The following is a 98,138-nucleotide window of genomic DNA, read 5'->3' on the forward strand; positions in this document are numbered from 1 at the left end:
GACGAACTGATCACCCTCACCGGCGCGGCCCCCGAGACCATCGCCGCCATGTTCGAGGACTTCAGAAAGTACAAGGTCCACGTCCACGGCATGACCCAGCTGCTGGCCCGTCTCCCGACCCCGGTGCGGCTGTCCTTGGTGCAGAACGCCTCCACCCTGGCGTCGACCGCGGGCTCGCAGTCCGCCATCGCCCCGATCACCGCGGAGTGGGGGGACCGCCCCAGCCCGGATGTCGTGGCCGCCCTGGACCGCTTCGATCACTACATGTCACTGACCGTCGAGGGCCGCCGCGTGGGCCCCGTCAAGATCACTGGCCCCCACCTCGATGAGGTGTTCGCCGACTACGCCCGCCCAGGCCAGACCGCAGCGCTGGAGCGCGCCGCCCGAGCCACGGCACAAGCCGCCCCGATGAGCCAGCTCACCGACCGGGCTGAACAACAGCTGGCCCGCGTGAGCGATTTCCTCGCCCATCACTCCTCGTCCGCCCCGTCAGCCGTCTACCTGCGGAAGAAGGGATACAAGTGACCACCGCCTTCGAAACCGGGCCCTCCGCCCATACGCCCAGCCCCATCGAGCCGCTGCCGCACCAGCTCCTGGCCGTGCTCGGCCAGCACCGCATGGCCACTACGCACCAGCTCCACACACTGCTGCGCCCAGGTACCGCACGGCAGACCATCTCCGCGCCCCTGAACAAGCTGCGCCGCGACGGCCTGGTGGACTACATCGTGCTGCCCGCCTCCCAGCGGTCCCGCGCCTGGTACCTCACCAGCGAAGGTGCCCGGCTGACCCGGGACTTCCCCGCCCTGCGCGGCCGTCCCCCCTATCCGATCAGCTCCACCACAGCGGCCTCCGTGAAGACGCCGCACACCCTGACCGTGCTCCGCACTCACCTCGCGTTCGTCACCGACGCCCGCCGACGGGGCGACGAGCACGGGCACCTGGACTGGACACCCGAAGTCCCTCACCCCCTGAGCGACGGCGAGCGGGTCATCGCGGACGCGGTCATGCACTACACCGTCGTCGAGGGGGAAGAGCGCACCAAGATGCGGGCGTTCATCGAAGTCGACCGGGCAACCATGGGCAGCGAACGCCTCGCCTCCAAGCTGATCCAGTACGCGCGGCTGTGGGCCTACGAGCCGCAGCCCGTAGGCCGGCTCCGCACACGCCAGCCAGCGGTTGCCGGAGCGGCATGGCTGCGCTGGTACCCCGTCTTCCCACGGGTGCTGTTCGCCCTGACCGGGGCCTCCCGGTATGTCCTGAGCCAGCGGATCAGCGACCTGCAGGCCATGGCCGCCCAGCACCCCTTCGTCAGCGCGCTAGCCCGACAGGTCCCCTTGGGCGCAGCAGTCCTGGAAGACCTCGAAGAGCAGGGGCCCACCAGTGACGTCTGGTTGCCCCTGGCGGGCAGTGGTTCGCGGGCGTGGACCGAGCTGTGACACCCCATGGGCCGTGGGCGAAGGACTCGGGCTTGCATCTGTTCCGGGACCAGTCGGCGTGTACGCGCTCGGCAGCACGGCAAGAGCCAGATGGGCAGCCCCTCGTTCACCATCCCGGGGACCATACGGGGCCGCATCGAGGCCTACGAACAACATCAATTCCTTGGAGGCCAAGTGACCAGCAACAGGCGAATCAACAGCCGTCCCAGAAGTGGCCGGATTCATCTCAGGTTATGCGACTGAACTCCAGTATACAGGTGGGAAGTTGCCTGGCATATGCGGAACCTTACAGTCATGCAAACTGATCATTCGCAGGCACACCAGACCGTAACCCCGGACCGATGTTCGTGGGCGACGCAGGCAGCAGACATGTCACACCGCATCTTACGGGGAGGCATCGTGAAACGCCGCGCACACCGAATCCCACATTCCGCTGCTCGCCGAAAGCTCACCGCTGCATCCCTCACGCTTTGCGCTGCACTGATCATGACCGCGTGCGGCTCGACCGACGGGAAGAAGCACGAGACAACGGGCCAGCCCCTGCCACCCGCACCATCCCCAACGGCGTCTGACACCACTGAACCAAAGGAAACAGCAAAGAAGGAAGCAATCGCGACATACCAGGCCTACTGGCAAGAGATGGAGAAGCTCTATGGAGACCCAACGGGCAAGAGTGCCCATCTTGATCAGTACGCCGCATCTGCAGCCCTCAAAAACGCTGAGGCAGACGCCAAGAGCACCCATGCACGTGGACTCATCAACACGGGCGACGTCGCTGTCAACGATCTGACCGTCACCACGGTCGACCCCTCCGGCAAGGTTGCTAACGCGACCATCTCCAGTTGCCTGGACATCTCCCAGTGGCAAACCGTGGACGCAAAAACTAGGAAACCGGTCTCCCTGCCGGACAACCGGCTGACGAAGTACCTGATCGTCAGCACCGTCGAGAGATATCCGGAAGGCTGGCGCGTCACTCGTGATGATCCCCAGGGGAAATCATGCTGACTCGCTGCGTGCCCCTTTCCCTGTTATCAATCCTCGTGGTGCTCTCTGCCCCCGTCTCAAGCCACGCGGAAGTCAACCACAAGGCCGACGGCGGGACCCATTGCGGTCTGTACACGTGTGAGGTTGAGGTCGACGCCCCTGGACAGGCAGGTGGCCAGGGGGGCGGCGGCAACGGCACACGCGGTACGAACGGAGGGGGTTCATCCGGTCACGACGACGGAACGAGCGTCAATGTCTGCACCTATAGAGTCGCAGACCCGCAACCACCGGCCGGAAGCCTGGACTGGGAGGGTCACGCCCCGGGCGACGGGGCCGTGTATGAGCAAAGATGCACAAGGGACAGAGGGGGCCTCACCATCATTCGGATGGTGTGGCTGGCGGACCCACCTCCGCAGGCGACTGTCGACCCGGCCATCCTGGCTCAGCGGGCGGTTGACTCGATGACGCTCCGCGGCCCGGACATCGCCAGCCCGAGGGCGAGCGGGCGCTACACCGTGGGCGTCCCAGTGTGGATGTGGGTCAACCAGAGCGCCACGACGTACGGACCCAATACCGCCTCCGCCTCGGCGGGCGGTATCACTGTCACGGCGACCGCGAACGTGTCGAAGATCGTGTGGACGATGGGCGACGGTTCGGCCGTGACCTGCAACGGCCCCGGTACGCCATACGTGTCGTCCCAGGAGATGGCCCAGTCCCCGACCTGTGGACACCTGTACTCCAAGACCTCGGCCGGTGCACAACGCGGCAAGTTCCCAGTGACCGCGACCTCGACGTGGACGATCAACTGGCAGGGCGGCGGACAGGCCGGCCAGCTCACTGAGGTCCGGCAGACCAACATGCAGGTGGCGGTGGGCGAAGTGCAGGTCGTCAGGTAACGCTGCCGGAAGGACAGAACGGTGAGCAAGACCCAAGAACGTGCAGAAAGCACCCGCTCGAACGGAGTTCCCCAGCAGGGACGGGCAGCTGGGCCGGTGGCCCCGCCCCGGGTGTCGGCTCGTAGACGAAGGCCCGGGATCATCGCCTTGTCGGTGGCGCTGATCGCCGCCGGAGGCGCCGGTGTTGCCGTCCTGCTGCTTCAGGTGGGTCACCGCACCGACGTGGTGACCGTGGTCCACGACGTCCAGGTCGGCCAGGTCCTCACCGAGCGCGACCTCGGGAAGGCGTCGGTAGCCCTGGACCCGGCCGTCAGGGCCGTGCGTGCCGACGATCTGAAGTCGGTCGTGGGCAAGCGGGCTGCGGTGGAACTCAAGCCGGGCTCCTTACTCGCCCCCACCCAGGTGACGAAGGACTCCCTGGTGCAGGCGGGCGAGCAGTTGGTGCCCATCGGTCTGGAACCCAAGCAGGTCCCGGCCACTGCTTTGCTGCCAGGGCAGAGGGTTCAGCTGGTCCATGTGCCGACCCAGGGCAGCGCTGAGACCGGCAGGGCCTCGGGCGCCGCTCCGAAGACCATCGGCGGCCGGGTCGTGAAGGCCTCCGGTGCTGCCCCCGGCACAGGCGTCGTGGTCGTGGACGTCGCGACCTCCGCTGCCGACGGGCCTACAGCTGCCGCGTGGGAGGCGGCTGGCGCGTTGCGTCTGGTCCTGGCTGCTCCGGAGGACCGCTGATGGCTGTGATCGCGCTTGCCGGCTGCAGTGGCGCACCCGGCGTGACCACCAGCGCGCTCGCGCTGCTGCTGTCGTGGCCACTGCAGGCTGAGCGCAAGATGATCCTTGCGGAGTGTGACCCGGACGGCGGGGCCGTGCTGCACGGCCTGTTGCAGGGCACGCTCGGCGACCGGTACGGGCTGCGCAATCTGTCTGTCGCTGCCCGCAAAGGCGAGTTCAGCGACGCCTTCTGGCGGCAGTTGATCGACTTGCGCGGCGACGACGGCGCGCAGCAGGCGCTGCGGGACCGGCTGCTGCTGCCCGGCATCACGGACGCTTCACAGGCGGCAAGACTGGGCTCGGTGTGGAAGATCTTGATGCAGATGTTCCGCGGTATCGAGGCGGAAAGCGGCCACGACGTCCTCATCGACCTCGGGCGCCGGGGAGCATATGGGCCTTCGGCGGTCATGGTCGAGCAGGCGGATGCCGTGTTCGTGGTGGTCCGCAACACGTTGCGTTGCCTGCAGGCGGCGGAGGGCCGGGTGCGGGCGCTGGAGGAGTCCGTCGGTGACGTCGGCGTGCTGATGATCAACGAGGGTCCGTATCCCGCAGGTGAAGTGCAGCGTGTTCTGCAGGTGCCCGTGATCGCCACACTCCCCTTCGCGCCGAAGGACGCCCGGGTGTTGTCCGACGGCGTTGAGCAGCCCCGCCACTTCACTCGCTCGCCTTTGATGAAGGCCGCCCAGAGGAGCAGTGCGCTGCTTGCCCAGTACGCTGCCAGGCGCCGGATGCGCCTGGATCCTCGCGGCTCGGGGGCGGCGGGCGGGGGCGTGAGCCATGCACGCTAGGCCCCTGCACCCCGACCCCACGGTCGCCCCGCTGCCCCCCGCACCTCGGCAGCCAGCCAACGGCGCCCCGGCACCTGCCAGTGCTGCCTGCAGTACCCAGGTGCTGGGCGCGCCTGCTTTCGGAGTCGCGGTCACCTACCAGGTGGCCCGCGACATCGCTTCGCAGGTCGCCAAACGGCGCGAGGAACTCCTCAAGACCTCGCCGGGTATGGATCGGGCCAGCGAAGAGCAGCGCTGCCTGGAGTGGATCAACGAGGCGGTCGCGCTGTGGTCGGACGCCCAGGCGATGGCGCCCCGGGAGGATGAAGCGCTGCGACGCGCCGTCTATGACCTGTTGTTCAGGGCCGGACGCCTGCAGCCGTATCTGGACGATGAGCGGGTCGAGGACATCATCATCCAGGGCCCGGATGAGGTGTGGCTGGACTACGGGGACGGCCAGCGCCACCGGGTCGCACCCATCGCCGACTCGGAGGAGGAGTTGCTCGAGCTGTTGCGGGAGCTGGCTCGCGGTTCCGGGCACAGCGAGCGCACTATCTCCACCGCGAGTCCCACCCTCGCCCTGTCCCTGCAGGACGGCTCCCGTCTGCAGGCGATTACCGGGCTCGGTCCGATGACGTATGTGGTGATCCGTCGCCACCGTATCTCCCACGCCACTCTCGATGACCTCGTCCAGCTGGGCACCATCGACGCGGTCCTGCGCGATTTTCTGGGCGCGTGCGTACGGGCGGAGAAGAACGTGATGATCGCGGGGAAGCAGAAAGCCGGGAAGACGACGTTGTTGCGGGCGATGCTGCGCGAGTTCGACCCGGAGTGCCGCTTCGCCACCATCCAGACCGAGGACGAGCTGTTCGCCCACGCCAACGGCTACCACCGCCAGGTCGTCTCCCTGGTGGGTCGGGAGTCCAACGGCGAAAGAGACGTCACCGGGCGCGGCGTCGGGGAGGTGACGCTCCTGGACCTGATGCACCCCGCGCTGCGGATGTCCTTGGAGCGGATCGTGGTCGGTGAGGTCCGCGGCCCCGAGGTCGTCGCGATGATGCAGGCGTTGACGAACGGCTCGGGCGGCAACCTGTGCACGATCCACGCCCGGCGCGCGTCCATCGTGTTCGACCGGATCGCCGAACTGTACGCGCTGGCCCAGGACAATCTGTCGGAGCAGCTCGCCTACCGGCAGACCGCCAACGGTCTGGACTTCGTGGTCTTCGTCGACATGATTGATGAGACCCGGATCGGCGGGCGCCGGCACCGCTACGTCTCCCACGTGCTGGAGCTGACGGGGATCGGGGAGAGTGGCCGGCCCGCCACCAACGAGGTCTTCTCCCCCGGCAGCGAGTTCGGTGAGCTGCGGGCGGTGCCGCGGATGGACCCGGCCTGCGTCGACGACCTGCGCCGCGTGGGCTTCGACTCCCACCTCCTGCAACAGCCCTATGGGGCATGGAGCGCACCACTGGCATTGAAGGTCGGGGTGCGTCGATGACGATCACCGTGCTTTGGAGCCTGGTGAGCGGGATGGCCGTCGTGGGAGGGCTCATCGGAGTCGTGGCGGGCCTGGTAGGGAGCGCGGCGCCGCGCCGGGCCCCGCTGCACCTGCGGTGGCAGGCGCTGCGCGGCCGCGGCAGTGAGCATGCCCGGCTGCGGCGGCGCCTGCTGGCGGGCGGCGCCCTGGTGGTGTGCGCGGGCGTGTGGCTGGTTTCGGGGAATCTCGTCGGCGGCCTGCTGTTGGGGGCGGCGGTCATCGGAGTGCCGTGGCTGGTCAGCCCGGCGCAGCTGGCCAAGGAGCGCATCGGCCAGCTGGAGGCGCTGAGCGAGTGGACACAGCGCCTGGCCGGGTTGCTGCGCCTGGGTATGGGACTGGAGCAGGCGATGGTGGCCAGCCGTCAGGGAGCGCCCGCAGAGTTGGCCGCGCAGATCGGTGCGTTGTCGGATCGGCTGCGTCTGGGCTGGCGCCCGGAGCAGGCGCTGCGGGCGTTCGCCGGGGAACTGGACGACGTCACCTGCGACAAAGTCGTCGCCGCGTTGATCTTGTCGGTGGGCGACCGCGGTCCGGGACTGGCGCAGGCCTTGGAGGATCTGGCGGAGACGGTCCGCGACGAGGTCGCCCGCAAGCGCTCCATCGAGGCGGACCGGGCCAAGCCGCGCACCACGGTGCGCTGGATGACCATCATCACCGTAGGCGTCGTGCTCGGCGGGTTCTTCGTACCGTCCTACACCAGGCCGTACGCCACGCTGCTGGGGCAGCTGGTCCTGGCGTTTCTGGTGGCCGGGTTCGTCGCCACGCTGGCGTTGATGCGGCAGCTCAGCGCCTTCCGCCGCATCCCGCGTTTCCTGATCAGCGACCCCGCGAGCACCGTCCGGCTACCCACCCCTGCGCCGGGGCCGGAGCCGCCCGTCGCCACACCGACAGGAGCGAAACAGTGAATCTGCTCCCCATCGTCCTGACCGGCGGCACGGTCGGCGCCGGCGTCGCACTGCTGATCCGGGAACTCCTAGCGCCCCAGCCCGCGTTGGCACCAGCCCTCAAGCGCACAGCCCCTGCGGTGCTCGCACTGCCGGAGCCACAGTTGGAGCGCGAGGAGGCCTGGGGCCGGTGGCTGCTGGCTCGCCTGGAGCGTATTCCGGGCGTGCGGGTCCCGGCGACCGATCTGGGCCTGCTGGGGCAGGGGCCGGGACAGTTCATGCTGAAGAAGACCGCGCTGGCCGCGATGGGTCTGCTCTGCCCGGTGATCGCGACCATTCCCTGGATCATCGCGGGCGTAGGCCTGCCCTTCTACGTGCCCGCAGCAGCCGGGGTTCTCGTCGCGGCCCTGTTGTTCATCACGCCCGACCTGGCGGTGCGCGACCAGGCGAAGCGGGCACGGGAGGAGTTCGCCCACGCCCTGTCCGCCTACCTGGACCTGGTCGCACTCAAGCGGGCCGCCGACGCCGGGCCCGCCGAGGCACTGGAAAAGGCCGCCGCCGTCGGCGACGGCTGGCCTTTTATCTATCTGCAGGGCGCGCTGCGCCGCGCCCGCCTGGAGAAGATCCCGCCCTATCAGGCGCTTAACGAACTGGCCGCCCAGTACGACCTGCCCGTCCTGGACGACGTCGCCGACATCATGCGCGGCAGCGCCACCGACGGGGCCGCCGTCTACAAGGCTTTGCGGGCCCGCACCGCCGCCCTCAACGCCGAACTGCTCGCCGACCAAGGCGCCGAAGCGAATGCCGCCAGCGAGAAGATGACCGCGCCCGGCGCCCTCTTGGCCGTCTTGGTGATGCTCCTGATGGCCTTCCCCGCCGTGATCCGCATGCTCACCGTATGAGCTCCGCCGCTTGTCCAACGCACCGGAAAGGAAGGGAATCATGACGCACACCGCAGCCCGCAGCCGCCGTGCGCTGCACCAGCTCACCACCACCGTGCGCGAGCGCCTTCAGGAGGCCGTGCGCCGGCCTGACCGGGGCGACATCTCCATCACGACCGTCATCATCTGGGTGGCCGCCGTTACCGGTGCCGTTCTGATCGCCGGAACCATTGCCGTCGTCATCGCCAAGTACAACGGCAAACTCGGCGGGCTGTGATGAAACCCCCCGCCCGGCGCTGGCACTTGTGGCGGCAGCGACACTGGCGCGACGACCGCGGGGACACCAGCATCCAGATGGCGATCGTCTTCCCTCTCGTGCTGCTCGCCACCCTCGCCGTCATCCAGGCCTCCCTGTGGTACTACGCCCGCCAAGTCGCCCTGACCGCCGCGCGTGAGGGCCTCACCGCTGCCCGCGCCTACCACTCGACTCCGGCCGACGGCGCGGCCCAAGCACGCCGCGTGCTGGGGCGCACCGCCGGTGACAGCCTGCGCGGCTACAGCGTCGCCGCCACCAGCGACGGGCAACGCGTACGGGTGGGGGTTTCGGGAACGGCTCTGTCGATGATTCCCGGCATCCCCGGCCTGCACATCAGGCAGTCGGCATCCGGGCCGGTGGAACGCTGGACGGTGCCAGAGGGATGACTCACATGCCCTGCGAGACCTGGATAAAGCCTGTGCGCTGCGACCCCTCTCGGACCGGCGGACAGCGGCTACGTAGTGATGACGGCAGTGTCGCGATCGAGGCCGCCATCATCCTCCCCTCGCTCATCATGTTCCTGTGTCTGGCGATCGCGGGCGGCCGGATCGTCACCTCCGGCGCGAAAATCGACGCCGCGGCCCAGGACGCGGCACGGGAGGCATCCCTCCACCGCACCGCGGCCGCCGCCCACAGCGCAGCCCAGGCCGCGGCCGCCGAATCCCTCGACGACCAGGGCATCGCCTGCGCATCCACCGACATCACCATCAACACTGCTGGTCTCGCCGTACCCGTAGGCGAAGTCGGCACGGTCACGGTGACCGTGACCTGCACCGTCACTCTGTCCGACCTCCTGCTCCCGGGCGTGCCGGGAGCGAAAACGCTCACCTCGACGGTGACATCGGTGGTGGACCGGTACAGACAGCGGGGTGACTGATCATGGTGCGTCGGTTGCTGCGTCCGCGGTGTGACGACCGGGGAGGCATCGCCGTCTTTGTTGCCGTGTGCGTCTTCGCACTGATCGGCATCATCGGCCTGGCCGTGGACGGGGGCAGCAAGATGCGCGCCACCGAACGCGCCGACTACATCGCCGGTGAAGCCGCCCGCGCCGGCGGACAAGCCATCTCCCCCACCGACGCCATCAGCGGGACCGCGACCGTCCTCGATGCGCAGGCGGCGGCCGCCGCGGCGCAGGCCTACCTCAGCGCCGCCGGCGTCACCGGCACCGTCAGCGTGTCCGACAACGGCACGAGGCTGCGCGTCACGGTCACCGGCTCCTACCGCACGAAATTCCTGCCCGCGGTCGGGATCGGCACGTTGTCGGTGACCGGCCACGCCACAGCCACCCTCCTCCACGGTGTCACCGGCCCCCAAGGAAACTGATGCACCCCATCACCCGCTCCGCAGCCGCCGGCCGCCGCAGCCTGGCACGCGTCCTGTCGGCCGTGCTGAGTCTTGTGGTGCTCGCCGTGGTGATCGCGGGGTTGCCGCTGCTGCTGACCTGGGCCACCCCCGTCATCTGGGCTGCGACCCGCGGTGACCTCGCCCACCTTGTGGACCGGCAGGACACCGGCAGCCTGTTCCTGCTCGTCCTCGTAGCAGTGGCCTGGATCGGGTGGGCACAGTTCACCTTCTGCACCGCCGGCGAGCTGATCGCGCAGGTACGCGGCCGGACCTGGCATCCCCCACGAGGGATGGGCACCTCCCAGCGCGCCGCGGCTCTCCTCATCGGCAGCATCCTGGTCCTGCTGCCCACCAGCTCCGCCCTGGCCTCCGACGCACAGGCCGCGCCAGCCCCCACGTCGAGCCTGTTGCCCGGCCAGGCAGACCAGCCCCGCGGCCAGACTGCCGACTCCGACCAGACCGCCCCCACCACCACGGCCGGCGCACCTGCGGCGCCGACCTACACGGTGCGCGAGAGGCGGCCTGCGGAGAGCCTGTGGGGCATCGCCGAGCGCGAACTCGGGCAAGGCGAGCGGTGGCGGGAGATCGCGCGCCTGAACGAAGGCCACACCATGGCCGACGGCACTGTCTTTCGCGCCAACAGCTTCCTGCAGCCCGGCTGGCAACTGCGGATGCCCCCGGCCACCACCGCTCCCGCAGGCGTCCGACCTCAGCTAGGTGACGGCCCCGCGGCCGCTCCCGAGGGCGCTGAGCATATCGTCACGGTCCACCCAGGCGACTACCTGTCAAAGATCGCGCAGCAGGAACTCGGCGACGGCAACAAGTGGCCCAAGCTGTTCGAGGCAAGTCACGACAAGCCCCAGCCGCACGGCCTGCCCACGATCACCGACCCCGATGTCATCTACGAGGGCCAGCAGGTCACCGTGCCCGGCGCCCGCCCCGCGCCTCCCCAACCACCACAGCACACCAACGACAACAACGACAACACTCGGGGCCACGACACCACTGCCCTGCCACCCAAGACGCCTCGCCCCACGCACACGCCGGGCGATGACACGCCACAGCAGGCGCCGGCCCCGCCCCGCACCACGACGCCCGCAGCCACGCCACCGGCTCCCAGCCCCGCGCACAGCCGCCCCGCCGACCACCCCCGCAACGAGCCGAAACCCCCTTCCACCGCTCCCTCAGGACGGCCACACCCCAACAGCAGCCCCTCCGGTGCCGCCTCCTCCCCCGCGGCACCCTCACCAGCCCCGGCCGCGCGCTCCGACAGCCCGCTGAACTGGCACACCGTCCTGGGCGCGGGTGCCCTGCTGGCCGCCGCCATCACCGCTGCCCTCGCCCTGCGCAGGACACTGCAACGCCGACGCCGCACACCGGGCGAGACGATCGCCATGCCCGCGCAGACGTCCACAGCCGAGGCCCAACTCGCAGCAGCCGCCGAACCAGACGGCGCCGCCCGCCTCGACCTCGCCCTGCGGACTCTGGCCCACCACCTGGCCCAACAGGAGACCCCCGCGGCTCTGCCGGCTTTGCAAGCCGCCCGTATCGGTCCCCGCACACTGGAGGTTCTGGCCGACGACCTGGCCCAGGAACCCATGGCCCCCTTCGTCTCCGGGACGGTCGGCTGGTGGGTGCTGTCCGCCGATGCCAACCTCCTGGACGACGACGCCGCCCTCCACGTGCCCGCGCCCTACCCAGCACTGGTCACGCTCGGCAGCACCCAGACCGGAGACCTGCTCCTCGTCAACCTCGCCCACCTACCCGCACTGCTGCTCGACGGCAATCCGGTCCACATCACCGAGGTCTGCACCTCACTCGCCCTGGAACTCGCGATGAGTCCCTGGGCCACCGACACCGAGGTCGTCACCGTGGGGTTCGGCGAAGATCTGCCGCACCTGCTCCCCACGACGCGGATCACCCACATGCGCCAGCACGCCCACGCGCTGCGCGATCTCGGTGAACGTCTCCTGGAAGCACACCAGATGCCCGAAACCCAGCACCAGCCCTACCTCCTGCTGTGCGCCTGCCCTCTGGACGAGGACACCGCCTGGCAATTCGCCGACCTCATCGACCGGGCCACCACCGTGCCCGTCACACTGATCGCCCCGGCGAGCACGGCGGCCGCGTCCTTCCCCGACGCGGAAATCCTCAACGCCTCACTCAGCGAGCCGCAAACCCTCGACTTGGCCAACACCGCCATCATCGTGCAGCGCCTCGAGCATGCCGCCTACACGCAGATCACCACAGCCCTGAAGGTGTCCGAGCAGCCACCCCAACCAGCAGAAGGACCCTGGCGACACGTCCCGGACGAACCCGACAACACACCGAAGCCCAAGCAGGCAGCGCACCAAGGATCCACCGCCCACGCCCCTTCTTCGCCCCCCTCACCACAGGCAGCCCCACAGGCAAGCAGCGAGGTCTACCCGGCCCTCCTCGCCGCCAGCACCGATCCCTCCGGTGTTCATCTCCTCTCCCCCACCCCCTCGCCCGCCGGCCCCACCGGGCCCGACGGCACAGCCGGGCCCGGCAGTCCGACAGCACAGCCGCCGACCGGCAAGCCCCCGGGTGGCGCGGACCCGGCCCGCCCGGCAGGAACCGGAGCGGCCGACCACCCGGGGAACGCCGCCGAACAGTCCACCTCCTCGACGACAGGAAAAGACGAGGCGCAGGACCTGCACGCTCCGGAAATCCGGGTCCTGGGGCCCCTCGAGGTGACGGGCGTGGACCGGACCGGCCACGGCCCGCGGATCGCCCAGCTGGCCGCCCTGCTCTACTTCAAGCCCGGACGCAGCGCAGATGCCCTGTGCGCGGACCTGGACCCCCTCACCCCCTGGACGGTGAGCACCCTCAACGCGCGCATGCGGGGCCTGCGCGGCTGCCTCGGCAGCGACCCGGCCGGCCACCTCTACGTCCCACGCCGCAAAACAGGCGAAGACCCCTACCAGCTCGCTCCCAGCGTGCGCTGCGACTGGACCCGCTTCCTCCAACTCGCCGAACACGCCCTGCCACTGGGCCCATCAGGACTCGCGGACCTGGAGAAGGCACTGACTCTGGTACGGGGCAAACCCTTCGGCGGCCGCCCCCTGCCCTGGGCCGAACCCCACCAGCAAGAAATGATCACACGGATCATCGACGTCGCCCACGCCATTGCCACCTACCGCACCCCTCAAGGCCCCCACCACGACCTCAACGCCGCACGCCGAGCCATCACCACCGGACTCGACGTCGACCCCACAGCAGAACTCCTCTACCGCGACTGGATGCGGCTCGAAGCCGCACACGGCAACCGCACCGGACTCCACACCGCCATCACCCGCATACAACACGTCAACCAGACACTCGACTGCTCACTCGAGAGCGAGACCGCCCAGCTCATCGACGAACTCCTCGGCGAACCAGGCCCAAGAGCACGCAAGGCTTTGTAGAGAACGGAGGATTGCGCCAGATGCTCCAGCACCGGCGCCACGCACCAGACGAGACAATCGCCATCAGGGCCGAGACCTCACCCACGGCAGCGCAGCTCACCCTAGGCCGCCGCCACCCTGGTCGACGAACTCGAAGTCGCACCGCGTACCCTCGCCCACCCGGCCGACCAAGACGGCCGGCCCCTGCCGGTCGTGCGGGGCCGCGCGCCTGAGCCAGCACGCCAGACCCCCTGCCCCGGGACACCAAGACCGAGCCCCCGGCGCCCTTCACCGCTGGGCCGACTGGAGTGTGTCTCCTTGATGGGGCCTACGGACGCCACTCCTGGCGGTAGTCGGGGTGCTCGGCGTACGACTGCGCCAGCCTGTTGAGCGCGTATGCGAGACCTGCGTGGCGTGTATCCGCCGGATCCATTGCTTCATATTGCCTGGCTAGCATGTCGACCAGGTCGAGCATCGGCAGGTGGCTGTCGAGGAGGGCGTCGCCGCCGAAGCGGTGGGCCACCTCGGCATACGCATGGTTGTCCGCCATGTTGCGGTTCCGAAGGAACCTGACGAGGTCGTCCATGAGGTTATCTTCGCGCACTGGTAGCAGCGTGGGGCGATCATTTCCGTCCCGGCCGGCCCGCCTGCTGAGTCAGGTCATCTTCGTGCCCAGATGAGGATGGCGGCGAGGTGGAATGCGGCCAAGTAGGCGATGGCGAGCTTGTCGGTTCGCATGGCCAGCCCGCGCCACTGCTTGAACCGGTTGATGCACCGCTCGACCGCGTTGCGCTGATACCAACAAGCAGGCTCTCCCCACTGCTCTCGGGCTTGGACGTTGGGTACCAGGTGCTTCCACATCCGCCAGTAGCGGATGCCTGCCTCCGGGAACACGGGTGTGCGGATCTGTGTGCGCCCCGGGTCGCTCAAGGCGGTGTCCGCCGGGTTCGTACTGTCTGTGAGCCACAGCAGCGGCATGACGGAATCGATGTGCTCGGCAGCCAGGGATGTCGGCCGTATCTGCCCAGTTGCAACGATCTCCTGCCAGGAAGCGAGGCTGGTGTAGGGGAAGAGCGCGTGGGGTTCTGTCACGGGTGACAGGCTCCCGGACGCGCCACGCCCACTGAGACCATGAAGCCCCTCTGCTCTTGAAGCGACGGCGAAGCAAAGTGATACAGACGTATTAGCCCGAGGGAGCGCCCCATAGTCCGGCGGCGGAGGGGTCCGTGGCGATGATCTCCCGCCATACCTGCAGCAGTTCGTCGAGCCCCGCAGTCGGCTGGGGCTGCGCGAGCAGGTCGTACAGCGGCCGCGCGAACCAGTCGCCCGCGTTGCGCACGTCGACGGCTGAGCGCAGCACGTGCGCTGCCGTGTCGGTTTCCCCGATTCCGGTCAGCGCCAGCGCGCGGGCCTCCGCGTCCGCGAACTGCGACCGGTAAGTCTGTACGGGGGGCGGCTTGTCAACCGCGTCGAGCACGGCGTGCGCAGTGCGCAACGCTGCCCTGCCGGGGGTCGGCCTGGCCCGGCCCACGGCCCAGAGGAGCAGCTCGACTTTCGGAATGGCGCCATCCGACAGGCTCGATGCCCGCAACAGCAGCGTTTCGGCCGCCTCCCAGTCACCGTCGACCCACCGCAGCCAACCCAAATGCCCGTAAGCGAGGGGGTGGTCGGGCTCGAGGCGAATGGCCTGCCGGAAGACCTCCTCTGCCTCTGCGAACCGCCCCAGCCTGTCGAGGACCCACCCGAGGTTGTTGTGGGCGAGGTGATGGTCGGGGTCGAGGCGAATGGCCTCCCGGAAGGCCTCCTCCGCCTCTGCGAACCGTCGCAGGTTGATGAGGGTCAACCCGAGACCATTGCGGGCGGAGGCGTGGTCGGGGTCGAGGCGGATGGCCTCCCGCACGGCATCCTCCGCCTCTGCGAACCGCCTCAGCCTGGTGAGGGCGAATCCGAGGCTGCTGCGGGCGGGGGCGTGGTCGGGGTCGAGACGGATGGCCTCCCGAAGGACGTCCTCCGCCTGCGTGAACCGCCCCAGTGCGTTGAGGGTCACGGCGAGGTTGTTGCGGGCGGCTGCGCGAGTGGGGCTGTAACGGATAGCCAGCCGCAGGCCCTCCAGCAAGGCGTCCTGGACCGGCGGGGGCAGGGAGGCGGGGTGGGAAGGGTCGATGCGATCGGCGAGATCTCCGATCCGGTCCGCGGTGAGTCCGCTGCCAGGAGGGAAGACCGCAGCGGCCCGGCGTACAGCGGCGACGCGTTCGGGAAGGCTGAGGCCCAGGGAGCGGTGGCAGGAGGCGCGGAAGAGGTGGTGGTACGGCTCGGCGGGCCCGATCAGGAGCGGAGGGGATGGGGTGGGTGAGGCGGCGAGTCGGTCCATCAGGGCGTCCATCGTGGTACGCGAGTGTTGCGGCTGCGCCACGTAGGGCGAGTTGGTCAGTTCCTGGAGGCTGCTGGTCAGGTGCTGGTCGCGGGCAGGGCAGTAGGCGGTGAAGCGGGAGATGACGTCCAGGAGGAGGCGCGCGAACGCGGGCTGCAGGACGTGGGCGACGGGGTAGAGGTGGCACAGCAGCGGCGGTCCTTGGGCAGGGTCGACCCAGCAGGTATGCCAGAGCAGGCTGGCGAGAGCGCTGCGCCCGTCGGGGTCGGTGAGCTGGTCTTCGGTTGTGGCGTGGCCCATGGCGTGCAGGCGGGCGGTGAGCACTTCGATCGCACGCTGGTTCATGGCGATGTAGCGGACACGTTCGGTGGGGGTGAGCAGGTGCAGCCGCATGGCGTCGCGGACGTCGCGGTGCATGCTGCCGCTGCGGCTGCTGACGAAGTCGTGTCGCCGTGCAAGGGCGGCGAGGGTTGCGGCGACTTGGTGTGCCGGCTTGTTCCACAGCGCGGCCAGCAGCTCCGGCTCGCGCGTGGCGTGCCGCTCCCACGGGCGCATCTCGTGGAGCCAGTCGGACGGGTCGAACTCCTCGCTCGGCCAGGGGGTGTCCTGGCCGTGGTGAACCAGGGCCAGCCCGACCAGCAGGGGCAGGTCCTGATGCAGGTCGGAGTCCTCACGGCTGGCGTGGACCAGGTAGCGGCGGGCCATACCGGCGACCACGGACGAGATCTGTCCGTCGTCTGCGATGTCGTTGTACAGGTCGTCGACGGGGTGGCCCCTGCGGAGACGGTCGGCGAGCAGTCGGCTCAGGAGAGAGACCGCGAGAGGGACGCCCCGGGTCAGGGAGAGGATCCGCCCGAGGTCCAGACGTTCGACCGCAGTGCCGCCCAGTCGGCGGGTAAGGAAGTCCTCGACCGTGCGGTTATCGAAGCGGGTCAGGTCGATCGCCGTCAGCCGCTGCTCGTGCAGGTCGCTGCGGTATCGGGCGGCCTCGCTGTCGCCCACGGCATCCAGCTCGGTCTCCAGGCGCAGGCCCAGGACCCACACCACGCGGCGGCCGCATCGGCGGGTGACCTCCCGCAGCCAGGGCCCCGAACCGCCCAGTAGTTCGCACGTGTCCAGCAGCACCACCACCGGCCACCGGCGGGCCACCTCACGCACGCCGTCCGCGAATGCGGTCACCACCGCGTCGACCGCGTCGACCAACGCTCGGTACAGCTCCGGATCGACCCGCTGGGCGCGCCCCTCACGGGCGGCTGACAGAAACCCAGCGCCGGTCTCCGCCGCACGGGCCACCGGCGCGGTCACGGCCCCGGGGGCACCGGCCACCCCCGCCAGATCCGTGCCTGCTTTGACGATCCGCGCCAGTTGCTCGGGTGTCACCTGCCGACGCCCCAGCACGCCACCGATCCCCAAACGAGCGGCCTCCTCCTCCAGCTGCTTCATCCGGGCGACCTGCCGCACGAATCCCTCGAAGGCCTTGTCCACCCGCCTGCGGCGGCGCCACCTGGGTGCCGCCGCGCTCTCCAGCGCGACCCGGACCCGCTCCAGGACCTTCCACACCGGCGGCCCCTCAAACAGCGCATAGTCGTCCTCCACACGGGGGAGCTTGCGGTCGTCCTCCCAGTCCACCAGTGCAACGAGGAACCGGCCAGGCCTCACGGGCACCACCGGTACCCCACCTGCCGCGATCACGGCGAAACGGCGCAGCAGCGTCGACTTGCCGATCCCGCCGTAACCCCGTACCAGCACAACGAACCCCTCGTCCGGCCCGCCCGGCTTCAGCCGACCTAAGGAATCGTCCAGCGCCCGTGCAAACCGGACCTGCTCCTCAGTACGTCCCACGAACAGATCATCCATAGCGCCCCCCCCCCGGCTGAAATCGCCCCCACCCACACCCCATGCCCACCGAGATTGCGATTGACGCGCCGTACGATCGGCAGCTCCAGACTCACACCCCGCCTCCGGACATTAGGCGCGCGCAATCCATGGCCTGGCGGCGATCCTTCCGGTTCCCCCCTGCAACCCGAGCGGTCCCGTCTACGTTCTCGGTCAGTCGGCTGGGCCAGTGGCAGGCGCTAAAGGGTGTTGCACAAGGCTCTGAACTGGGCATCTCCCTTGCATGGCTGGGGTTTTACTTCAGCTCCTGGAACGCCCGGCACCCGGGTCATCAGATCTGACCCTCACAGCACTGCCGAGACGCCAGAAGGCCGCTGCCGTCACTTGGCGGCGCCGCGTTCATCGTCCAGGTGGGCCAAGGCGTAGCCGCGCTCCTCGGGGTGGCGGGCCAGGCGGGCCAACACCCACGCGGTCTTCGCGTCCATCCCCGCGCCGAAGCCGGCGGCCTGGTGGCGCGCCTGCCACGTCGTGCGCGGGGTGAGGACCCACCGCATGGGTGAGAAGCGAGCGCGGCCGGTGCCGACTATCGTTTCGGCGGCCCCGTCGGGGAGGTTTGCGGGGCCGCGCCGGTGTGGTTCGGGTCGGTCACGATCGCGAGTGTGGCGACGGCCACGGAGCTATGGCGTCCGCCGGGCCTGAGATCACCGGACCAGGCGGCGCTGCATGGCGTGGGTTGACGCCCGGGAGCCGACGGCGCCGCCTGGTTCGGGAGGTGTGGGGGACGACGCCTGGGGCTAGGCGCTCTTCGGTTTGCGCCCCGCTATCTTCTTCGCAGCCGTCTTCTTCGAGGCCTCTTCGTAGCCGCCTTGCCCGAAGCCTGCCGTTTGGCGGCAGTCTTCTCTGCCGTGCGCTTTGCGGGGAGCTCGTGGACGCTGGCGTCTTGACCTGTCTCGCCGCGGCTGGCTTTTGCGGCTTCGGCGGAGGCGTTCAGGGCTGCCATCAGGTCGACAACCTTCCCGGACGGCTGCGGGCCTTCCGGCTCAACGGGTTGCGGCGTGCGGTGCTCGGACTTCGCCGCGATCATTTCCTCCACCGCGTCGCGGTGGTGGTCGCGGTAGTCGCTGATGTCCTCCATCGTTTCCAGCAGCTGGATCGCGGCCTCGACCTCCGCCGCGGAAACCTCCGCGGCCAGCACCGTGACATCAGTGGGATCGCGGACCTCGTCGTCCCAGCGCATCGCGTGCAGCACGATCGCGTTCTCCTTCACCTGCAGCAGACCCAGGCGCTCGCGGTTGTGCCACGCGAATTTGGCGATCGCGACCTTCGCACTGCGCTCCAGTGCCTGCCGCAGAACGGTGTAGGGCTTCGCGGCGACCTGTCCATCGGCGGCGAGGTAGTAGCCGGCCCCGACCCGGACCGGGTCGATGGAGTCAACCGGGACGAACGCCACGATCTCGATAGCCTTCGCGGTGGGAAGCGGCATCGCGTCGAGTTCGGCGTCCGTGATCTGCACGATCGTGTCCTTGGCGACCTCGTAGCCCTTGCCGATCTGGTCCTGGTCCAGGACCTTCCCGTCGAGTTCGCACACCTTCCGGGTGCGGACCCGGCCCATGTCCTCCACGTGGATCATGTGGAAGTTGATGTTGTGGCTCTCCGTCGCGGGCAGCACCTTGATCGGGATCGTGGTGTTGACTGAACCAGTTGACAGATAACCGCAGGTCAAGGGCTATCCCTGCTAACTTCCGTACATGCTTGAGACGGGTGGTCTTTCTCGGGATCTGATCAACTTTGTGCTGCCCCAGACCGGCGCTCTGGTCGAGGTGGCCGACCCGGCCCAGCCATATGTGCTGCTGGATGCCGACGGGGCGGTGGTGGAGTCGGTGTCCGCGTTCTTCGCTGAGTTGCAGGCGTGTTCTCGCCCGCCTGCGACCATGCGCTCGTACGGCATGGATCTGCTGCGGTGGTGGCGGTTCCTGCATGCGGTCGAGGTCGAGTGGCACAGGGCCACCCGGTCGGAGGCCCGGGACTTCGCCCGCTGGATGGCGATCGCGCCGAAGCCCGTGAGAACGCACTGGCGCGGGCATCCAGCCAGCGCCAAGGTGCGACCTACCGCCGGTTCGTTAGCCGGCGTCCCGAATGCGGTGACCGGGCGGGCGGGGCCGGGGCTGAAGTACGCGGTAGCAACGCGCGCGCACTGCGAGACCGTGCTGCGGTCCTTCTACGATTTCCACCTGGATGCGGGCACTGGCCCGATCGTCAACCCGTTCCCTCTGGGACGGGAACGTCGCAGGCTGCCCTCGACGGCCGGACGGGCGGCCCGGTCGTCGCCTGGCGGGCGATATCGGCCATCGGTGCCGGTGCGGATTCCCGGCCGGATCCCGGATGCGCGGTTCGATGAGTTATTCGCGGCGCTGCGCTACAACCGTGACCGAGCCCTGCTGGCGTTCTGGGTCTCCAACGGGGTGCGGGCGGAGGAGCTGCTGACGTGCCGGCAGCGGGATGTGCTGCCGGGTGAGCAACTACTGGGGGTGGTGCGTAAGGGGACGCGGGCGTATCAGCAGGTGCCCTCAGCGGTGGATGCGTTCGTGTGGCTGCGCCTGTATCAGGAGGAGGCGTGGCGGGCAGGGGTGCCGCGGGGCCCGGGGCGGTGGTTGTGGTGGACGCTGCGCCCGCCGTTTCGGCCGCTGACCTACCACGCGGCGCGGGCGATGTTCGGCCGAGTCAACCGGCTTCTGGGGTCGAACTGGACGTTGCACGACCTGCGCAGGACGGCCGCGTACCGGATGGCGCGGGATCCGAAGCTGGCACTGACAGACGTGCAGTGGGTCCTGGGCCACGCACACTTGAGTACCACTCAGATCTACCTTCCCGCGGGCCGCGACGAGATCGTCGATGCCGTTCGCGCCCATCAGGTACGGCAAGCCGGTGGGGCCGGGGTCCCGGTGGTGCCGGCTACCGGGTATCAGCCAGACTCGCTGGCCGAGCTCTTCGGGAGGGCGTGGTGAGGGCGCGCGTTCGGGACACCACCGGTGGCGCCGCGGCGGGGCCGGGTGAGCTGCCGCCGGCCCCGCGGTCATCCGGAGGGATGCTGGAGGTGGCCCGATCTCGCTTCCCGCCCCGGGAAACCGGACAGCGGTGGGCGATGACCAGCGCGTCGGCAAACGAGGTGCTCGTGGTGCTGGAGCGGGAGCCCTTCCGCGCGGACACGGCCCACATGCGCTGGCAGCGGCGGAGTGGGGTCCAGGCTCTCCTGGCCTGGTTGTCCGGCTTCGACGGCGCGAGCTGGCAAGAACGATGGGAGGAGTCCCCGGCCGCCGTATGCCCGCAGCGCTGGCGGCGCCAGGCCGAAACATGGGTGAACGCCGCGGCCGCCGTCCGGGCGGCCAACATCCAGTCCGGTCTGCTCATGCTGGCCGCGGCCGATGTGATCCGACTGGCGCTGCCGTGGCAGATGGATTGGCACAGCGGCACCCTCCGTACCCTCATCGAGGAGCTCCGTGACCCCGACGGCTTCGCTCGCCTGAAGGAGCTCGCTGGCCCCGAGCGGTGGGCGTCGGCCAGCGGCGGCCGAGCCCGCCGCGCATTGGTGCGGATCATGGCGGCCAAGGGCGGCGGTCTGGCGGACATTACCGTCGGCGACGCCCTGGAGTACGACGCCGAACTGCGCAGGACCGCTCAGGGCGTCAGCAGCGGCGGCACTCTCTACTACGCGTGGCTGCGCGAACTCGGGCATCTCCCGGCCGACGCCCCGACAACCTTGCGGTTCCTGGAGAAAGTCACCGGCCAGCTCACCTGCGCTCAGCTCGTCGACCGACACCCGGTCGCCTCGCCGAGGATCCGGGCGCTGCTCATCGACTACCTGGAAGAGCGCCGCCCTCGCCTGGACTACTCCACCCTGGACAACCTCGCCCGGCACCTGACCCGGAACTTCTGGGCCGATATCGAACGCCACCATCCCGACCTGGAGGCCCTTAACCTTCCAGCCGACGTCGCCACCGCCTGGAAGGAACGCCTGCGCACCCGCGTTGAGCGGCGCCGGCGCCCGGACGGATCCATCGAGGAGACGGTTGTGGAACGCGCCGACCGCGTGATGATCTTTATCACCGTGCGCGCCTTCTACCTGGACCTCGCCCGCTGGGCGAGCGAGGAGCCCGCACGCTGGGGACCTTGGGCGGCGCCCTGCCCGATCAAGGTGGCCGAGACCATCGACCGCAAGCGCGTCACCCGGACCAAAGCACGCATGGACCAGCGCACCCGCGAACGCCTGCCCGTGCTGGAGACCTTCGCCCGAGCCACCGCCGACCACCACCGCCAGGCCGCGGCTCACCTCGATATCGCCCGCGCTACCAAGCCCGGCGGGCTCTTCACACTCGACGGCGCACTGTTTACCCGTGGCAAGAACCCGGCCGGCGCAGCCGCCCGCGACGAGAACGGCTGCCTCGTGCACCTCGACCGTGTCGAGCACCGTGCCTTCTGGGCCTGGGCAACAGTGGAGTTCCTCCGCCACACCGGCGTCCGCGTGGAGGAGATGCTGGAAACCACCCATCACGCGATGATCCAGTACCGGCTACCCACGACCGGCGAGATCGTCCCCCTCCTACAGATTGCGCCCTCCAAGACCGACGTCGAACGCGTCTTGCTCGTCAGCCCCGAACTCGCCGACGTCCTGGCGACAATCATCCGCCGTGTCCGCGAGCCCAAGACCGGCATGATCCCGCTGGTCACCCGCTATGACGACCAAGAACGCCAGTGGAACGCGCCCGCCCCCTTGCTCTTCCAGTACAACCGCGGCGGAGAGCCCTCCACGCCCAACTCCCAGACCATCCGCGAGATCCTCAAAGAGGCGGCCGCCACCAGTACGCGGGTTACCGACGCCACCGGACGCCCACTGGACTTCACCCCCCAGGACTTCCGCCGGATGTTCATCACTGACGCCATCCGCACCGGCCTCCCGCCCCACATCGCCCAAGTGATCGCGGGCCACGCCAACATCAACACCACCATGGGCTACAACGCGGTCTACCCCACCGAGACCATTGAGGCCCACCGGGCCTTCATCGCCCGCCGTCGCACCCTGCGTCCCGCCGAGGAGTACCGCACACCGACCGAGGCCGAGTGGGAGGACTTCCTCGGCCACTTCGAACGCCGCAAGCTCTCCGTCGGCACCTGCGCCCGCGCCTACGGCACCGCCTGCATCCACGAACACGCCTGCATCCGCTGCTCGATGCTCCGCCCCGACCCGGCCCAGCGCGGTCGGCTGATGGAGATCCGCGACAACCTGCTCGACCGGATCACCGAGGCCGAGCGAGAGGGCTGGCTCGGCGAGATCGAGGGCCTCCGTGTCAGCCTCGCTGGTGCCGAGGCCAAGATCGGCCAGATCGACGCAGCGGCACCCGGCGGCCCAGTGCTGCTGGGGCTGCCGACGCCACGACCGCCCCGCACGGGTGAACGGCCTAGTCGGGCCTAGGAGAACGCCTTGTCGATTTGAAGAATGTGCTGCACGGTCTTGCTGTCGAGAGACAGGTCCCCCCTCGCTGACTTATGAATAAACACACTGGGCTGGAACGCGAGCTTGAGTGGCGCCCCCGGGTCTTGACCTAGGAAGGTGCTGTATTGGACGCCTGGAAGATCGGCTCCTCCACACTGGTTGACGGCCGATCCGACCGGGATGCCTGCGAGGTTCCCCCCGGCTGTGCCGGTGCCATGGTGGGTGAGCCCGTCGGCGTGTGCGCCCGTGTTGTGGTTGGCGCAATTGGTGCCGAATGCGGGAGAGAGAAAGTCACCGATGCCGCCAGCCGAAGCGGGAGTCGCCATAACCAGGCCGACGCCTACCGTTGCGCTAGCGAGTCCGAAGGCTGTAAAAGTCCGACGCCTGATCATGACCAGCTAACGACGCGCCCCATGCCAGGTCACTGAGGTCAGCATCGCCTAGTTCAGAGAAGTAACCAGGCCAAACGAGATCGCGCCGGACCAGACAGGGCGGGGCATACAGCCTCCCAGGCCCCCCTGGGACAGGAAACCCAGCCTACGGCCCGACCCGCTCCCCGAGCACCGGTGGTTTGCCTTTGCCCTAGAAATCGAACATGCGATCTAATTGATGCATGGACCGGTACGCCTTCCCCCACGATCTCCTGGCGGCCCAAACTGCCTGGTACGCCGTCTACGAACAGCTCGCCACCACCGCTGACGGCGACACCACGCACCGCCGCCGGCTGCTGGAGCTGTCCCGCCGCATCACCGCGCACCCCTACTGGCAGAGCCCAGCGGGCACCCCCGCCGCCCGGGTCGCCCTCAAGGAGCTCGCCCGCACACGCACGCAGGCGCGGCCGTGATGCTCACCTACCAGCAGACCCGGATCGCCCGAGGCGCCCGGGAGTGGGTCGCCGCCCATGGGGAGGCGCCCACGGGGCGGGAGCTCGCCGCGATGGTCGGGGTGTCCTCACCTTCGTCGGTCGCCTCTCACCTGCGGCAGATGCGTGAGCAGGGCGTGGCGGTGGAGACGCGCGGGCGGCGCAGCGGACAGTGCCCCTCCTGCGGGCACTGACGGCACAGGGACAGACGGAGGCGGCCATGGAGAGCACATATCTCGTCCGGCTGGTGTTCGGTGCGGGCGAAGGCCCGGCGGTTGAGGGCGAGTGGTCTGTTTCCGGTACGGCGCAGGACCGGTACACCCAGTGGATCGGGCTGCACAGCGGCAACCCGGCCGCGGTGATCCAGCTGATCGAGAAGAGCGGCGGGCGTCAGCGGGTGGACAGGGCCTGGACGGCGCGCGGCGAGACCGTCGGAGCGTGGGCGGCCGGGCCGGACGCGGGCGCGCGATGAGCAGGCACGAGCGGTGGCCTCGCGCCGTTCGTGACGCGGAGACGGCACCGCCGCCCGAGGCTGACGCCGAGGTGCGCAGCTACAGCCCGTACGAGGTCGTCGCCGTCAACCTGTATGTCGGTGCCCGGGGCTACCGGGCTGTGGCCATGGCCCACTACGACACGCCCGCAGGCCGACGCGCCTACCACCTGTGTCTGTGGCCCGCCCTGCCCGACGGCGCCCGCACCGGCTGGTACTGGTGGGACCCCGCCATCATGACGCGACGGGACTTCACCCAATGATCCAGCCCCCTCCACGTCTGCTCCCGCCGGACCTGCCCCGCCTGAAGACGCTGCGGGCGTGGCACGCCATGTGGCTCAGCCTGATCGACCAGGCCATCACCGACCTCAAACGCCGCGAAGCCGAGCGTGAAGAGGGCGAGCGGCGGCGGCCGCCACCGCCAGAGTGGACGATCGAACACGCCCTCGGCGGCCCCCACCTGCTGATCGCTGTCCACACAGGTGAGTGCTGGCGACTCCGCAAGACGGGACGCATGCGCCCCGTCGACCGCGACACCGCCCGCCAAGCATTGGCCGACGGCGTCGAGGCGTGCGGCTTCTGCCGCCCCGACACCGCCCTCGGCATGATCGACTGAAGTCGACAGCGCGCCGTTCCTGATCAGTGACCGTGACGCACAGGACGTACCGGGCCCCGACACTGATCGCCTCGGCCTGCTCAGCCAGACCAGCGTGCGTAATCCCAGCAGGGCTTGGTCCACCACCCAAATGAACATCTCCCCCCCCACAGGCTGCTATAGCCGACGGACCTCACGTGCCATACATCCCAACGGTGTTGTGCACAAATCAGCGTCTCCCCCGAAGTCCCCCGGTTACCCCTCGCGCCCCTCCCCCACCTCCCACGCGTCACCACCAAGGGGCCGCCGCCGCGAAGAGCAGATCCCTGGCCCCCCGCAGACCCCCGATCTCCGCCTCCCCCACTCCGGCGTACCTCTTTGCCCCGTATGGCAAATGAGCCTTGTCATCACCCTGCACAGAGAGCCTTCGCCAGCCAGCAGGTCAGCACCGAACGGATGCACCCAACCTGCGTCCGCTGGGGGACGGTGCGGCCCAGAGCGATGCTCACGTCCCCCCAAGCCCTGGCGCACCCCCCTCCAGGACACTGCAGGCGTACTCCGCCCCATACCTTCAAGTTCCAGACCGGCACGCAGTGGCTCCACCTGCCGGAGAAGTACGGCAACTGGCGAGGCGTCTACAACCGGCTGTGGATGTGGGCCGTCGACGGCACCTGGGAGCGGGTGTTCACCGCGCTGATGGCACAGGCCGGCGCTGATGAGGACCTTGACTGGGCGGTGTCCGTCGACTCCACGATCGTGCGGGCTCACCAGCACGCGGCCGTTGCCCGCAAAAAGGGGCCCGGCCGGCGAACCCGGTGACCACGCCATCGGCCGGTCCCGCGGTGGGCTGACGACCAAGATCCACCTGGCCGCCGATGCCCGCTGCCGGCCTCTCGCGTTCGTCCTCACCCCCGGACAAGCAGGCGATACACCGGCCTTCACCGACGTCATGGCCCGCCTGCGTGTTCCCCGGCAGCGCGGACGCGCCCCAGGCCAGACGTGGTCCTGGCGGACAAGGCCTATTCCGCCCGCGCGATTCGCAGCCACCTGCGCAAGCGCGGCATCCGGGCGGTGACCCCCGTCCCGGCAGACCAGCGTGGCCACCGGCAGCGTCAAGGCAGCCGGGGCGGCAGGCCGCCAGCCCTCGACCGCGAAGCATACAAACAGCGCAACACGGTCGAACGCTGCATCAACCGGCTCAAGCAATGGCGCGGCCTGGCCATGCGAACGGACAAGCTCGCCATCGCCTACCAGGCCGCACTCCACCTGGCCGCGATCCTCGTCTGGGCTCGGCGATAGCCCGCTCAGCGATCGACCGCCCAATGTGCGTCCGTAGGCCAACAGCCCGTGCCAACGATGTGCTCCACGAGCCTGAACGCCTCAACGATGGGGACGGTGTCCTCATCCGGGTACTCGTCGTCCTGCCCGTTGGAGAGGACAAACCCGTCGCTCGAGCCCTGAGCCCCGAGGTCCACGGCATGCTCGCCGGGATCGCCCTCGCCTTCGAACAGCATCACCATCGCGCGCTCGGTATTCGTCACGACGGCCACCGACCGTCCGGAAGAACTGGTCAGCCACGTCTCAAGCTGACCGCTGTCGATCCTCGACTGAAGGGCCTCCGGCACCACCGCGGACGACACAGGGACAGGGCTGTCGTCATTGATCACCCAGGACTCGATCACGAGCACGACGATCTCACGGACGGATCCAAGAGACAGGCTCTAGGTCTGTCGCCGAGACGGCGTGGCGCCAAGACAGTCATGCCCCACGTTCCAGGTGGCGTCTACGCGCGTCACGTCACCGGCCTGGTCTCGTCATCGGCCTGGTGCAACACATACGAGACGGCAGCGAGTCCGATACAGCCTATTTGAGTAGAATCAGATGTGTGGGCGGCCCCACCGCGCGAGCCGCATCCACCAGGCAGGCCTGGACGCGATTCCAGTGCTGCGGCGACGGTTGCGAAGCGGTCCCGCGGCGCCCGGGCGTGAAAGTGGTGGCTGACGGATGGACGCTCCCAAAGATCCCCTAGAAGGCCGACAGGTCGCGGGCTACCGGCTGGAGCGCGTCGTCGGCGCCGGGGATTGGTCCGTCGTCTACCGCGCTGCGGACCTGCGGATGGGCCGTACAGTTGCGCTCAAGCTGATCGCGCCCGGGCACGCGCTCGATGACGCTCTCCGGCGACGTCTGACCAACGAATTGCAGGTGGCCGCAGCGATCGAGCACCCCCACATCCTGCCGGTCTTCGAAGTCAACGAGGCCGAAGGCGTCCTCTACATCGCCATGCAATACATCCCCGGCCCGGACCTGCGGACCCTCCTGGACGAGGAGGGCCCACTCCCGGTGCCGACCGCACTCCGTATCGCCGCACAGGTGGCGTCCGCACTGGACGCGGCCCATTGGCACGGCCTGGTGCACCGAGACGTCAAGCCCAGCAACATCCTGATCGCCCCGGGAAACGCCGACGAGCCCGAACACGTCTACCTCACCGGCTTCGGACTCACGCACACATCACTCACGCAAAACGGGTTCACTGTGGCAGAGCAGTTCACCGGCACGCTCGACTATGTCGCGCCGGAACTGGTCTCTGGACGACCGGTGGACGGCAGAAGCGACCTCTACAGCCTCGCCTGCGTCGTGTACGAAAGCCTCGTCGGCAGACCGCCCTTTGAGCGCGCCGGGGACCTGAGGGCACTGTTGTGGGCCCACCAGTACGATCCGCCGCCTCCCCTCTCCAAGACACGCCCGGGCATCGAAGATGGTGCTGACGTGGTGATGGCAAAGGCGCTGGCGAAGACGCCTGACGAGCGCTATGACTCGTGCCGGAGGTTCGTCGATGCCTTGCGTTCTGCCATGCGGCCAAGCGACCCAGACCGGCCCCCGCCCACCCCTGCTCCAAGCTGGCTCCAGGACCAGCCCCCACCCGCGCACGGCTACCCAAGTGGGCCGCCGGACGCCAGCACACCGCCCGGCCCGCCCTTCGGCGACGATGACGACGAGTGGTGACGCGTGGGTGACATTGCCAAGAGCGCCCTCGGCGGAGCATGGACGGTGCTGGTCGGATGGCTCCTACCGACCGCGTTGAACGTAAGCCTGTTCATCGTGGCCGTCTGGCCGAGCCTGCGGCACACCAGCTGGTCCGCAAAACTGTGGACATCCGGCGCCACGCCCCCGCCCGTCGGGGTACTGGCCGTCTCCGTCCTCCTGGGCCTAGCCCTCAACGCCCTGCAAAACCCCCTCTACCGCGTCCTGGAGGGATACACCCTCTGGCCAAGCCGGCTCGCCTCGCGCCGTTGCGCTCACCACCGGCAGGCCAAGCACGATCTGCACAACCGCATCACCCTGCTCCGCCTCGAGCGACAGGAGAAAGACGGGACGCTGACCGGAGAAGACATCGCCCGCCTGACTTCTTTGCGCGCCGACCAGCGGATCACCCGGGCCGCTGCCAAGGACAAGCGGCGTACCGCGGTGCAGCGCGCGCTGCTCCGCGAACGACTCGCCCGCTTTCCGGTCGACGACGCGCAGGTAGCACCGACGGCACTGGGCAACGCAATCCGCCGCTTCGAGGAATACGGATACGACCGGTTCCGCCTCGACACCCAAGTGATGTGGAACGAGCTGACCGGCAGCGCGCCGGAACAGGTCCGCCGCCAAGTCGACCTCGCCCGCGCGAACGTCGACTTCTTCATCGCCCTGCTCTACGGCCACTGCGCACTCGTCCTCTGCGCGGCAGCAGCTCTCACAGCGCCCTCTCCCGATGTCTCGCTGCTCCTCACAGCCGTGGCCGTACCGGGCATCCTGATTTTCGTGTGGTATCGCGCGGCCGTAGCTGCAACCGACGAATGGGCCGCAGCCGTGAGGGCGCTCGTGAACACAGCACGCAAACCACTCGCCGAGGCCCTCGGCCTCGTCCTGCCTGGCAACCTGAACGCCGAACGCCAGATGTGGGCGCTGGTCTCCAAGATGTCGCGACTGCCGCATCACGAACGTGCCGCAGCCCTGGACCCCTACCGGGCGAAGCCGCCGGGCAGCACAGCGGAAGACACTGGTGGCAACGGCATTAGCCCGAACGCAACGTAGTCCGCAGCCCCCTACACGGGAACTGATCGGCGTGGATGCCGAGGTCGCCCTCACCGCGGTGACGCCCGAGCTGGAAGCGCTGCGCGCAGCCCGGGAGGCCTACTTGGCGGCGCTAGCCGGCGCGGTCGTCTCCCTGGCCCGCGACGAGGTCCCCCTCAGCGACATCAGCGCCGTGCCGCAGGTACCGCCTGCACAGGTACGGCAGATCCTGGCGGACAGGGTGCCCACAAGATGACGCCCCGGCGGGTGCCGCGTGACCTGGCAGACGAGGAAGGGGGTGTCCTCGACGTAGACGCCTCTTTGGCGGGGAGGATTCAGCGGGAGTGCGGGAGAGACACGCAGCCGGTCTGGGGGTAGTAGCCGTGCGCCTCGGCTGTCACGGTGTTGGCGTCGATGTCTCCGGCAATACATGCGGTCTTCGTCAGCCAGATGCCGAACGTGCTGCCGCCCGTTCCCCGGTTCAGTGCGTGCACGTCGACGTACTCCTGTGTGGCGAGGAGCTGGAGGGCGGGCCTGACGTCGTCCGGGCGGGTCTTGCCCTGCTGGCGCAGCTTCTCCAGTTCCGCCTTGACCTCGCCCGCCTTGAATGTGGCCACCTTCTCGTCGGACGGGCTCATGGGGCCGGGGCGTGGAGCTTCGCCGGACGACGAGGCGTGGCGCGGGGTGCCGTTGAGGTTCGAGAACAAATCGTCCTGGATCTTCCCGCACCCGGTGAGCACCAGGGCGGTGACCGCCGCGGCGGTGGGAAGGCGGAACTTCCGAAGAGACATGCGCTCATCCTTCGCACGTACGCCGGGGCCGTCATGAGTAGGAGTACCTATCTTGGCGGCGGCTGCGGGTTACGCACCGGCGAGCCGACAATCCAAGGGAGCAGGCCTGACCTGGGGGACCGTCCTCACCTTGGTGCTACACCTCGTTGTCGCCGCGGGCCGGGAACTTCTTACGGATCCGAAAGAAGTTGGAGCGCTCCGTGTCGTCACGTACGTGCCCAACGTGCCTGCCGGCCCCTCGGATACCAGTAAGGCACGTACGAAATCGGCTACTTCCCCGACTTGTCTGACGCCTCCCAGGCGCCAGAGATAAACGAAGGCGCGCCCGCCAGGACCAGCACGCCGTGATTCGCTGGAAGGCCAAGATCCACGCGCCGAAACTCCGAGCGCGTCAAGGCAGCGTGCTTTACGTTGATCGACATGAGCGCCTCGGGTCGGTCCTACCGTTATGTCGGGCCGCGCCATGTGATCGATGATGTCCCGTCTGCGGACGGTGGTGCCACGATCCGCACGGCCGCCGACTTCGCGGACTGGGCGGCAGCCCGGTCCGTCGAGGAACTGGACGAGCCCTTCACCTTCGTCATCGCCACGCGTGGCGCTTTGCGGCTGGCCCCACGCCGCAGCGAACACGTCGCCTGCGCGAGCGGCGATCGGGTACTGGGCGCCGGCGAGATCAGCTTCTACACCGCAGCCGGACGCTGGGCAGTGAACGAGGTCAGCAACCAGCCGACCGGTTACTGTCCGGAAGTAGCCTCGTGGCGGCGGCCGCACACGCACTGGATCAAGCAGACCTTGACCGCCCGGACTGCTTCACACACGCAGGGGTCTTCCGCCGGTGTCTCACCTGCCAGGAGCACAACATCGTGCGGGAGGACCACTTCGCCTGCGTCTTCCGCGACGCTGACCTCCCCGGACACTGGAACGTCGGCCCGAACGTGGAACACCCAGACAAACCCTGATCCCGCCCAACGCAGCACTGCCATCGGCTCGACGAACCGGCTTCGACAGGCGGCCGCCCGGTCTGCCCTTCCCGTTGCTGGGCGCGTCGGCCCTGAGCTCAAGCACAGCCGGCTGTGGGTGACCCTCACCGCAACCCTCGCCCCCGGAGCCACCAACTCCAGTCCGGACGCCCCGCTCACCGGCACTCCCCCGGCCCCCGTACCGCTGCCGGAACTCCTGCACGACGGAAAGATCAGAACCGACCGCGCCGAGGCCTACCTCGCGGCCGTCCTCACCAACAGCCCACCTGGTGCCGCTGGTTCGTGCTGGGACGCAGTTCGACTACGGCGGGCCTGGTCGAGCGGGCCGAGGTGGCAGTATGAACGGCATGTTCGAGTCCCTTGAAACGCTGGCCGACCGCGATCCGGACCGTCGGGACGTCGCTGCCGACGTCCTCGGGGACCTCCTGCGCGGCGCGGCACTCGACGAGGACTCCGCTCGCCTGGTCGTCGGACGTCTGGTCGGCGTGGCCGTCAACGAACCGGTGACCAAGGTGCGCGAGTCCGCCCTGAACGCGATCAGCGAGGCGTTCGACCACTACTTCCTGCCTCTGGCCCTCGTCGAGCCGCTGGCAGGAGCCATGCCGGCGATGGAACGCGAACTCCTCGTTCACACGCTCTACGTCCTCGGTGCTACCCACGACCTGCAGGCCCGGCCGCTGATCAAGTCCTTCCTCTACCACCCCGACCCGGAGGTGCGCGAGGGGGCCCGAATCGCAGCAGCTGAGAACGCCGTCATCGAGTCGGAGGCCCTCACCCAACACCTCTTGGCTGCTGAGGAGAAACGCATGACATAGCTCTCGAAGATGCGCGAGCGCGAGTACTTCGCCAACATCGGCCGGCCCCCGGGCATGTTCGTCGGCGAGACCTCCTTTCCCACGCTCACCGCATCCCTCACCGGCTACGACCAGCACGGCCTCCGGCGCGGCGGGCAAGGAGCGCGACCGCGCCGGATCAGTGACGAAATCGGGCGACCTCCCCCTCGATCCGAATCAGGAACTCCGTGATCGGGGCTTCGCCGCTGTCTGGAACGAGGACAAGGTGCTGGGCGTAGATCGCTTCGTCTGCGGCCAAGGCGCCATCTTCGTCACCACGGCGCCAGGCATCACGGGACGCGGCAAAGAGGGGGGCGAGTCCTTCCCAAGCTGGGCCGGGCTCGAAGCGACAGTCATACCAGAACATGTCGCCGCTTGCTAGGGCCAAGGTTCCTACCAGCTGCTCACCCTGCCTGAGCTGCCAACTCCGTTCCGTCATGTTCCCCTCCTGTGCCCTTGAGCACTCAGTCGCCGATGCCTCGGCGCGCTTGCGGCAGTAGCCGCGTCCCGCCTGCGCGGCCTCGCAGGAGTGCCCTGCCGCCCGCTGCTTGGATCGCGTCGCGGGAGCGGGGCACTCATACGTCGTGGTGGGTGCCGGTTGCCCGGCCGCCCAGGTGTGTTTAGTACAGGTCGCGGTAGGTGTTCCAACCGTCCCCGAGCTTGACGCGGGTCTGGAAGCCGCCGTAGCCGTTGGAGGTGTATCGGAACAGTTCACCACGGGAGTTGGAGGCGAGGAGGTCCGCGCGGCCGTCGGCGTTGATGTCTCCGGGGGCGGCGAGGTTCTTGTACTGCTGCCAGCCGCCACCGACGTAGATGCGGGACTTGAACGGTGAGGTGGAGATGCCGGTGCCGGGGTAGAGGTAGAGCTTGCCGTCGCCGGTGCGCGCGACGATGTCCGCCAGGCCGTCGCCGGTCAGGTCACCGGCGCCGGCGATCTTGTCGTACGCGCCCCAGCCGCCGCCCACCTTGAGGCGGGAGGCGAACCCGGTGCCCGACCCGTTGCCGCGCTGGAGCCACAGGGTGCCCGAGCCGTCGCGGGCCAGGAGGTCGCCCTGGCCGTCGTTGTTCAGGTCACCGGGGCCGATAACGAGGTTGTAGCGGCTCCAGCCGGCGCTGACTCCGTTGCCCTCGTTGTAGAGCCAGTTGTCGGCGATCTCCAGCAACTCCGGCTGGCCGTTGGCGTCGAGTGAGGAGGCGAACCGGATGTCGGCGCCCGTCCAGCCCCCGGTGTTGCCCGCCTGCTGGCGGCTGCCGAGCTGGCCGTTGTTCAGGGCGGGGTAGTAGAACAGCGTGCCCTGGGCGTTGCGACCCAGGATCTCGCTCTTGCCGGTGAACGGGTTCGCGCCGGAGGCGTTGAACGAGGACGCGACGTTCCAGCCGTCGCCCCACGTGCGCCGGGCCTGGAAGTTGCCGTGGCCGTCGGCAAGGTAGAGGTAGGCGGTGCCGTTCTGGGCGCGGGCGTAGAGCTCGGCGTGGCCGTCGCCGTTGATGTCGTCGATGCTGAAGAGCTGGTTGTAGATGTCCCAGCCGCCGCCGATCTTCACCCGGCCCTTGAGCGGGGCCGTGGTGCTGCCGGTGCCGGCGTAGAGGTACAGGTCACCACCGGGGGTGCGGGCCAGGACGTCGGCGATGCCGTCGCCGTCGACGTCCTTGGCGCCGAGCAGCTGGTCGTAGGCCTGCCAGCCGCCGCCGACCTTCACCTTGGCGGCGAACGGGTCACCGCCCGCGCTCCCGGTGCCGGGGTACAGGTACAGGTCCCCGCCCGGGGTGCGGGCCAGCAGGTCGGCCTTGCCGTCACCGGTGACGTCGCCGAGGGCGATGAGCTTGTTGTACGCGTTCCAGCCGCCGCCCGACCAGCCGGGCATGCCGGCAGAGGCGGTGGTCGCCTCCGGGTAGAGGGTGAGGGTGCCGTTCGACGACAGCGCCAGTATGTCGGGGCGCCCGTCGCCGGTGAGGTCGCCCGGCGTGAGAACGTCCTTCAGCCACTCGTTCTCCCGGTAGGGGAATGAGTACTGCGACTCGTCCGCCCCCGTGAACATTTGCAGCCACCATTTGCCGCTGGGCGTGCGGAAAAGGAGCTCGGAGACGCCGTTGCCGTCCAGGTCGAACCGAGGCTTAGCCGCAGTGGCTGCTGCCGCGCCGGTCAGACCGTGGGCACTTGGGGCAGGCAGCGTCCACGAGGGGTGGGCGGGCTCGGGCTGGACGGGGACGACTGCCGTGTGGGGCGCCGCCGGCGCCCCCTCGGCTGATGCTGTGCCGGACAGCAGCATCCCCGCCGACAGGGCGAGAGCGGTGCAGGCCGCGAGACGGCCGGTGCGCAGGGCACGCGAAGAAGACAACATTCCCCCCAGGGAAGGTACAGGTGAAACCGGGGCCGCAGGCGCGACGGCGCACTCCCGAGCGGAGCACACGACACCGCAGTGCGTCGCTTGGCCAGGTGTGGCTGCACGCAGAAAAGACAGATCCCCCCGGAAATGTGCACGCAGCATACAGCTGATCATCTAGGTAGTTGAAGACGATATTGAGCCGTCGGGTGGTGCAGCGTGCGCAGGCCGACCGGCGGGGCGGAGCACCCGGTGAGGACGCCGGAAGTAACCCCGTCCGGCAGGGTGCCCGCACGACGACATCCCTTAACGGAGCGGCCAACCACCTGCGTTTGGTCTCTCAATGGGGTGTGCTGCTCACAGGGGCATGAGGACGCCCTCGGGATCCAAGGACGCGGCTTCGGCGAACTCCTCGAAGTACAAGTTCCCGAGCGACAGATTCGCGTGGACGTCGTGGACGGCAGCCGGACAGGTTCGGAACTCGCGGGGCAAGGGTGAGTCGATGAGTTCTTGGTAGTACATCGGGTCGAGATCCTCCTCCTCACCCCACACGTCAAGCGCGAGAAGCGCGCGCTGGAAGGACTGCACCGTCACACGGTCGACGACGAACACCACGCTCAGGGTCTCGTCCCGGCTGACGGCAGTGCGTATCTCGTCAGGCGCAACTCCCGCCCACACCGGATCGTCGACCAGATGGACACGGGCTTCGAACTCACCGTCCTCCCCCCAGGACTGCATCAGATCCGCCACCACCGCCTGCCAGGCGGGTTCGTCGGTGTAGTCGGTCCTGATGACCACGGCAGCGAACTCATCACGTCGAACGATTGCAGGCAGCACCGGAACGCGTCTCCCCTTTAGGCTCGGTTGGCGGTCGACTGTCTCATGGGGCACTGACACCACCCTCTCGTGACGCTTCACGTGCCAACATCACGCGCGTGGCCAGGAGCGCCCCTTCAGGAATCAGTTGGCGGTGCACCGTGACCATGGGGACTCGCTGACGGCAGGAAGCTGTACCGGCAGCGGTGCGGCTCGAGCCCCTCGGGCGGGCAGGATGCGGCGGCGAAGAGAGGGCGTCCAGCCCAGCCGACAACGGCGGGAGCGGTGTCGTGCTGCAGGTTCGAGCTCACGTCAGCACGCAGCAGTCGGCCACACTGCTACAGCGAGCGCAGCACCGCGACTACCTTGCCCAGGAACAGCCCGTCCTCGCCGAGCGGGATCGGTGAAAAGGCTGCGTTGCAGGGGGGAGCCAGGCGCCGTCGTCGGTGAGGCGCAGCTTCTTATGGAGCGGCCCGCCAAGGAAGGGGCGCGCGTCGGGGCTGTGCGCACGCTGCGGCCACGTGATCAAGAGGAGCCCCGTCAAAGGCCCCCGCCCAAGCCCTGCGGAGGAGGTCGAACCTGCGCTTCGCCGACAAGCGCATCGCCGACCTCGAAGCCCAGCTTCTTGAGGTGCGCCCATGAGCTCCACAGAGAAAAGGCGCGACGCTAATTCAAGAATTGAAAGAGTGGCACAACTGCACTCTCGACGTCTCGGATCAGGTCTGCAAGAGTTGGCATGATTGGCTCGCCGCTTACAATGATCCCTTCACCGAAGGCGACGTCGAAGGTGAATGAATGAGACGCACCAATTCCTTGCGCTGCGCTCTGCCTGGCCGCCTTCATTACCCGATAGACTTCCGCTCCATTCTGCAGAGGGTATTGGCGATCTGCTGGATTCAGGCCAACTACTACGGGATCTACGCCTGCGAAATCGGGATCCATGCCCGCGAAAGTGAAGGACACGTTCACGCTTGTATGGGCGGCGCCGACGGGGACGAGCAGTCGGTGCTTGTCCTCGATGTCGAGCCTGTGCAGGCGCCAGAAGCGATCGTCGCCACCCCGGAACGGCCGGAGTGCTTGCACCGCCGCCACTGCCGAAGCTGAGGCACCCAACAGGCGCCCCTCGAAAGATCCATTGAACTTCTTTTCGGTTTCCGAAATCGGAAACATGGTATTGATGCCGGGAGTGCCTCCGCCTGCTATCACTAGCCGCCAAGCGAGATAGTCCAAAGCTGACCGGGCGCAATGAACCGCATCACCCAGCGGCAAGCTAAGCGCGACGGGTGGCGGCTCTCTTACCTCAACGAGATAGACGAGATCCCCTGTCGTCTCATCCTCTTCGGGCTGCACGCCGAATGGCTCGCGGTCCAGATAGGACTTGATTCTGTCTTCCAGCTCCGCCAGGTGGCATCGCGACCGCTCGAACTTCAACCGCACTTCGTCTGCTGCTTGGCTCATGGCTTCATAGTCGCTCTGACTCCGGGGCGCACCAACAGATGGCAGCCCTCTGGCTACACCCAGCCTTGACGTCATTGGCCTACGTCCCTGACTCGTTCACGACGTGTCGGTCCAGCTCAGCAGCGATCAAGACGCGTCTACGGTCGGTAAACTGGACGAGGACGTCCTCTACCACTACGACGAGAGTCTCCAGCAGGTCGTCACCGATCCCGAACACCCCGCGAACCAGCAGCTCGGCATCGGCGACCTTCGGCCGCGGGCCTGGTTTGCCCCGTTCGGCAATGTCCGGCCCCGCAAAGCCACCCGGGGCTTCGCGCCCAGATTCTGGAACAGATCGCAGCAGGCGACCCTCCGGCCTTCTTCGCCAGCACCCCAGGACTGGCCGGGTCCGCGACGCCGCCCGCCCCGCCGGCCGTCGACCTACCCAAGGCCCTCACCGAGGAATTCGAGCCCTGGCGCCTGGAAGTCCCGCCCAACACCAGCGGCGAACACCTCGACCCCGACGAAGCCCACGAGCTCGTCGCACGACTCGCCGTGCAGCGTCCCACCGGGGCGAACGCGGCCACCACCATCCGCACCGCGGCGCTGGCCGCCCTGGTCGCCGCCACCGGCCGCACCGTGCGCGAACTCGCTTACCTGGACGTCACCGACCTCCAGCTCGGCCACCGCCCCGCGCGCATCCTCCTCGACACCGGCCCCCTCCCCCTCGACACCGCCACCGTGCGCACGCTCAAGAGGTGGCTGCGCCAGCGCGCCGGCATCACGGCCGCCCTCGAAGGCAGCGACCCCGGCTACCTGTGGATCCCACCAAGCAGGGCCGCCCCCGCCACGGCGTCGAGCAACCCATCCCGGGGGCGCGGCGTGCCGCCATCCGCACCCTCCACGCTGCCCACCGCCGCCTCGTCCTCGAACTCCTCGGTCGGCCCGTCCCGCCCCGCGCCCTTCTGCCCCGTTCGTGACCCACGAAGACACTCCCCAAAACGCGCGTTTCAGCACGGAAGTCCGGCCTGGCGTTTGGGGAAAAGGCATGGCACCAGGCCGCTCGACACCACCAATGCACGTGTACTCCCCTTCTCCCTGAGTCAGCTGGACATATGGTCCGGGCATGATGCCTCGTCACGCGCAACCGAGCCGGGAGGAACTGGAGCGCCGTATCGAGCGGGATCAGCGAAAGCTGGCCCGCGCGATTGACGCTCTGCGCAAGAAGGCCCCCGGGTCGCAGAATCACGCTGACCAGCTCAACAAGATCCACCGTCTTCGGCTGACGCTGGCCGGGCGGACAGAGCATCTCCAGCGCCTCGTGTAGTGCCAGGCCGCACGACTCCTTCGGTGTGTCGTCCAGCCGGGGACTGGTGGGCTTGTGGGGAGTGTCAGTGCCACCTGCGACGATGCGTGGAGGACGGCGGACGGCACCATCCATACCTCGGCCGTGTCCTACTCCCTGACCGCGGCCGAGGACCGGGAGAAGCAACTCACAGCGGACCACGCGGCGGTACGCATCGTGGAAGTAGCGATCGGCCAGGACGTGCCCGCCACCGTGCTCGCCGAGATGCGCACCGAGGCCGAAGCCCGGTTGATTGCCTCTTCCGCCTCCGCCACGCCCACGGCCTCGTGCTGATCCGGCTGCCTCTGGAAGCGTGCCGGTCCGGCAGGAGCAACTCCAGAAACTTGAACGCGTTCAAGATAGGGTGGTGTCCGGTTCGCTGAGCAACGGCGACGAGCGTGAGACCTGGGGGCGTGACCATGTGGCGACGACTGTGTTGGTTGGCTTCCTTCACCGCAGGGGCGGTCATGCTGACCTCGTCGTGCGGGCTGGCAGCAGCCATGTACGCGGCCGAGATTCCGGCAACGCAGCTGGCGGGACGATGGACGAGCAAAGCCGGCACGTCGCTGGTCTTCCACGAGGATCACACGTTCACCAGTGAGCACTTGAGCGGGCGGCCCTTCCCGCAGGAGTGCAGTACCGCGTCGGCCATAGCCTCCGGCCGCTGGGCCTTCTACGTCCCCGAGCGGAGCGCCGAGATGAAGGGCCTGCTGAGCGCTGACGAGGCCGCGGCCAAAGGCTTCGTCCTGGCGCTCTCAGCCGGCAAGTGCACGGTGGACGTCTACCTCTTCGGCGACGAAGACGACCCTGCGATGTGCCCGACCGACGACGCGGACGACGGCTGCCCTTCGGATACCTATCTCCACCGGACCAGCAAGCCCGGCGAGCCCAGGCGGCCGCAGTCTTAGCAGCCCGGCCTCGGCTGGTGCAACTCGGATGCGGGGCCAGGCCCATGGGGCGCAGACTCCTTCCCCATGGACAAGGCACACCGACGTCGTTTCGGCCCCGAGTTCGTCGCCGCCCAGCGCGAAAAGTACGGCCACCGCCAGCCTCAGGGCCGCATGCTTTCCTACGACCTGGCCGTGGAGGACAGATACGAGCCATGGCGCGCCTGGCTGGATGAACAGCTCGCACTCCTGCCCGAGAGGGAGGCCGAGGCGTTCGCGGCGAACCTGGGGCGCGACCAGAACTTCTGGCCCTACAACATCGAGCTCGCCGCCGGTGCCGCGCTGCGCGAGCGCGGCTTCACCGTGGAGTACGAGCGCCGGTGGGGCACGCTGACGCCGGACTGGACCGTCACCGACGCGGCGGGGGCACCCATCGCGCTGGTCGAGGTGCTCACGCACAGCCCTCCGAAGGCCATGTTCTCCCGTATGAGGGACTGGCATGAGCTGGCACAGCGCGTCAGGGAGATCCCGGTGCCTGTGGTGCTGACTGTGGCCGGGCATCCCGACCGTCCGCTTGATCCTCCCGTCGACGCCCGGGCCGCCAAGCAGATCGCCCAGGCCCTGCGCCGCTGGCTGCTGTCTCCCCTCGACCTGGTCAGCTTCACCAGCCATGGCTACACGTTCCGCATCATGGCCGATCACCGCACCGGTGGCCCGATACAGGCGCCGTTCCTGGGCGCCGTTCTGGAGGCGCCGAGCCAGATGGCCGGCGTCGTCTCCGCCCAGCCTCTGGCGGCCGTCGGGATCAAGGAGAAGCTGCACAAGTACCGGGACCTCGCCCAGGAGGCGAGCCTGCCGCTGATTCTTGCGGCCGGGTCCCACAGGTTCACCGGACTCACGGTTCGCCACTTCGACGACCTGCTGAGCGGGGCGAACACCGTGAGCGTCCAGTTCGGCTACGGGGACACTTTCATCCACCCCCCGATCGAGGTGCAGCCCGGCAGACCGCGACGGTGGGCCATGCCGCCCGACCTGGCCGGGGTTCTATGGATCGACCACGACAACTTCCCCTCCTTCACGACCCACTGGCGCCCCAACTCCCAAGCACTCCGCCCTGCGCCCGCCCCGTTCACGCCTGGTCACTAGCCGACGCTCCAGCTGTCGCCGTCCGTACGGCAGGGAAGGGTGAGCGTGGCTGCGTTCCAAGATGGTTGGATGGACCATTGCTTGCCGAGCTGCCCGGACAGGGGAACCCGCTGTGACGACCCTGCCCACGCGCGTCGACGGGGACGGCACCGAACGTCAGGCCAGTGCCAGGGAGACCCACCGCGCCGAGGGCACCTCCGCCCGTATCCGCGGTGAAGTCGCCGAGATCCGCACCGCCGCGGACGACCTGGCCGTCGGCACCGACTTCGACCGCTCCCTCTCCGCCTTCCTCACCGTCCAGGCCGAACTCCTCAAACGCCACGGCGCAACCGCCCAGCACGCCGACAGCCTCAGCCGCAACGACGACACCCGCGACGACCCGGGCATGTTCCCGACCGCCGCGCGCAGTGCCCTCCTCATCTCCCGCGCCCACCACGCCACCCACGGCGGCCACTGATGGCGGCCCCACCCCGCCGGGGCGAGCGGCTCCGCAAGATGGCACGGCAGCCCAGCGAACAGTTCACGCTGGCCCCTGGTGCCATCACGTCGGAACTGGACGAATACACGAGGCCGACGTACTGGCGGCTGTGCTGGTACGACGGACCGACCGAGGCACAGGTGCAGCGCGCCGCGAAGGAGCTCGACGCCGAGGCCCTGGACGGCGTGAAATTCTACCGCGATTACAGCCCTCTTGCCTGGGCCGTGCAGGCGATCCGGATGTCGATGACCCTCCCGCGGACGGCTACGAGCGGCCGTGGATCAGCGCATTCGACGCCCGCCAGCAGCTCGCCACCCTGAAGAACCCGCGGCCGCGCGATGCGCGTGAGCAGGCTTTGGCCGAGGTCCTCGGCGGCCACCGCTGGCTGAGCCGGGACTGCGGCTCATCCAGCCGGCTCGAGCCGGCTCCAGGTACGCCCTGCGGCTTTCGCCCAGGTGTCCAGCAGCCGGCGTGCCTCGGCCTGGGGGGCGGCCAGCCAGACTGTCTGCGACCCGCCGTGCGCCGGTGTGCCGGCCTCACTCCAGTCGATGCGGCCTTCGCTGCAGCACGCGCACAGGAGATGGAAGCTGCTCGCCGGCTCGGCGCCGAAGTCTTGGGCGAAGAACGCATCCACCAGGGCCTCGACATCGCCGGCTTCCGCCGCGTTCACGCTGACCTGAAGCGTCGGCAGGCTGGAGGGCTCGAAGAGCAGCAGTTCGTCGAAGACCGCGACCTGCTGGCCGTTGAACGTCCGCTCGCCGGTCGGCTCCCCGTCGTGCACGACGATCTCGCCGAAGCGGCGGCACCGTGTCACCGGCACGCTCACCACCCGCCCCCGTGTCGGGCAGAGCCGCTGGATCCAGACCACCTCGCGCTCTCCGCCCGTGTCCAGGCGGACGCACGCCATGCCGAAGGAGCCGTTGATCTCCCCCTCGCCGGGTGGCATGGGGATCCCGAAGCCCTCCCAGGCGTCCCGGGCGGTTGCCCAGTCGCGCTGGATCGTGGCCGCCACCCCCAGGTTCCAGAACGCCGGGTCCTGCTCGCCGCGCGGCGACCGGGCGGCGGCCTGGCGGCCCAGCTCGCAGGCCTTGGCCCAGTTGCGCAGGAACTTGTGGGCCAGCGCCGCGTCGTACCACCACCCCGCGCTGGGCCCCTCGTCCGGATAGTGCGCAAGGACCTGCTCATACAGCTCCGCGGAGCACAGCCACTGCTCCGCCTCCCACGCCTCCTCGGCCTGCTCCAGCAGCCTCTTCGCCTCGGACTTCTCCACCTACCGTGCCTCTCCTTGTGGTCAGAGCAGGAGTCTCGCATGTCCGTCCGAAAAGCTCCTGGCCAACCGGGCCCTGGAGGACCACAGACGTGGCAGACGCCAACAAGGCTGATGTGATCTCTCTCGCCGCCGTTTCGGCGAAACCCTGGCCATGTACAGCCCAGTGGGCATAGCTCACCCGCCCCCAGCCCTTAGCTCGTGCGCTCACCGGTGCCGCGATGGTTCGGGTGCGTCGGGCACCTTCTGGCGGGGAGGTCCGGGGCGCGGGCGGCGCGGTGGTGAGCCCAGGAGCGAGCCCGGCCATGGACTCTTGCCTGCCACCCCGAGGACACCTCACTCAGAACGAGCCGCACCCCACGCGCCACCAGGTCGTCTTCCCTTACCCGGCCGAGATAGAGCGAAGGCCGACCGTTAGTCCGCGACAAACGGGGTGTATCCGACGGGGACCTCGGTGACCTGCAGTTCGGAGAAGAGCAGAGTCAGCCGGTGCGCGTTGGTCTCGAGAAGGACGTCATGGAAGTCGATCCCCAGGGCATGCGACCAGCGAAGGGCGGCGTCCGTTGGGGGGAGTAGCTTCGCGCCGGGGTACATGGGATGCCATTTCACTCCCCAGACGAATCCGTCGAGGTCGACGCCGCTCTCGTGGTCGGTGAGGCGGTCATCGAGTGAGCGCTGCCATGTCATGGCTGGCAGGGACGTCTCGCAGCGGGCTTCGACGCAGTACCGGAACAGATACCGCAGATAGGACGGCTTGACCCCGGTGCTCGGGTCCGCCGTCATGTAGACAACGACCTCGTAGTCACGCATGTAGTTGGTGTAGCCGTGGTGCACGACGGCGTGATCGAAGGTCTCATCGAGCAGCTGCTCGAGTACGGCGGTATCCATGACGCCGTTCTACCTCAAGCCCCGGGCCTCCCGGCAACCGCGCTACGGGGCAGCGGCGGTGGCCGCATGCCGGTACGCGACGAGGGCATCAGCAAGGTGCGGCAGCGCGAAACCGTCGGCGGCCTCCAGCGCGGCGCGCAGGGCATCGGCATCCCCGTAACCCCCAGCGCGGACGCCGTCGAGGTGAGCCACCAGGGTGTCCAGGTGGTCGAGGAGCGCGGCGGTGCGGGCCTGGTCCTCGTCAAGGCAGCGCCACCACGCGTAGCGGCACGGGGGGGGGAAGGCGGGCCGGGGCGGCAGAGCGTCGCGGAGTGCTGTGGCACGGGTGTGCAGGACGCTGCGGACGGGCAGGCTCAACGCCTCGACCTCCGCATCTCGCTGATCGGTCCAGGTCACCTCTGCTCCCTCTGTCTGTTTCTGTCCATCAGGCCGTTTCCCACTGTGCCAGTCCCCGGGTAGCTGGTTGCCCCAGTAAACGATCAAGGCCGTTCCGGCCACCCGGCCCCCGGCAGGGGAAATACCTATTTGCGGCCACCACGTGGACGCAGGGCCGCCCCGACGACTACGGCTGACCGCACACGGGACACCACGGAATCCCGCCGCCGACTTCGCCACGGCCGGGAGGCAGCGAGATCGCAGCACGCCGCAGCGTCGGCCGCGGATCTGCATCCTCTGCCCGGTTGTGGGCACGGGGCTGTCCTGTGGGAGGGGCGCATCCGTAGGATCACGCCATGACTGCCGATGCCCCACTCACCCGCGAGTCGTTCCGCCGCCTCACGGCGATCAGCACGCCCAGGTCCGTGGCCCAGTTGCCCGATCGCATCTGGACCGACGAGGAGTGGGACCGGATACGGCGCGGATACCGCGCGCGGGACATGGACGAGAAGTAGAACGTCTTCGCCGAAGCCGATGTTGTCTTCCTGCACCGCAGCTGGACCGGTTACGGCGTCTATGAAGCGTCGTTCGGCCCCGTGGCGGCGGTGGGAGAAGGATCGTCTCCGCGGTGGTAGAGGGCGATGAGGAGCGCTACCGCAGCACGGGGGCCGAGTACGACCGTCTGATGATGGAGCTGATCATCAGCGCGATCGTCCTTGGCGAGCCGGCCGCCGACCTGCGAGCCGGACTTGTGGAGGTGACTGCTCGGGCTTCGGGCCGGAATGACCTTCCCTCCGGTGTGGTGGAGCACAGCGCTCTGGGGCTTCGCTCTGGATCATGACCTCTGGAACCCGGCGGTGTCGTTGCCGGGAGAGGATCGCCATGGTCTTCAAAACAACCAACCGCAGTGGGCATGAGGCCTGGCTGTGTGCATCGACGTCGAGCGCTTGGACGGGCGCTGAGGCCGACAGGCCCGGCCCGGCCCGGTAGCGGGCGCCATCGGTGCCGGCGAAGGACGGTTGGGGCTCCTGCTATGCAGGATCCCTGGGGCATGTCGGAACGGACCGGCGGCGCGGGTCGGTGGATGATCGAGTCGTCAGCAGCCCGGTGTCTTCTGCGTGTCCGCGGGGGCTGCTCGCGGGGGCTCCGCCCCGGCACCCGTGCCCTGACGACAGGGGCGGAGCCATCCAGCCGCCCGCCGTGGAGCAAGTGGCCGCTTCGGCCAGCCTGCCGGGGCATCGGTCCAAACGCGCCTCGACAGCCCGGACGCGGCGCTGCGCGGCCGGGCTGTCGAGGGGTTGATGGCGATCTCTGATTCAAGGAGCCCTATCAGGGTCGCCGGTCGTGCGGGCCGTGGTGTGCGCGGCCCGTCACTCAGGGGCTGGTGGGCCTCCTGGGGTCAGAACAGGATCCGGTAGGTGTTCCAGCCGCCGTTGCCGATCTTCACGCGCTGCTTGTACGGGGCGGCAGCGTTGCCGGTGCCCTTGTACAGCCACAGGGTGCCGTCGTTGCCGCGCGCGAGCAGGTCGCTCTTGCCGTCGAGGTCGACGTCGCCGCTGGAGAGGAGGGTGTTGTAGGTGTTCCAGCCCCCGCCGATCTTGGTGCGCTGGGCGAAGGGGGCCTTGTGGTTGCCGGTGCCCTTGTACAGCCACAGGGTGCCGGCCTTGTCGCGGGCGACGATGTCGGCCTTGCCGTCGCCGGTCAGGTCGCCGTTCCCGGCGATCTGCGTGTACTGGCCCCAGCCGCCGCCGACCGTGTACCGGGAAGTCAGCTTGCCGTTGCCGTAGCCCAGGTACAGGTAGAGCGTGCCGGACTTGTCACGGGCAAGCAGGTCACCGGCCTGGGCGCCGCCCAGGTTGCCCGGGGAGAGGACCTTGTCGTAGATGTTCCAGCCGCCACCGACCCTAAAGCTGCTGTCGCCGCCGTAGAAGAGGCTGCCCTGGGTGTCCGCCATCCAGAATCCGTCGGGAACGTTGTCGGCGTCGTTGTCCACCAGGGCGCCGTGCTTGAGGCCGCTGAAGTCGACGTCCTCGACCCGCTCGCGGTCGCTGAGACCGCCCTTCTCGTCCGGCCCGTACGCCCAGCCCCGGCCGGCGCGGTCCACGCCAAGCAGCGGGAAGACCGGAGCGTTGAGCCGGAACTCCTCGTCCTGCGGTGCGGCCGCCAGGGGCGCCTTGAACGTGTCGGTCTTGAACTGCCATGCGCGAACCGGGTGGTGGTCGTCGGCGGCGAACGCCGGGGCGGCCGTGCCGACGAGGGCGGCGGTCACCGCCGCGGCAGCCAGGCGGGCGGCTACGCGCCCACGCGTACGGCCAGTGGTCTTGGCCACGTATCTCTCCATAGGGTGCAAACGAATCTGCCGTGCCGTCGGCATCCACCCGACACATGGGGGACAAGCCGGAACACAGCACATGATCATTGAGATGATTGCATGCGATGTTTTCCTGTCAACGGGTTAAAAATCACACCCGAACGAAGGCCGGAACTCCTCAATCCCAAGGAGGCAGCCTTTATGAAGCACCGTTGAGTAATAGCCCCTCCGCAGTGCAGCCACCAGGCTTCCCCATTTCCCGGGTAAATGCACGGGCCGCAACCTGTGCGGCACTTACATCTCTCTGCCCGCCCAGCCGTACGATGGCCGCCCCCCGCTATACGGCTATCGCGCCCGCGAGGAGACAGCAACGGTTGCTCGTGCAACCGTTCATCGGGTACTGCCCGCCCTTCAGCACCCAGTCGCCGATGCCTCGGCGCGCCTGCGGCAGTAGGACGTGTATGGCTTCTGCACGGGCTGTCAGTCTGGCCAAGGCGCGCCGTTCCCTTCGGGTTCAGTCCCACCAGAACTCCCACGGGTGCGGGTTCGTCCGAATCCCGTTGCTGGTCGCGTAAGTTGATCGGCGGGGGCTGGCAGGTCTACAACACGATCACGGGTGTCGGCTACGTGACCGGTGACGGCAAGGCGGACCTGGTGGCTCGGGATGCCTCGGGCACCCTGCGGCTGTACCAGGGCACCGGCAACGCCACCGTCGCGTTCAAGACCCGCACCAAGATCGGCGGCGGCTGGAACACGTACACCACCCTGCTCTAGACGCTGTGCTGTAGCCCGCGGTGCGCCCAGCCGGGATCCAGCCGGGCGCACCGCTGTTTTCGTTGGTGGCACCCCGGCAGCGGCAGCCGCGCCGGAGTGTTCTCCGCACGGTTTCCGGCCCCTGGTGCCGCTGGCGAGGTGAGCGGAGGGCAGTGGAATCCTGTGCCCCGCTCGGCGGCCTGCCGCAGGGGTTCCGTACGATCGGCCCTCTGCCCGTACCGGCATACCCATGCCGCACCTGTCGCCGCGCGCGACCCAGCCAGAATTGTTCACCCCCGTGACCAGTATTTTCGTCGTCTTTGCGGCCGTGTCCATCCTCGTGCTGCTCATCCCCTCCGTCCGCCGTGCCCGCCTCAGGCGCTGGGCCCGCGACCACTTCGATCCGGCCCGCTACGGTCTCGTCGCACGTGACCAGCTCGATGCGAGCCGGCCCGGACCCCCGCCGCCGCTCGACCTGCGCAAGGAGACGCAGGCCGTCGCCGACGCCGCGTGGGACGGCGACTGGCACGCGGCGGCGGCGTTCGTCGATGCCGCCGGAACCGACTGGGACCTTCGCTGGTCGCGGCTGGAGGTGCTGCAGGAGATCGCCCTCCACCAGGACGCGTGGCTGGGGAAATGGCGCACGGCACAGCCCGGGAACGGCGACGCCGCGACCGTGTACGCGAGTGTGCTGCTGCACCGTGCCTGGCAGGTCCGGGGCACCGCCTACGCCCGCAAGGTCCCCGTCGGCAACATGACCCACTTCAAGGCGCTGCTGCCCGGTGTGATGGAGGCCGCGCAGCACGCCGCACGCCTGGCGCCCCAGGACCCCGCTCCGTGGGTCGTCATGGTGACGGCGGCGCGGGCTCTGACGTACACGCATGAGGAGTTCCACGGTCTCTGGGAGAACCTGACCGCCCGTGCTCCGTACCACTACGCGGGTCACTGGCAAGCCCTGCAGTACTGGTGCGAGAAGTGGCACGGCTCGCACAAGCTGATGCGGGACTTCGCCCTCCGCGCCGTGCGGTCCGCCCCGGCCGGCAGCCCACTGGCCGGCATCTACCTGCACTCCCTCGTCGAGTACGAGAAGGCCGCCGTCGGATTCGAGAAGGCCTCAGGCTCCCCCGGGGTGTCCGCCAACCGCGCGGTCAGAAAGATACTCATCCAGGTGGCGCACTGCCTGGACCAAGTACCCGAGACGAACGCGGAACTGCCCCGGCTGCGGCACCTGCTGGCCTATTACCTCGGCCAGGGCGGCCAGTTCGACGCCGCGCTGGAGCAGTTCCGGCTCATCGGCCCCTGGTGCGGCGCGGCCCCCTGGACCACAGCATCCGACCCCGTCGCGGCATTCGACCTCGCCCGCGCGACAGCCGCCCGCAAGAGCACCCCCACCAGCACCTGACTCCGCCCGCCCGCGGCGGGTGGGGACGGACGACGGGCTGCCGGACACGGTGGGCCGGGACAGGGACGGCACCCTGTGGCTGTACCACGGCACCAAAAACCCCACTGCCCCCTTCAAGACCCGCATCAAGATCGGGGGCGGCCGCAGCACCTACAACACCCTGTTCTCACCGTTGCGTTGCAGCCCCCGATGGTGCGCCCCGCCGAGACCGGCGGGGCGCACCGCTGCTTGCGCGGCGAGACGAGCGGTCATCACCTCGCGAGCTGGTGGCGGGGCCTCGCCTGGTCCGACGGGCCGTGGCACGACCACGATCCGGACGAAGACCTCGCGCCGGACCGTGAGCCGCCGGCGCCCGCCGAGATCGGCTCTCCCGTGGACGCCACCGTGGCCTTGTGGAACGTCGCGTTATTACCCAGCCCCAACGCCACGGACGTCGTCATGGGGAACGCGGAGTTACTCCGCGACGACCAGGCGGACGGTGCACTTCTCGGCCGCCCGGCAACCAGCCGATCCTTTAGGTCTAAGGAGGGCGGTCAAGGATGAGCGCAGCTCATCGCAGTCGCGACGCCGCAGGCGTCCTTGACGGCCCGCCTCAGACCGGACACTTCACAGCCGGGCGGCCCGACTCCCTTGCGCTCACTCGGATGGCACGAACGAACGGGGACGACGGAGCCGGTCTGGGGAATTACAAGACCGCTCACAGGCCTGAAGGCCGGGTGTCAGGAAGGCCTTTGCCCGCCGCGGGGGACCTGTGTTCAGGTTGCAGCCAGTAAGTCATCACGAGGGGGCGGAACATGCGTGGAATGTCGGGAATCAGACGCAGGGCAGCAGTCGCTGGTGGGGCGGTGGCTGTCGTGGGAGTACTGGCCGCGGGGTGTGGGCTGCCGTCCGAGGCCGTTGGGGAGTACGGGCCGGCGTCGAGCGACTTGTCGTTCTCGTACACCGGGGTCTCCAGCGAGGACGAGACGATCAACCAGACCGTGTCGATCCACAACACCTATCGCCGCTCGGTGGTCACGCTCTTGTCGTTCACCGCGCTGGACCGGGCACACCAGCCGATGCCGCAGGTCAAGGTGACCACGGTCTTCGGCAGTGACCGCGGGACTCTGGTGTCCCCTTATGGCTACAGCTACGACATCCTGCGGTTCTCCGGCCCGGGGCAGCACGAGGTGGCCGACGTCCAGGTGAAGGTGGACAAGGTCGTGGCGGCCGCGCCCCGGGTGGTCGCGGGCGAGCCGGTCACCACGCAGGCCCTGGACGACGCGGGCCGCGATATATCCCGGTTCGAACGGTTCTCCAAAGTCCGTTTGACCAACCCCAACACATGGCCGGTCTATGTCCGGGTCTCCTACCTGGTCTACGACCAGCCGCCCAAGGGCCAGAGCCAGCAGGTCATCTCCGCCACGCCCATCGGGGGCCTCACCCGCGTCCCCTCCCACGGCACCACCACCATCGAGGTGAAGGGCGAAGCCGCCACCGCCGTGGCACGCAACTCCGAGGGGCCGGCGGTCAGTATCAAGGCCTACGACTCCCAGTAGACGCCGCCCTGGACTTGGGGCCCGGCACAGTTGGCTCCTCGACGAGCTCCTCGCTCGGCCCTGCCCGCCTACGTAAAACTCCTAACGGAAAGCCCTCGCTCGTGCCGACTGGTGGTGCGCGTGCATCATGGCAGCAGTCCATGTGCGAGCGGGGGGGGGAGCGGGGATGGCTGACGAGAGCGCGATGGATCTCATTTGTCTGGCCGACGCAGAGAGCGGTGTCCTGATTCGGGTGTTGCGCCGCCATCTGCCCGGGGTGTTGCCGTGGCATGACTTCCTCGACGCTGAGATCGTCGTCACGAGCGGGTTCGCCAAGGGGCGCATGGATGTCTGCCTGGCCCCGGACGACCTGGACAGCTGGTCACAGGTGCTGGGTGCGCTCGCCACCGGGCGGGGCGCCGCATGGATGGACGACGGACGCAACCCCGAGATCCGATTCGAACCGCCCGACCAGAACGGACGCGCCGTGGTCGTGGTGGAAGACTTTGCCAGTACGGGGACGTCGGTCCAGGTTCCTGTGCATCTGGCTGAGGGATGGGCCGATGACCATCACGAACGGTTGCAGCGCGTCAGGAGCACCTGGCCTCGGGAAGTTACGGAGACCTCCCCAGGCGCCTACGCGTGGCGGCGCTGAGTCCTTGTCGGTCGGCGTCGGCAGATGAGCGGGCAGGCCAAAGCGAGGAGGGCCCCTCGCAACGATGATCAGTCCGAAGCAGGCCCGGCTGTAGTGCTGGCGTTCGACTCCGAGCTGGGCAGCATGATCGGCCGGGCTCCGTCCCGACTGGGCTCACCGTTGTGGGTGGTAGCGCATGCACTGCCCACTCGCATACATCGCGGGCTCGTCCCCGAACCAGGCCTGCTGGAGGGAGAGTTTGATGCCGTGCTCCTTCGTGCTGATTCCGGGCAGGCCCGGCTTGCCGGGGCGGTCCCACGGCTTCTCGTCCGTGACCGTCAGCCCCTCGGCCTTCCAGTCAGCGCGTAGGTGTGCGAGGGCGGTGAGGTAGTCGGCGCGGGTCGCATAGTGCAGCGTCCAGCTGTAGCGCGGCTCGCCGCGCGTCACGTCGTCCCGATGGCGAACCCAGACGTCATCCCGATGCGCCGCAGCTGAACCGACGCAGGTCACTGACCCCGCCGGCCTCTGGACGGCGGGGTCAGTCTGCGTGAGGGAAGAAGGTGCTGATGTTGTTCCACATGAATGCGTCCTTCCACTCCGGGCGGCCTTCTGCCCAGCCGCTGAGGGCGGTGATCACCTTCTCCTGGGATATCGTCCGGGTCTGGTAGTGCTCCGCCGCGGTCCCATCGCGGAATTCAAGCTGGTAGGTGTTGTCGTCCCTCAGCCACACCTGGACATACCAATCTCCGGCCGCCTCATCGTCGAGGCACTCGACGATGACGAAGGCGTTGCCCCGGCCAAGATTCGCCACCATCTGGCTCAACGCTGACGGCTTCGGGTTCCCCACCCGCCGACCTTGTTCATCTCTCGCTTGCAGCATGTCCCGATCATCGCCCACAGGTCTGACACGGGTCGAAGAGCAACCCGTCCTACTTGGCCTCGCTCACCAATGGCCTCAGTTGGTTCACTTCGTGAACCAACTGAGGCGAAGAGCGAGTCTGAGGAAAATTCGAGATCCGCATCACTACTGGTCGCTCTCACTGCCCGGGCGGTGTGGTGGGCTGGTGTAGGGACCGTTGTCCGGGCTGCGCACCCACACTGTCTGGGCGTGCGGGGTGACGGTCATGCCGAAGTCCCACTGCTCGGGACGACCGTGTTCACGCCACAACTGGTATCCGCTGCGCAGGTCGGCCCACAGGTCCTTCCCACTGTCGGAGATCTGCACCTGGGCGTTCGTGGTCAGTTCAGCGCGGACTGTGCGCCCGGTCTGGTCGCGCAGTTCCGCGCGGGGCTGGCCGTTGTGCTGCTCGACGGTGATGAGGATGTGCGGATGGGAGACGCGCAGCGCGAAGAGCAAATGGCCCGTGGCGAGGTCTGCGAGCAGTTCGGCGTCCGTGACGGCGCCGTGCCCGCTGGCGCGGAGCGTGGCCGGGACCGGGCTCGCCTGCGGGGTGTGGCGGTCGGGCATGAACAGGGCCAGGCCCTGTAGCCAGCCGGTGGCGGATTGGCCGTCGTCGGCGACGGTGAGCGCGAAATGCCCCATGCGGCCCCACGGGTAGACGATGCGTCCTGCGGGCCGGGTTGCTTGGATCCAGGGCCAGGGGAGGGTGTCGACGGCGTAGGTGGCGATCACCCGGTCGTACGGGCCCCGCTCTGGTGCGCCGAGGCTGCCGTCGCCGCAGCGAACCTCGACATCGCATCCGTGGGCCTTCAGGCGTCGTGCGGCAGCCTCAGCCAGTACAGGGTCGGTCTCCATGGACACGACCTGGCCGCCCGGTCCGGCCCGGTGCGCGAGCAGCGCGGCGTTCCAGCCGGCGCCGGTGCCCAGCTCCAGGACGCTGTGTTCGGGCTCCAGGATGAGGGAGTCCAGCATGTCGGCGACGACCGCCACGCACGAGAGGCTGGAGGTGGCCAGGCCGTCGGTGACCTGGATGACGGTGGAGTCGTCAGGCCCGGGGTAGACAAGATCAGCCCAACGCTCGGGATCGGTCGCACGGTCGGCCGACACCCATTCGTGGCCGTTCCAGGACCAGAGGGTGTCCGGTGCGAATGCGTGCCGCGGAAGCGCCGTCATCGCGTCGCGGACCCACGGGCTGTCCGCGTCCGGCCACAGGCCCCGCTCCCGCATAGCGCTATCCATCCGGGCCGCACCGGATGCCAGCCGCTGGTTCGTGATCACTTCCGGCGCTTCCCCGACCCTGACCCGGGGTTTTCCACCCTGCCGTCGGAGTTGTTGGGAGGCGGCTTCCCTCCGGACAGCGGGGGATCGTCCTTGCGGTGCTGCCCCGAGTCGCCGTCCTTGTCGTCTCCAGCCGCCATCTCCAGCCCCTTCCCGAAGGAATCCGGTGCCACGCCGCGTTGCTCCATTGCAGAGGAGCGAGGGGCGATGGTCATGCGCTTGCCTTTACACACCACGGTCTGCGCGGGCAGGATCAGCAGGCCCGCCTCGCCGTCCTGTCAGGCCGCGTCAATCCGGCGGATCTGGGCGGCCACGCCGCCCGCGCCAGCCATGAACACCGTCGGGTCGACTTCCCAGCCGCGCTCGGCCAGCCATGTCTCCAGTGCCGCCATCTCCGGTGCAGCATGACGGCAGCATCCCCGGGAAGAGCGATCCGTCGATCGAAAGCGCCTGTGCGGGCGCCAGCCGTAGGGTGCTGCGTGAGGGTCAGACGATGGGTCCGGGATTGCCCGGGGCGTGGGGGACGGCGGTCCAGGTCCAGGGCCGGGGGCCGTTGTGGCCGCGTAGGCAGGCGACGCGGTGGCGGGCCTCCGGGGCGGTGTGGGGGTGGTCGGTGGCGGTCTGGATGGCGTAGGTGGTCATGCGCAGTTCGCGGATGCCGCGCATGACGGGGAAGCCGTCGTAGTCGCGCACGTCGTGCCCGCCGTACGCGCTGACAAAGTTCTGGTACTGGCCCATGGGGATGGTGGCGGTGGTGTCGACCTTCACCGCGGTGGAGGTCAGATCCCACTCGGGCGGGCCGATGGCGGCAGAGTCGAGGTCCATCAGGTAGCAGTGCCCGCTGAGGGTGCGGGCGACGTTCCCGGCCCAGGCGTCGCCATGGAGGGGCGTCGGGGCGAGTCCGTCGTCCAGTCGGTCCCAGGCCTCGGCCAGTTCGTCGGCATAGCCGAGCAGCCAGGCCATGTCCGCCTCGGAGATCACGCTGTTGTGCCGGACCGCCTCGAGCCGGGTGCGGGCCTTGGCGGCGGGGTTGGGCATCAGCGTCAGGTGCGAGGGAGCGGGAAGGCTGTGCAGGTGGCGCAGGAGGCGGGCGACGTCTTCGTGCCGGCCCATCGTGTGCTCGGGCAGCTGTTGCCAGAAGGTAGCTGCGCGGTTGCCGGGCAGGTCGATGGCCGTGGCACGGGCGGGGCGCACCGCTGGGAGGTGGTGGTCGGCGAGCCACTGTGCGGTGAGGAGTTCGCGGTGTGCTGCCTGGCGGCGTCCGGGCCGGGTGAGGCGTACGACGACGTGGCCGGGCAGGGCCCAGATGGCGTTGTCGGCTATGCGGACGGGTTCGGCGCCGCTGAAGTCGAATCCAGCGGCGCGGCAGGCCTGTGCGACCAGCGGTCGTGTGTGCTGGGCTGCGGCGTCGCTGCTGGTGACCGTCACGTCGTTGCTCCCTGGGCTGTGGTGCGGGTGATGCGTTCGCACAGTTCGGCGGCCTCGGGCACGGTAACGCGCTGGCGGGTGGTGACACGTGCGAGTTCTTGCAGGCCCCAGTCGGCGCGGCCGGAACGGATGCGCGCGGCTTCCTGCAGGGCGAGGGCACCGATCGCGGCGGCTTCCTGGGCATCGCCCGTCAGCATGGCCAGCGTGGCGAGTTTCGTGCGGGAGAACACGCGGGAGCGCAGGTAGGCGTCGGTGTGCTCGGCCGACGCGGCGGCCGACGCTCGCCGGCGGCCTTGACGTGCTGGGGTTTGCGGGTGGACCTCGCGAGGTCGAACAGGGCATGCCCGGTGTCACCTTGGTGCTGGGCATGGTCGTAGTAGGACATCCATGGAGGTTCTTTGTCCGGGCTGGTATGGCTGAACTCCTCATCGGCCTTCCCGACAGCCCTCAAGGTGGCCTGCTCATCTCCCAAGGCGGCATAGGCCCGGGCGCCGGCGATCGCGAGCATGGCACGTTCGGAGGGGGTCAGGCGTTCGGCACGGACGCTGCCGACCTCCGCGTGGATCACGGCCTGGTCATAGTCGCCGGTCCAGATGGCATGGCGGGCGCGCCAGCTGTAGATCTTGCTGCGCAGGTGCCAGTTGCCGCCCGCTTCGGCGCAAGCGGCGGCGAAGGTGAAGGCCTGGCGGGCGTCGTCATGGGCGAAGGCGTCGAAGCAGACGGCACCCGTGACCATGCCCAGGTGCGCAACGGCGCAGTACAGCTCGGACTGCAGGGCACCGGGGCAGGCCACGCCCAGCAGCCGTGAGGCCCACGCCAGTTGCTGCGTGCCGGTCTGGCGTACCAGTCCTCCGCCGCCGTTTAAGTTGTGCCATTGCGACAGGTTCAGCGCCGCCTGCTGGACTTCCTCCACGTCGTTGGCCAGGACCTGCTCGGGCAAAGCCGCAGAGGTCAGTCGCGCCAGAGCCGCCAAGGGCGCCCCCGCGGTCTGCGGTGCGCCGCGGTCCGCTTCGGGGCCGTCGGGATCAAGACCGAGGACGTGCGCGATGTGGGGCCACCAGTAGTCGGGGGTGCGTTTGCCGGTCATCCACCGGTTGGCGTTCGCCCGGTGCACCCGGTCCGGGTCGCCGCTCTCGGCGATCCCCACGGCCCGGGCCAGAGCGGTCGAGCCCCATCCCCTTTGCCGGCACGCCTGCCGGATCAGCTCGCTCCTGTCCATCTCGTCACTCCACCCTGGACTACACGGGACTACAGGGGACTACACGGGATTCCTTCCCGCCGCAGCCGCCCGGTCGTTGAATGAACCGCACTCGATCATCCACCAACTTGCCGCGGAAGGCGCCGAGTTCGCGGGATCGGCTCTGCCCACCAGGGCTGTGAGGCATCGTCGTTGAGCATGCAAGGAAGGGAGACCGTCATGGGGCGCACGAATGGGACCTCCGGCAGCGACCAGAGCGAGGAGGGCGACATCTACGGCGCTGGACAGGGCGACACCGGAAACGGCCAGGGCCACGGTAGTGACGAGGACCGCATGGGTGGCGGCGCCCCCAGCGACAGCTGACTGCGGCATAAGGAGACGGACCCGATGGACGAGCAGCAGCACATCGCCCAGTGCATTGAGACGATCAGCATGTACAGGGGCGGCTACTTCAACGACCGGCCCTGGCTGCGCGACGTCTTCGAGTCCGTCTCCCGCGCCCACTTCGTACCCGAACGGGTGTGGTGGCCCGAGCGGGACACCGACGGCTTCTACCCGGTGATCGACCGCACCACGGAACCCGAACGCTGGCTCGAAGCCGTCTACACGCCGCGGATCGCTCTGATCACCCAGATCGAGGACGGCAAGATCAGCCCCCAGGACGGGCCCACCCGCTCGAACGCGTTCACATCCTCGATCTCCTGTGCGGCTGTCGTCGTGCAGATGCTCCACCATCTTGACCCGCAGCCGGGTGAGAACGTCCTGGAGATCGGCACCGGCACCGGCTACAACGCCGCCTTGCTCGCTGCCCGGGTCGGCGCAGACCATCTGACGACGGTGGAGGTCGACCCGGTCACCGCAGAGCGGGCCCGCACGGCATTGCACAGCCGGGGCGTGCCCGTCCCGACCGTGGTCGTCGCCGACGGAGAGAACGGCTACGGTCCCCGCGCTCCGTACGACCGGCTGATCAGCACCGCGTGCGTGCGGCAGATCCCGCCCGCCTGGCTGGAGCAGATGCGGCCCGGCGGGACGATCCTCACACCGCTCGCCACCCCGTTCGGCGACGACGCCCTGGCCCTGCTCGTCGCCGACCGCCAAGGGCACGCGCGCGGGCGCCTGGTGGCCGCCGTGAACTTCATGCGCGTCCGCTCCCAGCGCGAGCGCCGCCCCTGGCGCGACCTGGGCTGGCCGCGCCTGACCGACTTCGAACTCACCGCCGGCCCCACCGAGCAGACCGTCCGACAGCACTGACTTGCCTGCCCTCCCTAAGGAGCGGTCGTGACCCCTGTTCCAGCCCTGCCCGCCGCTCCCGCGGAGTTGACAGGCGAAGTAGAGCGCTCAGACCGCACGATCCGGCGATCGTTCGGATGGCCGCTACGGCTGTGCGGCACAGCGAAAACCGGTGTCGTTGTCCTTCATGGACGCGCTGGCGGCGTTGTGCAGGTGAGGCGCGGCTCGCTCCAACGGGGAGGTGAACGCGCTGCCTTTCAGCGCGTACCGGCCGCTGCGAGGTTCCTCTTCGGAGGAGCACCATTCCCAGACGTTGCCGCACATATCGAAAACGCCGTAGGGACTGACGCCGGACTGGTAGCGGGTGACGGGCGTTGTGGCGTCTATGCCGGTCTCGGCGACGTTGGCCTTGGCGGCGGTGGGTTCGTCGCCCCACGGATAGGTGCGGCCGCGCGGGCCGCGGGCGGCTTTTTCCCACTGCCGGGCGGTGGGCAGCGTCTTTCCTGCCCAGTGGGCGTAGGCGCTGGCGTCGTGCCAGGTCACCCAGACCACCGGGTGGATGGCCAAGCCGGCGGGGCAGCGGCCCTGGGGCCAGTGCTGGGGCGGCCGGTGGCTGGTTGCGTTCACGAACCTCTCGTAGTCGGCGTTCGTCGTCGGGTACACGTCGATGAGGAAAGCGTCGAGCCACAGCGACCGGTTGTCGGGCCCGCAGAGGTAGACGCCCTCCTCCACGAGGGCCATCAGCTTCCCGTCGGCGAGTCGTCGGCGGGTGCCCGGGTGGGTGCGCAGCAGTTCTTCGACGCGAGCGTCGTGTTCGGCTGCGGCCCGCTCGGTCAGCAGGGCTGCGAAGCGCTGCTGCACGTCCCGGGGGCACCATGCCAGGACGGTGTCGAGGGAGCGCTGGTTGGGGAGGCTGAGTTCGATAGTCTCTCCGCGTCCCTCCCAGCGGGGGATCTGGCGGGAGTTGACACCGAGCATCTCGGCGAAGGCCTTGCCGGACATGCGCATCGCCACGCGCAGAAGACCGGCTTCGCGACCGGTCCACTTGACCACTGCCGCCACGGGCTCGTCCTACAGCGTCTCGCCCGGGACAGACAGGTAAGCCTGCCGCAGCCGGTTAAGGACCGGATGCTCGGTGGGCAGGGTGGCGCTGTCGATGGCGCACACAGCCCTGACGCCGATGCTGGTGTTGGTGGCGAAGGCAGCCGCCATGGCCTTGGCCTGGTCCAGAGTGACCGTGGCGAGGCGGTGTTCGGCCTGTTCCTGGAGAAGGGCCATGGTGACGCCGGGCAGGACACGTGCCTGAGGCCACACGACCGTGCCGTCCTGGTCGATGAAGCCGATGTTCCACGTGCCGCCCTCGGAGACGAAGCCGTCGCGGCCGACGAAAAGGGCATCGCCGAAGCCCGCGAGCTGGGCGGTGCGGCGGGCGCGCAGGGCTCCGAAGAGCCCGACGTGCTTGACCTCGGGCAGGTCACGCTCGTATGGCACGCTCATGGCGCGCAGTGGTTCCGGAGGCAGGGCGCCGGCGCCGCGCACGGAGACCAGGATCCGGGGGTCGTCGGCGTCGCCGGGGTGCCCGATCTCGACCGCCGGGTCGTAGACGGTCACGCGGACCACGCACGCTCCGCTCTGCCCGTGGAGACTCTCGCGCACGTAGGTGCGTACGGCGTCGGTGTCCAGGTCGGCGTCCCACACGATTTTGCTGTCGCGGGCAAGACGTTCCATGTGCAGGGTCAGGCCGCGGATCGTTCCGTCGGCATCGACACGCATCGAGGTGAAGTGCCCGGTGTTGGTGAGGGCCAGGGGCAGCAAGTCGTCTGCGGAGACCGGCATTCCATCAAGAGTCGCCATGGCGTCAGCATGCCAGGGCGGCCGCCTGATAGGGCACCCCGGCCAGCCTTACTGACGAGTCAACGTCATCGTCAGGTCATTCCCCCGGCCGTGCGCTCGGTGTTCGCTGGTCATCGTGCGAACACGCGGAGTGATCGACTCGGCGCGGCTGACGCGCGCTTTCAACCCGTACCTCCCGGAGGCATCCGATGACCCTCACTGCGGCCGCCGCATCGGCCGCGTCACCCACCGCATCCTTGAGCCAGCGCTTTACGGCGGCGTTCGCCCCAGATCCGGCCCGTGTACCCGATCTACGCCGGCTTACCTCCGAGCACCTGTGCCGGTGGAAGGTGTTCGGCGCAGTCGCCGAGGACATCGTCCTCGCCGTCTCCGAGCTCGTCACCAATGCTGTCCAGCATGGTCATGGCGAGGGGACCCTCACGGTTCGCTATGACGCTGGCGCCCTGCACATTGAGGTCGCCGACCACAACCGGGCGCCGGCCACGGTCCGTATGGCTCGCGAGGATGACGTATCGGGACGTGGCTTGCTCCTCGTAGACGCGCTTGCCGAGAAGTGGGGCGTCAGCAACGAGGGCACCACGACGTGGTGTCGCTTCGTCATCCGCACGACGACTCCCCCCTTGTCTGTTGCCCTGCCAGCGAAACCGGTTTTGGCGGCTGTCCGGCGATCGGGCAGGGATCCGGCGTGGGATTGACGGTGCAGGTCACACGAACGACGTCCCGGAGCGCTGACCGGCGACCCGGCTTGGTCTGCGAATGGGCCCTCTGCCCCGCTGCCTCGTCTGGTGCGGCCCTCAGCCCTCCTCATCGACTGTGCCTTGTTGCCATTCCTGGAGTGACCCTGATGACCCGAGATCCGTTGCCTGCCCATCCCGGCCAGCGGGCGAACCAGTCCGCGCACCGTCACGAAGGCCCCATCCCGCCGCTCATCGCGTTGGCGCAGGGTGCACCGGTTGCTGCCAAGGCGGCAGAGGAGGAGCGCCTATTCATTTCGCTCCGCGGCCAGTCGGTGACAAGGCCCGTTTCCGCTGCCCGGGTCTCGGAGTTGCGCCGCGACATCGAGCTTGCACACCGCCTGGCCCGCATGCGGCCGAGAAGCGAGCTGGCCGCCGGGGTCCGCTCACGCCTGGCGGCTCACATCAAGGCTCTGCTGCCGACCGCGCAGGCGGCCGCCGAGGCCCTGCCTTGCGACACCCGCGCTCGCGACGTCGCGCTGAGCGTGGTGCACCAGGCCGCGGAACTGGCAGGCCGTCCGGGAAGGGGCGATCAGGCAGCGATGCTGACGCTGCTGGCCACGAGCGCCACCTTCTTGTCGCGGTACGCAGCCTGCAGCGACACGGCCGCCGGTGCACCCTCCGCATCCCACCCCACGGGGAGGACCCCGTGACGGAACACGGCTCCGTGCTGCTGGCGTGTCCTGATCCGCACGCCGTTGGCGCAAACACGTCGGCGTCCCCTGTTGTTGTGGTCCTGCACGGCGGGCCGTGTCCCGACACGGCGGCACATTCACTGCGGTGCGCCCGCACGGTCGCGAACAGCGTGAGCAGCTATGGCGGGGAGGCCCACCTCGTGGAGGCGGCCGGCTTCGCCCTCCCCTCGCTTGTCGACAAGCTCGACGGGGAAGTCAGGGCGCTCGTCACGACCATGGAAGTGCCACGCGATGCGGGCAGCCTCCAGGGCCTGCTCAACTACTTGGAGATCCCCTACGCGGGTTCCGGCGTTGCGGGCTGCGCCATTGCGGCCCACCAGGTCACCGCGCGCCGACTGCTGCAAGCCGCCCATGTGCCTGTGCCCGCGTACGGGCTGGTGCGCCCGCGCAGCAGCCCGTACAGCGAGGCGCAGCGGATCATGCGGCAAGCCTCTGCCGGCGTAGTCCGGATTCAGCCCCAGGCACCGGCCCGCGGCCCAGCCGGTCCGGGCGATTCCGTATGGCGCGGCCCGTCCACCGCCGCCGGCGCCGAGGCACTGAGTGATCTGCTCACCGTGGCCGGGCCCTTCGGCCCGCTGATGTACGAGAGCGATGAGCCGGGCCAGACGCTGTGGGTGGGGGTCATCGACGATGCCGAAGGCCAGCCGCACACGCTGCCGGGGCTCGAGGCCGAGCCACGGGCGGCGGCCGACAAGGAGACCCTCGGGCGGGCCCGCAGGCTCGCGTTGCGGGCCCAGCGGGCCCTGCACCTGCGGGGCTATGCCCTGCACCGTTTCACCCGCTCTCAGGACACCGGGCTGTTCTGGCGTGAAGTGCAGACCCATCCCGACCTCTCCCCCACCGGGCGGCTGTTCCAGATCACCTCAGCCCATCACGGCTGGACCCACCTCGAGTTCATCGAAGCCCTGCTGAACACCTGCGACACCGACCTGACCGAGGGGGGCCGGTGATACAGCGACACCGCATACGCGCCCGCCACGCGGCCGCCCGGCCCCTTCTCCTGCCTGTGCCCCGCCCGGCCTGCCCTGCCCTTCCGGTCGCCTGCCGTCGCCGGCAGTGGCGTGGCCCGGGCGGTCCGGCCGTGCCTCACACCCACGTGATGATCAAGGAAATCGACGTGATGTTGCCGCTCGCTACCCGCTCGTCCTGGCACGTCCAGTTCGCGCCATTACCGCCCCATCGTGGAGTCGACGTCGTGCACACGAACCTCCGCTTGGGCCTCAGTGCCCTGGACGAGATGCGGGCCGGGGGCGACGCGGTCGGACCTGTGCTGTGCTGTCCCGAGCATCAGGCGGTGCTCATCCCGGTCGAGGAAGGCACCGCGGACCGGTGGCTGGCCCCGCACTCGCAGTGTCTTCGGGCGGGATGGCAGTGCCGGCCCGTCTGCGGCAGCACGGTGAGGCGGTGCGCGGGCCGGGTGTGGCTGCTGCCGGACATCTGCCCCCAGCGGATGGTGCCTGCCTCGTCGCAGGAGTTGCACCACCGACTGTGCGTGAGCCGGGCTCGATGGGCGTCGGCCGCATGAGCCCTGGCCTCGGCACGCCCACAGCGGGCGTCACGTCGCACGTTCTGTCACCTGCTGCCCGCCGTCACGGTGGCCGTGTGCGGGAGGCGCGAGGATGAGCCACTTTATGACCGAGCCGCTGTGGTGGTCTTCCGTGCTCATCAGCACGGGTGCGGCCGCGCTCGCGTTCGGTGAACGGCGGCGCTGTCGCCGTCTGCAAGAGCAGGTGCGGGAGCTGGAGGCAGAGCGCAACGCACGGGACTTCGTGCTGTACTCCGTCGCCGCCTTTCCGTGGGTGGACTGGTTGCGTGCCGCGCAGCAATCCATGGCCACGCCCGAGTTCGTGCAGGTCCCGCCTAGGCTCCACGGGTCGAAGACCGCCGGGTATGTGCAAAGACTCGGCCAGAACCTGGCCCACAGCACACACGTTCTGTGCGAGGAGGCGCGAGCGCGGGCGGCACGGGAGATCGAAGAGCGGGCTGCGGGAGATACCCGCGCGGCGGTGCGGGCCATCGCGACGCAGGTGGCCGGCCAGGGCACGGAGGCGGGCCGGGCCGTGAGCGCCATGCTGGGCACGCAGAGCGATGATGACGCGGTCGAAGAGCTGTTGGAGCTGGATCACCTGCTGCAGCAGCTGGTCCGTACAGCGCAGTCGTACGTGGTGCTGTGCGGCGGGACGCCGCCGGGACGGTCCTGGCCGGCGACGAGTTTCACCGATGTGGTGCGCGGTGCGATGGGCCGCATCCGCAGCTATCGCCGGGTGCAGTTCCAGGAACTGGAGCTGCAGGTGGCGGGTCGTGCCGTGGAGCCGCTGGTGCAGATCGTGGCGGCGCTGCTGGACAACGCCACCCAGTTCTCGCCCCCCAACGCCTGGGTACAGGTGAACTTCCAGCAGGGCCATCAGGGCGTCACCGTAATCATTGATGACGCCGGGCTGCGCATGAATGAAGAGCAGCTCGCCGCCGCGCACGCAGTCCTCACCGGCCAGCGCCAGATCGACATCCACGCCCTGGGGCCCGTGCCGCAGACCGGCTTCCCGATGATCGCCGAGCACCTGCGGCGCTACGGGTTCGCCGTGCGCCTGGAGGTCCCCAGCGCGTTTGAGGGGACGCGGGCCATGGTGTTCGTCCCCTCCGTCTATCTGGTGTCACCGGCCGAGCAGGGCGGCAGCGCGCCGGAGGCGACGGCATCGCCGGTGCAGCCCGGCGTGACGCAAGGCGGTCTGCCGACGCGCTCGCGCCGCTCGCTAGACCCCTCTGCCACACCATCGCTGCCGCCCCACCGGCCCACTCATCCGGCGCCGGCCGGGGCGGCGGGCGCCGCGGCCGCCTGGTCGAAGGGCACGCGCAGCGGCCGCGCAGCGGCACACGAGATCAACTCGCAACAGGAAGAGGTCGGATCATGACGAGCGAGATGCAGGCGGCTGTCCCGGGCGGCGTGGACTGGCTGCTGAACGATCTGCAGGCTCTCGGCGTGCGGTTCTCGGTGGTCGTCTCGGCCGATGGCCTGGTGAGCGGCCACAGTGACGGAATCAACCGTGACAGCGCTGATCAGGTCGCCTCCGCCGTGTCCGGCGTGTGGGCCCTGGGCAAAGCCCTCGCGGTCACGCTCGATGCGGAATCCAACGCCGTACGCCAGAACCTGCTGGAGACGACCGCCGGGTTCATGCTGATCACCGCCGTCGCCGAGAACGGCTATCTGGCTGTTGGCACCCATCCCGACATCGACCTCAGTGTGGTCGCCCACCGGATGAACGAGCTGGCGGTCAAGGTCGGCCAGCAACTGAGCAGCAAAGCCCGCACCCGTACGGCACAGGCGGACCTGCGGCTGTGAGCGGGCGGCGGCACGGTCGGGAGCTGGTGCGGGTCTATGTCCGCACCGGTGGCCGCACGCGCGCCGGCCGCCGCCTGGACTGGGTGACGCTCGTCGTCGCCGCGAACGCCCCCGTGCAGGGCCTGGGGGTGGAGGCGCGGCGCATCGCCGGGCTGTGCCGGGCGCAGGGAGCACTGTCGGTCAGTGAGATCGCCGCCCATCTGGGACTGCCACCGTCCGCGGTGAAAATCCTGGTGTCCGCCCTGATCGACTCCGGCCACCTCACCGTCCCGCCCCCGCCAGAACACACCGACGCCCCCGACATCGATCTGCTGAGGGAGGTCCTGGATGGACTCCGTGCCCTGCGTACCTGACGCCCCGCCCCGCGGGGCCCGGAGCAGTGCGGAATCCGATGGGCCGCATCCGGCGCAGGTCTCCTACCTGGCGCCGACGGTGAACCGCTCCGTGAAGATCCTCATCGCCGGGCACTTCGGGGTCGGCAAGACCACCCTGGTCAACAGCGTCTCCGAGATCGAGCCGCTGCGCACCGAGGAGCCGATCACCCAGGCCAGTACGGGCGTTGATGACCTGGCCGGGCTGGCGGACAAGCACGAGACGACCGTCGCGCTGGACTTCGGACGCCTCACCCTCAACGAGCGCCTGGTGCTCTATCTGTTCGGGACGCCCGGTCAGCAGCGGTTCTGGCCGCTGTGGGACGACCTCGCGCACGGCGCGCTCGGCGCGCTGGTGCTGGTCGACACCCGGCGCCTGGAGGCCTCCGACGCGGTCCTCGGATTCATAGAAGAGCGCGGCCTGCCCTTCGCCGTGGCGGTGAACGAGTTCACCGGCGCCCGCCGCTTTCCTGCCGAGGAGATACGTCAGGCCCTGGATCTGGCGGAGCGCACCCCCCTCGTTCTGTGTGACGCCCGCGACCGCGCGGCCAGCCTGGACGCGCTGATCACCCTCGTCCACTACCTGGCCCGCCGACAGGAGACCCGTCCATGACCAGCCCCGCGCCCGCCTTCCCCGGGCCCCACGACGCGGTCGCCCGCGTCCCGCTGTACGCACCAGAGTTCGCGCCGGATCCGCACCGCGCCTATGAGGGCATGCGCCAGCGGTTCGGCCCGTATGTGCCGGTGGAGCTGGACCCGGGTGTGCCCGCCACGCTGGTGATCGGCTACTACGACGCCGTGCGCATCCTGAACGACCCGCGCACCTTCCCCGCCGACCCTCGCACCTGGCAGGGCAGCATCCCCCGCGACTGCCCGATCCTGCCGATGCTGAAATGGCGGCCCAACGCGCTGCGCAGCGCCGGGCTCGAGCACACCCGCTACCGGCAAGCCACCACCGACAGTCTGGCCGGCATCGACCAGCACCGTCTGCGCACCACCGTCGAAGCCATCACCGGCCACCAGATCGATCAGTTCCGCTCAGCCGGGCACGCCGACGTGATCACCGACTTCGCCTGGCCCGTGGCGTTCCACACCCTCAACCACATACTCGGCTGCCCGCCCGAGACCGGCGCGCGCGTCGCCCGCGGCATGGCGCAGATCTTCGAGGGCGGCAGTGACGCGGCCGCAGGCAACGCCCTTCTCCAGCAGGCGCTGGTCGAGCTGGTCGAGCTGCGCCGCACTCACCCCGGCGACGACATCACCACCCGCCTGGTGGCACACCCCGCGCAGCTGGACGAGGCCGAGCTGATCCATCAGCTGGTCACCCTTTACGGCGCGGGCATCGAACCCCAGCAGAACCTGATCGCCAACACTGTCCTGCTCCTGCTGTCCGACGCGCGCTTCGCCGACGGTGTGCTCGGCGGCAGCCTCACGCCACGGGACGCCCTGGACGAGACGCTGTTCAGCGACCCGCCGATGGCGAACTACTGCCTGAGCTACCCCACCCGGGCCGTCGCGGTGAGCCAGCAGCTGGTGCTGCCCGCACACCAGCCGGTCATCATCTCCCTGGCCGGATGCAACAACGATCCCGCCATCGCCGCGGCCGACCGGGCCGGAAACCGCTCCCACCTGGCCTTCAGTGCCGGGCCGCACGCCTGCCCGGCCCGGCACCCCCGCCTATCTGATCGCCCAGAGCGCCATCGACGTCCTCTTCGACGTCCTGCCGGACCTGCGCATGGCCCCCGGCACGCGCCCTGCGTGGCGGCCCGGTCCCTTCCACCGTGCCCTGGCAGCCCTGCCCGTCCAGTTCTCCCCCAGCACCGCCCGCCCTCACCACTGAAGGAGGAGGCTCATGAACCGTGTCACGCCGTTCGTCCTGGACCCCACGGGCCGCGACCGGACCGGGGAGGACGCCGCGCTGCGCGAGCGCGGACCCCTCACCCGCGTCGACGTCCTGGGCGTCGAGGCCTGGGCCGTCACCGACCCCGCCCTGATCCGCCAACTGCTCACCGACGACCGGGTGTCCAAAGACGCCCGCCAGCACTGGCCGCGCTTCCCCCACGACATCGTCGCAACGTGGCCGCTGGCGCTGTGGGTGGCGGTGGAGAACATGTTCACCACCTACGGCTCCGACCACCGGCGGCTGCGCCGCCTGATCAGCCCGGCCTTCGGCAGCCGCCGCATCACCCGTCTGACCGGTCGCATCGAGGAGATCACCTCCGCCCTCCTCGACCAGCTGCACACCACGCCCGCAGGAGAGGCGGTTGACCTGCGCGAGCACTTCGCGCTGCCGCTGCCGATCCAGGTCATCGCCGACCTCATGGGCCTGGCGCCCGACACCACCGCCGGCTTCCGCGACCTTGTCGACGGCGTCTTCGACACCACCCTCACCCCCGAGCAGGCGCACGCCAACACGGCCCGCCTCTACACCCTGCTGGACGACCTCGTCACCCTCAAACGCGAACAGCCGGGCGACGACCTCACCAGCGACCTCCTCGCCACCCAGACAACCGCCACAGAACGCCCCCTGACCCACCAAGAGCTCCTGGACACCCTGCTGCTGGTCATCAGCGCCGGATACGAGACCACCGTCAACCTCATCGACCAGGCCATCACCGCCCTGCTCACCCACCCCAAGCAGCGCGCCCTGGCCAGCAGCGGCGCGGCGCCCTGGAAAACGGTTGTCGAGGAAGCTCTGCGCTACCAGGCCCCCGTCGCCCACCTCCCCCTGCGCTACGCCGTGAAGGACATCCCCCTCGCCGGCGGTGTCACCATCGCCCAAGGCGAGGCGATCCTCATCTCCTACGCCGCAGCCGGCCGCCACCCCGCCCTCCACGACCAGGCCGACACCTTCGACCTTGAGCGCCGCTCCACCGAGCACTACGCCTTCGGCCACGGCGTCCACTTCTGCCTCGGCGCACCCCTGGCCCGCCTCGAAGCCACCATCGCCCTACGTGAGCTGTTCACCCGCTTCCCGCAACTGGCCCTCGCCGTCCCCCCGCACGAGCTGCGCCCTGTGCCGTCGTTCATCGCCAACGGGCACGCCACGCTGCCGGCCTTCGTGCACCCGGCACCTGACGTGATCGACGCGGCCCGGTGAACGTCCTCGTCGGCGGCCGCACCGATCCCCTTCCTCCCGCAGAGGCCTTCATGAACACCGAACCCCCAGCCGCCGCCACCCGGGACGAGGGCCTGGTCCCACCCGCGTCGTCCTTGACCGCCGCCCAGTGGGACACGTGGTACCTGACGGGCGCCGTCCGCCAGATCACACAGGTCGAAAGCGAGCAGTTCTGCCGCTACATCGACCCCCTCCCGGGCCAGACCGCGGTGGATATCGGCTGCGGGGTAGGCACCTGGACACGCCAGCTTGCCCGGTGGGGCCTGAGCGTCACCGGCTACGACTATTCCTCCGAGGCCATCAAACGCGCCCGGCGCATGGCGGGCCCCCGCCAGAGCTACCAGCTATGGGACGTCGATGCCGCCCCGGTCCCACCCGACCACGCGCCGGGCAGCGTCGACATCGTCACCTGCCGCCTGTCCCTGCCCTACCTCCACTGGCCGCATCTGCGCACCACCGTGACCCCATGGTTGTCCAACGGCGGCGTCTTCCACGCACTGATCCCCCTCGAAGAGAGCACGCCCCTCAACGCCCGCGACCCCTACCGGCGCGCCATGACCCTGGAACAGATCCACGACCTTGGTGACGGCTGGGCCTTCGCCAGGCACTACCGCACCCGCAGCCGCAACCTCACCGGCCTGATCCTGCGTGGCTGGCACGGCAATGCAAACCACGGCCACCCCGTGGTCGTCGACGGCGGCCCACCCGCCACCAGCGACACAGCCCGCGTACCGGGGGGCCCGCCACTTGCATAGCCCGCCCGGCGCGGAGCGTGACCCCTCCGCTCCTGCGGCCCTCACACCAACCCTGCATCCCAGATCGGCACTTCACCGTGAGACCACCCCACCGTGATCCTTCGCACCACCCTGGTCTACGTCATCGTCCCCCTCTACTTCGCGCTCCTCATCGCATCCATCCGCGCCCGCCGCACCACAGCCGCACCCTCTCCCTGCGCGCCCATGCCGTTCTGGCGCGCGTACCTGCGCTCATGCGCCGCGTTCCCCCTCGGCTGCCTCATCCTGATCGGCCTGAGCCTCGTCTTCCCCGGCCGGCTGCCGTAGCCGACTGCCGAGGTGGCAGCTCATGCCAGCACGCCGGGCTCCACGCCGGAGGGCAGCGATGGCCGCCGCCATTTCACCGGCGCCGCCCACCGCCATCCGCCGACGGCAGCACCCGCAGACCAAACGAGCTGTGCAGAGGCTGCGTGCACGCATCGCTGATGGCACCTACCCCGCGCTGGCGACCACCCCTCCGATGGCGTTCCTCGCCATCGAACTCGGCGTGCCCACAGAGGCCATGGTGGAAGCCGTGCACCACCTGCAACAGACAGGCATCATCGCCTCGTGCCAGCGCGGCCGGGCAGTGATCGCCCATGGTGCGCGCGACCAGATCAAGCAGGGCGACGACCCCCTGTACGCGCCCCCGGAGGCCAAGGTGAGCGTACGCAAGCGCAGCCTGGCTCTCGCCGCACAGATGCGCGAAGACATCAACACCGGCGCCTGGCCCCAGGGACAAGTCCGCACCCGGCGCTGCCTGACCGAGCTCTACCAGGAACCGCCGCACATCGTGGCGGGCGCCGTACAGGCACTCAAGGACGGGCAACTGCTCCACGTCCCCGCGGCGATCGGCGCATGGCCACTGCCCGCCCCCGTACAGGCGCCGGCACGCTGGTCATACAGCGCCCAGATGACGCTCGTCGCCGACGTGGAGGCGGCACTCAAGGCCCGCATCGCCGACCCCGAGTTCCCCGGGGGTGAATGCTTGGCCAGCGAGGTCCTGGCAACGGAATTCGGTGTGTCACGCAGCACGGTCGTGGCGGCTCTGCAACGACTGCGAGAGCAGCACCTCATTGAAGGCAAGGGCCTAAAGATCCGCGTGGTCCGGCGCGCTGCGGGCCAGCCATGAGCGCGACCGCCCGTGATCCGAACCAGGGGTACAGCATGCGGGGCGATGACACGGAATACCACCACTACGAGCCGTCGTGGAAGGGGGCCGGGAGCCCGTACGACGTGGGGGGGGGCGATTCCTTCCTCAGCCCCAACCCGGCGCGTGTCTGCCACTGGCTCAGTGGGGGCAGGGGGGAATTCCGGATCGGCGCAGCCTCCGCACGGCGCCTGGCCGAGATCGACGAAACAGTCCGTACGGCGGCCGTCAACAACCGCCTGCACGGCACCTTGATCGCCCACTTCCTGGCGGAGCGGGGCTTCGCGCAGATCCTCGATCTGGGCTGCGGCTACGCCCACGACTGGTCGCGGGCCCTTCGGCGGCGCGAGACGCCGCTGCTGCTGGACGTGCTGCTCCAGGCCACGATCGTGCACGTGGAGATCGACGGCATCGTCGCCGGGCGCGCCCAGAGCACCATGTCCGGCCTCTACGGCAACCCGAGAGTCTTCCACGCCGACATCCGGCTCATGCCCGGGGTGCTCGCCCACCCGCAGATCGAGTTCCAGGAGGCGGTCACCGAGAGCCTCCTGCGGCTGCGCGCCGTCTTCCCGTACATGCCCGTCATCGTGGCCGGGGACCTCAACGTCATCGAGCGCGGCCACCAGCCTGCTCACAAGGTGTTCGGCCAGTGGGAGTACGCCTTCTACGACTCCTTCCAGTCCGCCGGCCTCACTGACGCCTTCCGCCACCTGCACCCTGACAAGGTCGACCATTCCTGGTTCGGGCGCAGCGGCAACGGCTTCCGTTTCGATCACCTCTTCTTCTCCACCCGCCACGCGGTCGGCGTCCTCGCCTGCGACTACCACCAGGAACCACGTGAAGCTGGGCTGACCGACCACGCGGTCATGATGCTGCGCCTGGGCCTTCCGTCCACCCGAGGCGGCGAGGGTGAGGCCCCGCTGTGAGCTTCGGCTGACCGCCAGCCGCCGCAGCGCCCGATGGTCGGCGTTTCGGCCAATCACCCCCGAACGCGTGCCCGGGCGTGGCAAGGGTCGGTGCACCGCGCACCTTCAAAAAGCCGCTGAATCACAGCGCGCGCAACCCGTCCGAAAGGAACAGGTGCTCGAAATCGTGCGGCGTCGTTGAACACGGCGACGCCACCACCACGTCCACGAGGGGGAACACGTTGACGTCAGTCGAACCAGACAGCAGCGAGATCGCAAGCGGCCCGAAGGCCGGAGCCACAGACAACATCTCGAACGCGGAACGGGAGCTGTATGGGGGCCGGCTGCGCTACGACCAGTCCTACGTCCGTCATGAAGGACCGCTGACCCGGCTGAAGTTCGGGCATATGGCGGCTGCGCTGCCGCACATGGTGGGCATGGTGCTGCGCACCGGCTGGCGAGCGGACCGGCGCGCACTGATGGGGGTCGTGGCGGCCGAAGTCGGGCAGGGCGTGAGCGCCGCGTGGGGCCTGGTGGCGGTCAACGGCGTCCTCGCGCAGTTGTTCGCCGACGGCCCGACCGTGGACAAGCTCCGCGACGCCCTGCCATCCCTGGCCGTCCTCGCGGTTACAGGAGTGGTCGGCGCCGTGCTCGCGGCGTGGTCGACCGCGATGTCGGGCCGACTGGAGCCGCAGGTGGAACGGGCGGTCTCCGCCCGGTACTACACGGCCGTCACCGGCGTGGAGGTGGAGGCGACCGAACGGCCGGAGGTCCAGCGAACTCTTGAGGCCGGGAAGTTCGGCACGGACTCGGCCCGCAGAATGCTGCGGCTGTCGGTCGGCGTGGGCAACGTGGTGATCGGCATGGCAGCTGCCGCGGTCGTGCTCGCCGCGCTGCACTGGGCTCTCTTGCCGATGCTGCTGGCGATCGCCCTTCCCAAGGGGTGGGGCGCGGTCCGCTCCGCGCGCCGTGACTACCTCTCCCGGATGAACTGGGTCGACCACCGCAGGGCGATCGCGTCCCTGCTGGCCTACCTGACCCGCCCGCACGCCGCCGGGGAGATCCGCGTGCACGCCGCCGGCGCGAAACTGCTCTCCAGCTACAAGGAGATGTCACGGCAGACGGAGGCGGAGCAGCGGCGCCTGGCCCGGGCGCAGGCTTTGACGGACCTGGTCGCGGGCGCGTTCGCCGGCGTGGCGTCGCTGGCCTGCTACGGCGTGCTGTGGTGGCTGCTGGCCACCGGCGGTCTGCCGCTCGCCGTCGGCGGGACAGCGGTCATCGCCATCCGTACATCGACGGCGCGGCTCACGTCACTGGTGCAGCAGGTCAACCGGCTGTACGAGGAGCTGCTGTTCCTCACCGACACCGAGGACGCCATCAAAGTGGCGGGCCAGAACACGATCCCGCGCACCGGTACGCCGTTGCCCGCTCCGGTGCGGGAGGTGAGGACGCAGGCGGTGTCGTTCACCTACCCGGGTGCCGACACCCCTTCCCTGAAGGACGTGAGCGTGCGGGTGCCGCGGGGGAAGGTGACGGCCCTGGTGGGGGCGAACGGCTCGGGGAAGACCACGCTCACAAAAGTGCTGGCCGGACTGCTGCTGCCCGCCGAGGGAGCGGGAGACGTGTGGTGGGTGGGCGAGTCCGGCGAGCGGGTCGAGCTGCGTGAGGCGAACCGCACCCAGGTCTTCGCCGAAGTCGGCTTGCTGGCACAGGACTTCCCGCGCTGGGAGATGACCGCTGCCGCGAACGTGGCCATCGGGATCGGCGACCGGCCACGGGACATGGACCGCGTCCGCAAGGCCGCCGGCGAGGCGGACGTGCTCGAACTGGTCGAGGGCCTGCCGCACGGCTGGGACTCGATCGTGTTCAAGGGCTACGAGCGCGGTGTCCAGCTCTCGGGCGGACAGTGGCAGAAGCTGGGATCCGCTCGAACAAGGTACAGGCTGGCGCCGTTCCTGCTGGTCGACGAGCCGACCAGCGCCCTCGACCCTCACGCGGAGATCGCCGCGTTCGAGGGGCTGTGGTCCCTGGCCGAGGAGGGGCACGCCGTCGTGCTCGTCACCCACCGGCTCGCCGCGACCATGCGCGCCGACCACATCTACGTCCTCGATCAGGGGCGCGTCGTCGAGGACGGCACCCACGAGGACCTGATGTCCCGCAACGGCGGCCTGTACCACGGGATGTTCACAGCCCAGGCCGCCCAGTACGGGCTCGCGCCGACACCCGACGGCGTTCCCGGCCCCCGCAGCGCCCAACCGTCCGGCCACGAGACGACGAGCTGATCCACCGAGAGACCTCCCCTTGCCCCCAGCTCCCGCTACCCGGCCACCCCGCCCCCACGACATCGAAGGCGAGAGAAGCCCATGCCACCCAGCCCCACCGCAATCCGAAGGACCGCCGAGGCCTACCTCGACCGGCACCCCAGCGAGCGTGCAGCCCTTGCCGGGCTCCTCACCGCCCTGAACCGAACCGTCGACGCGAGCGCCCGGACGACGCTGCCCGGGCACATCATGTGCAGCGCCGTCATCATCGACCGGCACGGCCGGGTCCTTCACATCCGGCACCGGGCCACCGGCGGCCTCATGCTCACTCCCGGTGGCCACATCGAGCCCGAGGACCGCACACTGCTCGCGGCGGCCCTGCGCGAGACGGGGGAGGAGGCCGGGATCGCGCCGGGCGCCCTGTGCCTGACCCGGCAGCTGCTCGGCTCTCCCATCGACATCGCCGTCAGCCCGTCCAAGGGGGAACCGGTCCACCGCCACTACGACTTCCGCTTCGTCTTTTACCTCGCCGCCGAGGAGCCTCCAACGATCGTGCTACAGGACGAGGAGGTCTCTGGTGCCCAGTGGCTCCCGCAGCCGGAGGTCACCTCGCCGACGCTGCGCGCGAAACTCCTCGCGGCGCACCTGGACGGCAGGCCGAAGCCGGTGAACGCTTCCGCACTGATCCACGACGGGGCCCACCGGTACCTGCTTCACCTGCGCGACCACAAGCCCGGCGTCATGTGGCAGTCGGGGGCGTTCGCCCTTCTCGGCGGCGGCCGTACCCACGACGACCTGAGCCTGGAGGGCACCCTGCTGCGGGAGCTGTCCGAGGAGGTGCCCGACCTCCGTCTCGAGGCCTTGAAGCCCTACACCCTGGAGTCCGCCACCAGCATCGACGGCCTCAGCGTCCCTGTCCAGGTCTTCGTCGGCCGTTGGCGCGGCAACCCTGATCGACTCGCCCTGCATGAGGGTGTGCTGCTGCGCTGGTTCGCGGTCGACGAACTGGACCGGCTGCGCCTGAGCCCGTCCACCCGGGACCTGATTCGTCGGCACGCGGCTGAGAACCCCCCGGGCAGTGAGCCGGCCGTGGCTCCTCGCGTGTGGGACGGGGGCAGCCGGGTGGTGCTGAACGGCGTCGGAGTCCACCTCCACCTCGAAGACGCCGAAGGCCGGGTGCTTCTCGGCCTGCGTCACCCCGACTCGAAGTACGCGGGCGACACCTGGCACTACCTCGCCGGGCGGTGCGAGCAGGAGTCGGCCCTCTCATGCCTGGTACGCGAGGCGTGGGAGGAGGCAGGACTGATCATCAACCCCGCAGACGTGGAGCTCGCGCACGTCGTCCACGTGGTCGACGCGCCGGGCAGCCTGCCTCTGATGCAGCTCATCTTCCGGGCTCGCCGGTGGGAGGGCACCCCAGAGGTTCGCGAGCCCGACAAGTGCCTGACCTGGCGGTGGTGGCCGCGGCACGAGCTCCCGGACCGCCTCGTCTCCTACACCCGCACGGCCATCACCGCAATCTCCGAAGGCCGCCCCTATTCCCAGCTGGGCTGGTGAGCAGGGTGACCGGAGCGCGGCCTGCGCACCCAAGCCCGGGGCCCGGCTGCGCACCGAACAGCGCCCGTGACCCGGCCCACAATCACGACAAGCAGCACGTTGACGTACACAGCCCGCGACGAGTGGGAGCAGCACTACTGCGAGGGGAAGGGGTGGCGGCCGCTCGGTGAGCGCGAACAGCAACTCCTTGCCGAGCACGCCCCGGTCCCCGAGGGTGGGGGCCGGGCCCTGGATGTGGGCTGCGGGACCGCGGAGCTGGCCGCCCACCTGGCCAGGGTGGGCTACGCCGTGGACGCCGTCGACTTCACGGACAGCGCGATCGCCCGGGCCCGCGAGGAGCACGTCGGCATCGAGGGCGTGCGCTGGCTGCAGCTGGACACCGAGCGTGACGACCGTGCCCCGCTGCACGAGGTGGGGTACGAACTGATCACGCTGCGGCTGGTGTACCCGTTCATGCGGGACCGCGGCCGGATCGCTCACGGGCTGGGCGAGCGGCTGCGCGACGGCGGCGCACTCGTCGTCATCACTCCGATCGTCGAGAACACCCCTGCGGAGCGGCGCGGGATCGCCCTGGACGAGGACGAGATCACGCTGCTCGGTGCGGGCTGGAAAAGGGTGGAGCGGCTGGACGCGGACAGTCTGGCCTTCCTGGTCCTGCGCGGGCCGTGCCACCTCGACACGCGGGCCGTCGAGAAGCGGCCGACCACCGGCCACGCCCTGACCGGCGCTTTCGCCGTCGTCACCGACGACGCCGGCCGGGTCCTGCTGGGCCGCTCCCGGCGCTGCATGCTCGAGCTGCCCGGCGGCAAAGACCACCGGCCCGGAGGACTTCGCCGCAGCCGCCGTGCGCGAACTCGCCGAGGAGACCGGGCTGGTCGCCGATCCGGCCGACGCGCACGTGGTGACAATGCTGATCGACGACAGCCACGGGGTCCCGCGGCTGACGGCTGTCGTCCGCATCACCGCCTGGACGGGCACTCTGGCCAACCCCGAGCCGGACAAATTCGACCGTTGGGAGTTCTTCGACCTCCACGCCCTCGCCTGCGTCGGGGACGTGTTCGCCCCGGCCGCTCTCGCGCTCGACGCCGTATGGCCCGGCATCCTTCCCGTCCTGCCGCCCGCGACCTCCTGCCCCATCGCCGCCGACCAGCCGCCCGTACCGGGGGAACCGGCCGAGGCCGCCCGGCTGCGCGCGTCGATGACCCAGATGGTCATCGACGGCGGCTGGGCCCCCTCCGCACCAGTCCAAGAGGCGCTGCGGACCGTACCGCGCCACCGCTTCACCCCGGAAGCAAACCTTGAGACCGCCTACGACGGCGGCGACCGGGTCGTCGTCACCCGACGCCACGAAGCCGGGACAGCAATCAGCTCGGTGTCCGCGGTCTGGCCCCAGGCCGACATGATCGAACACCTGTCCCTGAAACCGGGCGCGGTCGTGTTCGAGGCGGGATCCGGCGGCTACAAAGCCGAGCTGCTGGCGCACGTCACCGGACCCGACGGGCGCGTCGTCACCGCCGATATCGACCCGTGGGTCGTCCGCCGCACCCGCGCCTTCACCACGGACGCCGGCAGCGGACGCGTCACCCCCACCGAAACTGACGCCACCTTCGGAGCGCCCGCTGGTCTCGTGCCGCGCGGCGGCTTCGACGCCAGCGTGATCACCTACAACTGCTGGGACATCACCCCGGCCTGGCGGGAGCAGTTGACCGAGGGCGGACGCCTGGCCCTGCCGCTGGAGATGGGCGGCTACACCCGAGCGGTCACCTTCGAACGCCACGGCGAGGTGCTGTATGCCGCCACTTCACCTACTGCGGTTTCGTCCGCGCCCAAGGGCAACAGGCCCGCACCATCCCGGTGCTCCCCCTCCTCGACGGTGGGCTGACACTCCGCTTCAAGCACGGCACCGCCGCCGATACGACGGGCTTGGAGGAGGCGCTGCGCGGGCCGCGGCACGAGGTTTTCACGGGCGTGACCATGGGTGCGAACGCCCACTTCGGTTCCGATCCGCTGGCCCTGTTCCACCGGACACCGGGGACCCGGCCGGTGCGGTGGAAGACCCGCCACCACGGCTGCGGGAGGAAAGCCCCGTTCGCGTACAGCATCGCGGTGGAGCCATGTCCCTCCTGTCCACCTTCAGCGACAGCGAACTCGAAAAGGGCCTCGAAGAGATGCACGCCGCCCACCCCGGACCCGAGCTGGTCTTCCCCGACCGCTTCGCCTTCATCCGCGGCCACCGCACCTGAACACGCGCCGAGCCGGACACGGAGCAGGGACGTGCGCCAGGTCGCGGCGTCGGCCGGGTGATCGCTCCGCTGCGCCGCGCACTGCTGGACACCTCCGTGCTGACTACAGACATCATCGCCGCCAGCCCGTCCACCCAACCGCGGCCGTCCCCCGCGCCCTGGAGCAGCCCTCCAGGCTGCGTGAGGAGGCAGACGCCTTGCGAGGCCCTCGGTATCACGGAATGCGTCCCACCATGAACCCTTCGCCGTCCTGGAACTCGATCAGCACGCCACTGTCTGTCAGGAAGATCCAGCACGCGGGAGAGCAGTCCAGCACCGTATCCGCATGGCTTGCTATCACAGCGGCTCCCAGCGCCACCGACGGCACAGCGAAATTGCTCCAGAACACGACTGCGAGTTCATCTGCCCCCCCCAGACGGCCGGTCCGGTCCAGGCGTCTCGGGCCGACGACGCGGCTCGTTAGAGTGCCTGCGTGTCGAGGACCAGCGTGAGTAACGAGACAGGCAACCTGCTCTGCCTGTGGGTGGAGCCGTGGGGAACTGATCACTGGATGCGGCCGGGCGAGGAGTTCACCGTCGTGACCGAGACGGAGCCCGAGGAGTCGCCGTTCAACGTCGTCGTTCATGACCAGGGCATCACGGTGTGGGTGAACGCAGGAAGCGACGCCGAGGTCTTCGACAAGGATGGCAATCCGGCACCATGCGGGCATCAACGGCCTGCCGACGCCGGATCCTGACCGGTCGGGTCGTCAGGCGAGTGGCTCGACGGGCCTGTCGGTAGGGTTCTTGGGCCGCTTGTTCGGGCGGTAGCTGGGGCCGTTCATGATGACCTGATGGCTGGTATTGATGGGCCGGTCCAGGAGCGACTCGGCGACGACGGGGTTGGGGAAGAGGGGATACCAGTCGCTGGGCGCCCGGTTGCTCGTGATGATCAGCGAGCGTCCCTGCCGCTCGGAGACGAGTTCGTAGATGTCATCGGCCTGGGCAGCGGACAGCTGTCGCATCGCGAAGTCATTGAGGATGAGGACGTCAGGCCGGATGAGTTCGCGGATCCGTTTCTCCCAGGTGCGGTCCGCGTGACCGCCGGCGAGGTCGGCGAGGATGCGGCTGTTCTTGGCGAAACGGACGTGGGCGCCCTGGCGGACGGCGAGGTGGCCGAGGGCTGGGCGATGTGGGTCTTGCCGACGCCGAACGGGGCCGAAGAGGATGACCGGCTCGCCGGCATGCAGCCAGCGCAAGGCGCCCAGGTCGCGGATCTGGGCGGCGGGCAGTTTCGACGAGGCGGTGAAGTCGAACTCCTCCAGGGTGACCTGCTGCTCGAACTTCGCCCGCTGCAGACGCCGTTGGAAGGCGACGGTCTCGCGGCGGGTGATCTCGTCCTGGCAGAGAACCTGGAGGAAGTCGAGGTGGCAGAGTTCGCCGCCGTGGGCCTGGGCGAGGCGGGCGTCGAGGGTTTCCAGCATGCCGGACAGTCGCAGGGCCTTGAGTGACTCCCGCAGGGCGGCGTCTATCACGGTCATCGGGCTTCCACCTCGGCTTCGTCGTGCACCTGGTCATCGTGGATGTCGTCCGTCGTGTCGGGGGTCGCGACGGTGGCAAAGAGCCGGTCCGGGCCGTGGAGGAAGGCCGCAGCCCCGGCGTCTCCGCTGGTCTCGGGCTCGGTCTCGGTGCCGGCGATAAGGATGCCCTTGATGGTGCGGTAGGACGGATCGCCGACCGCGATGGCCCTGGCGCAAGCGGCTTCCAGCCGTGTCTCGCCGTACTTCTTCCGGAGGCCGAGCACCCCCTGGGCAGCGCGGAGCCGATAGAGCACGTTGACCTCCAGTAGCTGGTCGACGACCTCCCGGCAGGCGTCGCCGACCTCGGACGCCTGGCTTCGGCACCAGACCGGCGTCCGCATCTGGAAGGCGATCTTCTCCGGCGGATAGTCGCTCTTGTCGGTGCGTTTTCCCTGGTCAAGGGCAGTATGCGTCTTGATGAGGGAGCCGTGGTGGAAGACCTGCACCATCGTGGCGGTCGAGCGGACATCGACGCGGCGGCCGATCAGCTTCCACGGCACCGAACAGAGAGTGCGGCCGACCTTGATGTGGATGTCCGGACCGACCGTGGCCGTCGACCAGCGGGCCAGCACGAACGGAGTCGGCGGCAGAGGCAGCAGTTCAGCCGCCTCCAACGCGTCGAACACGGCCATCGGGGCGGCCCCGCCTAGCGGCCGGCACTTCCGCCGTCCGGCGACCTGCTGACTCCAGGTCACGGCCTCGGCCTGCATGTGCTCAATGGAGGTGAACTCCCGGCCTCGCCAGAACGAGTCGCGGACATAGGGCATCTGCCGCTCGACCCGCGGCTTGTCCTTCGGCTTCGCCGCTCGAGCCGGATCAACCAACGCACCGTAGTGAGTGGCGAGTTCGGCATAAGCCTTGTTGATTTTCGTGTCGTAGAGGTTGGGCTTGTCGACGCCGGTCTTCAGGTTGTCCGGGACGAGCCGGCGCGGGACGCCGCCGAAGTATCGGAAGGCCCCGCGACGTGCGCTTTCGTCCATGCGTGCTGGTCCAGGTGCAGCACCGGCCGGACGAACATGTGCCGCGAACACGGCAGCACCATCACGAACGCCCAGACCCGATGGCGCTGCCCGGTCCGCGGATCGATCCACTGCCCGAGGAAGCCGTAGTCGATCTGAGCCTCCGATCCGGGCTCGACGTCGTCGCGCAACACGGTGACCTGCGACTTCGCCACCTCGTCCGGCAGCGTCGCATGCACCCAGCGGCGAAAGGAGGAGAGGAGATCGACACCTGCAGCTTGTGCTCGTCACGCAGCCGCTGGTGGATCGTCGAGACGGTCACCGTCCCGAGCAGGCTCTTGATGTAGTCGCGGTGCTGATCGATGTCAGGCCAGGTCACCTGCCTTAGCCGTCTGTCGATGAGCCCGGGGAACCACTCCTTGATCAGCTTTACCAGTCTGCCTCGCTCATCGGCGGGCCGCCCGGGCTGATCCCCGCCGCTTCCGCCGGGGCCAGGTAATTCCTGACCGTCTTGCGGTCCACCCCCAGCGACGCGGCCAGCTCGCTCTTCGAGCGGCCCGCGTACCAGTGAACGTAGATCTCGGTGATCTCGACCACGACGAACGTTCTCCTCGCCATCCGGACTGCCCATCGGCCATCCGAACCACGGGACGAGGAACACGGGCAGCTCCGCGACGACCAGGTCCCTCGATCCCGACCTCCGCGCTACCCATGGCCAATTAGGAGAGTTCGAGATGGGGAATTACATGACGCTCAAACCGCCCAACCTGGGAAAAAACTTGAATGTCGACACCGAGACGGGTTCCGCTGGAAACGCACCCGCGACAGCATCCGGCACCAGGCCGATCCGGCCCTCCAGGCCGCCGCACGGGAGCGGCTGGAGGGTTTACGGCTGTACGGCTGAACTCCGAAGCCGGTGTGGCGGATCTGTATTACCTGGACGAGTGCGGGTCCTCGCCGACCCTGCCCACCGGCTCCACCTGGGCCCGCACTGGGACACGGGTGGTGGTGAAGCGGGAGGACACCAAGAACCGCCGGGTCAACGTGCTCGGCGCGTTGAACGACACCGGCCCCGGTCCGAGCTTGTGTGGACCACTGTCGAGGGGAAGATCGACGCGGAGATGGTCCTCGACTTCGTCTGCACTCACATCGCCCGGCTGCCCGACGGCGCCGACAGCCTCGGCGCACTGTCCGGCTTCCAGCGGCACCGCCCCTGCACCATCGTGCTGGACAACGCTTCCCTTCACCACGCCCAGCTCTTCAAGGGTCGCCCGCCATCCACACCGCCCTGACGCGGCGAGCAGCCACGATGACCCCGCACGCAAGTCAAATACTCCAGGACCGGTGTTGTGAAGCGTCTTCCCAGGTAGGGAGACCGCGCTCGTGGCATGACTCGCTCGGTCGGTAGCCAGGGCCCCGGCGCTGCACGGTTCCGACCGGTCAGAGGCACAAGAGAATCGGCGGAGTGGGGTCACTGACTCAGCCGCCGTTCGTCCCGTGAAGACTCTGGCGCACCCTGGCCAACTGCCGTGTGCCTTTGTAAGGTTGCGCCGGTACCAACCTTCGGCCACTCCCCCCTCGGGCCGTAGCGGTCATCTCTCTGATCCGCTGACACCGTTTGGGAGAGTCATGCGCACATGCAGAGTGTGGCACGCCGCGATCACGGGCGTCGTCGCCCTCGCCGTCGCCGCCGTGCCCGCTGTCGCGTCCGGCGCTCAGGAGCAGCCCTCGTCGACGACTGCCGGGAGCGACGCGTTCTACACCTACAACGGCAGCAAGCCGCTGTCCTCGTACAGTCCCGGGGACGTGCTCAAGGTCCGGACGCTGCCGTACCACGTCCTGGGTATCGCGACCCCCCTCCAGGCGACGCAGCTGCTCTACCGCACCACCGACGCGCAGGGCCACCCGTCCGCAGGCGTGACCTCCGTGCTGCGCAGCCCCGGTGGCGACGGCCGCAAGGTCGTGTCGTACCAGTCGTTCTACGACTCGCTCGACCCCGAAGACGGTCCATCCCGGGCGGTCGCGGGCAACCTCAAGCTGCCCGGCGGCTTGATCGCGAACGGCGAGTCCACGCTCGTGGCGCCGCTCCTGCTGTCCGGCTACGACGTCGTCCTGCCTGACACCGAGGGGCAGGCCGCCCACCTCGCGGCCTCCCGCGAGTACGGGTACAACACGCTGGACTCCTTGCGTGCCGCTTCCAGCGCGGAGTCGCGGACCGGCATCAGCCCCGATGCGCGCGTCGGCCTCATGGGCTACTCCGGCGGTGCCGTCGCGACCAACTGGGCCGCTTCCCTCGCGCCCACATACGCCCCCGACGTCAACAAGCGCCTGGTGGGGTACGCCGAGGGCGGGGTGCTCGTGAAGCCCTCGCACATCCTCAGGTACATCGAAGGCAGTCAGGTGTGGTCCGGGCTCATCCCGGAGTTGCTCATCGGGCAAGCGCGTTCGTACGACTTCGACATCAAGAAGTACCTGAACGACTACGGCAAGCAGCTGGTCGACGAGCACCAGCACTCCTCGATCGCCGACGCGCTGGGCCACTACCCCGGTCTGACGTGGAAGAAGATGGCGAAGCCGGAGTACGCGAACCCGAACTCCGTACCCGAGCTCGTCGAGACGGTTAACAAGTCCAACCTTGGCCTGGCACCGGCCCCGACCGTCCCCGGCTACATCGGTCAGGGCAACGCCGGCTTCCTGGAGGGAACCACGAGCAACATTGCGGGCATCGGCTCGGGCGACGGCACCACGGTCGCCGGGGACACACGGGCGCTGGCGCGGAAGTACTGCGCCGAGGGCGACGCCGCGGTCTGGTACCAGCAGTACGACGTCCTCAGCCATTTGACCGCGCCCACGGCCACGGTGCCCACCGCGCTCGCCTGGCTGCGCGCCCGGTTCGCCGGCAAGCAGGCCCCGTCCTCCTGCGGCAGCATCGCCGAAGGCAACTCACTTGCGGCTGACGAGGCGGTCCCCGCCGGATGAGGACCTGACGGGGGCCGCAGCGAGCTCCGCCACGACCGATTAGCGCCGTCCCGTATAAGCGCGTGAACAGCGGCGCTGTTTTGCCGCCCCAAAGGCGACGGAGTCCACCACGCCATGCTCGGTATCGCCCGTCTCCACAACCTCATCCTCGGCGGGGCTGGGCGCACTGACCAATAAGGGGACGACCCCACCCGTGCCGACTCGAGGATCAGCTGCGGGACAAATCTCAGCCACCGGTTTGCTTCCGAACGACGCACAGGCGGGCTGCTGTTGGCAATCGCTACCGGCGCGTTGGCCTGCGTCCGTGCGCCGTTTGACCCTGTCGCGATCTCCTCGTACGCCCATTCCTTGTACAGGCGCACCCCGTGGGCATCGGTGATGACTATGACCACGCCGGGGAACTCCTCGGAGACGGGTTCCAGTTCATAGGTGGCGTCTCGCAGGAGAGATTCGGTGAGGTATGCCGGTGAGCCTTTCGGTCAGGGCGAGGACCGCCGATTTCCGGTCGATATCCGGCGCGCTCTCATCGCGCTCTCCTTCGGCAGTCAGGGGAAGCCCGACCCAGAGGACCTCGGCGAAGTGCTGACAGCGGTGTTCAGCGCACCGGAGAAGGTGTCTTCGCAAGGACGCCGACGCCGTGCACGCGCATCGACTGGGTCCGGGCGAGAGGACTGATGCCCAGGGAGGCGGCGATCACGGGGGCCATGTCGAACGCCCGCCACTTCCACTTCTCCTCGGCCTCGGCGTTGCGCTCGTTCTCGGTCCAAGTCGGCGGCAGGCCCATACGCTGCCGCTCGACCCGTTCCTGCGCAAGGGGCTGTCCCAGTGTGAGGAGCCCGTCGTCGATCTCGCCGGTTTCGCAGTAGCGCCGCACCACCACCCCGTGCTCTGCGATCAGCCAGGCCGAGCCGTCGTTCTGCGTGCCGTAGTAGTACGCCTGAGCCACTCCGTAGCGGGAACTGAGGTCAGCACACAGACGCAGGACCTCGTCACTTCTGTCGGTGTTGCTCGGATCGCACCACGGTCCGATCACCAAAGTCCATCCCTCGATCTCAGGACTCACGTATACCCGGGCCAGTCCATCCGGACTGAGCTCAGATTCCCTGTGGCCTTCTTCATCGATGGCAGCCTCGGCCTCGGCGAACGTCACGGGGACGGGCCGGGTAAGGCCCAGCGACGCTAGGACTCTCGCTTGGTCCCCGGTCGGTACGGCAATCCAGTAGAGCCAGCACGTCGACAGCGGTCTGGGCTGGTTACCCCTCACGATAGTCACGACCACAGCCTGCCACCCCCAAGTTCGCTGCTCGCGCCGGACGTTAAACGACCACTTTACGGATTCCAATACGTCGGCAGTGAGGCGAGAAACAGTGCGCCGCCCCCAAGGAGAACGAGCTGCACCGCCGCCGTCACCCAGCACCGCAAGAGGAGACTCAGCAGCGTGGTTCCCGCGCCCGCCCAGGCGGTGAACTCCACCACGTCTGCTTGGTATGAAGCGGCAGTCGAGTCCATGGGCCCGGGATAGCCCATCCAGTCGGCCGTCCAGACGCCGTCTCCACCCATGAGACAGAGGCAGATGAGCAGCAGGTTCAGCAATGCCGCGAACGACGCGGCGGCGAAGTCACGATCGCGGTGCTCTTCAGTGCGTTGCCACATGCAGGGAAAGACACCCGGTAGAGGAAGGGCGGTTGCGGTAGCGGTCGACGGATCGTCGGCGGAGGCGAACGCGTCTCACGCCTTCAACCAACGCCTGTCCCGCCTTGATGCGATCATCGCGCGGTACGCGGTGTTGCTGGTCGCGCTGTACTGGCGCACGTACCTGCCGAGCCAGCGCGCCTCGTCGTTCGGGATATCGAGGTACGCGGCAGACCGGCGCCTCATTCTCCCCCGCCCGACCACAGCCAGCGACATCCTGAAGGCCGTCCTGAAGCCACCGAGGGAATCTGTTGGCTCCTCGACCAGGCCACCGTAGGAAGCGCGCCAATTTGAGCCGTCGACCCCAATGCGGTCTGAACCGCCCATGCGGGCCCTACGCACGCTGCGTACCGGGACCGCGTGCTCCTGCCAACCAAGTCCCAGCTGGATGACGCAGCTACACGTTCGGCCGACAGCCTGCTGGGCAGCCTGCTGGGGGCTTTGCGAGCACTCCATATACGGTCTGAGGAAGAACCTCGGGAAATCGGGCGATAGACATATTCGCGCTGGTCAGGCGTGGTTCGTGCACGTACTCTTCGGACTTCGCTACGGTCACCCTGGGGCCGGTCACGCGGTGTTGACCCGCCCCAGTGGGCCCTGCCGACGTGCCATCCGCGGTACGCCCGGGAGAAGCCAGGCGGTACTCCCTTGCTTTCCCCCGGAGGCGGAATGGCTCGAGCTGTCTGCCAGTCAGTCGTTATCGAGAGCACCGGGTGGATTCTCGGACTTCAATCCCCCGGGCACGCAGGGTGTTTCATGCAGCGGATGTCGCCCGGCCGCCACAGCGCGCACCGGCTCGGACGCGGGGCCCAGGACAGCGATCAGGCCGGGGCCTGCGTGCTCGGCGAGGGCGTCGGCGGGCAGCAACGGCGGACCGGCCGTGTCCGCGGCCGCCGTGTCCGCGGCCGACACCAGACGGCACAGCCGCGCCCACCCCAGTGCGTTCTGGGCGCGGCAGGTGACCCGAACGCGCGGCTCGAGCACGTGGGCACCGCCCCGGAGGGGCGTGCGGCGCCGCGGCCCGGCCTCCGCCGGGGCATACGCGGTGACAGCCAGATCGACGCCGAGAAGGGGCCGCACCCCGTGGGCGGCGCAGGCCTTTACGAAGCGGACCGTGCCGGTGACGCAGTCCCGGTCCGTCGGCGCCAGAGCGCCCATGCCGCGCGCGGGAAGAACTCACCCATGGGCAACATCCGCCGATCTTCGCAGCCCACGAGCCAGCCATGGGACCGGCCAGTCTGCACGGCCATCAGGTACGGCGAGGCGTTCTGCTTCTCGGCATTGGTCAAGATCACTTGTCAATCGATCAAGATGGCGTGTCAGAGGACAGCTGTTGTTGTCCTCCGACAGGCGATCGTGACCGTTTGCCACTTGATCTTGACCAATGCCAGGTTTCTGTCACTTGATCTTGACCGGTGGGAGCTGGTGCGTGAGCACGTGGAGGCGCCGTGCCGATGGGCGGCTCCACAAGGGAAAACGCTTCACGGCGAATTGGTTGGATGTGCCAAGATCCTCTGCCGTGAAGACCTGGGGCTAACTGACTCTCACCGAGCAAGTGCTAGGCCGTTTCGTCTGGATCAAGTAGTGGAGGCCGAATAGATGGACAAGGAAGGTGCGTCTGACTGCAGGTTGATCTCGCCCCAGTCACCCACGATCTTGTAGCCGGCATCGAGCCTGGCAAGGGAGTCAACTGATCCGAAGTCGGCACTGCCACTCGCGTCGATCGCAGGCTTGATGACGCTCTGGCCCGTCCAGTGCAGGTCACGTACGGACGAGAAGACGACCGTGGCCGGTCGGAAGCAGGCACGTTCCCCCGGTAGCGGGGTCCCGTATAGGGGGTGCCCGGGCAAGAGCAGCAGATCGAGTTCGAGGGTCAGAACACCAGGGTGGACCGTGATGTCGAGTACGTAGCTGTCCTCCAGACTGACGTTCTCGAACCCCGGAAAGCTCGGGTAGTTGTGGTGCATGGCTCACTCCTCGGACCGGCTGCAAACTGCTGATCATGACCCTGCCCAGAGGAAGATGCCAGCGATATACAGCCCGGCCAGGTAAATGGTGGCGGTCTTCTCGTAGCGGGTGGCGATGCCTCGCCACTGCTTCAGGCGGCTGATGCACCACTCGACGGTGTTGCGTTGTTTGTAGGTCTCCCGGTCGAACGCCGGTGGCCTGCCGCCCCTACTGCCGCGACGCAGCCGGTGGCGTCGCTGGTCGGCCGGGGCTGGGATCACCGCTCGGATGCCGCGCCTGCGTAGGTGCTCGCGGATCGCACGTGAGGAGTACGCCTTATCAGCCAGCGCCACGTCCGGCCTCGTCCGAGGCCGTCCACGGCGCAGGGGAACACGCAGGCTGGCCATAACGTCGGTGAATGCGGGCGCGTCGCCGGCCTGTCCGGCGGTGAGAACGAAGGCGAGAGGCCGGCAGCGTCCATCGGCCGCGAGGTGGATCTTCGTACTCAGCCCGCCACGGGGCCGGCCGATGGCGTGGTCGTCCGGCTCGCCGACCAGGGCCCCTTTTTGCGCGCCCCGGTCGCATGCTGATGAGCCCGTACGATCGTAGAGTCGACCGAGACCGCCCCATTCAAGTTCTCGTCGGCGTCCGCCTGCGCCATGAGTACTGTGAACACCCTTTCCCAGGTGCCGTCAATGACCCACATCCGCAACCGGTTGTAGACGCCCCGCCAGTTGCCGTACTTCGCCGGCGGGTGCACCCACTGCGTTCCGGTCTGGAACTTGAACGCGATCGCATTTATCACCTGCCGGTGGTCGCGCCACCGGCCACCCCGCTTCGGCGTCCGGTTTGGGAGCAACGGCTCGATCCGCGTCCACTGCGCATCTGATAACGGCACACCCGGACCAACGACTGACTGAGCTAAACGAAACTGCCTAGTCCGCCGCGCCGTCGGCGGGACAAACCCTCGTGGCACCGTGCAGCACGTTGCGGCGGTGCTCCGCTGGGTAGGCTCGCCCGAGGCCTCGAGGTGGCGCGATGCCTCGCCCGAGGAGCAGGCGGCGCGGGTACCGGAGTTGGCGTTGGCGGCGCTTCGGCTTGTCTCGGGCGGGTGGTTGACGCTGCGTCGGGCGGTCGGGACCGCGTTCGTCCAGGAGGACAGCCCGGAGGTGGTGGGCGCGGAGCTGGAGCAGGTGGTGGCCGACCCGGCGACCTGGCCCTGGATGCCGGACGGCGGGCCCAATGTGTCGGCCTTCTCACTGCGGGTGACCGAGGCGGGGGGGCGGCGTTGGGAGACCGCCGCGTACGCTCCGCATGCCCCGCCCACCACCCACCAGCTGGACCTGTCGGAGAACGAGGCCCGGTTCCGGGTGTGTGCCATGGAATTGAGCGGCTGGCTGCCCGGACCGTTCGGGATCCTCAGCGATCTGCCGCCCGGGCTGGCGGGCGAGGAACTACGGGCGTACGTGGCGGAGGACCTCGCTCCGCCAGCGCCCTGGGCCCGATCACGCCGATACTGACGGCTGGGTGGAATCCCTGGCACTCGCCGACCACGCCCACCGCTGGGCCAGAACCGTCACAAGGGTCACGGGCACGGCCGTCGAGTCCCTGGCCTCGGCGGCTTTGAGCCCGTACCCAAAAGTGCGGGGAGTGACCGACAACTGGTGGAGGGGCGAGGACTCCCTCATCGCCGTGCACCGGAGGGAGGCCGTTGGCTTTGACGCCCCCCAATGCCTCCAAGACCATGTCTGCGGCGGCCTCGACGAGTGGGGCCTCCACGGCGGTTGACCCATAGGGCTGGATCTGAGCACGTACTTGGCCAAAAGGGCCAGCTATCGTCCTCGGTCACAGGAGCCGCTGTGGCCGAACACGCTATGCGGCCTGGATGGGCAACTTCGATGCTCAGAGCCCCGCTCGACCGGCGGATACGACGGGCTTCGTCTCAGGGGGTGACGCCTAGTTGGAGTCCTCGCGGGCCTCATACCCTTCGAGGCCGGCACAGAGCAGGGAGGGGACAAGTGCCGCCAGGTACCAGGCGAGGTCGGTGAACTGCGGCGCGTCCGGGATGCTCCGGCGGTGGATGGTGGGAGAGAAAGAGACTTCCCTGCGCTGCGCGGAGAACATGAGCATGCCGCCGGTCCCGCCCTGAGGGTGGTAAATGTTCAGCGCCACGGTGTAGGGCAGATTCGCCGCCGAGTCCAGCTCCGCGAGCACGGCATCCAGGCAGTCGGGGGTGCTGTCGTACCACTCGTGCATGTCGTCTGCGTCGTTGATCATGTACGAGATGTAGCCGGGGCTTTCCTCAGCGGACCAGCCGGCCTGGGTCAGCAGCTCCAGCAAGCCGCGCACGGTGGCCGGTCGCTGGAAAGTGAAGTCGATGTCTGCTTGTCGGTTACCCACGTGCGTCTCCGGGAGCTTTAGCGGTCGCGTCGCATACTCGCCGCTACGCAACGCTCCGTCGACCCGATTTCCCTGGAACCGCTGCTCCAGCGGGTGGAGTGGCCCGACGCAGTGCACTGCACCGAGCCTGAGCATCGGTCGGTTCCTCGATCGGGCCGCTGGGTCGATTCTGAGCATCAGATATGTCCACCAGGCTGCATAACGCGCTGCGCCACATCTGGCACAGTGCCATCGTGGACATTGATTCCTTCTGGACGCTGATCGATGAGTCGCGGCAGCAGGCCCGAAGCCAGGACGATCGCCTTGTGTGGCTGCGCGGTGAGCTGTCGCACAGGCCTGTAGCAGAGATCGTTCAGTTCCAGGCCCTCCTGGACGACGTGACGGACGAGGCGTTCACCTGGGACCTGTGGGCGGCAGCAGAGCGGATCCTCGGCTGGTGCTCGGACGACGGGTTCTGCTACTTCGGCCTGTGGATGGTGGGGCTCGGACGCGAGGCGTTCTCCCGTGCGGTTGCCACCCCCGATGCTCTGTCCGCCAGCCCAGAGGTCCAGCACCTGGCATGCCAGCCGAGGGAGAAGTGGAGCGAGCAGTGGCCCGAATGGGAGGCTCTCGACTACGTCGCGCAGGAGGCCTACGGCATAGCGACCGGCAGCAACGACGACTGCGCGCAGGCGTTCTACGCGGCCCTGAAAACCGCACGCAGGGCCACGGGGCCCCGGGCGAATCCACTGGGCGCCTACTGGGACGCGCGACGAGAAGACCTGGCAGCTGACAAGCTTCCGCGACTGAGCTCCCTCTTCCCCGTGCGGCCTGCCATATAAGGTCCTGGCACGATGCGCCTGCCGGGCCCCTCAGCGCGCAGCCCGGGCCGTCTCGGCGTAGAAGTGGCGTTGTGGTGCTCACCCCTCCGATCGAGCCGATCCTCGCCGAAGCCCGGGGGAACTGCCGCCGGACGGCACACTGCCCGGCACCTTGCAGTTCGAGCAGAAGCCGGACGGTTTCCGCGCCCTGGTCTTTGCGCGCGCCGGCCTGGTCCGGGTGCATTCACGCCAGGGCACCGATCTGACTCCCGCCTTCCCCGACATCGTCCAAGCGGCCGCGCAGCTGTGCGAGGAGCTGGTCCTGGACGAGGAGCTGGTCGTGGCCCAGGAGGGGCGGCCGCACTTCGCCGAGCTGCAACGCCGTGCCCGGCGCCGGGCCGCAGCGCAGTCGAGGCTGCCGCCCAGTACCCCGCCTTCCTGATCGTCTTCGACATCCTGGAAGGCGGCGGCAATGCCGTCACCGGACGGCCGGATCGCGAGCGCCGGGCGCACGGCGGTTTGGTCGTGCATGCGGCCCGGCCGGACCGCGCCGCTGAACAGGGTGCGACCCTGCGGGTCACTGAAGGTAGTGGTCTTGAGGGTGTTCTGCTTCTTCTTGCCGGAGACGAATGCCTTGCTGCCGGGGCGGTGGGCGCGTGAGCGGCAAACCTGCACTTCGGTGCCGTCCATGCGCAGGTCAACGCCCTCCGCGTCGGCGTAGGCGAACAGATCCTCCAGCGTCCGCAGCCGCACCCCTGGCCGGTCCGGGATGGCGAAGCCGCGGGCTGCCAGCAGGGGGCAGGCCTCGCGGATCGCTCTGGAGACGGCGGAGCGGTCCACTGCGTACAACTCGGCCAGAGCGGCGTGCGGGATCCCAAGTCGCAGGTGGACCAGTGTGACCAGGAGCCGGTCCACGAAGACCAGGCGCTGCTTGGGCTCGTCGCCAGCGCCCGCCTCCGGTCTCCGCCACGCCGCTCGTGTAGCGCCGACTCCCGCGCGGCCCTGCCACCGGGGGCGCGAGATCTTCGAGCAACTCGCCGAAGTGTGCGCGGGACCCCGGACAGGACGGGATGGGAACAGGGCGCACGGGCCCGGGTGAACCTCACAACTCACCCAACCCGTACGGTCGTTCTCCTGTCACGGGTCAGTGGGCCAGCACTCTTGATCGCCTTCTGGCCGGCGCCTAGGCTCTCATGCCCATGGAGATGGGGGAACCAGACCGCGGGCGGCGGTGGCACGACGGACTGATCAGGCGCCGGGTGGCCGCAGGTCTGCTGGCCGGAGCGGGGCTGGTCATTCTGGGCACGGTGTTCGTCATACTGCCGAGTGTGGTGGTCGACCACGATCTCGCCGGGGCGAGCGTCGCCGCGCAGGAGCGGCTGAAGGCGGTGAACGATGTCCGTACGACGCTTGTGCAGGTGGTCGGCGGCTTGGTCGTGCTCTTCGGTGCCTACGCCACCTGGCGGCAACTGCGGGTGAGTCAGGACGGTTTGCGCGCCACCCAGGAGGGCTACGTCACCGACCGATTCAGCCGGGCTGTGGACCAGCTCGGCAGCGACAAGCTGGATGTGCGCATCGGCGGGTTGCACGCGCTGTGGCGGATCGCGGAGCAGTCCGCCCGCGACCGGGAGGCCATCATCTCCATCCAGGCCGCGTATCTGCGTACACACCTGCCCTGGCCACCCGCCGGGCCGGAATCACCGGCGGCAGACGTGCCCATCAACGACATCGCACCCCTGGAGACCCGCGCCGCCGACGCCCAGGTGGCACTGACCGCGCTCGGCGTGCTGTGCCGGCACCGTGAGCAGCCCTGGGTCAATCTCAGCATCACCGACTTGCGCCGGGCCGACTGCGACGGACTATGGTTCCCCGAGGTCAACTTCGATCGCGCCTGCATGGAGGCGGCTGGTCTGTACCACGCCAATCTGACCCAGGCGTCCCTGGTCTCGGTCAACCTGCGGCACGCCGACCTCACGACTGCGATTCTCCGCCGGGCTCGCTGCATCCTGGCCGACCTACGGGCCGCGAAGCTGGTCGAAACCGACTTGCGCGACGCCGACTTCACCGAGACCGACCTGCGCGAGGCCAACCTGCGCAAGGCGGACGCTAACGGCGCCGTCTTCCACCGCGCCGACCTCCGCATGGCCGACTTGCGCGGTACCGACTTGAGCACCGCCAACCTTGTCGAAGCCCACCTGACCGGCGCCCTGGCCAGCGAGCACACCCGCTGGCCCGCTGGCTTCGACCACACGGCCGCCGGAGTCGTCGACACCGACGACCCCGGACCCGAGCCCTCGCCCCTACTCCAGCCGCCGGGGATAACGCGGCAGGCACCGCCGCTGCGATCCACTCCCTGACCAAGACGCGCCGGTCAAGACTGCGGCGACCGCGATCCGCCTGACCAGCATCACTCCTCCTCAGCGGCGTCCTGATGGCGCAGGGGCCCAGGCCACCACGCAGATCCGGGAGCTGATATCGCTCCCAAGGTCGTTAGATGCCGGGCGCCCCCGCGCCTACTCAACGCGCAGACGCTACTCGGCGCGGGGGCGTAGGCAGATGAAGCGGGTGGTGGAGTGACGGCCGGGGGTGCGGCGGACTTCGGCGTGCAGGCTTCCATCCACGGGGCGTTCGAGTTGGCCGCCTGACAGGGAGCGGGCGGGACCCAGGTGGCCGGCAACGGCCGCGCGGCAATCTGGGCGGTCTGCAACGGGTCCCGGCGAGGCGAGGTGGTGACCGCTGCGCCGTCCAGCAGGACGCGCAGGGCCGGGCGCATGACGGCAACCGGAACGGTCAACGGCAACGGCGTAGGCATCAGGCCACGATGCCGCGCCTCCGGCAAGGCTCGGCTGGGGCGCGCCGACGACGGTTCCGGCAATAGCCAGAGCAGATCGGGCGCGCGGCCGTAGCTGGGTGCGCGATACGAGGTGACAACGTGATCATTGCCTCGGTGCGGTCGGGAGGCGCCCGAGGTGGCGAACGACGGGAGGGGATCAGGTGGCGATCCGCTGTGACACGAACGGGGGTGCGTGCCCTGCTGACCTAACGTAGGGCCGACAGGCGGCCGACCCGAACTGGGGGCTTCACACCGAAACGGGCCGGTGCCAGCATCGCCCCTCCCTTGCCGGGGTCTGAGCCCCAGAACCTCCACATCAGCCTCGGGGCCCCGAGCATCTGCACGGTCGGGGTCCCGAGGTCATGCTGCGGAGGCCGAGGATCAGAACAGGGCGTCGGAGTCTTCCGCGTAGGTGACGTTGACGCCCGGGGCGAGGCGTCCGCCGTTGAGGCCGTGGTAGACCCGTACGTCGGCGTAGTCGCCGTTCTTGGCGGCCAGGAGGTCGGGGTGGCCGTCGCGGTCCACGTCGCCGATGCCGATCAGGGTGGTGAAGCTGCGCCAGCCGCCCGTGCCGATCATCATGCGGTTGCCGAAGTTGCCGCGGCCGTTGCCCGGGTACATCCACAGCTTGCCGCCGGTGTCCCGGGCCAGCAGGTCGCCCTTGCCGTCCCCGGTGAGGTCGCCAGCGGCCTGGAGGCGGCTCATGCTGTTCCAGCCGCCCCCGATGAGCCGGCGCTCCCCGAACGAACCGCGGCCGTTGCCCGGGTACATCCAGAGCTTGCCCGCGGTGTCCCTGGCCAGCAGATCCTCGGTGCCGTCGCCGTTGAGGTCGCCGTGGCGGGTCAGAGCCGTCATGGACTTCCAGCCACCACCGATCAGCTTCCCGGTGGAGCCGCCGGGCAGAAACCACAGACGGCCCACGTAACTGCGGTGGAGCAGGTCCGGGCGACCGTCACGGTTCAGGTCACCAAATGCCTGGGCCGGGCCGTTGTCCGGGACCTCGGTGTAGGACCAGTCCACAGGTTCGGCGCGGCCTTCGCACTCCCGCAGGGTGTGAGCCCAGCGCACCGAGCCGAGGTTATTGTCCAGCCGGCTGTCGCTGTCCTGGTAGTCGGACAGATTGAGCCCGCCGCTCCCGTGAATGCTCACCACCACAGCGTGGGAGCCAAGGGCTTCATAGTCGGTCCGGCTGTAAAGGCAGGCCTCCCCGTAGCCGGTGCGATTGATCACCGAGGACGCCCGGGAACGCCAGGAGCCGAGGTTGGACTGCGGCGCCGTGTAGGTAACCATCGCACCCTGGCCGTCGGCACCGTCGAAGACGCAGAACCGGCCCTGGGGACAGCGGTCGAAACCTGACGCGGCCTGAGCCGGGACCACCGAGGTCGCGGCAAGACCCAACGCGGCAGCCACCGACACCAGGGCAGCACGCAGCGACATACGCATAAAAGGGTTCCCCCCTCAAGGAACGACACCTGCGCACACGTACGCGCAGGAGGAATCACACCTTATGCCGACCACCTCGAACGTTCCGCTCCGGTACCCCCCTCCCCCGGCTACGCGCGCACGGGCGGGCGCAGCAGCGTGCGGTCCGCGCCGGACACCGGGGCCGCTCGCGCCGGTGGCCGGCTCGAGCAGGCCACACCGCCCCCTTGCCGGCATACGCCGGATTCCGGTGTGACCCTCCGCCTGGCCAGAGGGTCGGCTTACTGGCCCTGACAAAGCATCTGGACGTGGCGGTGGTTGATCAGGCAGACGGGGAGTCCGAGAAAGGCCTCGTGGATGTCATCACATCGTTCCCAGCGGATGCGGAGGCGGCGGAAGCCGTGCAGCCAGGAGATCGTGCGCTCGACGACCCAGCGGAACGTGGCCAGGCCGGTGCCGTGCGGTGCGCCCCGTACGCGAGCGCCAGCGTCTCCTGGCCCTGGCCCGCGCGCCGGCCCCGGGGCGGACAGCCAGCGGTTGCGCAGCACGATGTGCCCCGATCAGGAGGCATCGGGGCACATCTGGTCTTGGGTGTCGGCTCTGTGTCTACCTCACCTGGACGGCGCCCCACCGGACGGGCTTCACCAACGATGATCCGTACGAGGAGCAGCAGGCGTAGGAGGTCGTGCCGGGGTAGGCCGCCTGGCCTTGGGCCCTACTGCCGTTCTTGCACACGGCCCAGCCGACGAAGGTGCCGCCCCAGCACTTGATTCCGGCGGTGTTGGCGTCGTTCCAGTCCAGGCGGCAGTCGTGGAGGCTGCTCTTCCCGGATTCGCCGGCAGCCGCGGTGGTCGCGGTGGTGGCTGCCGTTCCCGCGAGCATGGCGATGGCGAATGCTGTGGCGATGACGCGCCTCATAGGCTGTGTCCTTTCGGTTGGTTGCTGCGCTATTTCCACTCTTTGTCCCCGGAGTGGAAGGAGGAGCCGATGCGGGTGCAGTAGGCGTACGACCACTTCCAGGACGTGCCACTGCGCCAGTCGCCTTTGGTGATCCGGCCGTTGTTGCAGAGGGCGACCGCGCGGTAGCTGTGTTCGGGGAAGCCGCCGCAGGCCACACCCCAGGTGTTGTCGTCGTGCCAGGTCTGGCAGGCACCGCCGAGCGTCGCCGGGCTCTGGCCTTCGCCCCGTCGCTGGGCCGGCCAAGGCCGGCCCAGCGACGGGGCATCATCTGCTCAGGTCAGGCAGGCGAGGTAGCGAAGCCTCGCAACGTCAGGCCGCGACCAGACCCGTCTTATGGGCCCCGGTGTTGGTGAACCTGAAGTAGAAGTAGGCCCCGTCAGGGACGCGTTTCTTCAGAACGGTCCAACGGCCGGATCGGACTGTGCCGTAGCCCGTGCAGTCTTCCCTGCTGGGATCACGGTCCTTTAGCACACACACCTTCATCTCGGTGTCGTTGTCCGGCATGACCTGGATGTCCGCACACCGGTTGGTCGCCACGTAGTAGCCGGGGCCCGTGGGCGCGTATCCCCATCCGGATGGCTTGTCGTACCTCCATGCCCCGTCGTAACAGGACACTGCGGCAGCAGGCCGGGCTGCGTCGTGCGGCGCCGGTGCCGCCTGCGCACCGGGCGCCATCACACTCGCCCCCGCCCCCAGTGTCACCGCGGCAGCCGCCAGGGTGAACGTCCTGCCCCGCTTCGCCCGCGGAGTCCGCCCGCCACTCATGCCGTCCTTCGGGCGCATACCTGTCTGCATCCTATTCTCCTCACTTCGGCCAGGGCCTCATGCCCTGACTGACGTGGGCAACCCCGCCGCGCCGCACCCAGGGTGCGCGGCTGGCGACCGTGCCAGCGGCACCTCCTGCGCGGCTCTTGCGCCGTCCGGTTCGACGGCCTGAGCGGAGCGCCAGTCGCCGAGTCCAGGAGGCTGGGCGTCGTTCTCCAGCCCATTCCCAGGCCGGAGAACCACCCCGAGCCCCTGTCTGTCCTCGACCATTCCGGTCCAGCTCCCTCTGTGCGCCAGCGAGAGCAGCCGGTGCAAATGAGACTGCCGCGACCGGATTCTGGTCGCTATGGTCTTCGTCCACGGCCAAAAGGGTCCGGGCACAGAACAATCGGTTGCATGTTGCGGTTTCACTTCACCGAGGCGGACCTGCGCCGGGTCACCCTCGCTCCGGTTCCCAACGCCTTGCTGGAAGTCGCCCTCAGCGTGCGCTACCTCCGCACCCGCCCTACCGACAGGAAGTGGCCGCGCCCCGAGCTGCAGTCCTGGCGGCAAATGATCGCCGGCGGGCTGCGTCCCCGGGCAGGAGTGCTCCCGCACCTGGACCCGCCACACGGCGGCATCTTCGACTTCTTCCACCACCCCTTCGAACCCGGCCTGCGTACCGGTATCGACCTGCTCCACCAGACACCGGTCCAGGAACTCTCGGACGAGATCGCCCTGCTGCCCGAACCGATCCGCAGCCTCCCTGCGTTGCGGGAGCTGTCCGACGGCACCGGCCGCAGCCGCAACAGCCTCGCGCATGACACCCGGCGCTTTTTCGCCTCCTCGCTGGCACCGCTGTGGACGCAGGTCCAGGCCGGCGCCGTGGCCGACCGGGCCCTGCGGGCCGAGACCCTGCTCCGCGGTGGCACCGACGCCCTGCTCGCCACACTCGTTCCGCACTGGCGGTGGCAGCCGCCGACCCTGCACGTTCCCGCACCGGGCGCCCCGCGTGACGTGCACCTGGACGGGCAGGGCTTGATGCTGGTCCCCGCTTACTTCCTCCAGAAGCCGATGTTCGGGAGGCGCCCCGGCGGGCCCATGGAACTGCTCTACCCCCTGCATGCCGGCGAGCCGCCCACGCACGCCGCCGACGCTCTCGGGCCGCTTCTCGGGCGTACCCGAGCCACCGTCCTGGCCGCCTTGCGGCACCCCTACAGCACCACCGAGGTCGCCGACCGCGTGGGCATCTCCCTCCCCACAGCCAGCCAGCACACCACCATCCTGCGCAACGCCGGACTCATCGCCACCACCCGCACCGGCATGGCCGTCCAACACACCCTCACCCCATTGGGAGAAGCCCTCCTGCACAACGACACCACCCGGCACTGAGCAGGCGGCCGTCCAGCAGAGGCACGGTCTTGGGCGTACGCCACTGAAACCGCCGGCTCATCGAGGGCCGCCAGGCAGCTGCGGCGAGCGCGGCAAGGCGCCGGGTGAAGCTCCTTCTCGGCGTATGCAAGGATCCGACCGAGCTGTCCGGAGTCCCCAACCAGGTCGTCGCGGAAGCCGTCGACAGTGTCTTCGGCTTCGGCCGGTTCGACGGCATCGACAGCCCCTTCGACTAGGCCAACTCCGGCACCTGCTACCACGACGACAAGACCCTGTCGGGGGCCCGCGGAGGGGTGAGGAGCGGGAGGCGGGGGGCCGGAGGGTGCGCCTACGGTGACCTCAGTGGACCGCGTACGGCCCAGGGCGCGCGGGATGTCGCACATTACGTGCGTAGGTCGGAGCCTTGGTGTGCCCAGCAGGCCGGAAATCCTCTTGGGGGCGGAGCTGGTCTCTCCGTAGGATCCACGGGTGATCAGGCAGTTTTTCCGCCCGCCCCGGCGCCGACTTGTCGCGCTGACCGTCCTGGCCGCCGCCGTTGTCGCCGTCGGCTGGTACGCCGTCCAGCCGGTCCATCCAGCGTGCACGGTCTACTCGGGGTCCTACGTACCTCTCACCGCCTCGGCGGCAGAAACAGACTCCGCATCGCTGCATGCGTACGAGGAGGCTCTGGCCGAAGGGGCATGTGAGCCATCGCATGCGCGCTTCCATGACTGGATTGACTGACCTCAGGCGCTGACCCCCAGACTTCGGTGAGAATCGCTCAGGGTGGAATGCTTCAGGTCAATCGGGTGCTCCGCTGAGAGGACCAGGCTGGGTCCCTGCCCCTCAGGCTCCGCCGCATGCGGCGCTGCACCCCCACCCCGGACCGAGATCAGACGATCGCAGGGATGCCTGCTGCCTTCATCGGTGCCCGGTACCGAGGGACGTCCTCGCTCTCGAAGGCATCCTCGTCCGCGTACCGCCCGCAGACCAGCAGGGCGTGCGGACGGTCGGAGCGCAAGCCCCTCCACAGACGGGAGTTGGCTACCCCGAGCGGCCGCCCGTTCTCCCACGGCTGGAGTGGTGGTTGAAGCCGTCCTGGCCTCGGACGAACCTCACATACTCCTGCTCCGGGCAGTGCCGGGTACGCCGTTGGCGGACCGTTCCGGGCTGGCGGTCATCGCCGCGGTCGAGGGCGGGCCGCCCCTCATGAGGTGGCCTCGCGCGGCTTGCCCAGAGCGTCCGGGGCCCGGTGGTAGTCTCGACGGCCGCCCCCATGCGCCCCGACGTTGTGGCGGAGTTCGTCGGGGACACCGCTGTCGCCGCAAGCCGCTTTCGACACTCCGTGCCCCCAGCTTGCGCCGGTCGGCGGGAGCCAAGGGAGTCGTGCGGGCGATCAGCCGGAGATGCCCACCCGTGTCATAGCGACCCAGCAGCAGGCTTCGAGCACGAGCTGGCGTACGCCCTCCTGCACCAGATCTTCAGCTTCAACATATCGACCGGATCGTGCAGACGTACCGCAAGACCGGCGTGGACTACGGCTACTTCGCCTCCCCGGCGGACGACCAGGACCAGCGCCAAAAAGCCCTCATCGCCCTCCACGTCACATGACCGCCATCGCCCTGCCCTGACCGGACGCCGCCGGTGAATTCAGGCCCTTGTATGACGTTGACTCCCCAGCTCTGGGCGTAATCTGTTCGACTTTCGTGGGTACGGTGGCGCGCAGTCGACTATGGGGAGTTAACGATGAGGTGGCGTGTACGGGTGGCCGTGGCCCTGGTGGGGCTGTCCACGGCCCTGGTTGCTGGGTGCAGTGATTCCGCCGACGAGGGGCGTTCGGCCCGGCCTTCGGGCACAACAGCCTCGCCGCTGGGGGAGGCGGTCTCCGCGAAGGCGCAGGCAGCGGAGAAGCTCAAACTCGCTCTGGAGGAAAGCATCTCCGCGGGTGAACAACGGTTCGGCTCGGGGACGAATTCTCCGTGCGCCACGTCATCGCCGTTGATGTTCACGGCGAAGTGCAAGGCGGCGGCCGGTGCCGTCTCCCAGGTCGCCGACCAGGCGACGACGGAGATCAACGGGCGGCCGGGATTTGCGACACTGGCTTCCGTCGCGCGAAAGATCAAGAACGCCAATCACACATACAACCAGCTGGGCTGTGCCACCGCCCCGACGGCACCGCAGACCCGACACGCCTGCCTGGCCCCGGCCGCGGTGGTCGCGCAGGGCTTCGACGATCTCCGGGACGGGGCCAACCTGGCCCTGGCAGGCAAGTGAGCCCGACACAAGACCACCACTGGTCGTCGCACCACCCCCGACTGCTCACCAGGCTGCCGCCCCCACGGCCAGGCGGCAGGGCTGCAATCCGCAGCGCCCGCCCTGCCGGTCGCCATGAATGCCCTCTCCAACGCAGCGCTGCAGGTCTTCAGAATGGCAGCTCTGGCGGTCTTCGGCCCCCGCCTTGCGCTCCACCACCTCACCCAACAGCGCGTCTTCGACTAGGCGTTGAACTCTGACGGCGGACCTGCTCCGCCAGCTGAGGAGCCGCCGGCCAGTCTCGGGCATGAGCACCCGGCGCCATCGCTTGAACGTGTTCAAGTAGGGTGGGAGGCGTTCGCCGCCGCCTCGGGGCGCCCCGACCGGGCAGCCGCCGCATGCGGCCTTCACCACCACGGGACACTGCGGACATCACAGACATCGACCATGGGGGGTTGAGTGTTTTACCGGATTCGTACGCGAGTGCGCAGGTGCGCGCGGATAGCACTGCTGAGTGCGGCCATGGCCGGCCTGCTGGCCGCCGGGACCGGGGGGGTACCGGCGGCTGCGGCCGCGCCCCAACCACCGCCGCAGTACCGGCTGATCTACCGGGAGGCGGTGTACGTCGACAGCTATCTGGAGTACACGCTGGTGACGGCCAATGCGGACGGCACCGGACGCACGGTGATCGAGCCGAGCGGCCCCGGGCTGCCCGCCACGCGCGACATCGAGAGTCCGGTGTACTCGCCGGACGGCAAGCACCTCGCGTTCATCGTCAATGACGGATACGGGGATGTCTGGGTCGCCGACCCGGACGGCTCGCACGCCCGGCCGGTGGCAATGGATGTGCAGGACCCCGATGGCTGGGTCACCAACCTGGCCTGGGGGCCGCGCAGTGACATGCTGTACCTCGGCTTCCAGCTCAAGCCCGGCCACGACCGGCTGCGCCTGCAGCAGGTCAACCTCGACGGCAGCGGCCTGCATTACGTTTTTCAGGACCGGGTGAACGTCTATGACACCCAGCCCTCCGTCGCCCCCGACGGAACCCTCGCCTTCCTGAGCGGCAGCCGGGTCATGCTCTACGACCCGCGCACCGGCGGCGAGCCCACGCGTCTGACCGAGGGATACCAGCCGGCCTTCTCCCCCGACGGGTCGCGCCTCGCGTTCTCCCGCCTCGTCGGCAGCACCGGCTCCCAGCTCTTCGTCCGTGACCTCGCCAGCGGCACCGAGACCCAGCTGACCAGCGAGCCGGGCGACAAGATATACCCGCGCTGGTCACCCGACGGCGAGCAGCTCGCCTTCCTCGACGACCCCACCAACCCGAGGGTCGCCGTCCACTCCGCCCGCACCGCGGGTGGCCCCACCACCATGGTCTCCCGCGCCGACGTGATGGCCGACATCCCGGCCTGGGTGATCCCGCCGCGCCCGCGTCCGACCGGCCCCCTCCACGACTTCACGGGTGACGAACAGGGGGACTTGCTCGCCCGCGACACCACTGGAACCCTCTACCGCTACGACGGGACCGGAACCGGGCAGTTCGCCTCCCGGGTACGGATCGGCGGCGGTTGGAACACCTACAACCAACTCGTGGGCGCCGGGGACCTCAACGGCGACGGCCGCGCCGACCTCCTCGCCCGCGACAGCGGCGGGGTGCTGTACCGCTACGACGGGACCGGAACTGGCCAGTTCACCACGCGTGTCCGCATCGGCGGCGGCTGGAACACCTACAACCAACTCGTGGGCGCCGGGGACCTCAACGGCGACGGCCGCGCCGACCTCCTCGCCCGCGACGGCAGCGGGGTGCTGTACCGCTACGACGGCACCGGAACCGGCCAGTTCACCACGCGTGTCCGCATCGGCGGCGGCTGGAACACCTACAACCAGCTGACCGCCGTCGCCGATGTCACGGGTGACTCGCGCCCCGACGCGGTCGCCCGTGACGCCTCGGGCACGCTGTGGCTCTACCAGGGCACCGGCATCGCCAACGCCCCGTTCAAGACCCGCGTCAAGATCGGCAGCGGCTGGAACACCTACAACACCCTTTTCTAGGGCGCTGCGCCACACCCCGCGGTGGGGCCGGCCCGGTCC

102 protein-coding genes and 9 pseudogenes (1 of these 111 only partly in view) are annotated in these 98,138 nt (G+C 69.0%); 70 read left to right on the forward strand and 41 right to left on the reverse strand.

The window, feature by feature from the left end:
- The 14 genes from ABD236_RS23035 to ABD236_RS23100 all read left to right on the forward strand — a co-directional run.
- Positions 1 to 525: the final stretch of an ATP/GTP-binding protein gene (locus ABD236_RS23035; RefSeq protein ID WP_344076242.1), read on the forward strand. The gene continues 2,097 nt to the left of window position 1, outside the view; only the last 525 of its 2,622 coding nucleotides appear in the window; its start codon lies beyond the left edge, outside the window; the stop codon is at positions 523 to 525.
- Positions 522 to 1,436, forward strand: a complete 915-nt coding sequence (locus ABD236_RS23040) for a replication-relaxation family protein (RefSeq protein ID WP_344076245.1) — start codon at positions 522 to 524, stop codon at positions 1,434 to 1,436. Before ABD236_RS23035 ends, ABD236_RS23040 begins: the two co-directional genes overlap by 4 nt.
- A gap of 399 nt (positions 1,437 to 1,835) precedes the next feature.
- The gene (locus ABD236_RS23045; RefSeq protein ID WP_344076247.1) at positions 1,836 to 2,441 is read left to right on the forward strand and encodes a hypothetical protein; all 606 of its coding nucleotides are present in this window, start codon (positions 1,836 to 1,838) and stop codon (positions 2,439 to 2,441) included.
- Positions 2,442 to 2,806: 365 nt separating this feature from the next.
- Positions 2,807 to 3,316: an ATP/GTP-binding protein gene (locus ABD236_RS23050; RefSeq protein ID WP_344076249.1), complete on the forward strand. Its 510-nt coding sequence runs from the start codon at positions 2,807 to 2,809 to the stop codon at positions 3,314 to 3,316.
- Positions 3,317 to 3,454: 138 nt separating this feature from the next.
- A complete protein-coding gene (locus ABD236_RS23055; protein ID WP_344076694.1) occupies positions 3,455 to 4,045 on the forward strand; it encodes an SAF domain-containing protein in 591 nt (196 codons plus the stop codon).
- Positions 4,045 to 4,872, forward strand: a complete 828-nt coding sequence (locus tag ABD236_RS23060) for a CpaE/TadZ family protein (protein ID WP_344076253.1) — start codon at positions 4,045 to 4,047, stop codon at positions 4,870 to 4,872. The genes ABD236_RS23055 and ABD236_RS23060 overlap by 1 nt, the downstream gene beginning before the upstream one ends.
- Positions 4,862 to 6,349, forward strand: a complete 1,488-nt coding sequence (locus ABD236_RS23065; protein WP_344076255.1) for a TadA family conjugal transfer-associated ATPase — start codon at positions 4,862 to 4,864, stop codon at positions 6,347 to 6,349. The genes ABD236_RS23060 and ABD236_RS23065 overlap by 11 nt, the downstream gene beginning before the upstream one ends.
- Before the next feature lie 2 nt (positions 6,350 to 6,351).
- Positions 6,352 to 7,290: a type II secretion system F family protein gene (locus ABD236_RS23070; protein WP_344076696.1), complete on the forward strand. Its 939-nt coding sequence runs from the start codon at positions 6,352 to 6,354 to the stop codon at positions 7,288 to 7,290.
- Positions 7,287 to 8,171, forward strand: a complete 885-nt coding sequence (locus ABD236_RS23075; RefSeq protein ID WP_344076257.1) for a type II secretion system F family protein — start codon at positions 7,287 to 7,289, stop codon at positions 8,169 to 8,171. Before ABD236_RS23070 ends, ABD236_RS23075 begins: the two co-directional genes overlap by 4 nt.
- 40 nt (positions 8,172 to 8,211) lie before the next feature.
- Positions 8,212 to 8,427, forward strand: coding sequence for a hypothetical protein (locus ABD236_RS23080; RefSeq protein ID WP_344076259.1), 216 nt, complete (start codon positions 8,212 to 8,214; stop codon positions 8,425 to 8,427).
- Positions 8,427 to 8,852 (forward strand): TadE/TadG family type IV pilus assembly protein, encoded by a 426-nt coding sequence (locus ABD236_RS23085; RefSeq protein ID WP_425543935.1) that lies wholly within the window; start codon positions 8,427 to 8,429, stop codon positions 8,850 to 8,852. Before ABD236_RS23080 ends, ABD236_RS23085 begins: the two co-directional genes overlap by 1 nt.
- A gap of 5 nt (positions 8,853 to 8,857) precedes the next feature.
- Positions 8,858 to 9,343 (forward strand): TadE family protein, encoded by a 486-nt coding sequence (locus tag ABD236_RS23090; RefSeq protein WP_344076263.1) that lies wholly within the window; start codon positions 8,858 to 8,860, stop codon positions 9,341 to 9,343.
- Between the two features lie 2 nt (positions 9,344 to 9,345).
- A complete protein-coding gene (locus tag ABD236_RS23095; protein ID WP_344076265.1) occupies positions 9,346 to 9,789 on the forward strand; it encodes a TadE/TadG family type IV pilus assembly protein in 444 nt (147 codons plus the stop codon).
- Entirely contained in the window at positions 9,789 to 13,238 is a 3,450-nt protein-coding gene (locus ABD236_RS23100) for a hypothetical protein (RefSeq protein ID WP_344076267.1), read from the forward strand. The genes ABD236_RS23095 and ABD236_RS23100 overlap by 1 nt, the downstream gene beginning before the upstream one ends.
- Positions 13,239 to 13,545: 307 nt before the next feature.
- On the opposite strand, the gene ABD236_RS23105 is transcribed toward ABD236_RS23100, so the two are convergent.
- The 5 genes and pseudogenes from ABD236_RS23105 to ku form a co-directional block, all read right to left on the reverse strand.
- On the reverse strand, positions 13,546 to 13,803 hold the full coding sequence (locus ABD236_RS23105) for a DUF6221 family protein (RefSeq protein WP_344076269.1): 258 nt from the start codon (positions 13,801 to 13,803) through the stop codon (positions 13,546 to 13,548).
- 74 nt (positions 13,804 to 13,877) lie between these two features.
- Positions 13,878 to 14,012, reverse strand: a pseudogene (locus ABD236_RS23110) (IS5/IS1182 family transposase); the annotation flags it as partial.
- Between the two features lie 388 nt (positions 14,013 to 14,400).
- On the reverse strand, positions 14,401 to 17,445 hold the full coding sequence (locus tag ABD236_RS23115; RefSeq protein ID WP_344076271.1) for a tetratricopeptide repeat protein: 3,045 nt from the start codon (positions 17,443 to 17,445) through the stop codon (positions 14,401 to 14,403).
- A 359-nt stretch (positions 17,446 to 17,804) separates the two neighbouring features.
- Entirely contained in the window at positions 17,805 to 17,978 is a 174-nt protein-coding gene (locus ABD236_RS23120; RefSeq protein ID WP_344076273.1) for a hypothetical protein, read from the reverse strand.
- A 266-nt stretch (positions 17,979 to 18,244) separates the two neighbouring features.
- Positions 18,245 to 19,147: a non-homologous end joining protein Ku gene (ku, locus tag ABD236_RS23125; RefSeq protein WP_344076275.1), complete on the reverse strand. Its 903-nt coding sequence runs from the start codon at positions 19,145 to 19,147 to the stop codon at positions 18,245 to 18,247.
- 25 nt (positions 19,148 to 19,172) lie between these two features.
- On the opposite strand from ku, the gene ABD236_RS23130 reads away from it, so the two are divergent.
- The 8 genes and pseudogenes from ABD236_RS23130 (at position 19,173) to ABD236_RS23165 (ending at position 26,158) form a co-directional block, all read left to right on the forward strand.
- A complete protein-coding gene (locus ABD236_RS23130) occupies positions 19,173 to 20,429 on the forward strand; it encodes a tyrosine-type recombinase/integrase (protein WP_344076277.1) in 1,257 nt (418 codons plus the stop codon).
- A 137-nt stretch (positions 20,430 to 20,566) separates the two neighbouring features.
- Positions 20,567 to 22,891: a tyrosine-type recombinase/integrase gene (locus ABD236_RS23135; RefSeq protein WP_344076279.1), complete on the forward strand. Its 2,325-nt coding sequence runs from the start codon at positions 20,567 to 20,569 to the stop codon at positions 22,889 to 22,891.
- Between the two features lie 634 nt (positions 22,892 to 23,525).
- Positions 23,526 to 23,756, forward strand: coding sequence for a hypothetical protein (locus ABD236_RS23140; protein WP_344076281.1), 231 nt, complete (start codon positions 23,526 to 23,528; stop codon positions 23,754 to 23,756).
- Positions 23,756 to 23,968 carry a LexA family protein gene (locus tag ABD236_RS23145; RefSeq protein WP_344076698.1) on the forward strand — a complete coding sequence of 71 codons (213 nt, stop codon included), beginning with the start codon at positions 23,756 to 23,758 and terminating at the stop codon, positions 23,966 to 23,968. The genes ABD236_RS23140 and ABD236_RS23145 overlap by 1 nt, the downstream gene beginning before the upstream one ends.
- Positions 23,969 to 23,994: 26 nt before the next feature.
- Positions 23,995 to 24,246, forward strand: coding sequence for a hypothetical protein (locus ABD236_RS23150; RefSeq protein WP_344076283.1), 252 nt, complete (start codon positions 23,995 to 23,997; stop codon positions 24,244 to 24,246).
- Positions 24,243 to 24,527 (forward strand): hypothetical protein, encoded by a 285-nt coding sequence (locus ABD236_RS23155; RefSeq protein ID WP_344076285.1) that lies wholly within the window; start codon positions 24,243 to 24,245, stop codon positions 24,525 to 24,527. The genes ABD236_RS23150 and ABD236_RS23155 overlap by 4 nt, the downstream gene beginning before the upstream one ends.
- Entirely contained in the window at positions 24,524 to 24,880 is a 357-nt protein-coding gene (locus tag ABD236_RS23160; protein WP_344076287.1) for a DUF6233 domain-containing protein, read from the forward strand. The genes ABD236_RS23155 and ABD236_RS23160 overlap by 4 nt, the downstream gene beginning before the upstream one ends.
- A 435-nt stretch (positions 24,881 to 25,315) precedes the next feature.
- Positions 25,316 to 26,158, forward strand: a pseudogene (locus ABD236_RS23165) (IS5 family transposase).
- Positions 26,159 to 26,163: 5 nt separating this feature from the next.
- On the opposite strand, the gene ABD236_RS23170 reads toward ABD236_RS23165, so the two are convergent.
- Positions 26,164 to 26,547, reverse strand: coding sequence for a hypothetical protein (locus ABD236_RS23170; protein ID WP_344076289.1), 384 nt, complete (start codon positions 26,545 to 26,547; stop codon positions 26,164 to 26,166).
- A 316-nt stretch (positions 26,548 to 26,863) separates the two neighbouring features.
- Between ABD236_RS23170 and ABD236_RS23175 the strand changes: the two genes are divergently transcribed.
- From ABD236_RS23175 to ABD236_RS23185, 3 genes are read left to right on the forward strand one after another with little or no spacing between them, the layout of a single operon-like run.
- Positions 26,864 to 27,862 carry a serine/threonine-protein kinase gene (locus ABD236_RS23175; protein WP_344076291.1) on the forward strand — a complete coding sequence of 333 codons (999 nt, stop codon included), beginning with the start codon at positions 26,864 to 26,866 and terminating at the stop codon, positions 27,860 to 27,862.
- Positions 27,863 to 27,865: 3 nt separating this feature from the next.
- Entirely contained in the window at positions 27,866 to 28,936 is a 1,071-nt protein-coding gene (locus tag ABD236_RS23180; protein ID WP_344076293.1) for a hypothetical protein, read from the forward strand.
- A gap of 31 nt (positions 28,937 to 28,967) precedes the next feature.
- Entirely contained in the window at positions 28,968 to 29,171 is a 204-nt protein-coding gene (locus ABD236_RS23185) for a hypothetical protein (RefSeq protein ID WP_344076295.1), read from the forward strand.
- Positions 29,172 to 29,250: 79 nt separating this feature from the next.
- Here the strand turns inward: ABD236_RS23185 and ABD236_RS23190 are convergent, their stop codons facing one another.
- Positions 29,251 to 29,706, reverse strand: coding sequence for a hypothetical protein (locus ABD236_RS23190; protein WP_344076297.1), 456 nt, complete (start codon positions 29,704 to 29,706; stop codon positions 29,251 to 29,253).
- 411 nt (positions 29,707 to 30,117) lie between these two features.
- Here ABD236_RS23190 and ABD236_RS23195 point away from each other — a divergent pair, with 411 nt between their 5' ends.
- On the forward strand, positions 30,118 to 31,050 hold the full coding sequence (locus ABD236_RS23195; RefSeq protein WP_344076299.1) for a hypothetical protein: 933 nt from the start codon (positions 30,118 to 30,120) through the stop codon (positions 31,048 to 31,050).
- Positions 31,025 to 31,501 (forward strand): hypothetical protein, encoded by a 477-nt coding sequence (locus ABD236_RS23200; protein ID WP_344076301.1) that lies wholly within the window; start codon positions 31,025 to 31,027, stop codon positions 31,499 to 31,501. The genes ABD236_RS23195 and ABD236_RS23200 overlap by 26 nt, the downstream gene beginning before the upstream one ends.
- Positions 31,502 to 31,658: 157 nt before the next feature.
- On the opposite strand, the gene ABD236_RS23205 is transcribed toward ABD236_RS23200, so the two are convergent.
- The 5 genes from ABD236_RS23205 to ABD236_RS23225 all read right to left on the reverse strand — a co-directional run bounded on the left by ABD236_RS23205 (position 31,659) and on the right by ABD236_RS23225 (position 36,783).
- On the reverse strand, positions 31,659 to 31,958 hold the full coding sequence (locus ABD236_RS23205; RefSeq protein ID WP_344076303.1) for a hypothetical protein: 300 nt from the start codon (positions 31,956 to 31,958) through the stop codon (positions 31,659 to 31,661).
- A 181-nt stretch (positions 31,959 to 32,139) separates the two neighbouring features.
- Positions 32,140 to 33,861, reverse strand: a complete 1,722-nt coding sequence (locus ABD236_RS23210; protein WP_344076305.1) for an FG-GAP repeat domain-containing protein — start codon at positions 33,859 to 33,861, stop codon at positions 32,140 to 32,142.
- 339 nt (positions 33,862 to 34,200) lie between these two features.
- On the reverse strand, positions 34,201 to 34,761 hold the full coding sequence (locus ABD236_RS23215) for a DUF6924 domain-containing protein (protein ID WP_344076307.1): 561 nt from the start codon (positions 34,759 to 34,761) through the stop codon (positions 34,201 to 34,203).
- Between the two features lie 564 nt (positions 34,762 to 35,325).
- On the reverse strand, positions 35,326 to 36,117 hold the full coding sequence (locus tag ABD236_RS23220; protein WP_344076309.1) for a hypothetical protein: 792 nt from the start codon (positions 36,115 to 36,117) through the stop codon (positions 35,326 to 35,328).
- A 420-nt stretch (positions 36,118 to 36,537) separates the two neighbouring features.
- Positions 36,538 to 36,783, reverse strand: coding sequence for a hypothetical protein (locus ABD236_RS23225; protein ID WP_344076311.1), 246 nt, complete (start codon positions 36,781 to 36,783; stop codon positions 36,538 to 36,540).
- Between the two features lie 439 nt (positions 36,784 to 37,222).
- Between ABD236_RS23225 and ABD236_RS23230 the strand changes: the two genes are divergently transcribed.
- The 6 genes from ABD236_RS23230 to ABD236_RS23255 all read left to right on the forward strand — a co-directional run bounded on the left by ABD236_RS23230 (position 37,223) and on the right by ABD236_RS23255 (position 40,272).
- A complete protein-coding gene (locus ABD236_RS23230; RefSeq protein ID WP_344076314.1) occupies positions 37,223 to 37,423 on the forward strand; it encodes a hypothetical protein in 201 nt (66 codons plus the stop codon).
- A gap of 123 nt (positions 37,424 to 37,546) precedes the next feature.
- A complete protein-coding gene (locus ABD236_RS23235; RefSeq protein WP_344076316.1) occupies positions 37,547 to 37,735 on the forward strand; it encodes a hypothetical protein in 189 nt (62 codons plus the stop codon).
- Between the two features lie 173 nt (positions 37,736 to 37,908).
- Positions 37,909 to 38,349 carry a hypothetical protein gene (locus ABD236_RS23240; protein WP_344076317.1) on the forward strand — a complete coding sequence of 147 codons (441 nt, stop codon included), beginning with the start codon at positions 37,909 to 37,911 and terminating at the stop codon, positions 38,347 to 38,349.
- Positions 38,350 to 38,415: 66 nt separating this feature from the next.
- On the forward strand, positions 38,416 to 39,474 hold the full coding sequence (locus tag ABD236_RS23245; protein ID WP_344076318.1) for a hypothetical protein: 1,059 nt from the start codon (positions 38,416 to 38,418) through the stop codon (positions 39,472 to 39,474).
- A 112-nt stretch (positions 39,475 to 39,586) separates the two neighbouring features.
- Positions 39,587 to 39,931: a hypothetical protein gene (locus ABD236_RS23250; protein WP_344076320.1), complete on the forward strand. Its 345-nt coding sequence runs from the start codon at positions 39,587 to 39,589 to the stop codon at positions 39,929 to 39,931.
- A gap of 38 nt (positions 39,932 to 39,969) precedes the next feature.
- The gene (locus ABD236_RS23255; RefSeq protein ID WP_344076322.1) at positions 39,970 to 40,272 is read left to right on the forward strand and encodes a hypothetical protein; all 303 of its coding nucleotides are present in this window, start codon (positions 39,970 to 39,972) and stop codon (positions 40,270 to 40,272) included.
- 83 nt (positions 40,273 to 40,355) lie between these two features.
- Here the strand turns inward: ABD236_RS23255 and ABD236_RS23260 are convergent, their stop codons facing one another.
- The 3 genes from ABD236_RS23260 to ABD236_RS23270 form a co-directional block, all read right to left on the reverse strand.
- Entirely contained in the window at positions 40,356 to 41,222 is an 867-nt protein-coding gene (locus ABD236_RS23260) for a tetratricopeptide repeat protein (RefSeq protein WP_344076324.1), read from the reverse strand.
- Positions 41,223 to 41,633: 411 nt separating this feature from the next.
- The gene (locus ABD236_RS23265; protein ID WP_344076326.1) at positions 41,634 to 42,107 is read right to left on the reverse strand and encodes a YxiG-like protein; all 474 of its coding nucleotides are present in this window, start codon (positions 42,105 to 42,107) and stop codon (positions 41,634 to 41,636) included.
- A gap of 42 nt (positions 42,108 to 42,149) precedes the next feature.
- Complete coding sequence (locus tag ABD236_RS23270; protein WP_344076328.1) at positions 42,150 to 42,503, reverse strand: hypothetical protein; 354 nt, start codon at positions 42,501 to 42,503, stop codon at positions 42,150 to 42,152.
- Positions 42,504 to 42,838: 335 nt separating this feature from the next.
- On the opposite strand from ABD236_RS23270, the gene ABD236_RS23275 reads away from it, so the two are divergent.
- Complete coding sequence (locus ABD236_RS23275; protein WP_344076330.1) at positions 42,839 to 42,997, forward strand: hypothetical protein; 159 nt, start codon at positions 42,839 to 42,841, stop codon at positions 42,995 to 42,997.
- Positions 42,998 to 43,881: 884 nt separating this feature from the next.
- Here ABD236_RS23275 and ABD236_RS23280 read toward each other — a convergent pair.
- Positions 43,882 to 44,811 carry an FG-GAP repeat domain-containing protein gene (locus tag ABD236_RS23280; RefSeq protein ID WP_344076332.1) on the reverse strand — a complete coding sequence of 310 codons (930 nt, stop codon included), beginning with the start codon at positions 44,809 to 44,811 and terminating at the stop codon, positions 43,882 to 43,884.
- A gap of 558 nt (positions 44,812 to 45,369) precedes the next feature.
- Here ABD236_RS23280 and ABD236_RS23285 point away from each other — a divergent pair.
- From ABD236_RS23285 to ABD236_RS23300, 4 genes are all read left to right on the forward strand, one after another.
- A complete protein-coding gene (locus ABD236_RS23285) occupies positions 45,370 to 45,567 on the forward strand; it encodes an FG-GAP repeat domain-containing protein (RefSeq protein ID WP_344076334.1) in 198 nt (65 codons plus the stop codon).
- A gap of 277 nt (positions 45,568 to 45,844) precedes the next feature.
- Positions 45,845 to 46,948, forward strand: coding sequence for a hypothetical protein (locus ABD236_RS23290; RefSeq protein ID WP_344076336.1), 1,104 nt, complete (start codon positions 45,845 to 45,847; stop codon positions 46,946 to 46,948).
- An 845-nt stretch (positions 46,949 to 47,793) separates the two neighbouring features.
- Positions 47,794 to 48,486, forward strand: coding sequence for a hypothetical protein (locus tag ABD236_RS23295; protein WP_344076338.1), 693 nt, complete (start codon positions 47,794 to 47,796; stop codon positions 48,484 to 48,486).
- A 166-nt stretch (positions 48,487 to 48,652) separates the two neighbouring features.
- Complete coding sequence (locus ABD236_RS23300) at positions 48,653 to 49,120, forward strand: DUF5959 family protein (RefSeq protein ID WP_344076340.1); 468 nt, start codon at positions 48,653 to 48,655, stop codon at positions 49,118 to 49,120.
- Positions 49,121 to 49,273: 153 nt separating this feature from the next.
- Here the strand turns inward: ABD236_RS23300 and ABD236_RS23305 are convergent, their stop codons facing one another.
- The 6 genes from ABD236_RS23305 to ABD236_RS23330 form a co-directional block, all read right to left on the reverse strand.
- Positions 49,274 to 49,546, reverse strand: a complete 273-nt coding sequence (locus tag ABD236_RS23305; protein ID WP_344076342.1) for a hypothetical protein — start codon at positions 49,544 to 49,546, stop codon at positions 49,274 to 49,276.
- A gap of 91 nt (positions 49,547 to 49,637) precedes the next feature.
- On the reverse strand, positions 49,638 to 49,979 hold the full coding sequence (locus ABD236_RS23310) for a hypothetical protein (RefSeq protein ID WP_344076344.1): 342 nt from the start codon (positions 49,977 to 49,979) through the stop codon (positions 49,638 to 49,640).
- Between the two features lie 144 nt (positions 49,980 to 50,123).
- Complete coding sequence (locus ABD236_RS23315) at positions 50,124 to 51,227, reverse strand: protein-L-isoaspartate O-methyltransferase family protein (protein ID WP_344076346.1); 1,104 nt, start codon at positions 51,225 to 51,227, stop codon at positions 50,124 to 50,126.
- A 537-nt stretch (positions 51,228 to 51,764) separates the two neighbouring features.
- A complete protein-coding gene (locus ABD236_RS23320) occupies positions 51,765 to 52,706 on the reverse strand; it encodes a phosphotransferase (RefSeq protein ID WP_344076348.1) in 942 nt (313 codons plus the stop codon).
- A complete protein-coding gene (locus tag ABD236_RS23325; RefSeq protein WP_344076350.1) occupies positions 52,703 to 52,903 on the reverse strand; it encodes a hypothetical protein in 201 nt (66 codons plus the stop codon). The genes ABD236_RS23320 and ABD236_RS23325 overlap by 4 nt, the downstream gene beginning before the upstream one ends.
- Positions 52,897 to 53,925, reverse strand: coding sequence for an NsdA family TPR-like regulatory protein (locus ABD236_RS23330; RefSeq protein ID WP_344076352.1), 1,029 nt, complete (start codon positions 53,923 to 53,925; stop codon positions 52,897 to 52,899). The genes ABD236_RS23325 and ABD236_RS23330 overlap by 7 nt, the downstream gene beginning before the upstream one ends.
- A gap of 198 nt (positions 53,926 to 54,123) precedes the next feature.
- Here ABD236_RS23330 and ABD236_RS23335 point away from each other — a divergent pair, with 198 nt between their 5' ends.
- Positions 54,124 to 54,267, forward strand: coding sequence for a hypothetical protein (locus ABD236_RS23335; RefSeq protein ID WP_344076354.1), 144 nt, complete (start codon positions 54,124 to 54,126; stop codon positions 54,265 to 54,267).
- A 24-nt stretch (positions 54,268 to 54,291) separates the two neighbouring features.
- Positions 54,292 to 55,155: a methyltransferase domain-containing protein gene (locus ABD236_RS23340; protein WP_344076356.1), complete on the forward strand. Its 864-nt coding sequence runs from the start codon at positions 54,292 to 54,294 to the stop codon at positions 55,153 to 55,155.
- Between the two features lie 123 nt (positions 55,156 to 55,278).
- Here the strand turns inward: ABD236_RS23340 and ABD236_RS23345 are convergent, their stop codons facing one another.
- Together ABD236_RS23345 and ABD236_RS23350 are read right to left on the reverse strand one after the other, a co-directional pair.
- Positions 55,279 to 56,196, reverse strand: coding sequence for a formylglycine-generating enzyme family protein (locus tag ABD236_RS23345; RefSeq protein ID WP_344076358.1), 918 nt, complete (start codon positions 56,194 to 56,196; stop codon positions 55,279 to 55,281).
- A gap of 9 nt (positions 56,197 to 56,205) precedes the next feature.
- Positions 56,206 to 56,988 carry an aminotransferase class IV family protein gene (locus ABD236_RS23350; RefSeq protein ID WP_344076360.1) on the reverse strand — a complete coding sequence of 261 codons (783 nt, stop codon included), beginning with the start codon at positions 56,986 to 56,988 and terminating at the stop codon, positions 56,206 to 56,208.
- Between the two features lie 188 nt (positions 56,989 to 57,176).
- Here ABD236_RS23350 and ABD236_RS23355 point away from each other — a divergent pair, with 188 nt between their 5' ends.
- The 18 genes and pseudogenes from ABD236_RS23355 to ABD236_RS23445 all read left to right on the forward strand — a co-directional run bounded on the left by ABD236_RS23355 (position 57,177) and on the right by ABD236_RS23445 (position 74,132).
- Entirely contained in the window at positions 57,177 to 57,683 is a 507-nt protein-coding gene (locus ABD236_RS23355; protein ID WP_344076362.1) for an ATP-binding protein, read from the forward strand.
- 140 nt (positions 57,684 to 57,823) lie between these two features.
- Complete coding sequence (locus tag ABD236_RS23360) at positions 57,824 to 58,375, forward strand: hypothetical protein (RefSeq protein ID WP_344076364.1); 552 nt, start codon at positions 57,824 to 57,826, stop codon at positions 58,373 to 58,375.
- A 152-nt stretch (positions 58,376 to 58,527) separates the two neighbouring features.
- Positions 58,528 to 59,367 (forward strand): D-alanine--D-alanine ligase family protein, encoded by an 840-nt coding sequence (locus ABD236_RS23365; protein WP_344076368.1) that lies wholly within the window; start codon positions 58,528 to 58,530, stop codon positions 59,365 to 59,367.
- A gap of 681 nt (positions 59,368 to 60,048) precedes the next feature.
- Positions 60,049 to 61,326: an ATP-binding protein gene (locus tag ABD236_RS23370; protein WP_344076370.1), complete on the forward strand. Its 1,278-nt coding sequence runs from the start codon at positions 60,049 to 60,051 to the stop codon at positions 61,324 to 61,326.
- Entirely contained in the window at positions 61,323 to 61,754 is a 432-nt protein-coding gene (locus tag ABD236_RS23375; protein ID WP_344076372.1) for a roadblock/LC7 domain-containing protein, read from the forward strand. Before ABD236_RS23370 ends, ABD236_RS23375 begins: the two co-directional genes overlap by 4 nt.
- Before the next feature lie 26 nt (positions 61,755 to 61,780).
- On the forward strand, positions 61,781 to 62,107 hold the full coding sequence (locus ABD236_RS23380) for a DUF742 domain-containing protein (protein ID WP_344076374.1): 327 nt from the start codon (positions 61,781 to 61,783) through the stop codon (positions 62,105 to 62,107).
- Between the two features lie 91 nt (positions 62,108 to 62,198).
- Positions 62,199 to 62,738 carry a GTP-binding protein gene (locus tag ABD236_RS23385; protein ID WP_344076376.1) on the forward strand — a complete coding sequence of 180 codons (540 nt, stop codon included), beginning with the start codon at positions 62,199 to 62,201 and terminating at the stop codon, positions 62,736 to 62,738.
- A pseudogene (locus tag ABD236_RS35045) lies at positions 62,735 to 63,965 on the forward strand (cytochrome P450 family protein). The gene ABD236_RS23385 and the pseudogene ABD236_RS35045 overlap by 4 nt, the downstream one beginning before the upstream one ends.
- Positions 63,966 to 63,977: 12 nt before the next feature.
- Positions 63,978 to 65,225, forward strand: coding sequence for a cytochrome P450 family protein (locus ABD236_RS23400; protein ID WP_344076382.1), 1,248 nt, complete (start codon positions 63,978 to 63,980; stop codon positions 65,223 to 65,225).
- Positions 65,222 to 65,998 (forward strand): class I SAM-dependent methyltransferase, encoded by a 777-nt coding sequence (locus ABD236_RS23405; RefSeq protein WP_344076384.1) that lies wholly within the window; start codon positions 65,222 to 65,224, stop codon positions 65,996 to 65,998. The genes ABD236_RS23400 and ABD236_RS23405 overlap by 4 nt, the downstream gene beginning before the upstream one ends.
- A gap of 93 nt (positions 65,999 to 66,091) precedes the next feature.
- The gene (locus ABD236_RS23410; protein ID WP_344076386.1) at positions 66,092 to 66,304 is read left to right on the forward strand and encodes a hypothetical protein; all 213 of its coding nucleotides are present in this window, start codon (positions 66,092 to 66,094) and stop codon (positions 66,302 to 66,304) included.
- A gap of 58 nt (positions 66,305 to 66,362) precedes the next feature.
- A complete protein-coding gene (locus tag ABD236_RS23415) occupies positions 66,363 to 67,148 on the forward strand; it encodes a GntR family transcriptional regulator (protein ID WP_344076389.1) in 786 nt (261 codons plus the stop codon).
- 35 nt (positions 67,149 to 67,183) lie between these two features.
- The gene (locus tag ABD236_RS23420) at positions 67,184 to 68,092 is read left to right on the forward strand and encodes an SAM-dependent methyltransferase (RefSeq protein ID WP_344076391.1); all 909 of its coding nucleotides are present in this window, start codon (positions 67,184 to 67,186) and stop codon (positions 68,090 to 68,092) included.
- A 323-nt stretch (positions 68,093 to 68,415) separates the two neighbouring features.
- Positions 68,416 to 70,353, forward strand: a complete 1,938-nt coding sequence (locus tag ABD236_RS23425) for an ATP-binding cassette domain-containing protein (RefSeq protein ID WP_344076700.1) — start codon at positions 68,416 to 68,418, stop codon at positions 70,351 to 70,353.
- An 81-nt stretch (positions 70,354 to 70,434) separates the two neighbouring features.
- Complete coding sequence (locus ABD236_RS23430; protein ID WP_344076393.1) at positions 70,435 to 71,889, forward strand: NUDIX hydrolase; 1,455 nt, start codon at positions 70,435 to 70,437, stop codon at positions 71,887 to 71,889.
- 234 nt (positions 71,890 to 72,123) lie between these two features.
- Positions 72,124 to 72,360, forward strand: a pseudogene (locus tag ABD236_RS23435) (methyltransferase); the annotation flags it as partial.
- Positions 72,361 to 72,733: 373 nt separating this feature from the next.
- The gene (locus ABD236_RS23440) at positions 72,734 to 73,771 is read left to right on the forward strand and encodes a hypothetical protein (RefSeq protein ID WP_344076395.1); all 1,038 of its coding nucleotides are present in this window, start codon (positions 72,734 to 72,736) and stop codon (positions 73,769 to 73,771) included.
- Positions 73,772 to 74,003: 232 nt separating this feature from the next.
- The gene (locus ABD236_RS23445; protein WP_344076397.1) at positions 74,004 to 74,132 is read left to right on the forward strand and encodes a hypothetical protein; all 129 of its coding nucleotides are present in this window, start codon (positions 74,004 to 74,006) and stop codon (positions 74,130 to 74,132) included.
- 214 nt (positions 74,133 to 74,346) lie between these two features.
- On the opposite strand, the gene ABD236_RS23450 is transcribed toward ABD236_RS23445, so the two are convergent.
- Positions 74,347 to 74,520, reverse strand: a complete 174-nt coding sequence (locus ABD236_RS23450; RefSeq protein ID WP_344076399.1) for a hypothetical protein — start codon at positions 74,518 to 74,520, stop codon at positions 74,347 to 74,349.
- A gap of 84 nt (positions 74,521 to 74,604) precedes the next feature.
- Between ABD236_RS23450 and ABD236_RS23455 the strand changes: the two genes are divergently transcribed.
- The gene (locus ABD236_RS23455) at positions 74,605 to 74,868 is read left to right on the forward strand and encodes a hypothetical protein (protein ID WP_344076401.1); all 264 of its coding nucleotides are present in this window, start codon (positions 74,605 to 74,607) and stop codon (positions 74,866 to 74,868) included.
- Positions 74,869 to 74,880: 12 nt separating this feature from the next.
- On the opposite strand, the gene ABD236_RS23460 is transcribed toward ABD236_RS23455, so the two are convergent.
- Both ABD236_RS23460 and istA read right to left on the reverse strand, forming a co-directional pair.
- Positions 74,881 to 75,651 carry an ATP-binding protein gene (locus ABD236_RS23460; RefSeq protein WP_344076403.1) on the reverse strand — a complete coding sequence of 257 codons (771 nt, stop codon included), beginning with the start codon at positions 75,649 to 75,651 and terminating at the stop codon, positions 74,881 to 74,883.
- Positions 75,648 to 77,246: pseudogene (istA, locus tag ABD236_RS23465) on the reverse strand (IS21 family transposase). Before istA ends, ABD236_RS23460 begins: the two are co-directional and overlap by 4 nt.
- Before the next feature lie 488 nt (positions 77,247 to 77,734).
- On the opposite strand from istA, the gene ABD236_RS23470 reads away from it, so the two are divergent.
- The 3 genes and pseudogenes from ABD236_RS23470 to ABD236_RS23480 all read left to right on the forward strand — a co-directional run.
- Entirely contained in the window at positions 77,735 to 77,941 is a 207-nt protein-coding gene (locus ABD236_RS23470) for a hypothetical protein (RefSeq protein WP_344076406.1), read from the forward strand.
- 337 nt (positions 77,942 to 78,278) lie between these two features.
- Positions 78,279 to 79,628 (forward strand): lipase family protein, encoded by a 1,350-nt coding sequence (locus ABD236_RS23475; RefSeq protein ID WP_344076408.1) that lies wholly within the window; start codon positions 78,279 to 78,281, stop codon positions 79,626 to 79,628.
- Positions 79,629 to 79,709: 81 nt separating this feature from the next.
- A pseudogene (locus ABD236_RS23480) lies at positions 79,710 to 79,805 on the forward strand (IS5/IS1182 family transposase); the annotation flags it as partial.
- Between the two features lie 246 nt (positions 79,806 to 80,051).
- On the opposite strand, the gene ABD236_RS23485 reads toward ABD236_RS23480, so the two are convergent.
- The 6 genes from ABD236_RS23485 to ABD236_RS23510 form a co-directional block, all read right to left on the reverse strand.
- On the reverse strand, positions 80,052 to 80,252 hold the full coding sequence (locus ABD236_RS23485) for a DUF6461 domain-containing protein (RefSeq protein ID WP_344076410.1): 201 nt from the start codon (positions 80,250 to 80,252) through the stop codon (positions 80,052 to 80,054).
- Positions 80,224 to 80,778 carry a hypothetical protein gene (locus ABD236_RS23490; protein ID WP_344076412.1) on the reverse strand — a complete coding sequence of 185 codons (555 nt, stop codon included), beginning with the start codon at positions 80,776 to 80,778 and terminating at the stop codon, positions 80,224 to 80,226. The genes ABD236_RS23485 and ABD236_RS23490 overlap by 29 nt, the downstream gene beginning before the upstream one ends.
- A gap of 179 nt (positions 80,779 to 80,957) precedes the next feature.
- Complete coding sequence (locus ABD236_RS23495) at positions 80,958 to 81,281, reverse strand: hypothetical protein (protein ID WP_344076414.1); 324 nt, start codon at positions 81,279 to 81,281, stop codon at positions 80,958 to 80,960.
- Positions 81,282 to 82,010: 729 nt separating this feature from the next.
- Entirely contained in the window at positions 82,011 to 82,478 is a 468-nt protein-coding gene (locus ABD236_RS23500; RefSeq protein WP_344076417.1) for a PHP domain-containing protein, read from the reverse strand.
- A 419-nt stretch (positions 82,479 to 82,897) separates the two neighbouring features.
- On the reverse strand, positions 82,898 to 83,287 hold the full coding sequence (locus tag ABD236_RS23505; protein ID WP_344076419.1) for a hypothetical protein: 390 nt from the start codon (positions 83,285 to 83,287) through the stop codon (positions 82,898 to 82,900).
- 33 nt (positions 83,288 to 83,320) lie between these two features.
- A protein-coding gene (locus tag ABD236_RS23510; RefSeq protein ID WP_425543930.1) for an IS5 family transposase occupies positions 83,321 to 84,165 on the reverse strand; the annotation gives its coding sequence in 2 pieces (ribosomal slippage) (positions 83,321 to 83,821 and positions 83,824 to 84,165; 843 coding nt in all).
- 217 nt (positions 84,166 to 84,382) lie between these two features.
- Here ABD236_RS23510 and ABD236_RS23515 point away from each other — a divergent pair.
- Positions 84,383 to 84,787: a hypothetical protein gene (locus ABD236_RS23515; protein WP_344076424.1), complete on the forward strand. Its 405-nt coding sequence runs from the start codon at positions 84,383 to 84,385 to the stop codon at positions 84,785 to 84,787.
- A gap of 436 nt (positions 84,788 to 85,223) precedes the next feature.
- Here ABD236_RS23515 and ABD236_RS23520 read toward each other — a convergent pair whose 3' ends face one another.
- Positions 85,224 to 85,802 carry a hypothetical protein gene (locus ABD236_RS23520; protein WP_344076426.1) on the reverse strand — a complete coding sequence of 193 codons (579 nt, stop codon included), beginning with the start codon at positions 85,800 to 85,802 and terminating at the stop codon, positions 85,224 to 85,226.
- 98 nt (positions 85,803 to 85,900) lie between these two features.
- On the opposite strand from ABD236_RS23520, the gene ABD236_RS23525 reads away from it, so the two are divergent.
- A complete protein-coding gene (locus ABD236_RS23525; protein WP_344076428.1) occupies positions 85,901 to 86,488 on the forward strand; it encodes a DUF4240 domain-containing protein in 588 nt (195 codons plus the stop codon).
- A 151-nt stretch (positions 86,489 to 86,639) separates the two neighbouring features.
- On the forward strand, positions 86,640 to 86,909 hold the full coding sequence (locus ABD236_RS23530; RefSeq protein WP_344076430.1) for an ATP-dependent DNA ligase: 270 nt from the start codon (positions 86,640 to 86,642) through the stop codon (positions 86,907 to 86,909).
- Between the two features lie 125 nt (positions 86,910 to 87,034).
- Here ABD236_RS23530 and ABD236_RS23535 read toward each other — a convergent pair.
- Positions 87,035 to 87,580 (reverse strand): annotated as a pseudogene (locus tag ABD236_RS23535) (helix-turn-helix domain-containing protein); the annotation flags it as partial.
- Between the two features lie 86 nt (positions 87,581 to 87,666).
- Here ABD236_RS23535 and ABD236_RS23540 point away from each other — a divergent pair.
- Positions 87,667 to 88,824 (forward strand): pentapeptide repeat-containing protein, encoded by a 1,158-nt coding sequence (locus ABD236_RS23540; RefSeq protein ID WP_344076432.1) that lies wholly within the window; start codon positions 87,667 to 87,669, stop codon positions 88,822 to 88,824.
- An 857-nt stretch (positions 88,825 to 89,681) separates the two neighbouring features.
- Here the strand turns inward: ABD236_RS23540 and ABD236_RS23545 are convergent.
- From ABD236_RS23545 to ABD236_RS23560, 5 genes and pseudogenes are all read right to left on the reverse strand, one after another.
- A complete protein-coding gene (locus tag ABD236_RS23545; RefSeq protein WP_344076434.1) occupies positions 89,682 to 90,449 on the reverse strand; it encodes an FG-GAP repeat domain-containing protein in 768 nt (255 codons plus the stop codon).
- Positions 90,450 to 90,476: 27 nt separating this feature from the next.
- Positions 90,477 to 90,743: pseudogene (locus tag ABD236_RS35050) on the reverse strand (peptidase inhibitor family I36 protein); the annotation flags it as partial.
- Between the two features lie 260 nt (positions 90,744 to 91,003).
- Positions 91,004 to 91,195, reverse strand: a pseudogene (locus ABD236_RS23550) (transposase); the annotation flags it as partial.
- 133 nt (positions 91,196 to 91,328) lie between these two features.
- Positions 91,329 to 91,640 carry a hypothetical protein gene (locus ABD236_RS23555; protein WP_344076436.1) on the reverse strand — a complete coding sequence of 104 codons (312 nt, stop codon included), beginning with the start codon at positions 91,638 to 91,640 and terminating at the stop codon, positions 91,329 to 91,331.
- A 29-nt stretch (positions 91,641 to 91,669) separates the two neighbouring features.
- Positions 91,670 to 91,837, reverse strand: a complete 168-nt coding sequence (locus tag ABD236_RS23560; RefSeq protein WP_344076438.1) for a hypothetical protein — start codon at positions 91,835 to 91,837, stop codon at positions 91,670 to 91,672.
- Between the two features lie 1,006 nt (positions 91,838 to 92,843).
- Here ABD236_RS23560 and ABD236_RS23565 point away from each other — a divergent pair.
- Positions 92,844 to 93,818, forward strand: coding sequence for an ArsR/SmtB family transcription factor (locus ABD236_RS23565; protein WP_344076440.1), 975 nt, complete (start codon positions 92,844 to 92,846; stop codon positions 93,816 to 93,818).
- A gap of 104 nt (positions 93,819 to 93,922) precedes the next feature.
- Complete coding sequence (locus tag ABD236_RS23570) at positions 93,923 to 94,054, forward strand: hypothetical protein (protein ID WP_344076443.1); 132 nt, start codon at positions 93,923 to 93,925, stop codon at positions 94,052 to 94,054.
- A 635-nt stretch (positions 94,055 to 94,689) separates the two neighbouring features.
- Here ABD236_RS23570 and ABD236_RS23575 read toward each other — a convergent pair.
- On the reverse strand, positions 94,690 to 94,818 hold the full coding sequence (locus ABD236_RS23575) for a hypothetical protein (protein ID WP_344076445.1): 129 nt from the start codon (positions 94,816 to 94,818) through the stop codon (positions 94,690 to 94,692).
- A gap of 743 nt (positions 94,819 to 95,561) precedes the next feature.
- Between ABD236_RS23575 and ABD236_RS23580 the strand changes: the two genes are divergently transcribed.
- Complete coding sequence (locus ABD236_RS23580; protein ID WP_344076447.1) at positions 95,562 to 96,071, forward strand: hypothetical protein; 510 nt, start codon at positions 95,562 to 95,564, stop codon at positions 96,069 to 96,071.
- Between the two features lie 501 nt (positions 96,072 to 96,572).
- On the forward strand, positions 96,573 to 98,099 hold the full coding sequence (locus ABD236_RS23585; protein WP_344076449.1) for an FG-GAP-like repeat-containing protein: 1,527 nt from the start codon (positions 96,573 to 96,575) through the stop codon (positions 98,097 to 98,099).
- The last annotated feature ends 39 nt before the right edge of the window (positions 98,100 to 98,138 follow it).

It is taken from the genome of Streptomyces crystallinus (assembly GCF_039521265.1).
In the GTDB taxonomy this organism is placed as follows: Bacteria; Actinomycetota; Actinomycetes; order Streptomycetales; family Streptomycetaceae; genus Streptomyces; species Streptomyces crystallinus.

Coding starts and splice junctions, on each gene's coding strand:
- ABD236_RS23520 (WP_344076426.1), bottom strand. CDS start 85,802: ATGCTCAGGCTCGGTGCAGTGCACTGCGTCGGGCCACTCCACCCGCTG.
- ABD236_RS23135 (WP_344076279.1), top strand. CDS start 20,567: ATGACCAGCGCGTCGGCAAACGAGGTGCTCGTGGTGCTGGAGCGGGAG.
- ABD236_RS23210 (WP_344076305.1), bottom strand. CDS start 33,861: ATGTTGTCTTCTTCGCGTGCCCTGCGCACCGGCCGTCTCGCGGCCTGC.
- ABD236_RS23220 (WP_344076309.1), bottom strand. CDS start 36,117: ATGAGCCAAGCAGCAGACGAAGTGCGGTTGAAGTTCGAGCGGTCGCGA.
- ABD236_RS23330 (WP_344076352.1), bottom strand. CDS start 53,925: ATGGACAGGAGCGAGCTGATCCGGCAGGCGTGCCGGCAAAGGGGATGG.
- ABD236_RS23115 (WP_344076271.1), bottom strand. CDS start 17,445: ATGGATGATCTGTTCGTGGGACGTACTGAGGAGCAGGTCCGGTTTGCA.
- ABD236_RS23100 (WP_344076267.1), top strand. CDS start 9,789: ATGCACCCCATCACCCGCTCCGCAGCCGCCGGCCGCCGCAGCCTGGCA.
- ABD236_RS23315 (WP_344076346.1), bottom strand. CDS start 51,227: ATGCGGGAGCGGGGCCTGTGGCCGGACGCGGACAGCCCGTGGGTCCGC.
- ABD236_RS23350 (WP_344076360.1), bottom strand. CDS start 56,988: ATGGCGACTCTTGATGGAATGCCGGTCTCCGCAGACGACTTGCTGCCC.
- ABD236_RS23495 (WP_344076414.1), bottom strand. CDS start 81,281: ATGTGGCAACGCACTGAAGAGCACCGCGATCGTGACTTCGCCGCCGCG.
- ABD236_RS23460 (WP_344076403.1), bottom strand. CDS start 75,651: ATGACCGTGATAGACGCCGCCCTGCGGGAGTCACTCAAGGCCCTGCGA.
- ABD236_RS23120 (WP_344076273.1), bottom strand. CDS start 17,978: ATGCGGTGGGTCCTCACCCCGCGCACGACGTGGCAGGCGCGCCACCAG.
- ABD236_RS23475 (WP_344076408.1), top strand. CDS start 78,279: ATGCGCACATGCAGAGTGTGGCACGCCGCGATCACGGGCGTCGTCGCC.
- ABD236_RS23245 (WP_344076318.1), top strand. CDS start 38,416: ATGGACAAGGCACACCGACGTCGTTTCGGCCCCGAGTTCGTCGCCGCC.
- ABD236_RS23255 (WP_344076322.1), top strand. CDS start 39,970: ATGGCACGGCAGCCCAGCGAACAGTTCACGCTGGCCCCTGGTGCCATC.
- ABD236_RS23505 (WP_344076419.1), bottom strand. CDS start 83,287: ATGCACCACAACTACCCGAGCTTTCCGGGGTTCGAGAACGTCAGTCTG.
- ABD236_RS23430 (WP_344076393.1), top strand. CDS start 70,435: ATGCCACCCAGCCCCACCGCAATCCGAAGGACCGCCGAGGCCTACCTC.
- ABD236_RS23090 (WP_344076263.1), top strand. CDS start 8,858: ATGCCCTGCGAGACCTGGATAAAGCCTGTGCGCTGCGACCCCTCTCGG.
- ABD236_RS23160 (WP_344076287.1), top strand. CDS start 24,524: ATGATCCAGCCCCCTCCACGTCTGCTCCCGCCGGACCTGCCCCGCCTG.
- ABD236_RS23065 (WP_344076255.1), top strand. CDS start 4,862: ATGCACGCTAGGCCCCTGCACCCCGACCCCACGGTCGCCCCGCTGCCC.
- ABD236_RS23085 (WP_425543935.1), top strand. CDS start 8,427: ATGAAACCCCCCGCCCGGCGCTGGCACTTGTGGCGGCAGCGACACTGG.
- ABD236_RS23420 (WP_344076391.1), top strand. CDS start 67,184: ATGCGGGGCGATGACACGGAATACCACCACTACGAGCCGTCGTGGAAG.
- ABD236_RS23300 (WP_344076340.1), top strand. CDS start 48,653: ATGGCTGACGAGAGCGCGATGGATCTCATTTGTCTGGCCGACGCAGAG.
- ABD236_RS23400 (WP_344076382.1), top strand. CDS start 63,978: ATGAACCGTGTCACGCCGTTCGTCCTGGACCCCACGGGCCGCGACCGG.
- ABD236_RS23555 (WP_344076436.1), bottom strand. CDS start 91,640: ATGAGGCGCGTCATCGCCACAGCATTCGCCATCGCCATGCTCGCGGGA.
- ABD236_RS23370 (WP_344076370.1), top strand. CDS start 60,049: ATGACCGAGCCGCTGTGGTGGTCTTCCGTGCTCATCAGCACGGGTGCG.
- ABD236_RS23105 (WP_344076269.1), bottom strand. CDS start 13,803: ATGGACGACCTCGTCAGGTTCCTTCGGAACCGCAACATGGCGGACAAC.
- ABD236_RS23140 (WP_344076281.1), top strand. CDS start 23,526: ATGGACCGGTACGCCTTCCCCCACGATCTCCTGGCGGCCCAAACTGCC.
- ABD236_RS23375 (WP_344076372.1), top strand. CDS start 61,323: ATGACGAGCGAGATGCAGGCGGCTGTCCCGGGCGGCGTGGACTGGCTG.
- ABD236_RS23150 (WP_344076283.1), top strand. CDS start 23,995: ATGGAGAGCACATATCTCGTCCGGCTGGTGTTCGGTGCGGGCGAAGGC.
- ABD236_RS23585 (WP_344076449.1), top strand. CDS start 96,573: ATGGCCGGCCTGCTGGCCGCCGGGACCGGGGGGGTACCGGCGGCTGCG.
- ABD236_RS23130 (WP_344076277.1), top strand. CDS start 19,173: ATGCTTGAGACGGGTGGTCTTTCTCGGGATCTGATCAACTTTGTGCTG.
- ABD236_RS23240 (WP_344076317.1), top strand. CDS start 37,909: ATGCTGACCTCGTCGTGCGGGCTGGCAGCAGCCATGTACGCGGCCGAG.
- ABD236_RS23275 (WP_344076330.1), top strand. CDS start 42,839: ATGACTGCCGATGCCCCACTCACCCGCGAGTCGTTCCGCCGCCTCACG.
- ABD236_RS23050 (WP_344076249.1), top strand. CDS start 2,807: ATGGTGTGGCTGGCGGACCCACCTCCGCAGGCGACTGTCGACCCGGCC.
- ABD236_RS23340 (WP_344076356.1), top strand. CDS start 54,292: ATGGACGAGCAGCAGCACATCGCCCAGTGCATTGAGACGATCAGCATG.
- ABD236_RS23335 (WP_344076354.1), top strand. CDS start 54,124: ATGGGGCGCACGAATGGGACCTCCGGCAGCGACCAGAGCGAGGAGGGC.
- ABD236_RS23080 (WP_344076259.1), top strand. CDS start 8,212: ATGACGCACACCGCAGCCCGCAGCCGCCGTGCGCTGCACCAGCTCACC.
- ABD236_RS23190 (WP_344076297.1), bottom strand. CDS start 29,706: ATGTCTCTTCGGAAGTTCCGCCTTCCCACCGCCGCGGCGGTCACCGCC.
- ABD236_RS23310 (WP_344076344.1), bottom strand. CDS start 49,979: ATGCTGCAAGCGAGAGATGAACAAGGTCGGCGGGTGGGGAACCCGAAG.
- ABD236_RS23155 (WP_344076285.1), top strand. CDS start 24,243: ATGAGCAGGCACGAGCGGTGGCCTCGCGCCGTTCGTGACGCGGAGACG.
- ABD236_RS23540 (WP_344076432.1), top strand. CDS start 87,667: ATGGAGATGGGGGAACCAGACCGCGGGCGGCGGTGGCACGACGGACTG.
- ABD236_RS23565 (WP_344076440.1), top strand. CDS start 92,844: ATGTTGCGGTTTCACTTCACCGAGGCGGACCTGCGCCGGGTCACCCTC.
- ABD236_RS23060 (WP_344076253.1), top strand. CDS start 4,045: ATGGCTGTGATCGCGCTTGCCGGCTGCAGTGGCGCACCCGGCGTGACC.
- ABD236_RS23265 (WP_344076326.1), bottom strand. CDS start 42,107: ATGGATACCGCCGTACTCGAGCAGCTGCTCGATGAGACCTTCGATCAC.
- ABD236_RS23145 (WP_344076698.1), top strand. CDS start 23,756: ATGCTCACCTACCAGCAGACCCGGATCGCCCGAGGCGCCCGGGAGTGG.
- ABD236_RS23415 (WP_344076389.1), top strand. CDS start 66,363: ATGGCCGCCGCCATTTCACCGGCGCCGCCCACCGCCATCCGCCGACGG.
- ABD236_RS23445 (WP_344076397.1), top strand. CDS start 74,004: ATGTCCCTCCTGTCCACCTTCAGCGACAGCGAACTCGAAAAGGGCCTC.
- ABD236_RS23200 (WP_344076301.1), top strand. CDS start 31,025: ATGAACGGCATGTTCGAGTCCCTTGAAACGCTGGCCGACCGCGATCCG.
- ABD236_RS23095 (WP_344076265.1), top strand. CDS start 9,346: ATGGTGCGTCGGTTGCTGCGTCCGCGGTGTGACGACCGGGGAGGCATC.
- ABD236_RS23355 (WP_344076362.1), top strand. CDS start 57,177: ATGACCCTCACTGCGGCCGCCGCATCGGCCGCGTCACCCACCGCATCC.
- ABD236_RS23230 (WP_344076314.1), top strand. CDS start 37,223: ATGATGCCTCGTCACGCGCAACCGAGCCGGGAGGAACTGGAGCGCCGT.
- ABD236_RS23325 (WP_344076350.1), bottom strand. CDS start 52,903: ATGCTGACGGGCGATGCCCAGGAAGCCGCCGCGATCGGTGCCCTCGCC.
- ABD236_RS23175 (WP_344076291.1), top strand. CDS start 26,864: ATGGACGCTCCCAAAGATCCCCTAGAAGGCCGACAGGTCGCGGGCTAC.
- ABD236_RS23500 (WP_344076417.1), bottom strand. CDS start 82,478: ATGGGCGCTCTGGCGCCGACGGACCGGGACTGCGTCACCGGCACGGTC.
- ABD236_RS23205 (WP_344076303.1), bottom strand. CDS start 31,958: ATGACGGAACGGAGTTGGCAGCTCAGGCAGGGTGAGCAGCTGGTAGGA.